The organism is Notoacmeibacter sp. MSK16QG-6 (genome assembly GCF_024158145.1).
Classification (GTDB): Bacteria; Pseudomonadota; Alphaproteobacteria; order Rhizobiales; family Rhizobiaceae; genus Notoacmeibacter.
The window spans coordinates 171,005-285,603 of the sequence record NZ_JAMYXM010000002.1 but is presented as its reverse complement, the minus strand read 5'-3'; the positions used below and the strand labels follow the sequence as shown (position 1 = coordinate 285,603).

The window sequence follows — 114,599 nt, the reverse complement described above, 5'->3', positions numbered from 1 at the left end:
TGCGCAATCTGCCGCGGCTGCCTCTAGGCCCGCTCGATGCTCCATTGGCATCCGGCCCGCTCGACGTGTTGGTGGTCGATGAGATCGGCAAGGAATATGCGGGTACCGGCATGGACCCCAACATTACAGGTCGCGCCTCATCCGACGCGCTTACAGGTGGTCCCGACATTACCCGTATCGCCGTACTCGACGTGTCGGAGCGCAGCGGCGGAAACGCCAATGGCGTCGCGCGCGCGGATGTCATAACGGACCGGCTGTTCGATGCATTCGATCGTGAGGCGGTTTACGCCAATTGTCTGACCTCAAACATGCTCAGTTCCGGCGCACTTCCCGTTTCCATGCCCGACGATCGGAGCGCCATAATGGCTGCAGTGAAGACCTGCGGCGCACGCGATCCCGACCGTATCACCATGCTGCGGATTCCCAACTCGCTACATTTGGAGTACATGCTCGCCTCCGAAACGCTGCTGGACGAGCTATCCTCCAGACATGGCGTCGACATTCTTGGAGAACCGCAGGAGATGGCCTTCGATGCGAATGGCAATCTCGATCATCGCATGTGGGAAACTCTTCATCGATGAGCATCCCCTCCCGCCATATCCATCTCGATCCGGTTGGCGGGATTGCTGGCGATATGTTCATCGCGGCGATGCTCGATGCTCTGCCCGAAATCGAGCCTTTTGTTCTGGCGGAGATTGAGGCGGTGTTGCCGCCAGACCGCGCAAGGGCGACGCTGATACGAGGCAAGAGTGGCGGCATGGCGGTGTCGCGTTTCGCTGTGGAGATATCGGAAAAGCAGCCGATTCATAGAGCCGCGACCCACCATCACCATACGCATTGCCCCGACGAATATTTCACCAGCTTGGTGAAAAGGATCGAGAAAGCGACGATCTCTTCGGAGACCCAGCGCCATGCCCTCGCGATCCTGACGCTGATCGCTCAAGCCGAATCCCGCATGCATGATTTGCCGCTGGACGAAGTCCATTTTCATGAACTCGCCGATTGGGACTCGCTGGCAGATGTCGTTGGCGCTGGCGCTATTATCGGCGCTTTAGGCGGCACAGGCTGGAGCATCGGCCCACTCCCACTCGGTAGCGGTCTGGTAAAGACTGCCCATGGATTTTTGCCGGTGCCAGCTCCCGCCACGGCGGTGCTATTGGAAGGACTTTCGGTAGTCGAGGACGGTATTGGCGGAGAGCGCGTCACGCCGACCGGCGCGGCTATCGCGGCGCATCTGCATGACGGCTTGACGCGTGCGCCTCCTGCGTCGGCCGTGATGGGCAGGCAAGGTATGGGAGGCGGCACGCGCGATCTGCCTGATCGTCCGAATGTCTTGCGCGCATTGGTCTTGGAGACAGCATCTGCCGAACCGGAAGCGCTGCCTATGGCTCACAATGAAGAGCCGCACTCGAACGTCGAAGAGAATATTCGGCTGGCAAGAGAAGCCTCGTGATAAGGCAAGCATGCGCTGCGGGTGACGTGTCCGCTGCCTTCCAAAAACTCAATGGCATATTTGCGAGCGCCGACGGCTGGGCCATTGCCGTCAGCGGTGGGGTGGATTCGGTGACACTGGCGGCTGTAGCGCAACGCGCTGGGCTGTCCGTTGCGCCGGTCATCGTACACGCCGTCTCGCCTGCGGTGCCCTCCGATGCGCTGCCGCGCCTGCAATCGCTTGCCAATGCGGAGCGCTGGGATTTGCGTATAGTCTATGCCGCTGAGCTCGAAGATGCATCATACCGGGCGAACCCCTACAATCGCTGCTATTTTTGTAAGTCTGCACTTTACACCACGATGTTGCGCCAGTTGTCGGATCGTATGGAGAACGGCATGGTGCTGGCTTCTGGCGCAAACATGGATGATCTGGGCGAGCACCGGCCGGGTCTCATCGCTGCTTCGGAACATGGCGTGCGCCATCCGTTGATCGAGGCCGGGATCGGCAAGCCAATGATCCGTTCGATCGCCAGCTACCTCGGCCTCTCCGGGTTTGAATCGCTGCCGGCGCAACCCTGCCTCGCGAGCCGCATCGAGACCGGCATTCCGATAGCGGAAGGTGATCTACGTTTCATAGACGAGCTGGAAGGCCGTTTGCGTGACATTACAGGCCATGAGGCTACGCTGCGCGCTCGTCTGCGGCGCGAAGGCGTCGTCGTGGAACTGGATCCATCGATATATGGAATATCATCCGTGGCGGAAAACATAGATTCTGTATGCGCGGAGGTTTGCGCAAATGGCGGCTATGTTTATGCCGGATTGCAGCCTTATCGACGCGGATCGGCCTTTGTGAAGGCTTTGGAGACCTGATGGAATTTAAAATGGACTGGGAGCGCGTCGAAAGGATCGGCCTGCCTGAGGCGGTGCATGCCCAGTCCAAGACGCCTGAACAGATATCTGCTGTCGTCGAGGAGGCTCGGCAAAAGGGCCTGGCTCTTCTTGTGACAAGGCTCGAAGAGCAGAAGTACCATTGTCTCGGGCAGGAACTGCAAACTCTGCTCGACTACGATCCCCTTTCGCGTACGGCGATCCTGCCCGGTGCTAAAATCGAGCAGTCGTTGGATATCCGGGTCGCCATCGTTACCGGAGGGCTCGCCGATATGCGAACCGCACGCGAAGCGACCCGTACGCTGGAATTCAGCGGGATTTTCTGCACGGAATTTCCGGACATCGGCGTTGCAGGCTTGTGGCGTTTGATGGAACGTCTCGATGAAATTCGAACATTTGACGTAGTGATCGCGGTCGCGGGTATGGAGGGCGCAATCTTTTCGGTGCTGGGAGGCCTCATTTCCGCTCCACTGATTGCGGTTCCTTCTCCTGTAGGAGATGGCGTGGCGGAGAAGGGGCAAGCGGCTCTCACATCGGCTCTGGCGAGTTGCGCTTCGGGCATTGTAACCGTCAATATCGGCAACGGGTTCGGTGCGGCGCACGCAGCCATGCGAATGGGCAAGCTTCGATCGCATGTCGTCAATCAGGATCGTTGACGATAAGAGCCATTAAAGCCGCTGGCGGTCTTACGGAGAATTTGGCGGAGCGGCGACGATACTTGGCAGCTCCGCCTTTGCATTCAGCTTAAAGAGCCGCACCTTCCGTCGACGTCGCAACGGTCCGTTCGCGTGCGGCATCGGACAGAGTGAGGCCGAAGCCAGGACGCTCCGGTAACCAGATCCGTCCCTCCTTTAGTTCGAAGCGCTCATCGAACAGGTCTTCCAGCCAGTCGAAATGTTCTACCCATCCATCGGTCGGATAGGCAGTTACCATCTGCAGGTGTTGCTCCATTACGAAGTGCGGTGCGAGCATCACTTCCTGACTACGCGCCAATTCCATCACCCGCAGGAATGGCGTGATCCCGCCAATTCGCGGGGCGTCGACCTGATTGACGCTAACGCCCGCCGCTATAAGCTGAGCGTGCTCGGCGTATGATGTCAGCATTTCGCCGGTGGCAATGGGTGTGTTCAGCGCCGCAGCAAGCTCACCATGCCCTTCATAATCACGAGCATTCAGCGGTTCTTCGATAAAGGTGAGTCCCATATCGTCGACCTTGGAGCAGAAGGCGCGGGCCTGAGAGCGGGTCCATTGCTGGTTTGCGTCAATCATCAACGCTACGTCGGGGCCAATGGCATCGCGGACCGCCTCGATCCGTCGGATGTCTTCGCGCCAGTCAGGCTGTCCGACCTTCATCTTGATCCCGCCGATACCTCGCGCGACCGATTCCTTTGCGGCGGCCTGCATCTCGTCGATCGAGGCCTGGAGGTATTGTCCACCGGAGTTGTAGACCTGCGCGCCGCGGCGATACGTACCGAGGAGGTCGGCAAGGGTTAGATTGGCCCGTCGAGCCTTCAGATCCCAGAGAGCCGAATCGAACGCCGCTATCGTCTGATAGGCGGCTCCGCCTGCACCAAGAGAATTTGTCCGCCAGGCCAACCTGTCCCACGCATCCTGAATCGCTGCGGTTGGAAGGCCGATTAATGTCGGCGCGATTTCCTTTGCAAGAGCATAGAGCGCCGATCCTCCGGCCCGAAGCGTGTAGCCGAATCCGATGCCGGTCTTCCCGTCACTATCTATAATTTCAACGGACAGCACATCGACTCGCGTAAGAGGGGTTTGTCGTCCGGTCGCGACCTTTGCATCGGAGAACGAGGTCTTCAGCGGTTGCTCGACCTGGGATATTTTCAGACCCTCAATGGTCGACATGGCAGTTGTTTCGGTCATATTCGCTTCACTCCCTGCGTGACGTGCAACTAGTATATTAGTCTGAAATATGTTGCAACTTGTCAAAGTTGCGGCAGTTGATAGAAACTGCGGCAGCAACGAGGTGTACGGATGAGAACAACGTAATGGCCAGCGAAACGCTACGATGGTTCGCGCGTGCCGAATCCTCCGCGCCCCAACCGGCAGCCGCGCGTACGCTGGAATCACTGCGCCACAGGATTATCTCCTTCGAGCTCCCGCCAGATACGGTTCTCAGTCGCAACGAGCTTGCCCGTCAATACGAGATAAGCCAGACCCCACTGCGAGACGCTCTCCAGATCCTTGAGGCTGAGGGACTGGTCAGTATCAAGCCGCAATCGAAAACAGTCGTTACACGCATCGATGCCAGCGTGATTGGCGAGGCGATGTTTCTTCGGCGCGCCGTCGAGGTCGAGGTCGTGCGAAAACTGGCCGCCGGAATTGCCGATGACGATGTGTCGCGCCTAAGAATGATTGTCAGCCTGCAGGAGACGATCTGTAATGGCGATGGAGAGGTCGGAGCCTTTCAGGATCTCGATGAGGCTTTCCACCAAGCCATGATGGCGGCGGTTGGCTATCCCGGTATCCATAAGATTATCCGCGCCAATTCGGGGCATCTTAACCGTCTGCGACGGCTCGATAGTTGGCAGAAGCCCAAGCTCCAGCGTATCGTACGCCAGCATAAGGCCATTCTGGATACGATCCTCGCTTCCGATCCGGTCGCGGCAGAACATGCAATGCGCGATCATTTGTCCAAGACAATTACTCAGATTGGACAATTGCGCAGCGAGCATCCCAATTATTTTCGCGACTGAACCAGCTCTGAGCACTTACCAAGCGAGCCAGAGATATCGGGTTTAGAGAACCTTGCCCGGGTTCATCAATCCCTTGGGATCGAGCGCGCTTTTGATTTGCCGCATCACTTCAATGGCGACCGGATCCTTGTAGCGGTGAAGGTCTTCGCGCTTCGTCCGACCAATCCCATGTTCGGCCGAAATGGAGCCGCTCATGCGGTTGACGATATCGTGCACGATACGGTTGACGCTGGCGTATTCAGCTAAAAAGTCTGCGTCCGACATATCTTTCGGACGCGTGAAGTTGAAATGCAGATTGCCGTCGCCGAAATGCCCGAAATAGCACGGTCGCACATTTGGAACATGATCGAGACAGGCAGCCACTGCCTCCTCGATAAACTCCGCCAGCTTCGACACGGGCAACGATACATCGTGCTTGATCGAAGCGCCCTCAAACTTCTGCGATTCGGCAATTCTTTCACGTAGTTGCCAAAGCGCTTCATTCTGTGTTTCGGATGCACCGATCACCGCGTCCAGAACTGCGCCCGTTTCGAAGGCTTCCGTCAGCGTTGCTTCCAGTCGACTGCGAAGTTCGTCATCCGGATTTATGCTACTCAGTTCTATCAGACAGTAACAGGGATGAATATCGCCGAACGGGTCGCTGCCGCCCCCATGGTCCAGCACAGTCTGGAGGGCGAACCGGTTGATGAATTCGAAAGCTGAGAGAATGTCGGCATTTTTGGTGCGCATCATGCCGTAAAAGTCGAGTGCCGCCTGCGAATCGGTGCAAGCTGCAAGAGCGGTCATACGCTGCACGGGTTTCGGAAAGAGTTTCAGCACCACTGCAGTTATGACGCCCAACGTTCCTTCCGAGCCGATCAGCAGATTTTTCAGATCATAGCCCATATTGTTTTTACGAAGGCCGTTCAGATCACTAAGGATACGGCCGTCCGGTAACACGGCTTCAATTCCCAGGACGAGATCGCGCGTGTTGCCGTAGCGAAGCACGGCTGTGCCGCCGGCATTGGTGGCCAAATTTCCTCCGATCTGACAGGAACCTTCCGAAGCAAGCGAGAGCGGGAAGAGGGCACCGGCGTCGTCCGCTGCCTGCTGGATTTCAGCCAGAATACAGCCTGAGCCAGCGGTTATCGTTGCATTGACACGGTCGATGTCGAAAATCTTGTTCAGTCGACCGGTACTCAGCACAATACCGCCATTCGGTACGCCACCACCGACAAGTCCAGTATTGCCTCCTTGAGGGACGATCGAAACGCCAGTCTCGTAGCAGAGGCGCACGACTTCCGAGACCTGCTCGACATTTGCCGGTCGAACAAGAGCCAACGCGTTGCCCTTATATAGGCCACGCTCCTCCGATAGTGCGCCCGCAAGCGCTGTTCCTTCAGTCAGAACATGTTTGGAGCCAACGGCCTTTCTCAGCCTATCGAGCAGCAACGTTTCGCCATCGGTGGGCTCATTGCATGCCGAGTGTGCACCTTTGATAGACATGGCAAATCCCCTCAGGAGCCCGGCTTCGCGGAAGATGCCGCTCTTAGCTTGCTGATCGTCGTACGTGTGGAAATCTGTTCGGGATCGGTCACAAGTTCTATGACTGCGGGACGGCCCGCGCCGCGGGCGCGCTCGAAGGCGGACGCGAAATCTTCCGTTCGGGTAATTCGCTCGCTATAGGCGCCTAAACCTTCGGCCATTTTGACGAAGTCCTGACTGACGAGCGTGGTGCCGGATATCCTTTCCGGATGCTCTCGTTCCTGATGCATCCGGATCGTGCCGTAAATGCCGTTGTTGAACAGAAGGATGATCGGGCAGGCGCCATGCTCGGCGGCGGTTGCGATTTCCGCGCTACTCATCATGAAGCCGCCATCTCCTACAAAACAGAGAACAAGACGTTCCGGTTCGGTCAAGGCGATGGACACTGCGGCTGGCACCGCATAGCCCATCGATCCGCAGGTTGAGCCTATGCCGCGTCCGGGCCGGCGATAACGCAGATAGCGCTGCGCCCAGCCCGTATGATTACCGGCGTCGAGCGTGACCGCAATGTCGTCCGGCAGGCTGTCCCTGATTGCGCACAGAGCCGTGCCCATATCCAGTGTCCACTCGCGGCTTTCAGGCGGTTCGGTATCGAGAAGGTAGTCGTCATGCAGCTTCCGACACCAGGACACCCAATCGTCTGAACGCTTGAGTTCCATTTGAGAAAGGGCCAAGGACGCCTCACGAGGAGACGCTGCCAGGCCCAATGTCGGTGAATAGACCCGGCCGATCTCATCTGCATCCGGGTGAATGTGGATCAGCCGCATCGCCGGATTGGGCGGATTGAGCGTCGTGTAGGTTCTGGTGGTCATCTCACCCAGTCGAGCCCCGACCACGATCAAAAGATCCGCCTCTTTCAGGCTGGCGATGAGCGTGGGCGCAGTCGAGGTGCCAAAATCTCCCGCCCAGACGAATGAGCGATTGTCCACTATGTCCTGCCGGCGAAAAGAGCTGCTGACCGGAATGTTGTTGGTTTCGGCAAATTGCGTGATCGCGCGAGCGGCTTCATCGTCCCAGCCGGAACCACCGACCAGTAGCAGCGGGCGCTCCGCAGCTTCCATCTCAATTCGTAGAGCATCCAGTTGTCTTGGCGAAATGCTCGCATGCGTCGCCGTATAGGGCGCTGCGTCGGCTACGCTGACGACATCGGTCAGCATATCTTCGGGCAGAGCAATGACAACGGGGCCGGGCCGCCCCGATGTCGCTACCCGAAAAGCACGCGCCATATATTCCGGGATGCGCCGCGCATCATCGATCTGTGTTGCCCATTTCGCGATGGGGCCGAACATGGCGCGATAATCGACTTCCTGAAAAGCTTCACGGTCGGTCGTATTGCGTGCGATCTGCCCGACGAGAAGAATCATCGGCGTGCTGTCCTGCTGCGCGATGTGGACACCGACGGCAGCGTGGCAAGCGCCGGGCCCACGCGTCACAAGACATATGCCGGGTCTGCCGGTCATCTTGCCCTGGGCTTCAGCCATGTTGGCCGCGCCGGCCTCGTGCCGGGCGTTGATGAGCGTGAACCGGTCCTGAACATCGTACAAGGCGTCGAGAACCTCGAGATAGCTCTCCCCAGGGACGCAGAATGCGGTGTGCGCACCGTGGATGAGCAGCTGATCGACGAGGATTTGTCCGCCCGATCGTGGTTTTAGCTTGCCTGCCATCTCGAATTTCTACTCCGTCTCAGCATCGGCGCCCGCCTAAACGGATCGCCCTACCGCCTCTTCTACATTTGTATTTCAAAATTACAAGTTCGAAAAGATTTTGCTGTTCTACGAATTTTTCTGTAATTTTTTATGACATTGTGCCGTTCAGTGGCCTATGACCTATTTGCGGTATGGCAAGACGAACTGGGAGCGAGCAGTTGGAAGAGATCGGGCTGAAAATCCGCAAACGGCAGACGCTGGCCGACCAGCTCTATGGCCAGATTCTTGAGCAGATTATCGCTAATGTTCTTCAGGAGGGAGAAAAGCTGCCGTCCGAAAACCAGATTGCCGCATCGTTTGGTGTGTCGCGTCCGGTCGTTCGTGAGGCGCTTCGAAAGTTGCGCGATGACGGTCTGGTGGAGGCGCGACGCGGCTCCGGCACGTTTGTCCGCCGCCGTCCGCCTTCGCGGCTGATCGATTTTTCCACCGGACAAAATCTTGGCTCAATCCTGCGGGCGATCGAGGCGCGCATTGCGGTGGAGAGCGAAACAGCCCGTCTGGCAGCCCAACGGGCGGAGCCAAAGGATCTCGCGCTGATCGAGGAGACCCTTGAGGATCTTGCTTCGTCTATGGAGGCGAGAACGCCCTCCGTCGAGGCCGACTATGCTTTCCATAGGGCAATCGCTCTGGCGAGCGGCAACAATGTATTGGTCGACATGCTCGAATGCGCACGTAATCTCATCGAGAACGGCATTGACGTGGCGCAAAAACTTACACGCGAAGGTGCTCAAATACGCGTCGAGCAAGTGGCCCGTGAACATCAGCACATTTTCGAAGCCATTCGTTCGCGAGACGCCGAGGCCGCATCAATGTACATGTCGTTTCACCTTTTTCAGGCCCGACATCGCATAACAGATCACGCTCGCATTCAGTGATGCGCATTATCTGTCGATAAGGATCGCTCGGAAATCGTTGACGTTGGTCAGGGTCGCACCCGTAATGACCTGATCATTCAACGCCTCGAAGAAGCCATGCCCGTCATTGTTCAGCAGGCTTTCGCCGGCTGAAAGACCGAGTGCCTGCGCGCGACTGAGCGTATCGGGGCGGATGACCGCTCCGGCCACTTCCTCCGCGCCATCGACGCCATCGGTATCGCCAGCAATCGCATGAACGCCATCAGCGCCTTTCAGGGCGACGGCGAGCGATAAAAGAAATTCCACATTACGGCCGCCACGGCCATCGCCGTTTATGGTGACGGTCGTTTCCCCGCCAGACAAAAGCACACATGGACGTTCGAACGGCTGATCACGCTTTGTGATCTGATGGGTCATGCCCGCCATCACGACTGCGACTTCTCGCGCTTCTCCTTCTATAGCATCGCCAAGAATATGGGGTGTTATCCCATGGTCCCTTGCGATGGAGGCAGCGGCTTCCAGAGATTGTTGAGGCGTTGCGACAAAACGGGTTTCCACATTGGCCACGCGCGGATCGCCTGGCTTTACGCTTTCCGAGACCTCTTTATCCAGAACTTCTCGAACGCTTTGCGGAAGGTCCAGGCGATAGCGACGAAGAATTTCCAACGCGTCTTTGCGGTTCGTAGGATCGCCTACAGTTGGACCCGATGCGATGTCGATAGGATCGTCGCCGGGCACATCGGAAATGAGCAGATTGATAAGCCGCGCCGGGTGGCATGCCGCCGCGAGACGTCCGCCCTTTATTGCCGAGAGGTGGCGGCGGACGCAGTTCATTTCCGAAATCGTCGCACCGCAACGGAGGAGCGCGCGGTTTACCGTCTGCTTGTCCTGAAGCGTTATTCCGTCCAGCGGCAGGGGGAGTAGCGACGATCCCCCACCAGAAATCAGGCAGAGTACTGTATCGTCTGCGCACAACCCACCCACGAGTTGCAACATGCGGCGTGCCGCGTCAGCACCCGCTTCATCCGGAACAGGATGGGCCGCCTCCACGATCTCGATGCGGTCGCACGCCACGGCGTGGCCGTAGCGTGTGACGATCAGACCTTCGAGCGGCCTGCCGTAATGTCGTTCTGCCGCCCGCGCCATAGCTGCCGAGGCTTTGCCCGCACCGATTATGAGAAGACGGCCCTTTTGCGGATAGGCCGGCAAAGCCGGGGGAACGCAAACATCCGGTTGGGCGGCGGCGACCGCCGCCTCGAACATGGCGCGAAGCAGAGCTTCCGGCCTGACCATGAAGTCAGGCCACTTCGTGGTTGGCCATGATTTCAAGCGCTTTTACCATGGCCGAATGGTCCCATTCGGCGCCGCCATTGGCAGAGCAGGCATTGAACAGTTCCTGCGCAGTGGCCGTATTTGGCAGGCTGATACCCATCTGCCGCGCATTGGACAGGGCCAGGTTCAGGTCCTTCTGGTGCAATTCAATCCGAAAACCCGGATCGAAGGTGCGCTTGACCATGCGCTCGCCGTGAACTTCCAAAATTTTGGAAGAGGCAAAGCCGCCCATCAACGCTTCTCGTACCTTGGCCGGGTCTGCCCCTGCCTTGGAGGCGAAGACGAGCGCTTCGCTGACAGCTTCGATATTCAACGCCACAATGATTTGGTTGGCGACCTTGCACGTTTGGCCGTCGCCATTTGCACCGACGAGATTGATGTTCTTGCCCATCAATTCAAACAGCGGCTTGACGCGGGCGAACGCCTCTTCGCTGCCGCCGCACATGATTGTCAGAGCTGCATTCTTGGCTCCGACTTCTCCACCGGAAACGGGTGCGTCGATATAATCGCAGCCCAGATCGTTGATCTTTCCGGCAAAATCCTTGGTGGCGATTGGTGAGATCGAACTCATATCGACCACCGTCTTGCCTTCCGCAAGTCCTTCGGCGACGCCGTTTTCACCGAAAAGGACATCCTCGACATGGGGCGTGTCTGGCACCATCAGAAATATGATGTCCGATGCTTCGGCAACTTCCCTGGCACTTTTACAAGCCTTGCCGCCCGCGTCGGTCAGTGCCGTCGGTATATCGCTGCGCGTTGCCAGCGAGACATCGTGGCCAGCCGCAATCAGGTGACCGGCCATCGGTGCGCCCATGATGCCTAAGCCGATAAAGCCGAGTTTGCTCATTGGATAGCTCCTGTTTTCAGTAAGTTTCATTGGCGCTGGCGGTGCTACCGCTGCGCATTTGCGACAGGATGTCCTGCGAGCCGGACGCCATCAGGCGGGCGTCGGACGATACGGTGACGAAGCGGTATCCGAGTTCGATGCGCTTCAATGCCTGGGCAGGCGCGCCGTTATGGCAGCCTGCAATTTTACCGGCCTCGGTCGCTTTGCGGACGATCATCTCTATAGCTTCCGCCGCCGGCGGATCGACATCGTCGAATGTCGGACGGCAGCCAAGCGCAAGCGAAAGATCTGAAGGGCCGACGTAGACGGCATCGAGTCCCGGCACTTTTAGGATCTCGTCGAGATTGTCGAGGCCTTGCAGAGTTTCGATCATGGCGAAGATCACGACGGTTTCGTCCGCTTTCTGCGGATAGTCCGCACCGCCGTAAAGAAGACCGCGAATAGGCCCAAAGCTGCGGGTTCCCCGGGGCGGATAGTGCGTCCACGCCACCAGATTTTCTGCGTCCTCGGCCGTATTGACCATCGGGCAGATGACCGCATACGCGCCAGCGTCGAGCACTTTCATCAGATGCGCCGGGTCCAGCCAGGGGACACGAGCCATGGGCACGGTATCCGTGCTGGAAACCGCCTGAAACATCGACAGAGCAGCTTGATAGTCCAGTGCGCCATGCTGGAGGTCGACTGTCAGGCTATCCCAGCCCTGATGCGCCATGGTCTCCGCCGAAAAACTGCTCGGCACAGCCAGCCAGCCGTTCACTGCAGCTTCCCCACGAGCCCAGATTTCTCTCAGTTTATTGGCACGCATCGTCTTTCCTCCTCTCAACCGGGCGAAGGAGTTCGATCCCGGATGCAATATCAAACCAGCTAAACAGTCTGCCCGGAGGCGACGTTCGTCTTCGGCAGATCGCCGATGCGTTCAGCGAAAACACCGGATCAAAAGCAGTTCTAGTCACCTAATATATCATTTGACAGAGGACAAGGCGCTTTGTCCGCCCCGGCGGAGATAACAAGCGCTGCACAAAGCCTTAAACGCTTTCATTGCCCGCCGGTCAAAAGAGCGAAAATAGGCAGCAGGGATAGAGCAGCGACGACCGTAAACAGCCACTGCCAGCGAAATGTGAGGGTGGTGGCGGGAATTCGTCCCATGCGCGAAATCTGTAGCACGACCGTTGCAAAGGGCGACATCGTCATGGATAGCGACCATCCGCACGATATGGACAGCGCCAGCAATGTCGGATCGGCAGGCAGGCTGGGCAGGCTGCCGAAGATCGTGCCGAAAAACACAGCCAGCATAATCGGGCTAAGAGCGAGCAGACTGATCACTGCGATGAGAATTGGCAGCAAAGTTAGCAAGACGAAGTCGGGCATTCCGTCGAGGCCGATCGCCGCGGCGATCTCCTGAGAGGGGAGAATGGCTGCTGCGAGCACACCGAGGAAACCCGATAGTCCGAGCGTAATCGCAACTGGCGCAGATTGCGGCAGATTGACGAACGCGATGTCCGCCAATCGCTTTTGAAAGCCGTTCAGTCGTGATCCGGCGTCGGCCGAGGTGGAAAATTGCTGTATGGCGATCCAGCCGATCGTCATAATGGGGCAGGCGGCCATGACGCCTACAATGAGACTGTCGCCGGTGAGCTCGGCGATGGCGAAAATCAACGCGACCAGAACAAGGCAAACCAAAAGAAAACTGGCTATTGCACGCATTGGAGCAGGGTTTGCCGGGCGCTCTGCCTTGGGTTGGTAATGCCGGAAGCGAACTCGGTCTTCGACGGCGCCGATCATCATGATGACGAGAAAAATGATGAAACCGGCCCAAAGCCAGTGAAGACGATCCACACCAGGAATGAGGTCGGCCACCGTGAGCGGTGCAATTGCGGTCGGAGACCAGATAACGCACCAGGCAAAACCGCGAAGCGTGGCACTGACCTGACGGCGCTCGCGCACGGGGTTGAGACCGTCGTCGGACTGGTTCAGCGCGATACCGCGCTGGATCAGCGGAACCAACAGACCAATCACACCGATATTGAAAAGCACGGCCATGAACCCCGTGCCAAGATAGAGCGCGTAGAAGCGCCGCCCTGCTGGTTGACGTGTCAGGTATTGTCCAAGCTTGCCAACCGACGGCGAAGTGGAGGCTGCCTCCTGAAGCAGCCCAAGCAGCAGAATGAAAGCTATGAGAAATGCGCCTTGCTCGGCAGCTCGTCCGATAACGGTTGCTGGATCGTCATCCGTTAAGGCAATTGCGCCAGACAACGCCACGCAAACGGCCAAAAGATAGGCTTCGCGCAGGCCGATCCTCGGCAGCGCCATCAGAATGAAGACCGCGCACAGGCCCCATAGGACAGGCAGTAAGCCGTCTGGCTCCAGAAAGCGGACGACCAGCACCAGCGCCATCATGGTCATCATGATAACGGACAGAATAATATTCGGCACGCGGTAAACGGTCATCTGGCTTTGGTTGGGTACTGATCTCTGCGGCTAACGACCAGCGCTTTTACAGGCTGCGCCGCCCTGCCGGAGGAGGCATGGGCGGCGCATTCTCCACGGGAGGAGACTGTCGTCCGATCCGCGACGATTGATCGTCAGGAGATTGGATTGGCGTAGGCAAACATGATCCAGATGAGGATACCTGCGAAGATCACACTTCCGATCCACGGCCAGACGCCGTAGCCGTCAATATCTTCTCTAGAGCCGCGTCCGATCATAACGTTCCTCCTGTCAGGAATTCAGGCAGCCACAGCGCAATCTGCGGGATCATCATCACCAAGGCGAGACCAATAATCTGCAGCACGATGAAGGGCAGCACGGATATAAAGATTTCCTGCAAGGTGACATCTTTCGGAGCGACCGATTTCAGCCAGAAACATGCCGGTCCGAAGGGCGGCGACAGGAAGTAGATCTGAATGTTCATCACAAATAGCACACCGAACCAGATCTTCGCCTGATCGGGCGTCAATCCAAGGTCTGGCGCCAGCTCCATGACGACCGGGGCGAAGACCGGAACGGTGATGAAGACGATGGCGATCCATTCCATAAATGTGCCGAGCACCATCAGGATCAGCATCATCACGAGCACCGTGCCGATAGCCGAAAGCCCAAGGTCGAGGAACATGGAGCGCATGAAATCGCCGCCGCCCACGAGGTTGAAAATACCCACGAAGGAGACGGCGCCGAGCACCAGCCAGATAATGGTCCCGACTGTCGACATTGTCCCCATCAGCGCTTCGGTCGTGACGTTCCAGTTGAAGCTGTTGCGGACTGCCGCAACGAGCATGGCGCCGACGCATCCGACCGCCGCCGCTTCGGTCACGCTGGCGATGCCGCCATAGATCGAACCCATCACGGAGCCAATCAGAAGAATGCAGAGGAATACAGCGATCAACCGCTCGCGCGACAGCTTCTGGTCATGGCCGGTGAGTTCTGCCACTTCGGATGCCGTGGGCGCCAGAGCCGGATTGATGTTGACGCGAAGCAGCACGTAACCGGCATAAAAAATCGCCAGCATGAGGCCCGGAACGGCGCCCGCCATGAAAAGATCGCCAATGCCGACCTCGGCTGAGAGGCCATACACGATCATGATAATCGATGGCGGAATTAGCGTGGCCAGCGCGCCCGCCGCGCAGATCAGGCCGATAGACAGTTTCCGGTCGTATCCGAGGCGAAACATTTGCGGCAGGGCCACAAGGCCGAGCATGACGATCTCGCCACCCATAACACCAGACATGGCGGCTAGGACCACCGCGACGACGGTCGTTTGCACGGCAACGCCGCCGCGCAAATTGCCTGCGAAGACCGACATGGCATCGAACAGGTCTTCAGCTATGCCAGCCCGCTCCAGGATAGAGGCCATCAGAACGAAAAACGGCACGGCGACGAGCGAGTAATGCTCCAGAAGGCCAGCGGCGTTGGAAGACACCAGGAACAGGCCGCGCGGTCCGAAAAATGCGATGGCCATGATGACGGAGACGATAAGAGTGACAATGCCCAACGGCATGCCGGTCATCATCAACGCAATGAGCAGCGCGACCATGATGATCGATACGGTGCCGAGATCCATGGCGCGCATGTTCAGCGCCTTTGACGGATCGAGCGCCGCTCCGATATCGGAGAAGAAGTCGGAAATTGCGCTGGCCCAAGAAATCTCGAGACCGTGGCCCATGAAGCCCGCCGCGAAATAGATCACCATAAAAAGCGCGACAAGCTGGACAGCGCTGCGAGCAGCGCGGTTTTCGAAGTGCCTGTAGAGGTTCATGAGAAGCTGAGCGAGATAAAGAAAGGCACCAGTCACCATCAACGATTTCAGGAGCATCGGTAGCGGGGCATTAAAGGCCGAGCCGGATTTCTCCAGTCTTGCGACGCTGTCATATGCGCGGATGGAGGCGTCGGACAGTAGCATGTAGAGGGCGACGACACCGACCACCATGGCGAAGAGATCCAACCACCATCTTTGCCTTGGCGAAGCCATCAAATGGAAAACAGTGATGGCAATATGCCTGCGTTTCAATGTGACGAAGCCCGATGATAGCATCCATGCGGCGGCACAAAGCATCATGACGGTCTCGAAGCCCCAATAGGTCGGAGCGTTCAGAAAATAGCGCGAAAATACTTCATAGAGCGTGGCAAGCGCAGCGACCATGTAGAAGGCTGACACGCCGATGCCGACAAGATGGCTTACGTGATCGACCGGCCCATATTCGCTGATTGTAATTTCGGGCGCTTCGTCCTCAACAGGATCGTCACCGCCGGCCTCAAGCGGCGCGGCCTGCAGCTTATCCTGATATTCCTGGCTCATTGGTTTCCCCCCAAACGCGGCACATGGCTAATTTACGGCATTTGCCCCTGCCGTATGCGACCTGCCGATGGCGGCGAGCGGTCGATTGCGCGCCCGCCGGATAGTGGAGCGGGCGCGCAGCTTTGCGATTAGAAGACGTCAGAGAAGTCCGGCTTCCTTCAGGAAGGCGACATGCGCGTCGTAAGCTTCCTTGGCCAAATCGGACTGCGACGCGAAGTCTTCCCAGGCCTGCTGAGCGGTTTCACGGAACTTGTCGCGTTCTTCCTGCGGCCAGTCGATAATCGTCAGGTCGCCGGCTGCGCGGTCGCGCGCGACGATTTGCTGGTCGAGACGATCAAATTTCTGGCGCAGCCCTGTGAACGCTGCCTGATACCAGACTTCCAGAGCGACCTGCTGCTGTTCGGTCAGGCTGTCCCAAACGTCCTGTGAAAGGGTGAACTGAATGAACGGCGTCGAATGGATGCCAGGATAGATCGGATATTTTGCGATCTTGTGCATGCCATTGGAATCGTTGTTGGCATAGGCCGAGTTATCGGCCGCATCGATCACGCCTTTCTCCAGCGCGCCATACGTCTCGGAACCGGACATGGAGACCGGAGCAGCACCCACGCGCTTGAAGACATCGGCAGCGAGACCTTCGGGCGAACGGACTTTCACACCCTTGAACTCTTCAACCGTTCGGATTGGCACCTTGGAGACGAATGCTTCACGCGAATATGCGCCGCAGCCGATAACGTGAACACCCGGATAGTGCTCGTCCATAAGCTTCTGAAGCACTTCCTTGCCGTTGCCCTGCGCACAGAAAGCCTGCGTCTGGTCAGCGGAGTCGTAGCCGGCAATTAGATCACCCATCAGGGCGAATGCCGGGTCCACACCGGCGAAGTAGCTGGTTGCCGTCATATCGCCGTCCAAAATTCCTGCGCCGATGGCTTCGGGCGTTTCGCGGCGCGGTACGACAGCGTCAACCGGCAGAAGTTCGATACCGAGAGCGCCGCCGGTCATCGCTTCCAGCTTCGGACCCCACTCCTCGGTTAAATACGACAGCGAGACGTGACTGGCAGACTGTGATGTCTGAACCTTCAGCACGCGATCAGCTGCGTAAGCAGTTCCACTTGCAGAACCCAGAATGGCTGCCGCAACAAGTGCCGTTCCCAAACTCTTCATATCCACTTTTCTCCTCCCAGAAATATGAAATTCAGTTGCGTCAACGCAGCAAGCGTCCACACATTTATAACTAATATATTAGGTGGGAAGAAGTGACAAGACCCTTGTGACGCCACCGCGATTTTTACGCATTTATGGGTATGACAGTTCGAAATTGCCTGTGGATTTGAGCATTTCTCGTGATGCTCGAAGGGGGTCTAGTCGGCGTTTGGGAGCCCTTTAGCCCTTTGATCCAATTCGCGCGCCAATCCGATCACAGCCTGTATTGGATGATATTGCGGAGTGTTTTTCGGGTAGAGAAAACCGATCTGACGAGAAAGCTCTCGATCTGGGAGCGAAATTTTTCGAACATTGAGCCCCTGTGGCCATGGTCCGCTCCAGTCCGGAATAATGGCCGCTCCTAATTTTCGGTCAACCATAATAGCGATCGCGTCCAAAGCATCGAGCTCGAAGCGATCCTGCGGCTGAATACCGGCATCGTCCAGAAACTGCGTGGCAAGGTTTCCGCCCCACTGCATCCGGTCGTACCGGATCAACGGTAGCCGCCCCAATATTTCCCGGAAATCGTCAGAGGTTTCGGCAGCCGGTACAAGAAGAATCAGCGGCTCGGTTCGCCATGCGTCGAAGACCAATGATTTCGGCAAGTCGAAACCCGGTCTGACAATCACCGCCAAATCGAGCTGGCCTGATAGAATTTGGGCGTAAAGCTCGCCGGACGTCCCCGGCTCCAGAGAGATCGCCAGATTTGGATGACGTGTCGCGAGAACCTGCAGAACATCGGGCAAGAGGCCTGTCTGAGCAGTAGATATTGCGCCAGCCCGTAACTCTCCGCGGATCGCATCGCCCCGCGAAGCGGCTTTCAGTGAACGCAGACTGCGAAGGAAAGCCTCGCTCTTGTCCAATATGGCAAAGCCGGCTTCCGTCGGGCGGACCGTTCGGCCGGAGCGGCTTACAAGCGCAGTTCCGAATTCCGCTTCGAGCGCGGCCAGCCTCTGCGCTACGGCAGTCGCAGTGAGATTGAGCTCCTGCGCAGCCGCAGCAAGTGAGCCCCGCTTAGCCACAACAAGAAACGTCTTCAGAAAACGCGTATCCATAACCAACTTTTCTTTCGGAAAAATCGAACATCAACAATGTTTGTCTGCGTTCATGGGTGGATTATCAAGCAGGAAAGAATGGAGATTTGCGGATGGATCTTGGTCTGAATGGAAAGGTTGCGTTGGTGCTTGGCGCTGGGGGAGGGCTCGGCGGCGCAATTGCTAAGACGCTGGCGGCCGAAGGTGCGAAGGTGGCAATCGCCGATATCGATGCCGAGGCAGCCGAAGCGACACGCGCGAAGGTCAGTGATGAGGGCGGCGTCGCCATGGCGCTTGCCTGGGATCTCGGTGATCTGTCGATTATCGATGCCAATGTCAGCCGGATCGAGGAGGAACTTGGCGGTATCGACATTCTGGTTTCGATCACGGGAGGACCGCCGCCAAGTGGGGTTGTCGGCCAGTCTGTGGATCTCTGGCGCAAACATTTCGAAAGCATGGTCCTTTCGGTCTTCGCGATCACTGATCGAGTGCTTCCGCATATGCGTGAGAAAGGGTGGGGGCGCATCGTCACCTCTACGTCGTCAGGGATCGTTGCGCCCATTCCGAATCTCGGACTGTCAAACTCGCTCCGCTCGACGCTGGTCGGCTGGTCGAAGACGCTCGCCGGGGAAGTCGGGCAGGACGGGATTACCGCGAACATTGTATTGCCGGGGCGCGTGGCGACGCAGCGCATCACCTTTCTGGACGAAAAGCGCGCCGAGCGGGAAAACCGCAGTGTCGAAGATGTCCGGAACGAAAGCACGGGCTCTATCCCGCTCGGCCGCTATGGCGACCCGTCAGAATACTCCGATGTCGTAGCGTTCCTGGTTTCGGAGCGGGCATCATACCTTACCGGAAGTATTATCCGCGTCGATGGCGGTTATATTCCCAGCATCTGAAGCGGAGAACGTAGAATGGCCCTGACATCCAACGAGAAGGGCGTGTTTGCCATCGCGCCGACGCCGTTTCTGCCCGATGGGGCGGTCGACTGGAAATCCATCGATCGAATGACGGATTTTTATACTGCCTGCGGTGTGGACGGCCTGACGATCCTTGGGATCATGGGCGAGGCACACAAGCTTGAGGCCGCTGAAGCTCTTCGCATTGTAGAAACGATAACCGGTCGTTTCGATGGAAAGATCGTCGTCGGTGTCTCGGCCCCCGGTTTTGCCGCTATGACGTCTCTGACTAAAGCGGCAATGGACATGGGCGCCGATGGTGTGATGATCGCGCCGCCGCCGGCGCTACGGACCGATGAACAGATTGTCGGTTACTACGCCCAGGCTATCGAACAGATCGGCGACGATGTGCCGTTCGTGCTGCAGGATCATCCGCAGGCGACGACAGTGAAGATGTCGAACGGCGTTATTCGCCGGATCGTCGAAAACCACTCTTCCTGCGTGATGCTGAAACATGAGGACTGGCCAGGGCTGGAAAAAATCTCTGCGCTGCGCAACTGGCAAGCCAACGGCGTTATGCGCGAAATCTCGATCCTGGTCGGTAATGGCGGTCTGTTTCTTGACTTCGAGATGGAACGTGGCGCCGATGGCGCGATGACAGGCTATGCCTTCCCGGAAATGTTGATTGACGTTGTCAGCGGGTTTCAGAATGGTGAGCCGGAATCGGCAAGGGCGCTATTCGACGCCCATTTACCGCTGCTGCGCTATGAACATCAGCCGGTTATCGGTCTGTCCGTCCGAAAGCATGTTTTGATGCGCCGCGGCGTTATCGCCCACGATGTGCTGCGCGCGCCGGCACCTTCCTTATCGGATAGCGCAATTCGCGAGATCGAGGGCCTGCTGGGCCGCCTCGGACGCACTGATCAACGCGCAAATCTCTAATCGTCAATTTTGAAAAAAACGGGGGCGCCACTGCTTGGCGCCCCCATCGTTTCCCCTCAAGCATTCAGAGGGGTTTTGCGGGTGTAAGGCCGGATCATGAAATCGAAGTCCACACCCTGATCTGCCTGCGTGGCATGCTCCATATAGAGTTTCCGATAACCAAATTCGGCCTTGACCGTATCAGGCGGTGACCAATTGGCGCGGCGGCGTTCGAGTTCCTCTTCACTCACATCCATCGTGAGACTTCGGTTCGGAACGTCCAGGTGAATGGTGTCGCCTGTTTCGACGAAAGCGAGCGGACCGCCAACGGCCGCTTCCGGTGTGGAATGCAGAATGATGGTGCCAAAAGCGGTTCCGCTCATCCGGCAATCCGACATGCGCACCATATCCTTGATGCCTTGCGCAGCAATCTTCTTCGGGATTGGCAGATAACCCGCTTCCGGCATCCCTGGCGCGCCTTTCGGACCGGCATTGCGTAAGATCAAGACGTCATCCTTGGTGACATCGAGATCGGGATCGTCAATCCTTTCCGACATGTCAGCCAGGGAGTCGAACACCACGGCGCGGCCGGTATGGACCAGAAGGTCGGTGCTGCAGGCCGATTGCTTTATGATCGCACCATCGCCAGCAAGATTGCCTTTAAGGAAAGCGATGCCGCCGCCCGAATGAATGGGGTTATTTAACGGACGGATGACGTCCTGCTCGAACGTTTCGGTATAGCCATCGATCTGTTCCCCAAGGGTTTGTCCGCCGACCGTCAGGCAATCGAGATTGAGAAGAGGTTTCAATTCGCGGAGGATCGCACGAATGCCGCCAGCCTTATGGAGATCGTCCATGTAGAACCGACCTGTCGGCTTGATATCGACGAGCACGGGCGTGTCGACGCCCATACGGTCAAAAGCTTCCATGTCGATTTCGATGCCGAGCCGACCTGCCACTGCGGCGAGATGAACAATGCCGTTGGTCGATCCGCCAATAGCAAGAAGAACTCTCAAGGCATTCTCGAATGCGGCAGGAGTCATGATCGTCGAAGGCAAAAGGCCGTTCTCAGCCAGTTTAAGCGACTGCGCGCCGGCAGCTTCGGCATGTCGCAGACGGTCGGCATTGACGGTCGGGATCGTCGCGCCGCCCGGCAGCATCATACCTAGAGATTCGGTGATGCAGGCCATAGTCGACGCTGTACCCATCACGCCGCATGTGCCAGCGGTCGGCGCCAAGCGATTGGTGATTTCGGAAATTTCATCGCGGTCGATCCTGCCGCCCCGAAATTCTCCCCAAAGGCGGCGGCAATCGGTGCACGCTCCGACCCGTTCGCCGATATGCGTGCCTGACAACATCGGCCCGGTAACAACGCTGATCGCGGGCACATCGGCGGCAGCCGCGGCCATGAGCTGAGCCGGGACGGTCTTGTCGCATCCGCCGATCAAAACACAGGCATCCATGGGCAGTGCGCGCAGCATTTCTTCCGTGTCCATCGACATAAGGTTGCGCAAATACATGCTGGTCGGATTGGAAAAGGCCTCATGCAGCGAGATGGTCGGAAACTCCATCGGCAGACCGCCGGCCAGCATGATGCCGCGTTTAACTGCCTTGACGATCTGCGGCACATTGGCATGGCAGGAGTTGAAGTCCGAAAAGGTGTTGGCAATGCCGATCACCGGCCGCTCCAACGCGTCGTCGGAGTAGCCCATCGCCTTGATGAACACTTTCCGAAGGTAAAGCGAAAACTCCGCGTCTCCGTATTGGGTGAGCCCTTTGCGCATGCCCTTCTTATCGTTCACTTTTTCACCTCCAATCCGATCAATCTCGATACTAAATATTCTAATATTTAAGCCTTGAAGTGTCAAAGGCTCACGGGACTTTTCTCCATGTTTTCGGGGGTTTGGTGAGCGCGTTCCGGCTCGATGCCGCGATTTGGAGCGGCGATGATCGGAGGTAGCGCCAGAACTGTGAATCACGCGCGCAGAGTGGGAGCCAAATATGGATGAGATATCGGGCGAACCCCCGATTTTCGGCGGGTTTAACCGCGGGCCTCACTGGCAAATCGAAATCGGACGTTGCTCCGGCCAGTCAACCAATATATTAGTGCCTCAGTTGTTGAGGAGCGACATTTGCTGAACCGTGTCGTGCAAAACACCATCCAGGGATTGAGGGTGTCCAAAATCATCCAGCCGCTAAGGTCTCAATGGCCTGACAGCGAGGACGCTCTGTGCTCGTATCCATGGGGGAATATCGAAGTCGTTGCCGTTGAAATCGTCGATTGTCATGGGCAGATCGGCACCGGGTTTAGCTACGCGCCGAAACCATCTTGCTCGGCGCTTTATGCACTGGTGCGGGCTATGGCTTCGGATTTGCATGGTTTCTCGACAGAGAACGTTGAGGATGTGTGGACTTTTCTGTCGAACCATCCTCTGTCACTCAACTCGAATAGCATGACCAATCAGGCACTTGCGTGTTTCGACACCGCGCTCTGGGATCTGAAAGCCCGGCAGGCCGGGCTGCCCCTTGCAGAGTTGATTGGCGCTTACCGGCGCGGCGTGCGCGTCTATAGTTCACGCGGTCAATCTCTCAAGGCGAATATCGATCAGATGCAGGCTGCGGCCAAGGCTTCCGTGGCAAAGGGAATTGACGGGATCAAGATTGAGGTTGGACAGCCCGACTGGCGCGCGGATGTTAGGAGGATCGAATCCGTACGGGATGCGGTCGGTCCCAATATTGCACTCATGATCGATGCGCGCAGGCAATGGTGCCGTGAGAGAGCCTATGCGTTCTGTACCCAGGTCGACGATTTGGGACTGGCTTTCATCGAAGAGCCGCTCAACGCGACGGATAAGGAGTGTTACGGTGCGCTCGCCGATGCCCTGGACACACCCATCGCAACAGGCGCCATGGCGACATCCATTGCAGAGCATGAGAGGCTGATGCATACCGGTGTGGGCACGACCCAGGCAGTCGTGGCGCGGGTTGGCGGGGTCACGCCCTATCTGCAGATCATGGAACTCGCCAAACGACGACGCACGGCGTTGGCCCCTGGCTGCCTGATGGAACAACATATTCAGATGCTGGCAATCTACCCGATCGGCGGTTGGATCCAGCATTTCGATTGCCTTGACGACCTCTTCAATGAGGGGCTGGATCTTCGTGACGGTCGTATCTGGGTTCCGGATCGGCCCGGATTCGGGCTGACCTTTTCAGATAAGGCGCGCGAGCGCACCCACACCACGACAACCATCGGTGCCATTCCTCAAGTTCATTGAGGATTTGTCTCGTCGTTTTCAGGAGGACGTTCTTATGATTTACGCCATACCACTGGCCGGAGAGATGGGAGCCGGTATCGGTGCGGCTCTGGTCCGGAGCGGCAATACGGTTCTTACCTGCGTCGAAGGGCGTTCGCAGGCAACGCGGCTCCGGGCGGTCGATGCGGGTATGCAAGATGCCAGCTTCACCGACCTTGCCAGGGCCGACATAATCCTCTCTATCGTGCCGCCGTCACTCGCACTTGATATGGCGAAGAACATAGCGCAAGCGATGCCGGATGGTGCCGCACCGCTCTATGTCGATCTGAATGCCGTCAATCCGCAAACCGTGCGGCAGATTGAGGCCGCGCTGCCGGATAGCGTACGCTTCGCGGATGGTTCCATTATCGGCGCCGCGCCGAAAACGAGCGATGCGAAAATTCCTCGTTTTTATGTCTCCGGACCCGCAGCCGGTGAAGCATTAGCCTTGCGAGACCATGGACTGGATATCGAGCCTCTTGACGGAGGCACGGGGGCGGCGTCGGCTCTCAAAATGTGCTACGGTGCGCTGACAAAGGGAAATGCAGCTCTGACAGCCGCAATCCTCATGGCTGCCGAGCGGGAAGGGGTTGGCGCGGCGCTTCACGCTGAAATGGAAGACAGCCAGAGAGCTCGGCTGACGGCTGCGGAAAACTTCATTCCATCTGTTTATGCCAAGGCCTATCGCTGGGTGGCGGAGATGGAGCATATCGCCGCCTTCCTCGGTGAAAACCGAGCAGAAGCCGGAATATGGGCAAGCGCGGCGACTTTTTATCAGCATATGGCCGACGATTACGAAGGCGACCGCGCCGAAATCGACGCCATCGATCGCTTTCTTGCCCGCGACGATAAATTACGACGATAGCGTGATCGGTTCCTGTCCTTCGATACGGTTCAGAAGATATTGGATCTCTTCGATGTCCGTATCCGACAGCCTAGGTGATGGGCCACGCATAGCGGGCGATGCAATGGCGCCGCGCTTATGCATGATGAGCTTGCGCACCGCGATGCCCCATTCTCCAAGCGCTTCGTAGCGCATCAGCGGCAGATATCGGTCAAAGAGATCATGGGCTTCGTCCCGCTTGCCGTTCGCCATCAGTTTATAAGTGCCAGATAGCACTTCGGGGAAAGAGAAGCCTGCCATTGGACCATCTGCTCCGCGCTCCAGTTCATGCGGCAGATAAAGCGCGTTATTGCCGACCAGGATGCGGAATGGCCGGTCCATTTCGGCCTTAAGCCGAGTGATCTTCTGGCAACTCGGCAAGTCCTCTTCTTTCAGCACTTGGATCTGTGGAAACGTAGCGACCAGCTTCAGAATGGCTGGCACTGACATTTTGACACCGGAAGCAAACGGAAAATCCTGCAAGACCGTCGGAACGTCGCCGATACGCTGAAAGATCGCATCGAAATAACGCAGCAGGTCCTCATCGGTGCGCACCGATGATGCCGGGGCGATCATCACACCGCTGCACCCCGCATCCATGACTGCGCCTGTCACTTCTGCCAGTTGTGCAAGGCTCGGATTTGAAACGCCGGCAATAATCGGCCGCCCGCCGGAGGCCGAGACAAATCGTGTGGCTGTCTCTATCGCTTCGCGCGGCGTCAGTTTTGCTGCTTCACCACTGACGCCAAGGACCGTCAGGCCGTTAGCGCCATGCCGATAGTAAAAGTCGGACAGGCTATCGATACTATCGAAATCCACCGCACCGTCTTCGCGGAACGGGGTTTGGGCGACGACGTAAAGTCCCTTGGTCTCTCGAAGCATGGGCAGAGCCTTATTGGTGTTGATAGGTCGGGATGGCGGCATTGGCGACAAAAGCCGACAGGCGGTTATGCTGTGCCTCGCTTAGAGGCCAGGCGGCCGGCGGCCGGGCAGGGCCGCAATCATGACCGAGCAATGCGAGCGCCGCTTTCACACCGCTCACATTGGCCCCATTGCCCTCTTCGGCTCGCACCTCCTCGAACGGACGCATGAGCGCGATCATTTTCGCGGCTGCGTTGTAGTCGCCTTGTTCAAGTGCGTTGTGGATGGCGACAGAATGTTCTGGCCAGACATTGATCAGACCGGACGTGAACCCTCGCGCGCCGACTGCACAGAGTGGCGGCGCCCAGACCTCTGCCAGCCCACCGATCCATGCAACGCGGTCGCCGACCTGCTCAATGCAGGCGGCGAGTTTGAGTACGTTCGGTGTCGCCCATTTTACGCCGATTACGCCTTCGACCCCGCATAGCGCAGCGATTGTTTCGACGTCCAGCGCATCGTTGCGGTTATAAAGAAGAAGGGGCAAACCGTCCGCCGCCTCGGCGACCTCCGTGACATAGGCCAAAACACCGCGCGGTGAAACGAACGGGTCTGGCGGCGACTGGATCATGATGGCATCGGCTCCGGCTATCTTGCTGGCGCGCGCCAAGGCGGCAGCCTCTTTGCCGGAGCGACCGACGCCGGCAATCAGCGGCATGCGCCCGTCGATGATTTCGGCGCTGCCACGGATCATCCGTTCCGCCTCATCGTAGGTCAGGCAGTAAAATTCGCCGGTATTGCCGTTGGTCACCAGCGCGTGCACACCTGCCTCGACGCAGCGATCAACGATAGGCCGGAGGCGCGTTGGCGCGACCGTACCATCGCTGTCATAGGGCGTAACCAGAATGCCCGAAATACCGGTGAGAGCCGCACGCAGATCATTGTTACCTGCCATTGAATTTCTTCCCTTCCTTGCATCTTCCAGATGCGCCTGCCGCTTGGACAACAGTGCGGCCCAAATCGACCGTTACCGCCCATCCGCGCCCGTCAGCTGTTCGGTTTGACCTGGTCCCAGTACTGTGCGCTTACGATGACGCCGTTTGAGAGCTGTTCGGCCTTTCGTTTGAGCGCCGCTTCGCCCGGCAGGCGAACGGGCGCATCGGGGGATATCGGTTCGGCCGCGTGGCAAAGATCGCTCATATGTCCCATGACCCCGGCCATGCCATCGAGGCCGCCAAAAGCCTCGGGATCGATCACCTGCACAAAGACGGACGCGCCGAGATTTGGTGACGGCTCATTGCGTCCGGTGGCGGCCAGTCCAGCCGTCAACGCTTCGACCATCAGCGCCATGCCGAAGCCCTTGTGACCGGCCTCCAACCCGCCGAGCGGCAGGATTGTTTCGCTTTCGCCTGGATCGTCGGTTACCTGCCCGTCGGGGCGGATGACCCAAGGATGTGGAAGGCGTTTGTTTTCTCGCTTCGTGCGACGCACGAGGCTGTTGGATGTCACCGATGTCGAGATGTCGATCAGAACAGTCGTGTCGCCCGACGGATAGCCTATGGCCAGCGGGCTCGGAGAGATGACAGGCGCGCAACCGCCAAAAGGTGCGACCGTTGCTGCATGCGGCGCGGACGTTTGCAACAACAGTACCAGACCACGCTTGGCAACCGCTTCGAGATAAGCGGCAAGCGCCCCGATATGGAAACTGCGGCGCATTACAATTGTGCCCGTACCATAGTCCCGCGCCATCTCTTCTGCTCGGTCGATGGCTTTGAGCGTCAACCAGGCGCCGGCGATCCGATTGCCTTGCCAGAACTCGCTTGCACCTCGCTTTGAGAGCACCTCCGGCTCGCCCGATCTGGCCATTGAGCCATCTTCGATTGCATCGCAATAGGTCTGGACCATGGCCACGCCGTGCGTTCGATGCCCCAGCAGGTCAGCTTCCAGAAGGATTTGCGCGGTTGCCTCTGCCATTGAGTCTGCTAACCCGGCGGCCTCAAAACGCCGGACCATTGCCGCGCGCAACTCCTCAGGTGCGATGCGGAGCGTTGTTGCTGTCATGGGTACCTCTTTTTTGGCGAGTTAGGCGCGATCGGCTCAGTCGCGACCTTTCAATAGTTCGGCCATCATCTGGCGTTCTTCGGCGGTCAAATCGGTCAGTGGCGGACGCACGGGACCCGTATCGAAGCCACGTAAAGCCACGCCAGCTTTTATCGCCGAAACCGCATAGCCTTTCTTGCGGTCCCGGATCCTGGCAAAGGGGTAGTAGAAATCGCGCAGCAGCTGATCGCATGTTGCATCGTCCCCCGCCTGAAAGGCAGCGTGAAATTTTAGTGCGGTTTCCGGCACGAAGTTGAAGACGGCGGAGGAGTAGGTATCTACGCCGGCACCCCGGAAAGCTTGGGCGAACAATTCGTGCGTCGGCATCCCGCCGATATAGGCCAGGCGGTCGCCCATATTTACGGTGATGCGTTTGACGGTGTCGATGTCGCCGGTTCCGTCCTTGAAGCCGATCAGGTTCGGGCAATCGTCGGCGAGCCTTTTAAGCGTATCAGCCGAGACGACCGACTGACCCCGGTTGTAGACGATCACGCCCATCTTTGTGGACTTGCAGACCGTACGAATATGCGCCTCGATTCCGTCCTGCGGCGCGCCGATCAGATAGTGCGGTAGGAGCAGAATGCCGTCACCACCGGCGGCTTCGATTGCCTGCGCCATATCGCAGGCCAAACGACTGCCATAGCCACAGCCCGCAATCACGGGTTGATCTGTCTGAGCTTCACGCGCGATTTTGACGACTTCGACAACCTCTGCCGGCGTAAGCGAAAACAGTTCGCCCGTTCCGCCAGCTACAATGAGCCCAGCAACCTGGTGCGGCCGGAGCCATTCGAGATGTTCGGCAAAAGCTTTGGCATTGAACCGGTCTTCGGCATCGAACGGCGTGATCGGAAACGAGAGCAACCCTGATCGAATGATGCCTTTGAGATCGGTAGGCGCAATCATATTTCTTCCTTTTATTTCATCGGGTTAAAAATTGTTTGAGGTGAAAAGCGTGAACCGCCCAAGTGCGGTACGGCCTGTATCAGCCACCGCGCATACGTTTGTTGTAAATAATGGACGACCATAGGGAGAGGCCGATCAGACAGGCGCCGATCAGCCCCGTAAACATTTCGGGGAAGTGGACCATCGACTGCAGGTACATGATGACCGACAGAACGAGGATCGAATAAAAGGCGCCGTGTTCGAGATACCGGAATTCGGCCAACGTGCCTTCCATGACCAGCATGACCGTCATCGCCCGCACGTAGAATGCGCCGATGCCAAGACCGATAGCGATCAGGAAGAGGTTCTGCGTCAGGGCGAATGCACCGATCACACCGTCGAAACTGAACGAGGCATCCAGCACTTCAAGATAAAGAAAAGCGCCGAGCCCGCCGGTAGCCGCGACATTTCGGGCTTCCTCGGCCTGATCCAGTACGTGGCCCAACAGATCGACCGCTAGATAGGTGACCATGCCGCAAACTGCTGCAAACAGGAACTCCGCACCGGATGGTGCGGACAGGTTCGCGCTGAACAGTAGCGCAAGCAGCAGGACCGCCGCTATTTCGAGGCCGCGAATGGCCGCGAATGCGCTCAGGCGCTTCTCGACCGGTGCGATCCAGTGGATCTCCTTGTCATGGTCGATGAAGTAGCTAAGCGCCACCATCATCAGGAATGTCCCGCCGAAGGCTGAAATCGACAGATGCGCCTCGTCCATCACGCGCGCATACTCTTCCGGCTGAACTGCCGCGAGAACCATGGCCGCCCACGGGCCGATATTGCCGGCGATAGACACCACGGCGAGCGGAAAAACGATCCGCATACCGAACACCGCGATGATAATGCCCCATGTCAGGAAGCGGCGCTGCCAAACCGGGCTCATGGTTTTGAGCTTATTGGCATTGACGATGGCGTTGTCGAAGCTGAGCGAGATTTCCAGAACGGCGAGTACGGCGCCGATCGTCAGAAAGGTCAGAGCTCCGCCGAGATCGCCTGTGTAGTTCCAGCCTAACACGAATGCCATTACCAGTCCGATGGCCGTGAAGATGAGCGGCCAGAGAAGGTATTTCAGGGAGTTCTTCAGTCCGCCAGCCATCAGGCCCGCTCCGCGAAGACCGGGTTCAAAAGAGGCTGTCCGGCAAAATGGGCCGCAAGATTGTCGACTACTGTCTGCGCCATGGCATCGCGCGTTTCGACTGTCCCACTGGCGTGATGCGGATAGAGTGTGACATTGGGCAATGATGTAAGAGCGGGGTTCGGATCGGGTTCGTCGACGTAGACATCGAGACCGGCGCTTCCCAGCTTTCCGGTGCTGAGTGTCTCGATCAGCGCCTCTTCGTCAACCACGGAGCCTCGCGCGACATTGATAAGGGTGCCAGTCGGTCCAAGAGCTTCAAGGACGGTGCGGTCAATCATGTTGCGCGTTTCGTCGCCGCCCGGCACGATCGCCACCAGAATATCGGCCCAGCCAGCCAGCGACCGGACATCTTCAAAAAACCGGTACGGCACGTGTTTCGAGCTGCGCGCGATATAACCGATTTCAACGCCAAGCACCTCGAGCCGACGCGCGATCGCCTTGCCGATATTGCCAAGACCCACAATGCCGGCACGCTTGCCCGTCATTGAGGAAAGAAGCGGATACATTCCCTTTTTCGCCCAGTCGCCGGACCGTACATAGTCATGCGCTTGGACAAGCTCGCGCCGCGTCGCCAGCGTCAGCATCAGCGCTACATCCGCAACCTCATTCAAAAGCGCGTCGGAACTGTTCGTCAGCGCAATGCCACGTTCCTGAAGCGCGTCGATATCGATCTTTTCGAAACCGGCCGAAGAGCAGGCGACGATCCCGACATTGGGGAGATGCTCAAGCTGTTCTCTTGTCAGCTCAGCATGGCCGTTCGTCACGATAGCCTGACAGTGCGGTCCGTTTTGAGCCAAGAACGACGCTTTGTCCGTCGCCATATCGTAGCGGTGCAGCGTGTACTCCGATTCCAATTGCGCCATGGCCTTGGGCCGCGGCGGAACCATCACCAGCACGTCCCGTCTGCTCATATTGTCGTCTCCAGAAGTTCAGCGCGTGCACGGCGACGATCGGCCTGTATTTCCGGGTCCGGACTAAGGCCTGCGGCCATCAGGCCCTTCGTGTAATCTTCCTGCGGATCATCGAAAATCTGAGCCACTGGTCCCTGTTCAACAATTTTGCCGCCCTGCATCACGACGACGCGATGGGCGAAATCACGAACCAGCGGCAGATCGTGCGCAATGAAGAGATAGCTCACGTCAAGTTCCTCCTGCAGTTTGACCAGAAGATCGATCACCTGCGCCTGAATAGAGACGTCTAGCGCTGACACGGCTTCGTCGCAGATGATCAGCTTCGGTTCCATCGCGAGGGCGCGGGCAATCGCAATTCGCTGGCGCTGACCGCCGGAGAACTGATGCGGATGGCGATGCATATGCGACGCTTCCAGCCCAACAAGCTCCAGTAATTCGCGTACGCGATTTTTCCACTGCGGTTTCGGCAGGATGTCCGGGTGGATTTCGAAGGCTTCCGAAATAATCTGGAAGACCGACATGCGCGGGTTGAGCGACTGCGTTGGATCCTGAAATACCATCTGGATATCACGGCGCAGCGCGAACAACTCATCGGATGGCATCGTTACCAGATCACGGCCGAGATAGAGAGCGGAGCCTGAGCTTGCATCTTCCAGCCTAAGAAGGGTCTTGGCCAACGTCGATTTCCCCGAGCCGCTTTCACCGACGATCGCGACCGTTTCGCCCGGCAGGACCGTAAGGCTCGCATCGTCGACCGCGACGAAACCCCCGAAATGCTTGGTCAAGCCGTTGATTTGGAGGATGGGTTCGATGCCGGTAGCAAGCGGGTCGGTCATCTTGCCGGTGCCCGGAACGGCCGAAATCAGCTTTTTTGTGTAGGGGTGCTTCGGAGTGTGGTAGACCTCATTGGCGGTGCCGGTTTCGACAATTTCGCCGGAATTCATAACCACTACACGGTCTGCTGCTTCGGCGACCACGCCGAGATCATGCGTGATCAGCAGCATGCCCATTCCGGTCTCTTCCTGTAGCTCTTCGAGCAACGACAGAACCTGCGCCTGGACCGTCACATCGAGCGCGGTCGTTGGTTCGTCGGCGATAAGAATGTCTGGCTTGAGCGCCAGCGCCATTGCAATCATCAGGCGCTGACGCTGGCCGCCCGAAAACTGGTGCGGATAGGAATCGATCTTGTTTTCGGCGTCGGGAATTTTGACGCGCTTCATCAATTCGAGCGTGCGTGTGCGCGCCTTCTCCGCAGGCATGCCATGGGCAGTCATGATCTCTGCGATCTGCCAGCCAACCGTATAGACCGGATTCAGATGGCTGAGGGGGTCCTGAAAGATCATAGCGATCCTGGAGCCATTGATCTTGCGGCGCTCCGAAGAGCTCATCTCAAGCAGGTCGCGGCCGTCGAATAGCACCTTGCCGCTGGTGATTTCCCCAGGCGGCATGTCGATCAGATTCATAATCGCCGAGGCGGATACCGATTTGCCAGATCCGCTTTCGCCGAGAATGGCCAGCGTCTCGCCCTTATCGAGATGCCATGAGACATTGCGCACGGCATGGACCGTACCCTGCGCGGTGTGGAAATCCACCGACAGATTGCGCACCTCGATCAGATGGTCAGCCATTTTTCTTCACCGCGATTTCGAGGCGCCAACGCTGGACTGGATCGAGCGCCGTGCGCAGCCAGTTGGCAAGAAGGTTGAGCGAAAGGGTCGTCAGGATGATCGCGAGGCCCGGCCAGAATGACAGCCACCAGGCGGTCGTCAGATAGGCACGCCCCTGACTGACCATCAGTCCCCAAGTAATCTCAGGCGGCTGAATGCCGATACCCAGAAACGAGAGCGCGCTCTCCACCAGCACGACTAGCGCGAAATCAAGTGTCGCGATCGTGACGAGGGTCGGCAAGATCACCGGCAGAAGATGTCGGAAGATAATCCGACCGGAGCTTGCGCCCATTACCTTCGCTGCCTGCACGAACATCCGTTCACGGACTTCCAGCACTTCGGCGCGGCTGGTTCGCAGATAGACCGGTATACGGGTGATCGCCAGTACGATGATGAGATTGAACACCGAAGGCGGCAGCATGTAGAGGACGATCACTGCGAGCAGAAGCGAGGGGAACGACATGATAACGTCCGCCAGTCGCATTATGACCTGACTTGCCATCCGGGACGTGTATCCCGCGATCATTCCCAGTGTCGTACCGATAGCGAGCGAGCACAGGACCGCGCCCACCGCCACCGCCATTGTGTTCTGGGCGGCGACTATGATCCTCGCCAGAAGCGGCCGGCCCAGCGCGTCGCCGCCAAGCCAGAGATACCAAGGCTGCGAAAAGTCGAAGGGCGGTGCGTTGCGGCCGCGCAAATTCGTTTTGGTCGCTACACCCTCAAGTAAGGCCGGGCCAAACAGGGCCGAGAGCAGCACAATCAGAAGAAAGACCGCTGCAGCCAGGGCAAACTTGTCGCGCCAGAGCATCCGCAGGGTCTGTGCGACCGGATGTGGGGCATCGGCTACGATTGCCGTCTTTTGTTCTGCCATTTCCATGAGATCAGTACCGGATGCGTGGATCGAGCACTGCGTAGAGAAGGTCGATCATGATGTTCAGGATGAAGATTGCGAATGCCGTGACCATGATCGCCGCGAGGATGACATTGAAATCGCGTTGCAGGATCGAGTCGATCATCAGTTTGCCGACACCGGGGAAGCCGAAAATCGTCTCCACAATCACTGCCCCGTTCAAAATCGCGGCCGTCTGATCACCGATGACCGTGATGACCGGCAGCAACGCATTGCGCAACGCGTGCACAAAGATGATCGGTCGATTTTCGACGCCCTTGGCACGGGCCGTTTTGACATAGGCTGAATTCAGCGCCGTGATCATGGAGCCGCGGACGACCTGCAGGATCAGACCAAATGGGCGGATGAAGAGAACGGCGACAGGCATGATCCAGTGCCAAACCGAGCCGGTCCCTGACGTCGGCAGCCAGCCCAGCCCCACGGAAAAAACCACAATAGCGATGATCGCTATCCAGAAGTCCGGCGCGCTGGCGCCCATGAGCGAGAAGAATGTCGCCACCCTGTCGAAAAATCCGCCGACGTGAAACGCCGCGAGCGAACCGAGTGTGATAGCCGCCAATGTCACGAGCGCCATGGTGACGGTTGCCAACTGAAGCGTCCATGCAAAGCCACGTAGAACCGGATCGATGGCTGGCTCCGCACGGCGGACGCTTTCGCCGAAATTCAGCTGCACGAGATCGGTCACATAGCGGAAGAACTGCGAGACAAGCGGCTGGTCCAAACCGTGTACACGGCGATAATTGTCGCGGGCTTCCTGAGTGGCCGTCTCTGGCAGGAACAGATCTGTCGGATCGCCCGTCAGACGGCTGAGGAAAAACACCAGGATGATGAGGCAGATCAGCGAGATGGCGCTGGCGACCGCACGTTTCCAGAGAAATTTTTTCATGTTGTTCTGCCTTGGCGAAAGCCAAAGGGCGACGCACGGTCGCGCCGCCCCTCTGGGAGTTCGATCAGTTAAACTTGATCTGGCCGAGCTGAAGCTCCGAATTGGTCTTGATCGTTGGTTCGAAATCAAGACGCGGGTTCACCCGGCTGAACCCGACCATGTGCCAAAGCATCACATCGGCAGCGATTTCGTGAGTATAGGCAAATGTTTCACTCCATTTTGCCGCGCGCTCATCGCCGCTTAACGCTGTCGCTTCCTCGATCATCGTGTCCAACTTCTCATCGCAGGTCGCTGACTGGGCGCCTTCGCAATCATATTTGAAGAACATGGAAAAGACCGGGTCGCCATTGGCGTTGTCGTGCATTGCCTGCACGATCTCCGGCCCGCGATCTTCAGCGAAGGGCCGTACGAGATGTTCGACCCAGTCGCCGACTTCCTGCATCTGCAACTCGATATTGAAGCCGGCGTCCTGCCACATCGACAGAAGCGCTTCCATCGTTTCCTGAACGGCGGAGAAGTTGCCGATACGGCCGACTACGGTGATCTTGGTGTCGACCGGAACGCCGTCCGCCTTCGCTTCGGCCAGAAGGGCCTTGGCTTTTTCCAGATCGAAGGGGTAGGGCTCGACCTCGTCATTGTAGCCGATCGTCGATGGCGGGGTGATACCCTTTGCGATGATCGTGCCATCGGCGAGGATGGTGCCCAGAAAAGCCTCTTTGTCGACCGCATAATTCAAGGCCTGGCGAACGCGGACATCGTCAAGCGGCGGGATCGAATGATCGAGCCGCATATAGACCGTCTCAGAGTTAGGATAGGAGAAATCCATATCCGTTGTCGCGTCCTGCAGGGCGATGTTCGGCGCAATATCGGCTTCGCCGGTCTTGACCATTGCAGCACGCACGGAGGCATCGCTGCGGAACAGATAGGTCGCGCCCGTCACGCTCGGAGCTTCGCCCCAGTAATCGGGGTTGGCGCTCAGTTTTATCCTCTGGCCGCGTACATATTCGTCCCAGACATAAGGGCCGGTCCCGATCGGAACGTCAACATAGGCATCCATAGGCGCCTCGGACGGCGCGATGGTAATGGTCGAGGCCAAAAGCGGCATAATTGGTTGGACCGGGTCCGGGGTGATGTCGATGGTGTTCTCATCGACAACGTTCGTTTTCAGCTCGATACCACCGAAATACTTGTTGCCAATTTCGCAGATCAGGTCCGGATTCGTCATGCGGGCAATCGAATGTGCGACATCCTCAGCATCGAACGCAGTGCCGTCCGAGAATTTGACTCCTTCGCGGAGATGAAAGCGCCAGGTGCCCTTTTCGGTCTCTTCCCAACTCGTCGCCAGACGGGGCTCGACGCCGGTGCCCGGCACCAGTTCGGTCAGCGTTTCCGAAACATTCTGCAATATTACCCGCCCAATGTTGGAGCGTGAAGCTTCACATGGGTCGACATTGTCGAGCTCCTCCGCCAATACGACTGTTACCTCTTGCGCCATCGCATGACCGGCCACTGCCGATACCATGAAAGCCGCTGCTATTCGGCCCAATTTGTAAGCCATGTTTCTCCTCCCATAGCATCCTGGCCGACCTTGGCGATCCGATCCTCCATGATCGTCACGTCGCTGCGTCGGCAGGTGTCGTTCAGACTACGAAAGGGAATGCGGGCATGTAAATTTCATAATTAGATTGTTTCGATACATATTTTAAATCAAAGAAGGCCTGATGGGCTGGATTAATAGCCATTTGGGAAAACCGTTTGATTTTGGTGAAAGCAAGCGAATATGAGCTTGGGCCAGCGACCTTGATCTGGCCGCTGCACAAAGTTGGATCGTCGAAAATCAGTTGAGCCGGGAACGGTGTGGACAGGCCAGTTGGCTGGTCGTCTCCGCGCCTGACAGGGTCCAGGAGACCGCAATGCCATCCGAACGCGATCAGACGGGAAGTTTCGACCGGTCCGCTCTTATAGGCGCAATTCTGATGATGCTGGTCTCGGCGCTGATGGCGGTGGATTCGGTTCTGGTCCGTCTCGTTTCGGATACCGTGCACCCCTTCATGATCGGGTTTACTCGCGCACTGTTCGGGCTGATCGCCGTCGCTCCCTGGCTGCTTGGCCGACCGGGTATCCTGCGCAGTCATTACCGGTTTCGTCATTTCTTCCGCGCAGCGTTAAAGCTCGCTTCGCTCGTCGCATTCTTCTACGGTTTTGCGCTTGCAACGCTTGCCGATGTCACTGCCATTGCGTTTACCTCGCCATTCTTCGTAACGCTTGGCGCATGGATGTTTCTCGGTGAAACGCTTAGGCCAGCGAGGCTTCTCGCCATTTTCTTCGGCTTTGCCGGCGTCCTGGTCATCCTGATGCCGGGCCATGAGCAGGAGTTATCGGAAGGGCTGCTCTTTGCCCTGCTCGGCGCGGTGCTGACAGCCGCAATTCAACTGATCCTCAAACCGATGACAGCGCGCGACTCCAGCGAGACGCTGGTCGCCTGGAACCTTATTCTGATGGTTCCTATTGCTGCGGTTCCGGCTCTTTTCGTCTGGACCACCCCGAGTCCGACCGAGTGGATAATTCTGGCAATCCAGGGCGTCATCGGCGCTGCGTCCATGACACTCGCGACAAAGGCGTTTTCCCTTGCCGAGGCGTCGCTGATCACGCCTTTCGACTTTTTGCGACTGCCCTTTGTCGCCGTACTTGGATACTTACTCTTGGCTGAGACGGTGCCGCAAACCACGTGGATCGGCGGTATCGTCATCTTCGTCTCTACATTTCTGATGGCTCGCACAACGCGGCGCAGGGAACATAACCTGACCTAGCAAAGCAACCGGTATAGAAGGACTTTGCAAGCGTTCAGGCCGGCTCAGGCCGGAACGTGAGACAGCGCCATTAAAATCGTCTCGCGCACCTTGCGGTTCAGTGGCGTAGTGCGGTTGCGGGCGACATTGAGATAGATCGTTGAGTGAAATTGGTCCGGAAGATCGATAGTTCGATAGCTCAACCGGTTCATCTGCATTGCCATCGCCGATTTCGGCACAAGTGCGACGCCAAGCCCGATATTAACAAGGGATAGCACCGTATGAGTGTGGCTTACTTCCTGAACGATATTGGGCTGAACGCCGATAGCGGCAAAAAGAGCGGTATGGATCTCCCGCAGAAAGCCGCCGCGACCGGATGAATAGCCGATAAAGTTTTCGTCATCGAGGGAGATCGCCGATGCCGGACCCGGCCGATCCAGCCGATGGCCAAGCGGCAGTGCCAACACGAAAGGCTCACGAATGACCCGTGTGCTGTTGATCTCTCGTGCCGGACCGGAAGAGCGCGTTAGTCCCAGGTCCAGACCGCCGACCTTAAGCGCTTCGGTAATCTCATAGCTCATCATCTCGATCGGCGTGAAGCGCACGGCCGGTAATTCGCGTTTCAGCGCCGAGACAATCCGGGGCACGAAGTCTAAGGCGGCCGATGGCACGAACCCCATCGTTATCGCTCCGGCTTCGCCGCGTTCGGCCTGCCGAGCGCTTAATATGGCGACCTCGGCGCGCTCCAGCAGATCGATTGCTGACAGGCGAAACATGACACCGGCGGAGGTTAGCCTCACTGTCCGATTGTCCCGGTCGAGCAATGCCAGCCCGATACCTTCCTCAAGCAGCTTGATCTGACGCGACAAGGGAGGTTGCGTCATGTTTAGCCGCTCGGCAGCGCGCCGGAAATTGAGTTCCTCCGCAACCGTGACGAAGCAGCGAAGTTGAAAAAGTTCAAACGGCGTCTTTGCCACGACAGCTCACAATCCAGATCGAGTATGTCAGAAATTATATCACGGCAATGCAAAAGTGAAATGGACAATCAGCCTGTCATCAATATCCTTCCGCGTAGTGGTTCTACGTCGGCCAAGCTGTATCCGAGCAGCTTGAGAGACGTTGGTAACAGAGGGGAGGCAAAGCGAACATGGATTTACACACAGAGCAGTCACATGTCTGAGCGGACAATCATTGTTACTGGAGCATCGTCCGGAATTGGCCGGGCGACAGCTCGGCGCTTTCTTCAGGCGGGTTGGCAAGTCGGGCTTATAGGGCGCCGCCCGGATGCATTGGCTGAGACAGCGGGCGATGCCAAACACGCACTTCTGTTGCCTTGTGACGTGACCGATCCAGACGCCGTTCAGTCTGCCTTCACGAGCGCACGCGAAAAATGGCGTCATATCGATATTCTATTCAACAATGCGGGCCAAGGGCTCAAATCCGTACTCATCGATGAGATGAGCGTCGACGACTGGCATCGCGTTACGGATGTCAATATCACGGGCGCGTTTCTGTGCGCCCGGGCCGCTTTTGCGGCGATGAGGGGGCAAACCCCCCAAGGCGGGCGTATCATCAATAACGGATCGGTTTCGGCCCATGTCCCGCGACCCGGTTCTATCGCCTACACCGCTTCCAAACACGCGATTACAGGCATGACACGCTCGATCTCACTCGATGGTCGTCCGTTCAACATCGCCTGCGGTCAAATAGATATCGGTAACGCTTTGACCGAAATGTCAGCGAGTCAGACAAATGGCGTGCCACAGGCTGATGGATCGACAAGGGTCGAGCCAACGATCGATGTGTCTCACATTGCGGATGCGGTACTGAACATGGCAACGCTGCCGCTATCGGCCAATATTCAGTTCATGACGATCATGGCGACGAACATGCCCTTTATCGGTCGGGGATGATTGCCAACGGCTAAGGACGCGGCCCGATCGGGTAGGGGTAGCCGCAACCCGTTTCCGGTTGTCTGATTAGTGAGCGGTGCCGGCTGCGAAACCGGCACCGTTCTCATTTTCACTTCAGATCGTCTGGCAACAGGTCATCTGGCATGTTCTGGTAACAGACGGGACGTAGGAAGCGCCTTATCGCGAGCGTACCGACGGAAGTCGCACCGAAATTGGTCGACGCCGGGTAGGGGCCTCCATGAACCATGGAATCGCAAACCTCGACGCCGGTTGGAAAGCCGTTCGCTAATACTCTGCCCGCTTTGCGCTCGAGTATCGGCATCAGGCGCTGCGCCAGTTCGGTGTCGCCGTCATCCATCTGCAACGTGGCCGTCAGTTGGCCCTCGAAACCGCGCGCCAACGTTTCCATCTCATCGGCGCCGGAGACCCGCACAACGAGCCCCAGCGGACCGAACACCTCTTCTCCCAAAGCATGGTCCTGAAGATAAGCCGCGGCATCTGTCTGGTAGAGGTTTGGGGCAGCGCTGCGCCCCTCGCTATCGGTAACCAGAACCGCCTCCACCGCGTTGCGATTGTCGAATCGCGTTTTGCCATCACGGTAGGCGCTGGCGATGCCGTCGGTCAGCATGCACTGCGTCTGCACGTCTTTTAGCGCTTCTGCAGCCGCCGTCACGAAAGCATCGCCATCCGGGCCCGTGTTCACCACTGCTATGCCTGGATTGGTACAGAACTGACCAGCGCCCATCGTCAGAGAGGCTGCCCAGCCTTCACCGACCTTCGCGCCACGATTTTTGGCCGCCTCGGGCAGGACAAACATCGGATTGACCGAACCCAGTTCGCCGAAAAACGGAATCGGCTCGGGCCGTGCCGCACACAAATCGTAGAGCGCTCGCCCGCCACCGAGCGAGCCGGTAAATCCTACTGCCTTGATTAGCGGATGCTGTACCAGCGCCGTGCCGACATGGCGGTCGCCGCCCTGGATAAGAGAAAACACACCAGGATGCAGGCCGCATTTATCGATCGCGGCGTGAATGGCTTCGGCAACGATTTCGCCGGTGCCGGGATGGGCTGAATGGCCTTTCACCACGACGGTACAACCCGCCGCTAGAGCTGAGGCCGTGTCACCTCCAGCAGTCGAAAAGGCAAGAGGGAAATTCGAGGCGCCGAAAACGGCAACGGGACCGATAGGACGCTGCACCATCTTAAGGTCTGGACGCGGCATCGGCTGACGATCCGGCATTGCCTCATCATGCCGGCGGTCGAGGTAATCACCCTTTATGATATGTTCGGCAAAGAGACGGAGCTGGCCTGTTGTGCGACCTCTTTCTCCCTGCAGGCGCGCTTCAGGCAGACCGGTCTCCTGCGTACCAATTTCCGTAATGGCGTCCGCGCGCGTATCGATCTCGTCAGCGATGGCGTTGAGGAACGCAGCCCGGTCCGCCCGCGACGAATAGCCGTAGGACAGAAACGCGTCCTCTGCAGCCTGGCACGCCCGATCAACCAGATCCGGTGTGCCAGTGCTGAACGCATGGGCCGGGCCGTGAGCCGGTTCGGAAGTGAAAGTCGTTTGCCCGGCAACCCAGTCGCCGGCAATCAGATGTTTGCCGTGAGGGGTGAAGCCCATAGGTCTCTCCTTACTTGGTTTTCTTCGCCATCCATGCGTCGAAATTTCTCTGGTTTTCTTCTTTCGTGCACGGATAAAGGCCAATGATGGATGTGCCGCTCAGCACTTCCTCAAGCACGAAAGCCTCGAAGTCCTCCATACCGGAACAGACCTCAGCGATTTCCTCGGCGAGGTGGGCAGGAATGACCATGACACCGTCGCCATCGCCCACCAGAACGTCTCCGGGAAAAACCGCGACCTCGCCGCAGGCAATGGGCACATTGATGTCGAGCGCTTCGTGCTTTGTCAGGTTCGTCGGCGCGGATGGGCCGGCGCAATAAGCCGGCATGGGCAGTTCCCCGATGCCTTCATAGTCGCGAAAGCCGCCATCGGATACCACGCCCGCGCAGCCGCGGACGCTCATACGGGTCACAAGGATCGACCCGGCAGTCGCCGCGCTGGCGTCGCCCCTTCCGTCCATCACGAGAATTTGGCCTGGCGGGCAGGTTTCGACCGCGACACGCTGGGGGTGCTCCGCATCGCGAAAGACGTCAAGCTGGTTTCGATCTTCGCGCGCGGGAATGTAGCGCAGCGTAAAAGCCTGGCCGACCATGTTTTCCGGCTTTCTGGAAACCGGTCTGACACCTTGGATAAACTGGTTGCGCAGTCCACGCTTGTAGAGCTGCGTCGCAATCGAGGCGGTTGAGATACGCTTGTATTTGGCGCGCGTCTCGTCAGGAAGCACATAGTCGGTCATGATTACCTCAGAAGATATCGGGCTCGCCGGCGGTCTTGCCGAAGTCCGATTGCAGGAAGTCGAAGTCGCAGCCCTGGTCGGCTTGCGCGACGTGTTTAGAGAACATCCAGCCCCAGCCGCGCTCATAGCGTGGCTCTGGCGGAGTCCATGCTTGACGCCGCTCCCTCAGTTCCTCATCGGAAACCAGCATGTCGAGCGTGCGATTGGGTAGATTCAGCCTCACGGTATCCCCGGTTTTCAGGAGAGCCAGCGGGCCGCCGACATAGCTCTCAGGGGAAACGTGCAGAACGCAGGCGCCATATGAGGTGCCGGACATCCGCGCGTCGGAAATCCGCAGCATGTCGCGATGGCCCTGCTTGATCAGGGCTTTGGGGATCGGCAGCATTCCCCATTCGGGAAATCCGGGACCGCCGATCGGCCCCGCATTGCGCAACACCATGACATGATCGGGCGTCACTTCAGCGTCTTTGTCGTCTACGAAGGCTTTCATTTCGGGGTAACTGTCGAAGACGACTGCCGGACCTTCATGCACATGATATTTCGGGTCACACGCGGCCGGCTTGATAACAGCTCCGGTGGGGCAAAGATTGCCTTTCAGCACCGCAAGCGAGCCTTCTTGATAGACGGGATTTGAAAGCGGGCGGATGACATCGTCATTATAAACCTCCGCTCCCTGGAGATTTTCGCCGATCGTTTGGCCATTGACCGTCAGGCAGGAGGTGTCCAGCCGATCTTCGATCTGCTTCATTAAGGCGCGAAGTCCGCCGGCATAATAAAAATCCTCCATCAGATAGTCTTTGCCCGATGGTCGCACATTGGCGATGAGCGGCGTCGTTCGACCCAATTCGTCCAACTCCTCCAATTGCATCGGGACGCCAGCGCGGCGCGCCATGGCGATCAAATGCACAACGGCATTGGTCGAACAGCCGGTCGCCATGGCCACAATTGCAGCGTTGCGGCAAGCGCCGGCTGTTACGATTTTATCGGGCGTCAAGTCTTCCCAGACCATTGCCACAATACGCCGTCCGCATTCGGCGGCCATTCGCTGGTGATTGGCATCGACGGCGGGGATTGAGGACGCACCCGTCATGGTCAGGCCCATCGCGTCGGCGATGGCTGTCATCGTGGACGCCGTGCCCATCGTCATGCATGTGCCGGCCGATCGTGCAATACCGCCTTGCACGCCGATCCATTCTTCGTCGCTGATATTGCCTGCGCGTCGTTCATCCCAGTATTTCCAGGCGTCGGAACCCGAGCCGAGAATTTTTCCGGCGTAATTGCCGCGCAGCATGGGGCCTGCCGGCAGATATATCATTGGAACACCGGCGCTGATGGCGCCCATCACAAGGCCCGGCGTTGTTTTGTCGCACCCACCCATAAGGACAACACCGTCCAGCGGATGGCACCGGATCATCTCTTCCGTCTCCATGGCAAGCATGTTGCGATAGAGCATGGAAGTCGGCTTGATGTAGCTCTCATCGACCGAAAGCGCGGGCATTTCTACAGCAAAGCCGCCGGCCTGCAGTACCCCCCGTTTCACATCCTGGACGCGGTCCTTGAAATGAGCGTGGCAGGTGTTGAGTTCAGACCAGGTGTTAAGAACCCCAATAACGGGCTTGTCGCGGAAATCCTCCTCGGCATAGCCGAGTTGCATCATGCGTGATCGATGGCCGAATGATCGAAGGTCGTCAGGCGCGTACCAGCGTGCGGATCGGAGATCCTTGGGGGTCTTGCGAGTCATGTCATCTTTCCGGCCAGTGCGAATATGACCAGCGCACATTTTGTTTGTCGGAGAGTTGGATCACCGGTGTCAGTCGACGAACCGGCGATTGTAAATGCCCAGTTGAAAGCGATGGACCGGATTACGGGCGCGTCCCATTCATTTCCTCCCCCACAAACGCGTTAAAACACTTTCTTGGCTAGGTGAAATATTGATATATCAGTATGGCCAGTTCAAGGTTGCCTGGAAAATTTTTTGGTGACGACCACTCGCCCTGGTCTCTGCCCGATGTCCTGAGTAGGAGAGCCATGCCTGACAACACGGTTTTCGATCCGTCTTCTCGGCCAACTGCCCTAGCCGATCCCCCGCGCAAAATGCGTCGTTATCTCGCGCTGAAGGATTTCGAACGGGCGGCCCACCGCAAATTGCCGAAGCCGATATTCGGCTATATTTCGGGAGCCGCTGAAACGAAGGCATCTCTCTCCGGCAATCGCGACGCTCTTGCGGAAATCGACTTCGTGCCGAGGGTGCTGCGTGATGTTTCGCAGCGACGTCTCGATGTCGAACTGCTCGGAGAGACTTATGCTGCTCCGTTCGGCATTGCGCCGATGGGCGTTTCTGCCCTGACAGGATATCGTGGTGACTTGGCGCTGGCCGAAGCGGCCCACGCCGCGCATATCCCGATGGCGATAAGCGCAGCTTCGCTTATTCGGCTGGAGGAGATTGCAGAGGCAGCGCCAAGCGTCTGGTATCAGGCCTATCTACCGCCCGAAACGGATGCGATCGCAGCGCTGGTCGAGCGCGTCAAAGCAACGGCGATAGAAACATTTATCATCACGGTGGATACCGCAGTCGTTCCCAGTCGCGAAAACAATGTTCGCGACGGTTTCAAAACACCGTTGCGGCCCAATCTGAAGCTCGCATGGGACGGGATCACGCACCCCCGCTGGGCGATCGGAACGTTTCTGCGAACGTTTGTCCGGCATGGTATGCCTTATTTCGAGAATGCCGAGGCGCAACGCGGTGCGCCGCTTCTCTCCAGCCGCGCGGTGCGCGATTTTTCAGGCCGAGAAAAGCTGAGCTGGACGCAGATCGAACAGGTGCGGCGGCAGTGGCCGGGCAAGCTGATCCTTAAGGGGATACTTCATCCCGAGGATGCGCGGCGCGCGAAAAAATCGGGCATTGACGGCATCATCGTTTCCAATCACGGCGGCCGTCAGCTCGATCACGCCATCGCGCCCATACGCGTCCTGCCTGCCATCGTTGCGGAAACGCCTGACCTTCCGGTGATGATCGATGGCGGGTTCTGGCGCGGCACCGATATTCTGAAGGCGATGGGTCTCGGCGCGTCGTTGGTTTTTGTCGGACGACCTTTCAATTACGCCTCTGCGGTGGCGGGCCGGATAGGTGTGGAGCACGCCATAGGATTGCTCAAGGGCGAACTCAGGGCAGATCTCGGTATGCTGGGCCTCAATGCCGTGTCCGAAATGGATGGCGCGGTTCTCTCGCGGTTGCGCTTCCGCGCCCTAGGCAAAGATGACAGTCAAATCGTCTAACCGGTGGAAACCTCGCAGAAGCCGAACCCCTGATAGTCAGGTTAGCACACGGTCTTGAGGGCAGGGTTCTCAAGTCGTCAGCCGGTTGTCAGACCATGGTCTTGAGCGTTTGTCTTCGTCTCTTGTCATAGCCTGATCGACATTTCGGACTCCGCGGAACTGACGTGCACTGACTGCACCGAATTTCCCTTAGAGGTCGGACGGCTTGTCAGTTGTATGTGATGTTGGGCCACCAATTTGCCAGAATATGCCGCTTTGCACTGTATGACCTAACACGTTCAGCGGGTCTTCTGCAGGCCAGAGCAAGTGTCGCAAACGTGCCTTCGATGCTCTTGCCGCTGCGGCGTTGCAATAAGGCGGTTGTGTTCAGCGCGTTTCTTCGCGAACTGTCAGCCAGCGCATCTCGGTAAATTCGTCGATCGCCGAGCTGCCGCCAAACCGACCGTAGCCGCTTTCCTTGACACCGCCGAACGGCATGTGCGGCTCGTCGTGCACTGTCGGACCATTAATATGACAGATGCCGCTCTCGACACGACGTGCAACGCGCATGGCGCGCGAGGTATCGCGCCCGAATACAGCTGCCGCCAAGCCATATTCGGTATCGTTGGCGATGCGGATGGCTTCGTTGATCGTCTCGAAGCGGATGACGGACAGAAGCGGCCCAAAGCTCTCCTCGGCATAGAGGCGCATGGGAACCATCACGCCGTCGATCAGAGTCGGCGGGAAATACATGCCCTGCGAAGCACCGCCTGCCAGTACGCGGGCGCCGAGACTCCGGGCATCGTCGACAAGCTCCGACATCCTTCGCGCTGCGGCCCGATCGATCAACGGGCCAGGTCTCAGAATGCCGGGACAGTCAGCACCATCCGCCAGCGCCTTGACCTTGGGTGTCAGTCGCTCCAGCAACTCGTCGGCAATCCTTGCATCGACCAGAAGCCGCTCCGTTCCCATGCAGATCTGGCCGCGATTGGTGAAGGCGCCGAAAAGGGCTCCTTCAATCACTGCGTCCAGATCGGCATCGTCAAGAACGATAAGCGGCGCTTTGCCGCCGAGTTCTAGAAGTGGCCGCTTCAAATATTTGGCGGCGATCTCAGCGACGATCCTTCCCACTCTTGTCGATCCCGTGAAATTCACCCGTCGCACGGCCTGCTGAGAAACAATCGTTTCGAGAATGGTCTCCGCATCTTCCGGCGCGTGCGAGATCACGTTCAGCGCGCCCGTTGGCAAGCCAGCCTCGCAAATAACGGATGCAGCCAAGCGATGGGTCGCGGGACAGATTTCCGAACTCTTCAGCACGAGCGTGTTGCCGCAGGCCAGCGGTGTCGCGATCGACCGAACGCTCAAGATGATCGGCGCATTCCAGGGCGCAATGGAAAGGACCACCCCCGCCGGTTGCCGCACCGCCATGGCTGTCGTTGCCGGGCGGTCGGATGCGAGCATTTCGCCAGCTACTTGTGTGGTGATGGCCGCCGCTTCCATCAGCATGTCGGCTGCCAGCTCGACATTGTGGGCCGCCCATTCGGGCGCCGCTCCCGTTTCATCGCACATGATCGCTATGAATTCCTCGCGCCGTGCGCGAATGGCTTCGGCCGCCCTCAGAAGAATTCGACGGCGTGCACGGGGACCGCTCTGCGACCATTCGGGAAAGGCTGCGGCCGCTGCATCGACCGCGGCAATGGCGTCGTCCGGCGTTGCCGCCGCAGCCTCCGTGACGACTCGGTCATCGAGAGGGCCGACCCGGCAGAAGGTTTCGCCATCAGAGGCCCAGCGATCTTCGCCCGCGATCAGCAATGATACGGATCGTGCACCCTCATTTTGCCTAGCGGCGGCGGTCAATGAACAGCATCCTCCAGTCCGCCGAGGAACGCCCGACTGACATCGGGGTCGCCCTGAAGATCGGCGGCGGCAGCTTCGCGGACAATGCGTCCGGCCGTCAACAAATATCCACGATCGGCGAGCTTCAGGCCGGCGCGGACATTCTGCTCGACGACCAGCATGGACGTGCCGGCCTGCCGGACCCGTTCCAGATCCCCAAAGAGCTGCTGGGTGACGATCGGCGCGAGCCCAAGGCTCGGTTCGTCAAGCATCAAAAGCTTCGGAGCGCTCATCACAGCCCGGCCGATTGCGACCATCTGCTGTTCACCGCCGCTCATCGTTCCCGCAAGCTGATCGAGCCGCTCCGCCAGCCGCGGAAAAAGCGTCAGAACGCGCTCCATCGTCGAACCGGCATTTTCCCTTGCCCGCTTCGGGTAGCCACCAAGCTTGAGATTGTCCCGAACGCTCAGGCCGGGGAAGATGCCTCTTCCTTCCGGTACCAGCGCAATGCCGGCTTCGACACGATCATGCGATGGTTGGTCGTCGATCTCTTCGCCCAGAAACCGGATACTGCCGGAAAAAGGCGAGACGCGGCCCGCAATGGCGTTCATCAGCGATGTCTTGCCAGCGCCATTGGCGCCGAGGATGACGACGGTCTCACCCTCGGCAACATTGATCGAGACCTCGTGCAGCGCTTCGTGCCGACCATAGCGCACTGCGAGACCCTTCACCTCAAGCATGGACATCACCCAAATAGGCTTCGATCACTGCCGCGTCGGCCAGAACGTCCGCTGTCGGTCCTTCTGCTAGAAGGGTACCGGCCTTCATCACAACCGAACGCGAACAGAGCGCCCTTACAGCGTCCATAATGTGCTCGACCAGCAAGACGGTCGTTCCGCCGTCGACGATCCGGCGAACCAGTGCGATGCCTTCGCGCATCTCCGTCGGGTTCAGTCCTGACAGCCATTCGTCCAGGAGAAGAAGTCGGGGCCGGCCCGCCAAAGCACGCGCCATTTCGAGACGCTTCTGGTCCAGATAGGTCAAATCGGCGGCCCGGACGCCGCTTCGAAGACCGACCAGACCAAGCAGGCGGTCAGCCTCCCGCTCCGCTTCTCCGCCCCAAAGATCGGCACGGCCAAATGCCAAAGCCGCCACGACGTTTTCGCGAAGCGAAAGCGACGGCAGGATTCGTACAAGCTGGAATGTCCGGGAAATACCGATATTGGCGATGTCATGCGGCCGGTCACCATCAATCCGTTCCCCATCGAAAAAGATGGACCCGGCGCTCGGATCAAGCGCCCCGGATATCATGTTGAGCACGGTTGTCTTGCCTGAGCCGTTGGGACCGAGCAAAGCAACTGTCTCGCCCTCGCTCACCTCAAAGCTCATTCCATCGACTGCCGTCAGGCCGCCAAATCGTTTTGTCAGACCATCGACGGTCAAAAGCGCGCTCATGCCGCTTCCTCCGGCTGCACAACGGACGCGCTACGTTCGCGCCAGCGGCGGATCAGACCGGTTACGCCCTGCGGCAAAGCATAGACGATCACGATAAAGACGGCGCCGAGAAGAATGGAGTAGGCATTTGGGTAACTGGCCGATAGCCATTCGAAGAGAAGGAACAGCGGAATGGCGCCGAGCGTCGGTCCGATAAGGCTTCGCGCCCCGCCCAGAAGCGCCATGATGACCGGCAGGAACGACAGGGTCGGATTGAAGACGATCGCCGGCTCCACATAGACGTAGCGCGGCGCCTGGATCGCACCTGCCAGCGTCAGCAGCGTCGCGCTGACGCCAAAGAGAAGAACCTTCACCCGTGCGATGTTGATGCCACAATGGGCAGCGACGACTTCATCATCGCCGATGACACGAAGCGCCAGCCCCGTTTTGCTGCGACGGATCAGCCAGCCGACAACGAGCGTCAGCGCAGCCAGACCCAGAAGCTGCCAGGCGATGTGACGAGGCTCGATTGGCAGAAAGATATAGCGGCCAAGTGTGCCGGTAATGTTCACCTCGAACCAGGTGATCATCTGACGGACCATCTCCGATAGGCCGAAGGTGAAGATGACGAAATAAATCCCGGCGAGGCGGAGTGTCGCAAGGCCGATGGAAAGCGAGACAAGCGCGCCGATGATCGCGGCGGCTATCAGGATCAGCGGATAGGGGACGCTTTCGTTCAGGACGGCGACAGTGTAGGCGCCCACCCCGAAGAAAGCGGCCGTCGCGAGCGAGATATAGCCTGTCGGACCGGAAAAAAGCGCCCATGCGGTGGCAAGGATAACCGCATTGAGCAACCCAATCATGATGCCGATTCCGTAGTCGTCGAGGTAGGATGGCAAAAACGCCAGGCACCCTGCCACTGCAATCACGGCAATGGGAAAAAGGAAAGCCCTGCTCATCATCCGGCCGCCTTTCCGAAAAGGCCGTTGGGCCGGATCAGCAGGACCAGCAGGAAAATGCCATAGGTCGCGGCGAGCGTCAGGCCGGGATCGATGAAGGCCGCGACGAAGGTCTCGGTGATTCCGAGCGCAAACCCTGCCATCAGCGCCCCGGGGAGATTGCCGACGCCGCCCATGATGACGATGACGAGTGCTTTCAGCGTCAATGCCGTGCCGCTGGTCGCCGTGAAGGTCTGGATCATCGAAAAGGCGACGCCGCCAGCGGCTGCCATTGCTCCGCCGAGAGCAAAGGCGTACGCGGCGACCTGTTCGACATTGATGCCGACAAGCGGCGCGGACTCGGGCCGGTTTGCGACGGCCTGAAGCGCCAGGCCAAGCCTTGTCCGGGTCACGACCAGATAGAGACCAAGGGCAAGCAGGATGGCCAGCGCCAAGGCAAGAAGCCTGTTGGTCGCGATCCGTACGCCGAACAGATCCACCGCGTTGTCGAGCCATGAATAGCCGAAAATATTGCCGCCGAAGATCAGCAGCATGACGCCCTGCATTACAAAGAGCAGGCCAAAGGTCGCGAGGATCGAATCTATCTCGAGCGCCGCGCGGTTTTCCGCCCTGCGGACAAGTGGCCGAAGTACAAAGAGGTACAATAGGTAGGAGAAGACGAAGCCAAGCGGGACGATGAGCAGCATGGCGATCGGGGGCAGCACCGAATAGCTGGTGAAACCGAGCATCGTCAGGAAAGCCGCGGCGATCAGCAGATCGCCGTAGGCCAGGTTCATGATCCGGCTGATGCCGTATTGCAGCGTCAGACCGAGCGCGACGAGCGCGTAAGTTCCGCCGAGCACCAGGCCGAAGAGTAAGGTGGAAAAAAACATGGTCTTCAGCAGATACCCGCCGGAACTCTTGTACTACTGCTTCCAGTCGGGCTTCGGAATAATCGGTTCCGACGCACCCTCATTTTCAGCGGGCGCGATGGCTGCGAACTTGCCATCCTGCCATTGCCCGACCCACCAAAGCTGACGCAACTGATTATCCTCCAGCTTGGTCTCACCAAGGATCGTCTCGAACGTACCTGTCGAGAGTTCTTCGGCGACCGCCTCACGATCGACGCCGACGCGCTCGATCGCCTGCTGGAGCATCTGCAGCGAGGCATAGGTGATGGCGCTGGCCCAGCTGTCTGGCGGCTGACCTGCCGAGTCGGTGTGGCGCTGGAAGTAGTCGGCGATTTTTGGATCGGACGCATTCACACCGCCGATACCCATCACCCCGGTGATATCGGTTCCCGCCACTTTCTCATAGATCGGAAAGGCCGTGCCGACACCGACGTAGAAGATGGCGGGATTGAAGGCGGCGACCTGAGCCGCCTTGGTCATGCCGAACGTATCCGGCGGGTAGGAGAAGGCGACGAAACCATCCGCTTCCGAGCCCTTTGCATCGTTGATCAGCGTCGCGAAATCGCTCGTCCCGAGCGGATAGGTCTTGTCGAGAACCACTTCCAGACCTGCCTCTTCAAAAGCCGGACGCGCGGCGTTGATGAGGTCGATACCAAAACCGTCGGCAACGGAAACGACTGCGATTTTTCCTTCGACCTTGCCTGCAGCCTTCGCATCGCCGATCACTTTGGCCAAAGCCTCGGCATAGTCCTTTCCGCCACCCAGAAACCAGAAGCTCTTTTTCCAGCGCTTGGCGAATTCGGGAGCCTTGTCGGTCACCGACGTCACCGCAAGCTGCGGATATCCAAGCCGGTCCATGAGAGGGGCGATCGCCAGATTGAAGCCGGTGCCCCACGGCGGCAAGATGAAATCGACATTGTCCTGCGTGGCAAGGCGCTCGACCGCGCGTACCACCTCGTCGGAAGCGGAACGGTCGTCATATTCGATGACCTCGATCTTGCGCTGGCTGCCGTCCGGCATCTTCAGGCCGCCAGCCTCGTTCACGTCCTTTACCCACAGTTCGTAATTGGGAATGGTAGTGACACCCGCGCCTGCGGCACTGGGTCCGGTTTTGGAGACGGCGTAGCCAATCTTTACCGGCTGTGAATCCTGGGCTGTTGCGTGTCCGCCAAGACTTGCGGTCACGCTTGCGGCAAGCGCCCACTGCAAGACGTGCCTTCGCATGAATTTCCTCATTGCAATCCTCCCTGTGATGGCGCGGGGTCTGCCATCCTCTGCAAAGACCCGCTACAGGCTCATTCGAGCTGTTGCCGAAACAGTAGGCTATTGAAAACCCGTTTGAAGTGGTTTTTGTAGGGTAGAATTGTAAATTTGACGGATGAGGGTCGCATCGACGCCATGGTTATCTCCACCATTCAAAGCGAGCGTCTCGAAGTATGGCCTATACGGTCAAGTCTGTCAGAAGAAGACATGACACTGCCAAGCGGCCGCGCTTACGTGATTATCCTGAAGTCCGGCCGGATGGAGTTGCGTTCGGTCGATCACTCAGGTGACGCTCCTCCACCTGCCGAGAGTCTGGCATCGCCGTCCGCAGTCCTTCTTCCCCGTCACGGTCGGCACTGCCTCAGCCTTAGCGCCGGCGCTCGAGGAACCATCGTCGCCATTCCGATGACGGTTCTTCTGGACGCACTGACGGCATGTCGCCATCTCGACCTGACCGAATTCGTGCGCCTCTCAATCTCGGAAATGAGAGCGGAGACGGCGCATTTTCTCGCCTCGCTCGTTTCGCAGCTGGACGAGATGATCAGTGCAAACGAAGCCCGAAAATCCGATAGTATACGCCTCGCCATCGCTCTAGTTCTGGTTGAAGTTCACCGCCATGCCATGCCGCCCGACCAGCTTCTTCGCCAGTCGGCCCCGCGAACGATCGTCAACCGGTTTCATGCTTTGGTCCAGCGCCATTTTCGCGAACACTGGTCTGTGCAGGACTACGCGAAAGACATTGGTGTTTCGCGTGATCGCCTGAATACAGCGGTTCGCCGGGCGAGCGGTCAGTCACCGCTGCAAATCATCCACGCGGCTACTCTTGAGGAGGCGAAACGGCTGCTCGCCGGATCAGGCATGCAGACCACGGAAATCGCTTTCGCCCTGGGCTTTTCGGACGCCAGTTATTTCAGCCGCTTTTTTCGGCGTATGACTGGTCACACGCCGGCTAAATTCCGTCAGGACGTCAATAGGCCGCCCCCGGAACGGCAAACCAGTTTCGCTGCCTGGCCATAACCTCGTTAAAAGTACTTCTTTCTATCTGAAAAGTGCCTATCGGCGGCGGCTAGGGCCTCTAGATTGAGAGAGGTCGCCGGTCGCAGGACGCAACTATGGTTCGTGAGGATTGCCGTAGTTTCAGCCGATCGACCCGACGAAACGGAGGTTATGCCGTCGATTCGAAATCCGGCAGCGCCTTTCCAAGGGAGGAGAACGACGATGCAGAGACGTCAATTTCTAGCGGGCGCGGCAGCAGGTGCGCTCGCCATGCCGGGTCTGATGCGCACCGCATGGGCGCAGGAACCGGAGATCACACTCAAGCTTCACCATTTTCTTGGGCCGAAAGCACCGGCACATACGAAGATGTTCACGCCCTGGGCGGAAACGATTGCCGAGAAATCGGGCGGTCGGGTGAAGATCGAGATCTATCCATCGATGACACTCGGTGGCGCACCGCCCCAGCTTTTCCGGCAGGTGGCTGACGGCGTCGTGGACATCGTCTGGACCGTCAATGGCTACACGCCCGGTCTCTTCCCGCGCTCGGAAGCGTTCGAACTGCCCGGCGTGTACGTCAACGACATCACGGCCACAAATTTGGCGATGCGGCAGCTCTTCGACGAGTGGCTCGCACCGGAATACGAGCCGGTTCACGTGCTATTCAATCACGTTCATGCAGGCCAGGCGTTCCATATGGCCGAGGAGCCGGTTCGCACGGTAGCCGACACACAGGGCAAGAAGCTGCGTGTGCCCGGCCCGACGGGAAATGCCGTCGTCGAAGCGATGGGTGCGACGCCGGTTACGATGCCGGTGCCTGATCTGCCTCAGGCTCTTTCGACCAGTGGTGTCGACGGCGCTCTAATCCCGTGGGAGATCATCCCGCCACTGCAGCTTCAGGAAGTGACGAAGTATCAGATCGAGGGACCGGACAATAAGCGCTTCGGCACCACGACCTTCCAGGTTTCGATGAATAAGAACCGTTGGGAAAGCCTGCCGGAAGATCTCCAGCAGGTCTTCAACGAGGCTTCCAACGAAGACTGGCTCCGGGAGATCGGCGAAGTCTGGCGCGCGGCGGATGACCATGGGATCGAAGTCGCGACCAAGGCCGGTAACGAACACATCGTTCTCACCGAAGAGGAGATGAAGACGTTCGACGATGCCTTGGCGCCCGTCGTTGACAAGTGGATCGAAGAGCATAGCGGCGATTTCGACGCAGCCGGCCTCGTCGAAGCAGCTCGCAAGGCGATTGCCGACAACAGCTGATGGAAAAGGCTTCCCTGAAAAGCCGAAGCTTCGCCGAGCCGGAGGAGGATGAAACGCCTCCCCCGGCCATTCAGCCGAATCGTCTTGTCCGTCTGCTGGCGACCATCATCCGGTTCTGGGCACTGCTCGGTGGGATCATTCTTGTCGCGATCGCCGTGATGAGCACCATCAGCGCGCTTTCCAACCTTTTCTTTGGCAAGCCGTTCTCCGCGGATCACGAACTCGTCAAGCACTTCGTGGCGATCGCGATCTTCATGTTCTTGCCTTACACGCAGCTGGTCGGCGGCAATGTCACCGTCGACATCTTCACCGAACGGGCCAGCGAACGGGCCAAGGCGGCGATGGCTCTGTTCGCAGCAATCTTCGCCGTCGGCTTCTCGATTCTGCTCCTACGGCAAATGTCGCTTGGCATGGAAAGTTACATCACTTATCGCGAGATCACCCCGGTGCTGCGCCTGCCGCTGTGGACCGCTTTTCCGCCGATCCTGATTTCGCTCGCTTTGCTGCTCGTCGCCGCCGTGCTGACCATGCTCGACGGCTGGCGCGCCATCCGCAACAGGCCTGTGTTCCTCGCGTCGCACGACGCCATGCCGATCGAATGAGAATGATGAAGGCGATTACCATTCCGCTCAACGAAGAGCGAGTCCGGGTCAGCCCATGCTGAGCGATCTACTGCTCGGTCTCGGCGGCCTTGTCGTCCTGCTCGGACTGATCGCGATCCGCGTTCCGATCGCCTATACGATGATCCTCGTCGGCATTGGCGGCACCATCATCATGTCGGGCCCGCTGATCCTTCTCAACCAGTTGAAGGATCTGGCCTACGCGCAGTTCTCCAACTACGATCTGACCGTCCTGCCGATGTTCATTCTGATGGGTGGTCTGGCGGCGCGTTGCGGCCTGTCGCGCGACCTTTTCCGGGCCGCCAACGCCTGGCTGGGGCAGTTTCGCGGCGGTGTTGCCATGGCGGCCATCGCCGCCTGCGCGGGTTTCGGCGCGCTCTGCGGGTCATCGACTGCGACCGCATCGACCATGGGCCAGGTCGCCCTACCCGAACTGCGGCGCTACAATTATGCGCCAAGTCTTGCGACCGGCACCATCGCCGCAGGCGGCACGCTCGGCATCCTCATTCCACCATCGGTCGTGCTGATTGTCTATGCGATCATCGTCGAGACCAATATCGTCAAGATGTTCGCGGCAGCGCTTATTCCCGGTATCCTCGCCATGCTGCTCTTCATGGCGACGGTCGCACTCTATGTTCGCCTCGTTCCCAGCAGCGGGCCGGAAGGCGAACGGGTTTCGCGGTCGGAACTGGCGTCAGCAACGCTCGGCGTGGTGCCGGTTGCGATAATCTTCGGAATCGTCATCGGCGGCATCTATGCCGGCATTTACAGCCCGACGCCGGCAGCGGCGATCGGTGTCGCGCTCGTCGGTCTCTACGGCTTCGCCACACGCAAACTGACCTTCGGTTTGTGCCGCGACTCGCTATTGGAAACGGCCCGGACGACCGGCATGATCTATCTGATCCTGTTCGGCGCCGAGCTACTCAAAATCTTCATGTCGCGCGCTGGTGTGCCCCAGGCCGCCGCCGACTTCCTGCAATCGACGGGCTGGCCGCCCATGGCGATCATGCTGCTGATCATCGTGGTCTTCCTGATCTTCGGCTGTCTGATGGACAGCCTTTCCATGGTGATCCTGGCGATCCCGTTTTTCTGGCCGGTCGTGGCGGGCCTCGATTTCGGTCTTGGCCCGGACGAACTGAAAATCTGGTTCGGCATTGTGATCCTCGTGGTGGTCGAGCTTGGATTGATTACGCCGCCAGTCGGTCTGAACGTCTTCATCATCAATGCGATGGCGCGGGACGTACCGATGAGGGAGACCTTCAAAGGCACCATGCCGTTCTTCGCTTCGGAGATCGTCCGCGTGGCGCTTCTTCTGGCTTTCCCGGCCATCACGCTGCTGCTGCCACGACTTCTCCAATAGCCATTCGGAAAGACGAGTAGGAATTATGGATATCGGATTTCTCATCGACAACGAAGAACGGGCAGCCAGCAGCGGCGACACCTTCGAGCGGCGCAACCCGATTTCGGAAGAGGTCGTGACACGAGCGCCACGCGCTTCTGCCGACGATGTGAAAGCCGCGGTCGGGTCCGCCGCGAAGGCTTTTACCGAGTGGTCGACGACGGGGCCGGGCGAAAAGCGCGCTCTTTTGATGAAAGCGGCCGACATCATGGATTCCAAAAGCGGGGAATTCACCGAAGCGATGATGTCCGAAACCGGTGCGACCGGGCCTTGGGCCGGCTTTAATGTCATGCTCGCAGCGGGCATGATCCGGGAAGCGGCAGCCATGACGACACAGGTCGGCGGCGAGATCATCCCATCGAATAAGCCCGGCACGCTGGCAATGGGAGTCGCAAAGCCAAAGGGCGTGTGCCTCGGCATCGCGCCCTGGAACGCGCCGGTCATTCTTGGCACACGCGCTGTCGCCATGCCGATTGCATGCGGCAACACCGTCGTGCTCAAAGCGTCCGAAATGTGCCCCGCAACGCACCGGCTGATCGGCCAGTGTTTTGCGGAAGCGGGCTTTCCGGAAGGCGTGCTCAACATCATCACCAATGCGCCGGAAGACGCTCCGGAAATCGTCGAGGCACTGATCTCCGATCCTGATGTGAAGCACGTCAATTTCACCGGTTCCACCAAGGTCGGCCGGATCATCGGCCGTCTTGCGGGCGAGAACCTCAAGCCCGTGCTGCTTGAACTTGGCGGCAAGGCCCCGCTCGTGGTGCTGGATGACGCCGATATCGACGGCGCGGTCAACGCCGCCATCTTCGGCGCTTTTATGAATCAGGGGCAGATCTGCATGTCGACCGAGCGGATCATTGTCGATGACGCGATTGCCGACGAATTCGTGAGAAAGCTCGCCGATCGCGCCAGTGCGCTGCCGGCCGGCGATCCGAAGGATCACGTCGTGCTCGGCGCGCTCGTCACTCGTGAGGCGGCGGAAAAGATGGACGATATCATCGCCGACGCCACGGATAAGGGCGCTTCGGTGATCGCCGGTGGCGGCCGCGACGGTGCGGTGGTCGAAGCGACGCTGCTCGATCATGTCAATCCGCAGATGCGCGTCTACGCCGAAGAGAGCTTCGGGCCGGTCAAGCCGATTATCCGCGTGCGCGGGGTGGACGAGGCAGTGCAGGTGGCCAACGACACCGAATATGGTCTGTCGGCTGCCGTTTTCGGTAAGGATCTGACGCGGGCCATGGCCGTCGCAGACCGTATCCAGAGCGGTATCTGCCACATCAATGGACCGACCGTTTCAGACGAGCCCCAAATGCCGTTCGGTGGGGTGAAAGCGTCCGGTCACGGGCGCTTCGGCGGCAAGGCGTCAATCGCAGAATTCACCGATCTTCGGTGGATAACGATTGAGGATCCGAACCAACATTACCCGTTCTGAGCAGCGATCGCCGGGAGTATGACGATGAGCGGCAAGACAAAGACGACTGCCGGGGCCGCGATCTTTCAGCGCCTGAAAGCGCTGGGGGTGGAGTACGTCTTCGCCAATTCCGGTACCGACTTTCCACCGATCATCGAGGGGCTCGTGCGGGCGCAGCGCGACGGCATCGCCCTGCCAGAGGCGGTCACCATTCCGCATGAACATGTCGCGATGGGAATGGCGCATGGCCACTGGCTGATCAGCGGCAAACCACAGGCGGTTATGCTGCACACCAATGTCGGTCTCGCCAACGGTGCCATCGGCGCGATCAATGCCGCCTGCGAACATGTACCGATGCTGCTGATGAGCGGGCGGACGCCCGTCACCGAGCACACGCGTTTTGGCGCGCGCACCGTGCCGATTGGCTGGGGACAGGAGATGCGCGATCAGACAGCGCTGGTCCGCGAAGCCAGCAAATGGGACTATGAACTGCGCTTTCCCGAACAGATCGGCGAAGTGCTGGATCGCGGCTGGGCGATTGCTGAATCCACTCCGAAAGGACCGATCTATCTATCGCTGCCACGCGAGGTGCTGTGCGAGACCATCAAAGCGGACCTCGATCAGCCGCCGGCCATGACACCGGTCAACGGTTCGCCGACCGACGATGCCATCGCCACCGCTGCAAAATGGCTGGCGGAGGCCAGGCACCCACTGGTGATCGCCCAACGCGGCGCGGGCGATGAAGAGATATTCGCTCAGTTTGCCGACTGGGCCGACAAATGGGCTATCCCCGTCTGCTCCTGGTGGGCGACCCGGCTTGCCATCTCTACCGAACATCCGATGCATGTCGGGCCTGATCCGAAAAGCTGGCTCGCGGAAGCGGACTGCGTTCTCGTTCTCGACTGCCTGGCGCCGTGGTGGCCGGACAAGCACCCGGTCAATCCGGATGCGAAAATCATCCATGCCGGGCCGGACCCGCTCTTTTCCCGCTTTCCCATTCGCAATTTCCGCTCTGACCTATCTCTTGCTGGCGAGAGCAACTTGCTTCTGCCGCGCCTCTTTTCAGCGATGGAGGCGCTGCCTCACGATGCCGAAGCGTTGTCGGACCGTCGACAAAATATCATCGCGAAGTCGCAAGAGAACCGCAGCAAGGCCCGCCAATCGGCGCAGGACAGCGCCGTTGGCGGCATCACGAAAGCTTATCTTTCGCTGAAACTGGGTGAGATGCTTCAGGGCCTTCGTTCAAGCGTTTTCTCCGAACTCGGTGCACAGCTCGGCGTTCTGAAATGCACCGACTATCAGAGCTGGTTTCAGGAACCGCATTCCGGCGGCCTCGGTTGGAGCGTGCCGGCGGCGATGGGCGCCCGGCTCGCCGATCCGGAACGGCTCTGCGTCGCTGTCTGCGGCGACGGCTCCTACATGTTCGCCAACCCGACGGCCTGTCACCTGGTCGCCGAAGCGATAGGCATTCCGTTCCTTACGGTCATCGCCAACAATGCCGAGTGGGGCGCTGTGCGCGCCTCGGTCGAGGGTCTCTATCCAGAGGGCAGCGCGGCCAAGGCCAACCGGATGCCACTGACGGCCCTGTCTCCATCTCCCGACTTCACGCTAACGGCCCAGGCCTCTCGCGCTTACGCCAAACAGGTCACCGATCCGGCGACACTGGAGGCCGAACTGGCCGAGGCGATCCGCGTGGTGACCGAGGAAAGGCGTCAGGCGCTTCTTGACGTGCGGGTCCTGCCGGACTGAAGAAAATTCGAATGCGCTTGCGGTCCGATTTCAATGAATGCCGGCCCGTGATGACCTGGTCTTCACCCGCATCATCCACGTTAAGGCGGGGCGTCATCGCCTCGTTGAGCCATCCAAAAATCGGCACATCGTCGACGATATCAGGCGTTCCCGGCGCGACAGGCGCCTCCATAGCGATCTTCGCCTTACCATCACCCTTGCGGGCGGATACAGAGATCGTCTCCAGATTAAATTACGTTGACGATCAGGCGGCCGGCGGACGTTCCCACCAGCCGCAAAACTCTGGATTTTTTGTGCGTTTGCCGTGCCAGAGTGCTACTCGGCAGCGACAGCGACAGCGACTTGCGGGTTTGCGCTGGCGCGTTGCAGAAAGCGCTTGTTGACCGGGCTATGGGGTTTCAAGGCCAAGCGTTCATTGGCGAGGGCCTCCGCGGCGTGCTTGTTGCCGGATCGCACAGCGGCTTCGGTCAATGTCCAGTCGATGATGTCACGTTGAGCATGGCTACCACCGAAGGAATTGGCCACAAACCTCGCGCCATGAAGAACCTCGACGGCTTCGTCGTACTTGCCTTCCCAAAACGCCCGAAAGCCCTTGATAAGTGGCAAACCAGTGACTTTGGCCCATCGCGCCGTCTCGTCCCGATCCTCATCGGTCGCAGCATATTGTTTAACAATCCGATCGATGCTCGCTGAAAAACTTCTGACTGGCACTTTTGCTGTACTCGGCTACGAGCATGACGCTGCTCGTGGCGTGATGGCGTTAGTGAGAATGTCAGGCAGGCAGGGTCTTAAGTTGTCTGGCGGTTGGTCAGGCTATCGTTTCAGATGCTTATTCAAATCTCCTAGCATAGCGAAACTGACAGTCTGGACTTCAGGATCTGGCGTGAAATGACTGCAATTCTCCTTCCCGTATAAGAAAGTCTTCCAACGGATAAACCACGCACGCTTTACCGAATTTTTCCTTAGAACTAGTCGAGCGCGCTGTCTGCCGATGACCGAAAGGGGCCGGATGAGACATTCGGTTTTCGGTGTCATTCGGAGGAGGAAAGCGGACGCAGTTCCGCTACGGCGAGAATGCTGTCGACAGTCTGCTGGCGGATGCGCTCCTGCGCGTCTTCCTCGAACAGTTCAGCCCCGAAGATCGCCGAGAACGTCGGCCGGTTCGACACATTGAAGAAGCTGGCGGCGCTGATCTGCCAGTGCAGCGCGACCGGATCGAGGCCGTCTCTGAAAACGCCTATCTCCTGCCCGCGACGGCAGATCGCGGCCAGCTTGTCGATGGCGGCGATGTTCATGTCGCGGATGACCTGCGAGGAGGCGAGGTGTTCGGCGTTGTGGATATTTTCGATCATCACCATACGAATGAAGTCCGGGTTCTGCCGGTGGTGCTCGAAGGTGAATGCGACAAGTCGCGTCAGGGCTTCTCTGGGCGGCAGGTGATCGAGGTTCAGGGCTGCCTCGCCTTCGCGGACCTTGAGATAGGCTGCTTCGAGCGCCCGCGTGTAAAGCCCGAGCTTGTCCCCGAAATAGTAGTAGATCATGCGCTTGGATGTCCGGGTCCGGGACGCAATAGTATCGACCCTGGCGCCTGACAGTCCGGCGGCAGCGAATTCCGAAATAGCCACCGACAGTATGTCCTGCTTCACCGCTTCGGGATTCTGGGTCCAACTGCGCCGCTCGATGTCCGTCTTCATTCCGCCTCCCTACATCACCTCCATTATAAATAAAATGATCGAAACGGTACATTTCTCCTTGACCAAATGTACCGAATAGAACATTTTTGAAGAATAAGGTGGACGGGAGGCAGAGGATCCATGGGGCTGGGTCAAGTCGAGGGGAGATCGAGTGTCGGCGCGTGCGAGTTGCGTCTGGGGCTGATCGGCCGGGGTATAGGCCCCTCGCGAACGCCAGCGATGCACGAAACCGAAGCCGCCGCCCAAGGGCTCTCCTGCTGCTACGATCTGCTCGACATGGATGTTCGCCCCAGCGACGTTCCGTTGGTGGATATTCTGGACCGCGCGGAGGCCGACGGCTTTGCCGGGCTAAACGTGACCTTCCCGTACAAGCGGGAAGTCATGAACCATCTTCATCAGCTTTCGGAGGCCGCTCAGCGCGTTGGAGCCGTCAACACTGTCGTCTTCCGGGACGGCGAACGGTTTGGCCATAATACGGATTTCTGGGGTTTCTCCGAGAGCCTCCGGCGCGGGATGTCCGACGTTTCGCCGGATATCGTGTTCCTTATCGGCGCGGGGGGCGCAGGTTGCGCGATTGCTCACGCCCTGATCGACCTCGGAGTGGAGCGGCTGCTCATTTTCGATACGCGATCCGGCGCGGCAGACGATCTCGCAAAAGCGGTGGGGCCCCGCGCCGAAGCGGTCGGCGACGTAGCGGCAGCGGTGGCGATGGCAGACGGTCTGGTCAACGCCACGCCTGTCGGCATGGCCAAGCTGCCGCATTCGCCTATCGACCCCGCTCTAATCGAGGCGCGCCACTGGGTGGCTGATATCGTCTACTTCCCGCTGGAAACCATTCTTCTCAAGGAGGCGCGCGCGCGTGGCTGCCGTACGCTGAGCGGCGAGGGCATGGCCGTGTTCCAGGCCGTGCGTGCATTCGAGCTCTTCACCGGGCGGGCTGCAGACGCGGACCGGATGCGCGATACGTTCCGGCGTCTGGGGCCAAGGTGAGGGCCGGATGAAGACAGGCATCGCAACAGTCTCTATCTCCGGCAACCTTGATGAGAAAATCGAGGCCATCGCTGCCGCCGGCTATACCGGCATCGAGATTTTCGAGCAGGACTTCATCGCAGATTCCCGCAGCCCGCGGACTGTCGGCCAGCGAATTCGCGACGCCGGCCTTGAGGTGATGCTCTTTCAGCCCTTCCGCGATTTTGAAGGGTTGCCGGGCGCGTTGCGCGCCAAGGCGTTCGACCGCGCCGAGCGCAAATTCGACGTCATGCAGGATCTTGGCTGCAACATGATGCTCGTCTGCTCCTCGGTTCACCCGGAGGCACTCGGCGGCATCAATCGGGCGGCCGATGATTTCTTCGATCTCGGCGAGCGCGCGGGCAGACGCGGGTTACGCGTCGGCTATGAAGCGCTGGCCTGGGGACGGCACATCAACGATCACCGCGATGCATGGGAAATCGTTCGCCGGGCGGACCACGAAGCTGTCGGCCTGATCCTCGACAGTTTCCATACGCTCGGACGCGGCATCGACCCGGAATCGATCCGTAGCATCCCCGGCGACCGCATCTTCTTCGTTCAGCTTGCCGACGCGCCGGCAATCGAGATGGACCTGCTCTATTGGTCACGCCATTTCCGCAATATGCCAGGCGAGGGTGACCTTGCCGTCACGGATTTTATGCGGGCGGTCATGGCTACCGGTTACGCCGGTCCGATAAGTTTAGAAATCTTCAACGACCAGTTCCGTGGGGGGCGCCCTCATACAATCGCGCTTGACGGCTACCGTTCGCTGATCGCGCTGATGGACGACGTTCGCCGCCTGGAGCCTGAGGCGGTATCCGATATTCAGCCGCTACCGAAGCCCGTCGCAGTGCATGATACGGCCTTCGTCGAGTTCGCAGCGCAAGGCGCAGAACTCGCCGCACTCGAAGGCCTTGTGGAGACGCTCGGGTTCCGTCGCGCGGGACAGCACGTTTCCAAGCGGGTGACGCTTTGGCAGCAGGGTGCAATCCGCATCGTGTTGAACGCGGAGACGACCGGCCATGCCGGGACGGCTTGGAACGCGCGCGGTACGACGGTCTGCGACATCGGGCTGGTCGTCGGGTCCGCGGAGGATGCGGTAACACGTGCGACGGCGCTGGGCGCAACGACCTTTTCGCAGCCGCTCGGCCCTGGAGAGTTGCCCATACCCGCTATTCACGGGCTTGGCGGCAGCGTCATGCACTTCATTGACGAAGGTGCGCTGGCGCAGGTCTGGGATGTAGAATTCATGGCTGAAGAGCGCGCCCCCGAAGATGCTGGACTCACACGTGTCGATCATATTGCGCAGACCATGACCTATGACGAGATGCTCTCATGGTCGTTGTTCTACACGACGCTTTTCGACATGCAGAAAGCTCCGATGGTGGACGTCGTGGACCCGGACGGGCTGGTGCGAAGTCGTGCGATCGCCACGCCTAATGGCGATTTCCGTATCACGCTGAACGGCGCGGAAACCAACCGCACCCTGGCAGGCTCCTTTCTCGCGGAAGGCTTCGGTGGGACGGTTCAGCATGTGGCGCTTGCGACCGATGATATCTTCGCGACGGCGCGCGCCCTCATGAAAAAGGGCTTTCCGGGCCTCCAGCTCTCTCCGAACTATTTCGACGACCTAGCAGCCCGGTTTGACATCTCGCCGGACCTGCTGGCGAGCCTGCGCCAAGCCAACATTCTCTACGATGCCGACAATGACGGTGAGTACTTCCAGCTCTACTCCCAGCCCTTCGCGGGGCAGATGTTTATCGAAATCGTCGAACGCCGGGGTGAGTACGCTGGCTACGGCGCCCCGAATGCGCCCTTCCGTATTGCGGCGCAGAAGCGGCATCAAAAAGAGAAGGGAATGGTGGCTGCATAAAAATTTATGACGTGATCGAGCACGTCATATGAAAACCGAATGACCGGCGTTCCGGTCACAACGTCATAGGGAGGATACCAATGACATACCTAAATCGACGAACGGCGCTCACTGCCGCAATCGCGACATTTACCGCACTGACGGTGCCAGCCGCGGCCTTCGCGCAGGACAAACCGACCCTGCGGCTCAGCTCTGTCGTTTCCGAGAACGACATACGCGCTGAAGCCTTCGCGGAGATCGCCGACGCGGTATCGGAAACCTTCGAAATGCAGGTATTCAACGGTGGCACGCTCGTCGCTCAGGGATCCGAAATGACCTCGATCCAGCGCGGCAACCTCGAGATGGGCTTGATCGCGCCACAGACAATCGCCGAGCAAATTCCGGAATGGTCGATCGTGACCTCGGCCTATCTGTTCAGCGACGCAGCGCACCTCGACGCCACTTTCGACAGCGAAGTTGGCGAAGAACTGATCTCGATGGCCGAGAAAGCGGGCATCCATGTGCTTGCGCCGGTCTATTTCGGTACCCGTCAGGTGAACCTGGCGACGGATGGCGAAGTGATGAAGCCTGAGGATTTGAACGGCATTACGCTCCGGATGCCTGGCGGCGACGCGTGGCAGTTCCTCGGCGAGGCGATCGGCGCGAATCCGACACCGCTGGCTTATGCCGAGGTCTACACCGCGCTCCAGACCGGAGCGATCGACGGTCAGGACAATCCGCTGCCAAACGATTATAACATGAAGTTCTATGAGGTGACGAGCCAGATCGTTCTGACAGGCCACCTCGTTGGATTCGATGTGCTGGCGATCAGTTCCGAACTTTGGCAGGGCTTCACCCCCGAGCAACAGGAAACACTCCAAGCGGCAGTCGATGAGGCCATCGAGAAATCGACGAAGCGCCACCTTGATCGTGAAGAGGAGCTCGTGCAGTTTTTCAAGGACGAGGGATTGAAGGTTTACGAGCCGGACCGGATCGCGTTCCGCGATTATGCTCAGCAGAAATATCTGGAATCTGAGTTCGCAAAAAGCTGGCCGGAAGGCATGATCGACAAGATCAACGCTCTGGCCGAATAAGCCCTGCGGCAACACGCTGCCGGGCTCGCGCTGTGCGCGGGCCCGCTTCCGACGGAGCCGCTCATGAACTCGGCGAGCCGATACATCAAGCTACTGCGAGGCTTTGCCGAGGCGGTTCCCGCTGTGCTGCTGGCAGCGATGTTCATCAGTTTCATCATCCAGGTCTTCATGCGCTACGTGATGGACAGCCCGGTCGGTTGGACAGTGGAAGTCTGTGTCATCTCATGGCTCTGGATCCTGCTTTGGGGCCAGTCGGTTTCCGCCAGCGAGACCGACGAGATCCGTTTCGACATCTTTTATAGCAGTGTTCCGGATTCGGTCCGACGCTGGTTCCGCGTGGTATTCTCGCTTTTGCTCGTGGGGATTTATGCGTGGTCGCTGCCGGCGCTCTGGGACTTCGTGACCTTCATGAAGATCCAAGAGACCTCGTATCTCGATATCGGGTTCAACTGGGTCTATTCGATTGCGCTGATCTTCTCCGCCGTCACCATTCTGCGTTACCTCTGGATATTCTGGACCGCGGCGCGCTATGGCGAATCCGGGGTCAGCACCGCCGATGACATCGGTCGCAAGGATTTCTCCGAATGAGCTGGGAGTTCGGCGTCACCGTCGCCGCGATCGTCGCAACGGCTATCATTGGACTGCCGATCGGGCACGCCATGCTGGCCTCTTCGGTCTTCTACCTGCTGCTGCAGGGCCGGGACATGTCAATCGCCTTTGAGCAGATGCTGACAGGACTTTACGGGTCCTATGTGCTGCTGGCTATCCCGCTCTTCATCTTCGCCGCCGACCTCATGAACGTCGGATCTCTCTCCGACCGGTTGCTGCATTTCTGCCGTGCACTCGTTGGCCGTTTCCGTGGCGGCCTCGGCCATGTCAACGTCGTATCGTCGCTGATCTTTTCGGGCATGTCCGGTTCGGCAATCGCCGACGCAGTCGGCATGGGTCGCATCATCATCAATCTGATGACGAAGGACGGAAAGTATCCTGGCGCCTATGCGGGGGCCATCACAGCGGCCTCCGCCATCATCGGTCCAATCATCCCTCCCTCGATCCCGATGGTGCTTTATGCGCTCGTGTCGGACGCGTCGATCGGTTACCTTTTTCTCGGCGGCGTCGCGCCCGGGCTCATACTCGGCGTCCTTCTCATGGCGATGAATGCCTGGCAGGCGCGAATCCACGATTACCCAGTCGATGATCCAGTGCCTTTGAGCGAGTTGCCGAGGATCACCTTGCGCGCGGTTCCGGCCCTGCTAATGCCTGTCATTCTGCTCGTCGGCATCTATGGCGGCGTCACCACACCGACCGAGGCGGCAGCGCTTGCGGCCCTTTACGCGTTCCTGGTCTCGACGGCTCTCTACCGCTCGGTTTCAATAAAGCTGGCCTACAACACGGTTCGCCAAAGCGCGAAGTCCACCGCAGCTGTGGGATTTCTTATCGCCGGCGCTCTCGCTTTCAACTATGTCGTCACCATTGAGCAGATTCCCAACGTCATCAGCAACGCGATTGGTGACACAGAGTTGAATAGCGTGACCTTTCTTCTCATGGTCAATGCGATACTGCTTGTGCTCGGCTGCTTGCTGGAGGCCAACGCAATCCTCCTCGTGATCGTGCCGATCTTCCTGCCCACGGCAGTAGCGCTCGGTGTCGACCCTGTCCATTTCGGCGTTATCGTCGTGGTCAATACGATGATCGGCCTTGCCACGCCGCCCTACGGGCTGCTTCTTTTCGTCGTCAGTTCGATCACCCGTTCGCCGGTGCGCGACACCATCTATTTCCTGCTGCCGTTCCTCGGAATCATGATCGCCGGATTGGCCATGATCACCTTCCTGCCGGACATCGTACTGTGGCTGCCACGCCTCTACGGCTACAACGGCTGATGTTCCGGCGAGGCCCGCTAAACCCTGAACGGAGAAACCGATGACCGATACGCTGCTCGTCATCAATGGGCCGAACCTCGACATGCTCGGCACGCGCCAGCCCGAGGTCTACGGTCATGATACCCTGGATGATGTCGAGGCTCTATGCCGCCGCGTTGGGAAGGAGGAGAGAGTAGCCATCGATTTTCGTCAGAGCGACAGCGAGGCCGAGATCATGAAGTGGATCAAGCAGGGCCGCGGCACGACCGGCGGCCTGCTGATCAATCCGGCCGGGTTCACCTCTACCTCCATCGCTATTCTCGACAGCCTGCTGATATATGACAAGCCAATCATCGAGGTTCACATCTCGCCCTTGTTCAAGCGCGACGAATTCCGACACCTCTCCTATGTGTCGAAAGCGGCCTCGGCCAAGATCGAGGGCTTCGGGATCCGTGGGTACGAATTTGCCCTGCGCAAGCTCGCGGAGTGGGCGAGGGATGAGCAGGCCGCTTAACCGAAGCCGCCGGACGCCATGATGTGCTGGACCGCGCTGCGACTTTGGCGCTTCCGGAGATCGACGGCGGCGTCAGACCGCGAAGTTCGGCGTGCTCCTCGGTGACGGCTCTGCCGCGGAGAGACACTGTCCGGTTATAACCAGAATGCCTTCTTCGCCGCGCTTTACGATGAACGCCTTCTGCGCGTCCGAAAATTTCGATGCCTCATATCTTCTGCTCCTTCCCAGCCGGGGAATCCTCGCAGAAAACTCTAGCCGAACCCCAGGGCATTTTCGGGGATCACATCAACGATCCAAAATCACGAGAATGAAATTTATGGAGCCTTAGCCCGCAGCCGTTTTCATCTTCGCGCAATCATTCGACCTGACCGTGAAAAGATCGGATACCGCCGATTCTCTAAGGGCCCGCAAGGCCTCGGGTCCGAACTCCAACGAGACCTCATTGCAATAGCCGATATATTGACGCGCTTCGTCCGAACCGAGAGCCAGAGCGACAAAGAGCCGGCGCAAAGCGAGACGTTTGTGTCCACAGCGAACGCTATGTTCGAGCAGGCGTAGCGCCGCATTGGAATCACCGCGCCTGACAAGACGCTTCAGAGCCCGGATTTCCTTGCGCTTGAGGAATTGATACTGTTGTTTCATGCCTCATCCCATCAAAACTCGTCGAAATCGATCCGGATGCGCCGGGTCGTCGGTCGCGCGAGACAGGCAAGGACGAGCCCTTCTTCCAGATCGTCGTCACGCAGGGTCTGCCGGACCGCAGGGCGAACCTCAGCGGCACCGCTGGTCAGCTTCGAGATACAGGAGGAACAGGTCCCTTCCTGACAGGAATAGGGCACATCGGCTTCAACCCGGATCAGCGCGGAGAGGATCGATTCGCCGGGTTCCGGCACCACCGTAACCTCCTCGCCACCGACCACAGCCACGATGGCCTCGCACTCTCCCTCATCGCCGGGGTCCGTTTCGGCGACGATGCGGATATCGTCCTCGGCGCCGTCATCGTTCAGGACGAGATCGAAGCTCTCCCGACGGATGTCCGCGCTGGACAGACCGCAGGCCATCAGTGCGGATTCCGCAGCGTCCATGAAGCCCTCGGGTCCACAGAGATAAGCCGAGACCGGCTTGTCCGTGCTCGCGGTCCAGCGTGCGAAGTTCTGCTGGATGAAGGCTCTGTCGATCCGGCCACAGCCGCCGTTCCACCCATCATGCGGCCGTGTCAGCACATGCTCGACGGTAACGTTGTCAAGAGCGGCGAGTTCGTCGACCTCGTCGTGCAGAATGATCCCGTCCAACTGGCGGTTTCCGTATACGAAATTGATATCGTGCCCGAGTGGGCTCGCTGCCAGAATTTGCGCGATGGGCAGGAGCGGCGCCACGCCGCTGCCGGCGGCGAGCAACAGGACATGGTGTGCGACGTCGGGTTCCTTGAAGAACACGCCACGTGGCGACGCGACCTCGAGAACCTCGCCCTCAGCCACCCGATCGACCAGCCAGGACGAGACGTGGCCGTCCGGCACCTTCTTGACGGTGATCCGAAGATCCGCCTCGGCGCCGGGGGTCGAGCTAAGCGAATATTGCCGCACGAGCGTCTCGCCGCCGATCTCGGCCTGCACGGCGATGAACTGGCCGGCGCGATAGCGGAACGCGCCCACCAGATCGCTTGGAACCTGAAGCCACAGGCTCGTCGTGTCGGAGGCCTCCGCCCTGCGGCGTACGACCGGAAGTGGATAGGTCGACATTCCCGCTTTCCTTTTCTAGCTGTCTTCGATGACCCCGTTAGCGAGGTCGATTTCCTTGCGGAACGGATTCGGCCGGTTCAGCTTGATGCTGCCGCACCGGCAGTTGTGGTCGTGGCCGCAGGGTTTCCTGCGGAGCACGGAGGCGTCTTCCGGCGGCTCGGCACCGGAGAGGACGCGGACCGCGAGGACCGGGGCGACGCACATGTCGCCGCCACAGCCCTCGCAGATGAGGATAAGATCCCGGGTCTCGGCGTATCCGCCGGATACGCCGCGCCGGTTGCCGCAATCGGCACAGTGGAATTCGTAGCTCGGCATGATCCGGCGCGACGCTCCCTCAGGCCGCCTGACGGGCGGCGAGTCGGTCCTTCACGAGCTGCACTGCCGCATTGGCATCCAGGCCGTAGGCGACACCCATCTCGCCCGCGATCCCCTTGTTGGCGGCTGCGCCACCGCACATCAGGAGGAAATTGTCCGCCTTGCCCTGCTCATCGAGCATATCCTTGACCTTCTTGACGTAGACGGTCGAAGAATTGGTCATGACCGACATGCCGATCGCCACGGCATCCTCGCGCTCGGCCGCGTCAATGAACTGTTCGGGCTTCACGTTCTTACCGAGGTCGATGACATTGAAGCCATTGGCCTTCAGCATCAGACAGACGAGGTTCTTGCCGATATCCTGGGTATTGCCGCGCACGAGGCCGACGATAACCGTGCCGGTCGGCCCGTCCCCGCCACCCGAGGATTCCAGGAGCGGCGTCAGGATCGGCATCGCCTTGTCCATGGTCTTGGCGGCCTTGAGCATGTCGGTGACAAAACGCTCATTGCGCTCATACATGTCGCCTACGATCTTCATGCCGAGCGAGAGGCCGTCGAAGACGATGTCCTGGGCGCTCATGCCGCGTTCGAGACCGATCTTCGTCCATTCGATCGCCTTGTCGCCATCATATTCCATGATCGCCTCTACGAGCTTTTGATTGACCTCGTCGGCAGGAGTCGTTTCGCCCTCGGCCTTGTCCCAGAGCTTGGCGATGGCGTCATCGCCCTCGGCGGAGGAACTGCGTTTGCCGGCGTGCTTCGGATGGCCGGCGAGATAGACCTGCGTCAGATCGCCAAGTGCCTTCACGTCCATCGGATACTTGATCTCGGCGCATTGCTGGATCATGGCGTGCATGTTCTCGTCGGGCACGTTCCAGTCGATGTCACAGCCGGGCATGCAGATGAAGCCGCCATTGTATCCGACCTCGGCCGCAAGCTTCTTGACCTCGTTGCGGACGTCATCGGTCGAGCCGTGGACCAGCGTCGAATAGGGCGAGAGCGTGCCCATCAGCGAAATCTCACCGCCGATGGTCTGCTTCGCCTTGTCCATGCCGGGATACATGTCGCCGTTGAAGTTCATCGTCCCGCTGGTGGCGATGTCTCGCCAGATCGGCTGGGTGTATGTGCAGGTGTGGGTGAAACCAATTCCGCCCAGATCCTCGTGGATGTATTTGAACAGGCGCTGCTGGAATGGCAGCCCGTGCTTGCGGTAGACCTCAGGCGGCAGGATGTCCGTGGAGTTGAACGGATCGAGAATGTTGCAGACATCGACGCCGGATTCGAACATCATCCGGCAGACATTCTTGACGATGTCGAGTGCCAGTTCCGTCACCTCCAGCGCATAGTCCGGATCCTCAGAAAGATAAGTCAGAAACTCCGATGAACCGGTCATCAGCTGCGCCGTGGTGATCGGACCGCCGACCGGCGTCGGGATGGCATGAGTGTCCCTCAGCCCCATCTTGACGTAGGTGCGCGCTTCTTCCTGGATGGCGAGTACGCGCTTCGATGGCTGGAAGCCTTCGCGCTCGTATTTTTCCTTGTAGCGGTAGAATGCATCCTTCGTAGGCGTCGGGTGCTTGACCAGCGAGGGCTGGGCATAGGGCAGGTAGTCGAGCTCGCAGCCCTCGACTGTCTCCACCGGCGTGAAGAGGTCGGTGCCGCAGATGATGACGTCGCCGCCGAACTTGTCGAGCGACTTCTTCTTGGCATGCGCTTGCGCTTCGCCGTCAAGCAGCACCTCGTCAACACGCACACCGCCCTCGCGAATTCCGCGAGTCATGAGGAGCGGCACAACCGGGACCTGATCGGGCAACTCCTTCATCGTGACTGCTGCGAACATGCGCTCGCGTGATGTCATCTTTGAAACCTGGGTCATTTCATTCCTCCTAGTCAGCGCATCGCCCGTGCGATGCGGCGCCGCTTGTTGCGGCAGTGTACCGGGGCTGAGACGCACCGCCCTCAATGCCTTGCGGCGAATGGGTGCGGGTCACGGAGGCAACCCTCGGCGTTTCGCCGGATATCTCCGGCATTTCGAAAGCTTCGGCAGTAGCGATCATCTTCTCGATGATCGATTTGACCGGGCCAGTTCGTCGGAGCGCGCGCAGATCATCGGTATCGAGCGCACGCACCGCAGCGGCGCCCGCAACGCATTCGTCTAGAAACCCGCGCTCCGAGATGTTGTCGGGGGCCGATGCGATGTGGCGGCCGGCAGCCGCGATCTGCATGGCATGGCTCGCGACCGCCGCACGGTCCCTGCGCCGCGCGGCCCGGCCAAGCACACCGAGATCGACCGGGCCGTGAAGAATCATGTCCTTCGGGATCGCTTTGCGAATCGCGGCGATCTCCATGCCCTTGGCATAGAAGTCGAGGTTGAGTCCCTCGATGCCGAGAGCCACCAGATCACCCAGAATCGAGCGCACACCACCACACGAATGCAGCACGATAACCGCATCTGTTTTTGCCCGGATGCGCGAGATCAGGGTCTTGAGGCGTGGAAGGACGAAATGGCGGAAATCGGTGTCGGACAGATACATTCCGCCCTGGAAGCCGAGGTCATCACCATAGATGACGATGTCGGGCTGGACCGGGGCGGCGCTCAGCATGTGTTCATAAGCAGCGGCACAGGTCTCCAACGCCCAGTCAAGCAAGGCCGAGGCGACCTGCCAATCACCAGTGATGTCGTCGAGAAAGCGCCAGCCGTTGCGCAGCGCGAAGCAGGTATCCAGGAGACCGGGACAAGGTGCGTCCGCGACGATGTGAGCGCCTGCGGACACATCGGCGATCTGCATCTCCTCAGGCAGGCACGGCCGGGGATGGCAGGCAATGGCCGGCCAAGCGGCTTTTTCCAGCGGGTGCCCGAGTTGGGCGGGAAAGCCGTCCGACCAGAGCCAATCGACCCCCGAATTGTCCCGCGCGATGTCCTCCTCGTCTCTTTTTAGGCGGGAAAAGAGTGGGCCAATACGCTGGAAGTTCGAGCCAAGCGCCCGGCACTCCCATGCGTTGAGCGCGAGCGTTTCATAGATGGGGTGGGCCACAAGCGCCGGATTGGCATCCGGTCCGACGGCCTGGACCCTTGGCGCATTGAGCGAACTCGTGCCAAGGTCCACGAGGATGCGCTCCCGTATATCGACTTCCATGGCCGGCATCGCGCGTTCCATGGGGACCATCTTCATGGCATTGCCGCTTCGGCGAGCTTGAACATCTTCAACAGCGCGTGGTCCGGCGGGAGCTTGTGCTCGTCAAGCTCCTGCGCCGCAAAGCCTAGGAAAACCTCGGCCGATCCGAGCGCATGGGCTGCAAGGCGAGCCTTCTCGATGATGCCATAGTGCAGGAAGTCGCCGCCGGCGGAGCGGCAGGAGACCATGGCGGTAGCAAGCGAGAGATTGATCCATTCACGGCCGATTTCCCGCAGGCCGGTCCATTGAGGAAAGCAGTTGGAGAACGCGCAGCCCGCCGGATAGCCGAAATTGGAGCGCACCGCGGAGATGGCACGAATCGCCAGCCCGACGGACGGCGCGTCCATCACGCCCACATCGACGATCGGTGTGTCGACGCCGATTTCCTTCAGCATAGGATGGAAATGCGACTCGATCATCGCGCAGGTTCCCTCGGGGGTCTGGTCGCCGATGTCGTTGGCCAGGATCATCACGCCGGCTGGGCGGAACTCTCCCAACGCCTCGATCTCCTCATCCTCGGTGTCCTCGTTGAGCGAGGCGTATATACAGCGGTCGAGAAGGCCGAGTTCCGAGGCGAGCCGGAGACCGGCGATTCGAACCTCCGCTTCCGTGCCGTTGATCATCATCGGCAGGTCAGACCGCTCGGCGACAAAAGGCAGCGCGGTCGCCATCGCCTCCTCGGTGGCTCCGATGACGTCAAATCCCATCTGGACGCCGTGGATGCGCGAAAGCTCCACCACCTTGCGCACGAGGCGATCAGCGCGCTCGACATCGAACGTACCCTCGAACGCGTCAACGACCACCGAATGGTTGTCATAAAAGATACTTCCGAACGCGACTCCGGTGTGGCTGCCCAGCGGGCCGCCTAGAACAGCGTTGCCCACCGGCAACGGCTTTGGTTGAGCCATCGTTATTCCTCCCTACACACGCCCCCGCACCGTGTTTGCTACGGTCTCTCCAGCGGGGTCTGCGTTTTGTCCTAGACAGACCTGTCTTTCTACTATAGCTTCATTGGTAGCCGTTCGGTCAACAAAAAAGTTTCAAATCATTGAACCTTGAGGATCGGCGGGTTGAAATGCATGGCATTGTCCGTGCCAGTAGGAACCACGACGGGAGGAAGTGGATTGTCTGCAGCAGACACCAAGAGCGGTCGCGAATCGGTCACCGGGTCGAGATCTGGCTCTCGTGGCCGCAATCCGGTGCGCGAACGTATTATCGACGCGGCCTATGACCTGTTTTCCATGCAGGGCATCTCGCAGGTCGGCGTCGACAAGGTCATCGCCAAGTCGGGCTGCGCCAAGGCGACACTCTACAACCAGTTCGGATCGAAGGATGGGCTTATCGAAGCCTATCTCGACAGGCGCGAGGCGGTTTGGACCCGCGGCTGGCTGGAGACCGAAATTCACGCGCGTTCCACCGACCCAGAGGGCCGGCTGATGGCCATCTTCGACCTCTTCGACGAATGGTTTCGCCGCACGGATTTTGAGGGATGCGCCTTTATCAATGCGTTGAACGAAACGGAGCACAATAGTCGGCTGAATCGGCTCGCCGCCGAACATTTGGCCAAGATTCGCCGGATTTTGGAAGGATGTGCCGAGGCTGCAGGGCTTGCCGATACAGGCGATTTTGCCGCGATCTGGCACATGATGATGAAGGGCTCGATCACCGCTGCGCAGGAGGGTAATCGGTCCGCAGCGCGCCTCGCCAAGCGCGGGGCCGCTCAATTGCTCGCCTCCTGGCCGCGCGTCGCGACGCAATAAGGCTCCTGCGATGCTCTATCTCCGAAACCTCGCCAACCGGCGGGCACGGCAGTTCGAGTGGCTCTACCAGTGCCTTGAATCGGTGCTCGCGGCGATGGACCCGCTATTCGCGCGCGTCGGCTATTCCCGCATCGAACGGCCCGTAGCCTTCGTCGAGCGGAACGTTAAGGGGCTGTTGTTCGACTGCAAGATGTGCGGACAGTGTGTCCTGTCCTCGACGGGTATGTCCTGCCCAATGAACTGTCCCAAGCAGCTGCGCAACGGCCCGTGCGGCGGCGTGCGTCCGGGCGGCTATTGCGAGGTCAAGCCCGAAATGCGCTGCGTCTGGGCGCTTGCCTGGGAAGGCGCGGCCCGGATGACAAGCGGTCGGCGGATCGATGTGGTGCTTCCGCCCGTCGATCGCCGCCTCGAGGGCTCGTCCTCCTGGCTGCGCGCCAGCCGTGAACGGGCCGAACAGAACCGTGCCCGGAAAGCATCGGGCGAGCGTGGCCGGCTGACGCTGGCGCGTACCTTCTGGGAGGCGCGGCGGATCGAGCCGAGTTCCGCGCCTGAGGCGCCGGAGTCCGATCTCGACCGGAGGTCGGCGCGATGAGGGCCGGGATGCAGACGGCAGTTGTCGAACCCGCCCCCGCCGCAATCGCTTCATCGCCGGCGCTGGTTTCCGACAGCCCGCTGGAGGCGCTGCTGCGGGCGGGCACCTTTGCCATCACCGCCGAGCTCAATCCGCCGGACAGTGCCGACCCAAAAGATGTCTACGCGGCCGCGCGCCCGCTTCTTCCGGTAGCCGACAGCCTTAACGCGACGGATGCGTCGGGCGCCAACTGTCACATGTCCTCGATCGGAATCTGCGCGCTGCTGACGCGGGCCGGCCATAGCACGATCTACCAGATTTCCTGCCGCGACCGGAACCGGATCGCCATTCAGGGTGACGTGCTCGGCGCCGCGGCCATGGGGGTGAAAAACATGCTCTGCCTCACCGGCGATGGCGTCGGTGTTGGCGATCAGCCGGGTGCAAAGCCGGTGTTCGACTTCGATTCGCTGTCGCTTCTGCGTACGATCCGCCAGATGCGCGACGAGGGGACCTTTCTGTCGGGGCGGAAGCTTACAACCCCGCCACGCCTCTTCCTCGGTGCAGCCGAGAATCCCTGTGTGCCGCCTCATGACTGGCGCCCGCACCGGCTGGCGAAGAAGATTGCCGCTGGCGCCGACTTTATCCAGACAAACTACATCTTCGACATTCCGCTGTTCGAGAAATTCATGTCGCGGGTCCGCGATGAGGGGCTGGATAAAAAGGTCTACATTCTCGCCGGAGTTGGTCCGCTCGCCTCGGGCCGCGCCGCGCGCTGGATGCGCAAGAATGTGCCCGGAATTCACATTCCCGATGATGTGATTGCACGCGTCGAGGGCGCGGCGGATCAGGCTGCCGAAGGGAAGCGGCTTTGTGTCGAACTGATCCAGGAAATCCGTGCGATTGCCGGCGTCTCCGGAGTTCACGTCATGGCTTACAGGCGCGAACACGAGGTGGCCGATATCGTGGAGCGGTCGGGGATACTGAAGGAGCGCAAGATCTTGGCCTGATGTGGGTCCGAGAAGCGGCGGCGTGACCCGAAGCGCCACCGCGAAGTCACCGGCACTCGGTGCGAAAGGGAGGAAAACGCAGAATGAAGATTGTGACGTGGGAGATGGATTCCCGCGACCGGGAGAGTCGTGGCCATGGATGACATCGCAAAGAAGGCGACCCTGATCGATGGCAAACGGTTTTCGGAGCAGTTGCGCGAGCGGGTTGCCGATGAAGTCGGCCGTCTCGCAACCAGAGGCGATGTCGTCCCCGGCCTCGCTGTCGTGCTTGTCGGAGACGACCCTGCAAGTCGCGTCTATGTACAGTCAAAGCAGCGGGCGGTGACCGCTGCCGGCATGCGGAGCTTTGAGCACAGTCTCGCCGCTGAGACGACGCAGCAACGTCTCCTCGACCTGATCCACCAGCTGAATGCCGACGCCGACGTGCACGGCATCCTTGTTCAGCTCCCGCTTCCGGACCATATCGATCCGGGCGTCATCATTGAGGCGATCGACCCACGCAAGGACGTCGACGGCTTTCACCCGACCAATGTCGGGCGCCTCGGTACCGGACAGGGCGCGTTGGTGCCCTGCACTCCACTTGGCTGTCTGATGCTGCTGCAGGCGCATCTGGGATCGCTCGCAGGCCGCGAGGCGGTCGTGGTCGGGCGTTCGAACATCGTCGGCAAGCCTATGGCGGCCCTCCTGCTGGGTCATGACTGCACCGTGACCATGGCTCATTCCCGAACCCGAAATTTGCCCGATGTGGTTGGGAGGGCCGACATCGTTGTCGCAGCTGCCGGGCGGGCGCATCTGATCCAGGGCGATTGGCTCAAGCCGGGGGCCGTGGTGATCGATGTCGGCATCAACCGCATTGCCGCGCCGGAACGAGGCGAGGGCAAGATGCGTCTGGTAGGCGATGTCGATTTCGACGGCGCTTTTGCGACCGCCGGGGCCATCACGCCGGTGCCGGGCGGGGTGGGGCCGATGACCATCGCCTGCCTGCTGGTCAATACACTGACAGCCGCCTGCCGCATCCACCAGCTGGACGAGCCCGAGGGGCTCGCGCCAAGCCTCTGACCTGAATTTCGAGACGAGACAACAATCCGATGAGCAACTATTCCCTGACTGTTCAAGCCACTTCGACCCGCGGCATCGTCGCGACGATCACCACCTTCCTTGCCGATAACGGCTGCAACATCACCGACAGCGCCCAGTTCGACGATATGGAGACCGGTCGGTTCTTCATGCGCGTCAGCTTCGATAGCGAAACAGGGGCGGAGCTCGACGCACTGAGCGACGCCTTTGGCGAAGTGGCCGAAGGGCTTGGCATGACCTTCGCCTTCCACGACAATTCCCGGAAGATGAAGGTGATAATCATGGTCTCGCGCTTCGGGCATTGCCTGAACGATCTTCTCTACCGCTGGCGGATCGGTGCACTGCCCATCGACATCGTCGCGGTCATCTCCAATCACATGGACTACCAGAAGGTGGTGGTGAACCACGACATTCCCTTCCACTTCATCAAGGTCACCAAGGCCAACAAGCCGCAGGCCGAGGCGCAGATCATGAACGTGGTCGAGGACACCGGCGCCGAACTCATCGTGCTCGCCCGCTACATGCAGGTGCTCTCCGATGACATGTGCCAGAAGATGTCGGGCCGGATCATCAATATCCACCATTCCTTCCTGCCGAGCTTCAAGGGGGCGAACCCCTACAAGCAAGCACACGAGCGCGGCGTGAAGCTCATCGGCGCGACTTCGCATTATGTCACCGCCGATCTCGACGAAGGCCCGATCATCGAGCAGGAGACCGTCCGCGTGACCCATGCGCAGAGCGCACTGGACTATGTGAGCCTTGGGCGGGATGTGGAGAGCCAGGTGTTGGCCCGCGCCGTTCACGCCCACATCCACAACCGGGCCTTCGTGAACGGAAACAAGACCGTCGTCTTTCCGACAAGCCCAGGAGGCTACGCCTCCGAGAAGATGGGATGACGTGTGGGAATAGAGACGAAGGAACTGGCCATGACGGCAACTCGCATCGATGGCAAAGGGATTGCTGCGCGCATGGGCGCCGCGACCGCAGCCGAAGCGGAGGAACTCGCCTCCGCGGGCTGGCCGCCGAAGCTCGTTTCGATTTCCGTCGGCGATGTCGCCGCGGCCGAGCTTTATGTGCGCAACCAGAGCCGGCGGGCAGAGGCCACCGGCATCGCCTTCGAGGCTCGAAACTATCCCGAAACGATCAGCCTTGAACAACTGACCGGAGTCCTAGCCGGCCTCAACGCAGACCCCAGTGTCAATGGCGTTATCATCCAGCGCCCATTGCCGACGCATCTGCCGGTCCGCACGCTTCAGCGTACGGTGCATCCTCTCAAGGATGTCGAGGGCATGCACCCCGCCTCGATCGGCAATATCGTCTACAACGATCTGGCGCTCGGGCCCTGTACCGCCGTTGCAGCCGTCGAGATGCTGAAAACGCTGCCACTGACTATCGAAGGTCTGGACGTGACGGTGATCGGGCATTCCGAAATCGTCGGAAAACCTATTGCGTTTCTGATGATGGGCCTTGGCGCGACAGTCACTGTCTGCCACCACATGACCCGTCAGGTCGCGGTGAATTCCCGCCGCGCCGACGCAGTTTTCGTCGCGGTCGGCAAACCCGGCCTTGTAACCGGGGACATGCTGAAACCAGGGGCGGCTCTCATCGACATCGGTATCAACAGGATTGAGACGCCCGAGGGAGCGCGGACCGTTGGCGATGCGGATTTCGAAAGCTGTGCCGAGGTGGCAGGCTGGATTACCCCCGTGCCTGGCGGCGTCGGCCCGGTCACCGTCGCCACTCTCATGCAAAACGCGGTCCTTGCGACACGAATGCAAATGGAACGATATAGCGGGGAATATGCAACCAACGGTGCAAGACCCGGTTGATACCCCGAGGGTTCGCCTCGCCACACAGCATGACGAAGAGTTACCGAAAGCCGTAACGCTGGCATTCACTGACGATACTCCGGCGTGCCCGCCGTTTGGAGAGTCTCAACAGGATATTCAAATGCGCGGCTGTCTCGTGCCCCCCGACGGAAGGGAACTCCTTGAACAGAAACTCGCCATAGTCCCGAGAGCCGTCGAGATCCATGCCAAGGGTGCGACACTCGAAATTCGGCTATGCCTCGTGTAAATTGAAGCCATGTCTGACGCGATTAGAATACAGACTGGACGTTTTGGACGGGTAGCGCTGTTGGACATGGACTTCACTTGGCACTGTCAAAGTCACGTCAACTGAAAATACGAGAAACAACGTTCTTATTGAACCCGAACGTAGGCTCCTATCTTTTTCGCTTTCAATATGCCAAGAAAGCCAAATGGTTGTAGGTTAAAACGAAACTCATACAGACCCGCTTCCACCCAGGTTCTGGCCGGCAAATGCACATCAATGTCAATTATGATATGGCCTAGGGCAACATCATCCAATTTGCCCGAAAACCAGCACTTGCACCCTCTATCTGTCTCTGAATAATGACCCTATCTGACGCCAGAAAATTTGCCATCGCGCCCATGATCGATTGGACGGATCGGCATTGCCGGTACTTTCACCGCCAACTGACGTGCAGGGCGCTGCTTTATACCGAGATGGTGGTTGCCGATGCCATCATTCATGGCGATCGCGAACGGTTGCTCGGGCACGACGAGACCGAGCACACGCTCGCCCTGCAGATCGGCGGCTCCGATCCTGTCAAACTGGCCGAGGCGACGCGCATCGGCGTCGATTTTGGCTATGACGAGATCAATCTAAACGTAGGGTGTCCATCCGACCGCGTGCAGTCCGGCGCTTTCGGCGCGTGCCTGATGCGCGATCCTGCGCTGGTGCAGCTTTGTGTGCAGGCGATGAAAGAGGCGGCAGCGGGTGTGCCCGTCACGGTGAAATGCCGCATCGGCGTCGACGATCAGACGCCGGAGGAGGTTCTGCCGGATTTCGCCCGCCGCATGCGGCAGGCAGGCGCGGACGCGCTCTGGGTTCATGCGAGGAAGGCATGGTTGCAGGGTCTGTCGCCGAAAGAGAACCGCACTGTTCCGCCACTCGATTACCCGCTCGTTCACGGGCTGAAGAAAGAGCATCCTGACTGGTTCATCGGCATTAATGGCGGCATAACCGAAATGAACGCCGTGCGGGATCATCTGACGATCATGGATGGTGTGATGGTTGGGCGAAAGGCTTACAGCGAACCGGGCTTTTTGACCGGCGTCGACACGCTTTTCGGCGAAGCGCCATTCGACCCCGACTGGCCCGCGATCATCGAAGCGATGATGGACTATTCCACGCGACACATTGCGCGGGGTGGACGTTTGTCTGCCGTCACGCGTCATATGGTTGGCCTGTTCGCTGGCTTGCCCGGCGCACGTCGCTGGCGCCAAATACTCTCAACTGAGGCGACGCAAACGGATGCAGCCTCAACGGTCATTGCCAAGGCATTCGCGGCCGTCTCGCCTCATCTGGAGGGGAGCGCTCCCGCCTCGGCGGTCGCATGATCAGCCTTCCGAAGGAATGCCGCGATTGAATATCACCGATTATATGACGCCCGAACTGATCGGTTTCGGTGTCCTCGCGATCGTTTCCGGCGCCTTGGCGGGCTTTCTGGCCGGGCTTTTCGGGATAGGCGGGGGCGCGGTCCTGGTGCCCGTTCTCGATCAGATGCTGACATTTGCCGATGTTGGTCAGTCAATTCGCATGCATCTTGCCGTCGGGACTTCGCTGGCGGTGATAGTGGCGACGTCCTTGCGCTCTTACCTGTCGCACCGCGCCTATGGCCAGATGAACGATGGGCTACTCGGGATCTTTCTCTTCGCCGTGCCGGCAGGCGCGATCTTCGCGAGCGCCATCACCGCTTCGATATCCGGCGATACGCTGCGAGCGATCTTTGCCACAATATCGGTTTTCATTGCGATCCGCCTTCTGTTCGACCGCGTGACATTTTCGCTCGGTCAGGATCTTCCCGGCAAAGCCGGACGGAGCGTTGTCGGTTTCTTTATCGGGCTTTTGTCCGCATTGATGGGTATCGGCGGGGGCGTGCTCACCAATACGTTCATGACCCTCTACAACCGCCCGATGAAGGAGGCGGTTTCGACATCCGCGGCGGTCGGCGTTCTCATCGCGGTGCCTGGCCTGTTCGGCTACATCTGGGCAGGCTGGGATGCAGAGGGTCTGCCGCCGTTCTCGCTCGGCTTCGTCAATGGCATGGCCGTCGCGATTTTCGTGCCGGTGACGTTGCTCATGGCGCCGGTCGGTGTCGCCATGGCGCATCGACTGCCCGAGCGGTCCATGCGCATTGGTTTCGGCCTGTTTCTGCTCGTAGTCGCCGCACGCTTTTTCTATTCGCTCGTCTGAGGCTCAGGCGCTTTTCTCAGCCTTTTAGAACAAGGCGATCGCGGCGAAATTCGAAAGCTTCGAGCGAGCCGAGAAAGTTCATGCCAAGCAGGGACTGTCCCAGCTGCGCATCCTTTGCGACCATGATCGTCACGTCGCGGCGCTCGATGCCGCCGACGGAAAAGCGCGACACGTTCGCGCGCGCGGCAAGGGTCGGGCCGTTTGCCGTCATAACCGGAAGAATGAAACGTAGGTCTCGCGGGTCGATGCCAATCCGTTCGGCATCGCTCTGACGCAAAGTCGTGGTGGTCGCGCCGGTATCGACGAGCATCCGAATTTCGGCTTTGTCCAGCTTTGCCTGAGCATAGAAATGGCCGCCCAAACCCTTCTTCAGCGTAACGGTCGGGCGGCCATCGTCCGATACCGATGTGACGGGCGTTCCGGGCGAAAGGCCAGCCGAAATATCAAGCGCGAAGCTCTCCAGTTCGTCACGCCGCTCATAGCCGACGACCAGTACGAGGCCGATTACGACCCAGGTCGCAAGGCTGCGGAAGAGCCGCCCGAATGGCATACCGGAGAACAGAATTACTGGCGCCAGCATCGCGGCCCACAATGAAAGGTAGATGACGTCGGCACCGTCTTCGGCGGGCAAACCGAGCGACTCCACAAGCCCGCTTTCGAGCATATAGATGATCAGCAGCACTCCAATGCCGCCTATGGCGATCCATTTCAGCATTCGCCGTTCAATTCCTCATCACTGCCATTCTTCCGGCCTGATTCCCGCTCTCGCCATTCTCGCCGGTAATTGGGACATTATAACCCGCCGTGTCCGATCATCCATGGCTGACCAGTTGGCGATCTCGCTGCGCGTTCGGCCACAGCCGATACACATGTGCGCCTTGTCGTCCAAAGTGCAAATTCGATTGCAGGGTGAAAGAGGCGATGGTTTCAAGAATTTGTCTCCGCCCCATCAAATGGTGATCGGACAGTCGGACCGCAAGTTTAGAGGCAGGCGCCGACTTGTTCACGATAGCCAGAGACAGTAAGGCGAGGCAGCAATCCTCTATTCAACTAGGGCCGATCGGCCATTCCAACCGGGAGACATTATGGCGTCCGGCCTTCCCTTCGACGATTTTCGTAATCTGCTGACCATGTTGCCGCCGCCGGATCACGCCGCTGGTGAGACGGTCACTAATGCGCTGAAAGCGAAATACGCCGACGCAGGGCTAGGCCGGCTCGGCGAGATCGCCAGTTGGTACGCCAAATGGTCCGGCAGGGCACTTCAACCTGTTGTACGGCCGCTTTGCGCGGTCTTTGCGGGAAACCATGGCCATGCCTCAGCTCATGATACGCCATGGGATATGTCACGCACGCAGGCCGCAGTGGATCTTGCCGCTGCGGGCGGCAGCCCGGTCAATGGCGTCTGCGTCGCGCAGGATGTGGGCCTGCGCATTCTCGACCTGGCGCTGGATCATCCAACCGCTGATATGCGCGCCGAAGCGTCTTTGGACGAACGCGGCTGTGCGGCCACCATGGCTTTCGGTATGGAGGCGATGGCGGGTGGCGTTGATCTGGTCGCGGTCGGAGCAATGGGGGAGGGAAGTGAAGCATCTTCCGTGGCCCTATTGACCGCGATGCTTGGCGAGCCGGCGGATGTCTTCTTGGGCGAGGCGACTGATGAGCTTTCAGAAGTGCGTGCCGAGACCGTAAAAACTGCTCTGCGTTGCCATAAGGGCCACCTGTCCGACCCGTTCGAAGCGCTTCGTCGCTTGGGCGGGCGGGAGCATGCGGCCATGGCAGGCCTTCTTCTGGCAGCCAGGATGGAGAACGTGCCGGTGGTCATATCCGGCCGCGCTGCGCTGGCAGTTGTAGCGGTTTTGCACAAGGCGAACGCCATGACAGTGGGCCATTGCATTCTCGCCGATCCGGGCCATCGGCCCGGCGTTTCTCTCGCGACTCGCCGGTTTGGTATGACGACTCTGCCCGATTACGGTCTAGACACCGATGACGGTGCATCCGCTGCTCTTGGCGCCGGCATCGTTAAAACGGCTGTGAATACGTGCTCGGTCGTGACACAGCCCGACCGCGCCGAATAAGGCCGGATATCGCATTCGCAATCGCTAGGGTGGACTACTGAGCTGCCGGTTCGACCTGTTCCGTCGACGATGACGCAGGTTGTGATGCCAAAGGCGGTGGGTCGACCATGACCCTCTTCTTCGGGAAGCTCGCGATAGCCGTGGTGCCCTGGCGCAACTCCGAGCGCAGGGTGAACTGTCCATCGTGCATATGCATAATGGCCTGAACGATCGGCAGGCCGAGCCCGGCTCCCTGTTCAGCGCTTTTTATAGCGATCGAGCCTTGGCCGAAGGCCGAAAGCACGACGGGTATTTCTTCTTCTGCGATGCCCGGTCCGTCATCAGCGACGGAGATGTATTGCCCGCCCTTGGTAGTCCACCCGGCTTTGACCGTGATCGAACCGCCCGCCGGGGTGAACTTGATGGCGTTAGACAGAAGATTTAGCAGGACCTGTCGCACCGAGCGCTCGTCGGCGGTCAGAAGAGGAAGGCCCGGTTCGATCCTCATATCGAGCTGCACGTCCTTATTGCGCATTCGAAGTTCGACCATGTGGCAGCACTCTTCGATCAGAAAGGCGAGGGAGAGGGCTGTTTCATTGATCTGATAACGGCCCGCTTCGATACGGGAGAGGTCGAGAATCTCGTTGATCAGATCGAGCAAGTGTTTTCCGGAAGCGTGAATGTCGCTGGCATATTCTCGGTAGGTATCGTTTTTCATTGGGCCGAGAACTTCCTCGGCCATCACCTCGGAAAAGCCGAGGATGGCGTTTAGCGGCGTCCGCAATTCATGGCTCATGGAGGCGAGGAACCGGCTTTTGGCAAGGTTCGCTTCTTCCGCGCGACGGCGCGCTTCGTCCGAAATCCCCTTGGCGGTTTCGAGCTCGGCGATCAGCGAATCCTTCTCCGCCCTGTAGGAAATTTCCAACAGTTGGCTGGCATGCAGTTGTCGCGCCATGAAAATGAAGAAAACGAGACCGACCATCATCATCAAGGCCAGCATCGCGCTGGTCGGATCGCCGTTGCGCACCGCTTCGAAACAGAAAGCGCCGACGGCCGGAGCGAAGGATAGAAGCAGCACGCCGCGGATCGAACTCATGATAAAGGCGCTTGCCGCCATGACGAGGAGCATCGAGCCAGCGCGAAACACCATGTCGCCCGCAACGCCGGTGATGTGCCAGGGCACGAAGATGAAAGCGACCCACGGCAGGCTGGCGATAATATGAGTGATGCGGAACCAGGTCCGATAGGCGTTCAGATCGACCTTGCTTTCCGGCAATCGCAATACCTGCCATGCGACAATCTGACGCGGGATAAAGCAGATCAACGAGCCGAGCGCCCATGCGAGAGCAATCGATGGCGTACCTCGATAGAGGCCAAGCGCTGCGATAGCCAGTGCTATTGCGGGGAACAGAAGCGCAGTCGAGCGGATTGTCCGCGCGTTGATGAGCACCAAGGTACGGGCGAAATGCACGTCGCCGGACCGCTCGCGCATCTTGTCACGCTGTTCGCGCAAGGTGCGCGCCAACGTCGCATTGCGCGAGCGCTTCCGTCTATCGACAATGATCTTGTCGGCGGTGCCGACTTCGGTGAAGGACATATTGATCAACGTGACAGATTTCAGCCATGGCCGCACCCGCCCGACCCAGAGCGGATGTTGCAACTCCACAAGTGTGGAGAGGCACGGTTAAGATGGTGTTTCCGAGCCATGTCCTGCCATACGCCATGCATGGGGATGGAGCGTCCTCGCCTGTCGCGAAATGCGCTAAACTGCTACATCTTCGGTCTCGTGATGTCAGGAGACCGAAACGATGAAGCTGTTCGATGGCGGTATGGCGCCCAATCCCAGGCGGGTACGGATTTATCTTGCCGAAAAGGGTATCGATGTTCCGCTAGAGCCGGTCGATATGGGCGCTCTTGAGCATACGAGCGAGAGAGTTTCAAAACGCAATGCCCTCAAACGCCTTCCTGTTCTTGAACTGGACGACGGCACGATCCTCACCGAAAGCATCGCAATCTGCCGCTATTTTGAGGAGTTGAATCCGGAACCGCCGCTTTTCGGCACGACAGCGCTTGAGCGAGCGCAGGTCGAGATGTGGCAGAGGCAGATAGAACTTCACTTTCTCTATCCGACTGCGCAGGCGTTCCGGCATACTCATCCCGCCATGAAAGACTGGGAGGTGCCTCAGGTCGAGGAGTGGGGCATCGCCAATCGCGGACGGGTCGCAGACTATCTTCGTTTGATGGATCAGCATTTGGCCGACCGCGAATTTTTGATAACGGATCGGTTCACGGTCGCTGACATCACCGCCATGGTGGCGGCCGGTTTCATGAAACCGGCCAGGATCGCCATGCCAGACGATGTGCCAAACGTCACAAGCTATGTGGAACGAATGCAAGCGCGTCCCAGCTACAAGGCGTGACTTGGTTTCTCGACGAGCGGACGCGCCAACGACCGAGAACGACCTCTCGCTAGACGATTATCTGAAGACGATCCGTCAGTGCACGATCTGCCGAGACGATCCGATCGGTCGGCCGCTTCCGCACCAGCCTCGCCCGACTCTCAGCGTCACGCGGTCCGCAACTATCCTAGTTGCTGGTCAGGCTCCGGGTTTGCGGGTTCATGAAACTGGACAGTCCTTCAACGACCGATCCGGCGACAGGTTGCGCGAATGGATGGGCGTTGATCGAGAAACGTTTTACGATGCGTCCCGCATCGCGATCGCGGCGATGGGATTCTGTTTTCCCGGTTACGACAAAAACGGCGGCGATCTTCCACCGCGCCGCGAATGCGCTCCGATATGGCGCGATGGGCTGATGGCGCAGATGGTAAGCGTAAGGCTGGTTTTGTGTATCGGTCTCTACAGCCAGCGTTATCATCTCGGAGTACTTCGGCAGCCCAGCATGACAGAGACCGTAAGGAATTGGCGGTTCATTTTAGACAGAACCGAAGCGAAGCAGGGCAGGGCGGTCATTCCGCTGCCACACCCTTCATGGCGCAATACGGGCTGGCTGAAACGCAATCCTTGGTTTGAAGAGGAAGTGCTGCCTGTTCTGCGGGCACGAGTAGCGGATGAACTTTATAACAACGAGTGATGCAGGACAGCCTTGTTATCGCGTCCTTGCTCAGTCGGCGGCTTTGCTGCAAAAGGCGCTCAATGCCTCCCCGCACGACCAGAGGACATGATGGACAGACTGGATCGGAAGATCCTGCGTATTCTGCAGGAAGATACCACTTACGCCGTTGCCGACATTGCCAAAAAGGTGGGCCTTTCCACCACCCCTTGCTGGCGGCGCATCCAGAAACTGGAAGAAGAAGGCGTCATCAAGCGTCGGGTCGCCATCCTCGATCCGGCCAAGGTCAATGCCGCGGTTACGGTCTTCGTCTCCATACGCACCAATTCGCACTCGGTCGAATGGCTCAAGCGGTTTGCCGAGGTGATCTCTTCATTCCCGGAAGTACAGGAATTTTACCGCATGAGCGGCGATGTCGACTATCTGCTTCGGGTGGTGGTGCCCGACATCGCTGCCTATGATGCCTTCTATCGCAGGCTCATCGAGAAAATCGAAATCAGCGATGTTTCGTCGGCATTCGCAATGGAGCGGATCAAATACACGACCGAGTTGCCGCTCGATTACATGGTGGTGGAAAAGGGCGAGTAGCCGCCCATCCCAATCACTCCTGGTCGAAAGACTCCAGCCTTGCGATCAGCGATGATGTATCCCACCGCTTGCCGCCCATGCGTTGCACATCCTTGTAGAACTGGTCGACCAGCGCCGTTACCGGGAGGCTTGCGCCGATCTCGTCTGCCTGTTGCAATACGATAGCCAAATCCTTACGCATCCAGTCCACCGCGAAACCGTGATCGAATTCGCCGCGATTCATGGTGGCGTACCGATTTTCCATCTGCCATGAGCCGGCAGCGCCCTGCGAAATGACCTCAATCAGCTTCTCGACGTCCAGGCCGGATTTTTTTGCAAGGTGAATGGCCTCCGACAACCCCTGAACCAGCCCCGCAATCGCCGTTTGGTTGCACATTTTTGCGAGCTGGCCCGATCCGGTCGGACCAAGCAGCCCGACCATCTTGGCATAGCTCTCGATGACGGGTTTCGCCGTGGCGAAAGTAGCCTCGTCGCCACCGCACATAACCGTCAGAACGCCATTCTCCGCGCCTGCCTGACCGCCGGAGACGGGTGCGTCGATGAAACCTACGCCCTTTTCTTCAGCGGCCTTACCGATCTCTTTGGCCAGCATTGCGCTGGCGGTTGTGTTGTCGATCAGGATCGCGCCGTCCGACATGGCGGATAGAACGCCGTCATCACCGAAAACAACAGACCGCACATCGTCATCATTGCCGACGCAGGTGAAAACGAAGTCGGCGTCACGTGCGGCTTCGGCAGGCGTGTCGGCGCGGGAGCCGCCATAGGTCTCAACCCACTCGTCGGCTTTATTGGCAGTCCGGTTGTAGACGGTGACATCGTGCCCGCCCTTCTGTTTCAGATGCCCGGCCATCGGAAATCCCATAACGCCCAAGCCGATGAATGCCGTTCTGGCCATGAAAACTCTCCTCATAAACGGAATCAGGATGTTCGAATTTCGATTCCGAATCTCTGTCCAGCTATTTGATTTTATATTATCTTTTCAAGTGGCGTGTCAGGCGGCCTTCCAGCACGTCCCATAGCCGACGCAACACCTCGACAATCGCCAGATAAAGCAGTGCTGCCCAGAGATAGGCCTGAAAATCGAACGATCGTGAGAAAACAAATCGCGTTTGACCCATCAAATCATAGACAGTGATGACTGCGACAATGGCCGAGGCCTTGATCAGCAAGACGATCTCATTGCCATAGGGACGGAGCGCGACGATCAGCGCCTGTGGCAGGATGATCTTACGAAAGGTCGTCCAGCGCGAAAGGCCCATCGCCTTGGAAGCTTCCCGCTGTCCGTTCGGAACCGTGCGAATCGCACCGCGCAGGATTTCTGCCTGATAGGCGGCAGTGTGCAGCGAGAAGGTGAAAATTGCGCAGTACCAGGCTTCGCGAAAGAACCACCACAACCCAATGCTTTTCAGTTCCGCATTGAGCGCGCCGAGCCCGTAATAAACGAGAAATGTCTGCGCGATGAGCGGGGTGCCGCGAAAGAATGTCGTATAGGCCAGCGCGGGGCCGTTTAAGAACGGAATAGCGGACAGACGCGCCAGCGCGAGAGGTAACGACAGGAGGCCGCCTATCCCCACGGAGATCCCGACCAGAAGCAATGTCGTCCACAGGCCGTTCAGGTAACGAGGCCCATACCGCTTCATGAATTCCGGAGAAAAAACGCTGACGAGATAAAACAGAAGAAGCGCCAGGACTCCAAGCCAGATCGCGGCAATTGCATATCCGCCGATCCGGGCAGCGGACCAACCACGCGGTGTCGGATCGGGCGCAGGCCGCGCTTCGATCCCGAAAGCCGGAGGCATTCCGGCAGTGGCTTCGCTGCTACCGATGGACGTCGCGCTCATGATCGAACCAGCCCGCGGTCGAACCGCCGTTCAAGCTGTCCGATCAGGAGGGTGAAGATAAGTGAAAGCACCAGGTAGATCAGACAGGCGATCGAATAAAAGAGAAGCGCTTCCTGTGTAACACGTGCGGCAATCGAACTTTGACGGAGAATGTCGGACAAGCCAATGACGGATACGAGCGCTGTGTCCTTCAACAGGATGAGCCATAGATTGCCAAGTCCGGGGAGGGCCAGCCGGAAAAGCTGTGGCATGATGACGCGCCGCATCGTCGTGAGCCGGCCGATGCCGAGCGCTCGTGAGGCTTCGGACTGGCCGTCCGCAATGCCGGCGAACGCGGATATAAAGACTTCGCTCGCGTATGCCGCAAAGACCAGACCGAGCGCAATCATACCAGCAGCGAAAGCGTTTATCTCGACGACCGTTTCAATGCCGATCGCCCTGAGTGCTGCAGAAAGACCGATCTGCACGCCGTAGTAGATCAGAAAGAGCGTTAGAAGTTCAGGTAAGCCGCGAAAGATGGTGGTGAAAAGCGTTGCGCTGAAACGCAGGGAACGTTCTTCGCTGCGGCGGCCAAGAGCAACGAGAAAACCGAGAGTCAGGCCGAGCGGCAGCGTCGACAGCGCCAGAGAAACCGTAAGAATTGCGCCCCAGAGGAGTTGGTCACCCCATCCATCAGCGCCGAATCCCAGCAAAGGCAGGATATCATTCTCCATCCGCTAAGTCCCGCTGACTGAAACGAAGCGCCCGGCCGGAAAGGTCGTTATCCGACCGGGCAGAACTTACTGGGCCGGAGCCCTGCTCTCAGCCTCAGTAGATGTCGAAGCCGAAATATTTCTCGTTGATCTTCTGATAGGTACCATCGTCGCGGATCGCCTTGATGGCCGCCGAGAACTTGTCGGCCAGCTCCTGCTCGTCCTTACGCACGGCGATTGCGATCTCGTCATCTTCCAGAAGCGGATCGCCGACGACCTCGAAGCCTTCGTTCTGTTTGACGAACTCGTCCTGTACGCCAAAATCGGCCACGACACCGTCGAGGCGGCCATTCTTCATGTCGAGATAAGCCTCCTCCTGTGTCGGGTAAGGCTTCATCGAAACATCGCCCATATTCTCGGTCATATAGGTTTCGGCGACAGTGCCTTGCTGAACGCCGATGGTCTTACCGGACAGGGTCTCAGCCGTGGCGTCCTTGATGTCGCCATCGCTTGCGGTGACCAGGCGGAGCGAGTTGGTGTAGTACGGCTCGGAAAACGTCACCTGCTCCTGGCGTTCCGGCGTAATGCTCATGGATGCGATGATTGCATCGAACTTACCGGCCTGCAGCGCCGGAATGATGCCATCCCAATCCTGCGTGACAAATTCGCATTCAGCATTCATCTCCTCGCAGAGGGCGCGAGCGATGTCGATGTCGAAGCCTTCCAACTCATTGTTGGAATTGAGCTGGTTGAACGGGGGATATGCGCCTTCGCTGCCAATCTTCAGGGTCATTTTGTCCTGGGCGAGGGCGGCTGGGACGGTAAGCGCCATGACGGAAAGAGCGAGAAATGTGCGGCGTATCATCATAAGCGTTTGATCCTTCTCATTTTAGCGCCAGCCGATTGCCGGCGCTTACTATGCATGTGGAATTAGTCGCAGACTGCGAAGGGAAAAGGCAATCCCCTTCAATGCCTTTCTGAGAGGCTCTGCTGCTTAAGTTGCATCTGCTTCTCTCTATCACGAGCGCGTTCCAGATCTTCAGGCGTATTGATATTGAAGAACGGATCGTCACCATCGGAGCCGTGAAAGTCAGCCAGGGCAAAATCATGCCGATGAATGAAGCCGAGAACCTGATAGGTCTCCGATGTCGTCAGCCATTCCTTGAGCGCTAGCCGCATGGAAACGGGCCAGCGGCACACCGTGGGATGTCTACGCCCGCCGGATGTCGCCAGAACTATACGGTCGTTCTCGCCTTCGGACGCAAGCTCCAACCTCAGAACAAGGTCCAACGGCAAAAAGGGAGTGTCGCCCGAAACGGTAATGAGGTGGGACGCCGGGTTCTCCTGCTGAATCGCCCATTCCATCCCTGCCAGTACGCCAGCAAGCGGGCCGAGTTGCTCATCGTCCTCGATTACCGGCAGGCCATAATGCGCATAGCGGGAAGGATCGCCGTTGGCACTGATGGCAAGCCGGCTGACCTGAGGTTGAAGCCGCTCTATAACGTTGTCGATTATCGGTCGGTCGCCCAGTCGAAGAAGCGGTTTATCGCCGCCTCCCATCCGGCGCGCTTGACCGCCTGCAAGGATAATACCTGCCGGTTGCAACTCCTGGATACTCCTCTGGGCAGCCCCGTGTGTTCACATCCAGACGGGTAACGTTAGACGTTAGCTTTTGTTCGATGCAACTTTGACAAGTGTCAGAATGATAGAATGGCTGAGAAGCGGTCAGATGCCGCGTGGCGCGCCGCGCGCCATATTTTCGGCGGCGATTGGCTTGGCGTCTGTCCGTACATTCTCTCTGTAGAGGGTGAAAAGGCCGGAACTGACAATGACCGCCGCGCCGATCAGGGTGACGAAGTCAGGCAGTTCGGAGAAAAATATCCACCCGATGAGAATTGCGACGAGGAGGTTGCCGTAGCGAAAAGGTGCAGAGAACGAGACATCGCCGCTACGCACAGCGGCAGTCGTCGCAAGCAATCCGAGAACGACGAATACCCCAGCAAAGAAAAGCGCAGCGAGATCGGGGGTAGATACGACCTGCCAGGACCGGGACTCGAACGGCAGGATCAGAAGGCCGAACAGTCCTACGGCGATAGAGGTAACAAAGGCCACCACTGTCGAGGGCAATTCCGGGCGGATTGTGCGCGTCACGATCTCTCGTAGGGCCGAGCAGATAACGCTGACCAACAGGCATATTGCATAGACACTGAAGCCGTCTGCGCCTGGGCGCAGGCATATCAGTACGCCAATGAAGCCTATGCCGATGGCCGACCACCGCCGCCAGCCCACGGGCTCGCGCAACAAAAGCGCCGCTCCAGCCGTGACTGCAAGAGGAATTCCCTGAAGAATTGCAAACACATTGGCCAAAGGCATTTGAGCGAGAGCGATAAGAAAAAGTATGGTTGCCGACCCGTCCAAAACGTTTCGCGCCAGAAGGCGTCGATCCAGCATATCCCGAAGCGGGGGTAACGGCCCGTGCCAGCGCAGCCATATGTAGAGGGTCAGGGCTGCAAACACGCCGCGGATCAGCATCACCTGGCTGACGGGCAAATGCGTACCCGCTACACGCGAAAGCGAGTCGTTCACGACGAAAGCGCTGACACCGAGAAGCGTCAGCAACGCGGCTTTCATATTTTTAGGCAGGCGAGACGGCCGAACGGTCTGAAATGGCAAGGCAAACACTCATCAAGAAAGGCCGTCCACGGCGCGCTTTCAGAGCCTTATCCTATGGGTCGACGACGAGATAGATGGCGAGCTGTGCGAAAAGTGATGAGTAGCTATTCGGAGCAGTCATTCAGGGACCGGCGAGTGTCCGCATGATTCGACCGACCTGCGGATCGATAGAGGGCTTTTGCGATGGCGGGTAGCGCAGGATGGCCGTGTGGAGAACCCCGCCGGCACCTCGCTCGGTTCGTTGGTAAAAGACATTGCCATTGGCATCGAAACCGGAAATCGCGAACCAGTCTCGCGTGACGCGATCGAGTGTGATGTCGCCAAGTTGCTGACGAGCCTGATCTGCCATCTGGCGAAAGTCTTCGCCTCGACTACCATAAACGATCAACTCCGCTTCGTCCGGACCCAGAAACGTCTGTCCATCAGCGTTTGCGGGCGGCAATAGCGTATCGAAAAGGTCTGTCGGGAAGCGGATCGTCGTTCCAAACCGGTCGTTACGGTAGGTCAACGAGTCTGCAGTCGTTGGCAGAGTGAATGCCACAAGGATGCAGGCCGCAAGTAGGCCGCGGCCTTGGCTCGAGATTCTGCCGAATACGATTGGTTTCATGTCATCCTCCGGTCGTTCATTAAAGCCAATGCATGGCGAGCCGAATGGATGCGTTGCGCTGCGATGGAAGTTTTTGGCGCCCTGCTAACCGCCGGTGACACTCATATGACGCCCGACGGAGGGGCGAGCGGTCCGATCGATGACGAAATCGTGGCCTTTTGGTTTGCGGCCAATCGCTTCGTCAATCGCCGACGATAGCGCTTCATCGCTTTCCGAGGCGCGGAGCGTTGCGCGCAGATCGGCAGCATCGTCCTGGCCAAGGCACATATAGAGCGTGCCCGTGCATGTCAGCCTGACCCGGTTGCAGCCTTCGCAGAAATTATGCGTCAGTGGCGTGATAAAGCCGAGCCGTCCGCCTGTTTCCGCGATCTCGACATAGCGGGCCGGGCCGCCGGTCTTGAGCGGAATGTCGCGAAGCGTCCAGCGCTCTTCGAGTTGTTCTCGAAAGACTGACAGAGGCAGGTATTGATGGGTCCGGTCGACATCGATTTCGCCCATCGGCATTGTTTCGATGACCGTGAAATCCATGCCCTGACCGTGCGCCCATTCGATCATTGCGGGCAGTTCGCGATCATTGAAATCTTTTAGCGCAACGGCATTGATCTTTATGTCGATCCCGGCTTTCTGCGCCGCCGCGATCCCTTCCATCACCTGGCCGAGATTGCCCCATCGGGTGATCTTGCGAAACTTGTCGTGATCGAGCGTATCGACGGAGACATTAATCCGCTTAACACCGCAGTCGGCCAGCTCATCGGCATATTTCGCCAATTGGCTACCATTGGTGGTTAGGGTCAGTTCGCTGAGAGCGCCCGTCTGCAGATGACGGGAAAGATTGCGGATAAGGCCCATGATGTTTTTGCGCACGAGCGGTTCACCGCCCGTCAAGCGCAATTTGCGGACGCCCTTGGCGACAAAGGTCGAGCACAAACGGTCGAGCTCCTCCAGCGTCAGGAGGTCCCTTTTCGGCAGAAACGTCATATTCTCCGCCATGCAATAGGTGCAGCGGAAATCGCAGCGATCCGTCACAGATACGCGCAGATAAGTTACATGCCGACCGAACGGGTCGATCATGGCGGGCTGGGTCTCACCAGACATTAAAGTCGCCTTTGTCGTTTCCCCGCAGCCAATGCGCATCTTGCGCTGACCACAGGCTACAAATATGCCTAACTTCTACGAGCCGCAACCAGACCGAAGGAACAGGTGGTGGTCAAGGCGCCGAAAGCCTTACGTGTCGCATCCGATCGCCGTTCGCTCAGTCTCGACTGGCCGGACGGCACGGCCACAAAGTTTCCAGCAGAGATGCTGCGCGTCTTCAGCCCGTCCGCGGAAGTGCAGGGCCATTCGCCCGATCAGCGAAAATTGCAGTCGGGTAAAAAAGACGTCCTCATTCTGTCGGTCAGTCCGGTGGGCAATTATGCAGTTCGTATCGGGTTCGACGATATGCACGATACCGGCCTCTACACCTGGCTCTTCTTTTCCGACCTGGCGAACACTATGGATGAGCGCTGGTCCGGCTATCTAAAAGAACTGGAAGAGAAGGGGCTGAGCCGTTGACCTGGGAGCCGGTCGATCTAGACATTCTGGAAGAAATCTACGGTGAGCCGGCGCCCGCCTCCATCGTCAAGGAGAAGGATCGGCTGATACCGTCCTACCGTAAGCTGGTGGAGGCGTCGCCTTTTTTCGCGCTGGCCAGCGCCGGACCGGATGGGTTGGACTGTTCGCCGCGGGGCGAGCGCGGCGGGGCCGTGGTCATCGCCGACGACCGCACGCTGATCATTCCCGACTGGCGCGGCAACAATCGCATCGACACCTTGCGCAATATCGTTGGCGATCCGCGGGTGGCGCTTCTCTTCCTGCTTCCGGGATCGGGAACAACTCTTCGTGTCAATGGCGAGGCAATCGTCACATGCGCTGCCGATCTGTTGGCGACGTTGCAACGAGACGGAAAAGAGCCGCGCAGCGCTATCGTCGTGAAGATCAAAAGCGTTTACTTCCAATGTGCGCGGGCCGTAATGCGCGCCGAACTCTGGAATACCGACTATTTTGCAGCTGCTGGCGAATTGCCGACCGCCGGTGAGATGCTCGCCGAGGCGAGCGATAATCGCGAAGGCGGCGATACCTATGATCGGGCCTGGCAGGAGCGAGCATCCAAAACGCTGTTCTAGGCGTCGACCGCGACTTATAGCGTAACATCTGCCTTCCGACGAACGTTGTTGTCACCGTGACGGCGAGGGAGGATGATCGATGACGAAAGTGGCTTTGGCGCTGTTCGTCGGCGCTTTGTGCACAGCCAGCCTCGACCTCTCCGAGGTCTCGGCACAGGAGGCGGCGGGCCGGCCAACGATCGCCGGCCTTTCGGAGTGGACGACCGACTTCGGCAAAGCCATTGTACCGCTTTCTGAAATTCAGTCTGGCGGACCGCCGAAAGACGGTATCCCTTCCATTGATGAGCCACAGTTCGAACCGGCCGTGCAGATCGACGATGTCGGCGAAAGCGAGCCGGTCATGGTGCTGCGCCATGGGGGTGAGGTTCGCGCCTACCCAATGCAGATCATGATGTATCACGAGATCGTCAATGACGTCGTCGCCGGCACACCGGTGGCGGTGACCTACTGCCCTCTCTGCAATGCCGCAATCGTTTTCGACCGACGCATCGATGGCGAGGCAACGACGTTCGGCACCACGGGCCGTCTGCGCAATTCCGATCTGGTGATGTATGACCGCGCGACCGAAAGCTGGTGGCAGCAATTTACCGGTCAGGCCATTGTCGGTCGTCACGCGGGAAAAGCGCTCAAGACGCTTCCTTCCTCGACCGAGGCCTTTGGCTCGTTCCGCAAGAGCAATCCTTCTGCGCAGGTATTGGTGCCGAACGATCCAAGCCTGCGTCCTTACGGGCGCAATCCCTACGTCGCTTACGATACGACCTCACGGCCCTTTCTCTATCGCGGCAATTTGCCCGACGATTTGCCTGCCATGGCGCGCGTCGTCGTCGTGCCGAACGCCAATGATGAAGAGCCGTTGATCGTGGCGCTCGACGCTTTGAAGGACGGGCGTTTCCAAAAGAATGGCGTCACGATCCGCCAATCGGGAACGGTGGCGTCGGCACTAGACGATGCGGCCATATCGAATGGACGCAAGCTTATGCAGATAGCGGTTGAACGCGATGGAAAGCCTGTTGTGGCGCATGAGACCTTCGCTTTCGTCGCCCACGCCTTTCATCCTGATATTCCCATTATGGGCCGCAACCGTATGGAAGCGCCGACCTCATCGGTCGAGCATCCGTCACTCCGACCATAGTAAACAAAAAAGGGCCGCCCTTCGGACGGCCCTGCGCAATAGGGAGATTGCGGCTATCGTCCGTCTTACTGGCGCACCACGACCCGCGTTCCGACGCCAACGCGCTGGTAGAGGTCCATAACATCGTCATTCGCCATTCGGATGCAGCCTGAGCTCATCGCTTTGCCAATCGTCCAAGGCTGATTGGTGCCGTGGATACGGTAGATGGTCGAGCCGATGTAAAGAGCGCGCGCACCGAGCGGATTGTCTTCGCCGCCGGGAACGTAAGCAGGGAGCGTGCGCCCTGTCTGTCGCTTGACCCTGGCGCGCATTACCGCTGGCGGCGTCCATCCCGGCCATTCTGCCTTACGGGTGATCTTATGAGAACCGGACCAGCGGAAGCCGTCGCGACCGACACCGACGCCGTACCGGATGGCCTTGCCATTGCCCAGCGAATAATAGAGCCGGCGTTCTGCGGTATCGATAAAAATCGTATTCGCCGGATATTTGTCGAACCGCACCGTTTTGCGTGGGACAGGGCTCTTGTTGGAGCGGAATTTGCCGTGGCGGATCGGTTCGCGGCCGCCTCGCAGAAAGTTCACAAACCCATTTTCAGCAGAGGCCGGGGTCGTGGTTATGGCGACGCCCGGTAGCGCTATGCCAATCGACAAGAGCATGGCGGCGGCTTTACGAATCATTCTCATGCGAGCGGTCCCCTTTATCCAAAGTCGTGGGGGAGATTCCGCAAGGACCGGTTAAGGGTCAAATAACGCGGCGATCACATTTGCGTGAGGCGATCGGACCGTTCTCGCACTGTTGTAAATCCGCCATAGCGTCGCAGCCGTCAGCTCAGGTTCAACTCCTTGAAAAAGTCGTTGCCCTTATCGTCGATGACGATGAAAGCCGGGAAATCCTCGACCTCGATCTTCCAGATCGCCTCCATCCCGAGTTCCGGATATTCCACGACCTCGACGCTTTTGATGCAATCCTGGGCCAGCCGCGCCGCAGGTCCGCCGATGGAGCCGAGATAGAAGCCGCCATGGCGTCCACAGGCCTGACGCACCTGTGCAGACCGGTTGCCCTTGGCGAGCATCACCATCGAGCCGCCGAAGCTCTGGAACTGATCGACGTAGGAATCCATCCGTCCGGCCGTCGTCGGTCCGAACGAGCCCGACGCGTAGCCTTCCGGTGTCTTGGCCGGACCGGCGTAATAAATCGGGTGGTTCTTGAAATAGTCCGGCATTTCCTCGCCCGCTTCCAGTCGGGCGCGGATTTTCGCGTGGGCCAGATCTCTGGCCACAATGATCGGTCCTGTCAGTGAAAGGCGAGTCTTTACCGGCTGTTCCGAGAGCGTCTTCAGGATTTGAGTCATCGGCTGGTTGAGGTCGATCTTCACAACTTCGCCGCCCAGATGAGCGTCCTCGATCTCCGGAAGATATTTGCCCGGATCGCGCTCTAAGGCCTCGATGAAGATGCCATCCTTCGTGATCTTGCCCTTCGCCTGGCGGTCGGCCGAGCAGGAAACCCCGATGCCGATTGGAAGCGATGCGCCATGGCGGGGAAGGCGGATAACGCGAACGTCGTGACAGAAGTATTTACCGCCAAATTGAGCGCCAACGCCCATCTGCTGGGTCAATTTGTGGACTTCGGCTTCCATTTCCAGATCACGAAAAGCGTGGCCGCTTTCCGATCCTTCGGTGGGCAGGCCATCCAGATAGCGGGTGGACGCCAGTTTGACCGTCTTTAGGTTCATCTCCGCGCTCGTCCCGCCGATCACAATGGCAAGATGGTATGGAGGGCAGGCCGCCGTACCGAGCGTCAGGATTTTCTCCTTCAAAAATTCGATCATCCGGTCATGTGTCAGAAGGGAAGGGGTGCCTTGGTAAAGAAAAGTCTTGTTGGCCGAGCCGCCACCCTTGGCGACGAAGAGGAACTTGTAGGCGTCTTCGCCTTCCTCGTAGATGTCGATCTGCGCTGGCAGATTGTTGCGGGTGTTTTTCTCCTCGAACATTTTCATTGGCGCCAGCTGGCTGTAGCGGAGGTTCTTTTTCTCATAGGCGTCAAGAACGCCCTGACCTAGGGCATCGGCGTCGCCGCCTTCGGTCCACACCCGACGCCCCTTTTTTCCCATAACGATGGCCGTGCCGGTGTCCTGACACATCGGAAGGATGCCGCCTGCAGCGATATTTGCGTTTTTTAACAGGTCGAAGGCGACGAAACGGTCGTTTTCCGTGGCTTCGGGATCATCGAGAATCTTGCGAAGTTGCTCGAGATGGCCAGGACGAAGCAGGTGGTTGATGTCGGCGAAGGCCGTTTCGGATAATAGCCGTAGAGCTTCCGGCTCAACCGTCAGCATTTCCTCGCCGCGAAACGAATCGACCGACACATACTCACTGGAAATTTTGCGCCAGGGCGTCTCATCCTCGGCAAGCGGAAAGATTTCTGTGATCGCGGCCTGAGCCATGGCCAGTTCTCCCATTTACGCAAAAAGCTTGATGTTCCGGGTCTTAGCGATCCGCGCACCAATTGCAAATCGACCATAAGGGTTGCCGGAATGTCACGTCTTGGAAACCATTTATGGAGGAATGGGACATAGCTTTAAACAGCCGATCCGTTTCCGATAGGATGGCCTGACTGAATCGATGGAACTGTTGTCGTTTCTACGACGTATCCAAGTAGCGACCAGATTGCCAATCGCGCTTTGAGCAAGGAAGATTTGATGTTGTTGCGCCGACCTTCACTGAAGACGCTCGTCTTTTTCGCGATCGGTTTTGGGATCGCCATACCCGTCGATACGGTCATGGCGCAGGATATCGACGTTCGCCTTGTGTCCGATCGCGGCAGCCTTCCAGGTGTTTTCCAGAGAATCCTTCGTGGAGGAGGCGGAAATGAGCGCCGCGTTATCCGCCGCGCGCCACAGCGCCGCGTCATTCGCCGTGCTCCTGTACAAAAGCGCCGGGTGATCCGTCGCTCGACGCAGCAGTCGCAGCAGCGCGCCGTCGCGCCGATAAAGAAGGTCGCGCCGCCAACGTTCAAGGCGTTTACCGCGCCTTCGATGACGTCTGTCGATTTCGCTTCACTTCGGGCCCTTCGGCCGGAGCGCTCAAATCTCGTCGGTAGCGGTCTGTTTCTTTCTCTGCTTCCGCGGCTCGACAGCTACGATCTGAAGGCCGAACCGGAGATCGCTAAAGCGTTGACGCAGTTTTACGCCCGCCACGCAGAACCGCTTTGGCTGGATGGGCTGAAACCCAACCAGAACGCCCGCGCTGCGCTGGCATTACTCTCTGCCGCCGAAGATGATGGATTGCGTGTCGCCGACTATGCGCTTGGAACGCCGGTCCCGCAGGAAGAGCCGGTTGTCGCACGTTCACTGGCAATTCCTGTTACAGCCTCCTCAGAGCGGAAAACGCAGTCGCCAAACCTTGCGCCAAGCGCAGAGACGACAGGCGCTATCGATCCAAAGCAGAGTATGGAAAGCGTCCGCGATCTTGCTATCCGTTTCGAGATGGCTCTCTCCGCGCGCCTGATGCGTTACGGACGTGATCTGGCGATTGGCCGGCTCGACGCCAATGCCTTATCAGGTTTTCACGATCTGCCGCGCCAGTCCTTCGACGGCGTCGCGCTTCTGAACGCTATCGCCGGGGGAAAAACCCCCGCAGCCGCGACGCGAGATCTGGCGCCGAAAGATCCATCCTATGCGCGCCTTCTGTCGGAACTGGCCGACCTTCGTGGCAAATCATCGAAGTTGCCGCAGATCAAGGGGCGCGTACTGTGGAAAGCGGGTGCAAACGATCCCCGCTTTGCTGATTTCCTGACGATTGTCGAAGCGACCGCGCCATCGTCGGTTCTTGCCGAACATCGTAGTGCGCTTGTCGCTCATCGCGGCGAAACCTACGCGGCTGAACTCGTGCCGCTGGTCAAGGCGCTGCAGGAGAATGCTGGCCTTAAAGCAGACGGCGTTATCGGCCCGCGCACCATTTCCGGCCTCGTGCCGGTCAGCCCGGCCGAAAAGATCGAAAAGGTCGAACTGGCGCTGGAGCGTCTTCGGTGGCTTCCGCGCGAGCTCGGGCCGCGGCGCGTGTTTATCAACCAGCCGGAATATGTCGCTCGCTATTACGAAAACGGCATCGAAGACACGCAGATGGCTGTCGTTGTCGGCACAAAGACCAATCAGACGAGCTTCTTCTATGATGAAATCGAGACCGTCGTGTTTCGGCCCTATTGGGGATTGCCCCGCTCGATCATCGTCAACGAATATCTCGGCAAACTCCGGTCCGATCCGAGCTATTTTGACCGGAATGGATATGAGGTGGTCAAAGGCGGACGGCAGGTTTCATCGTCGGCCGTCAACTGGTGGACGTCGCCTTCAAGCCTGAACGTCGGTGTGCGCCAAAAGCCGGGGCCGAGAAATGCGCTAGGCGAACTGAAGATCCTTTTCCCCAACAGGCACAATATCTACATGCACGATACGCCGACCAAACATCTGTTTTCGCGTAGCAAACGGGCATATTCGCATGGCTGTGTGCGCCTATCCGACCCCCGCCTGATGGCGGCGAAGGTTCTCGGTACCGACACCTCCACCATCGCGTCTCGGTTGGGTTCGGCAACGAATGGCGAGCGACAGCCGGTCGACGTGAAATTGCCGGTCTATCTTGGCTATTTCACCGCATGGCCGGACAAAGATGGACGGGTCAACGTCTTCGAGGACGTCTACGGTCGGGACGCGCATTTGCTGGAGTCGCTCGACAAGGTCAGTGGATCACGCGCGATCTGATCGAACGTAGCCCCACGCAATCCTTTATGTTCCGATTCGTTCGGGCGGATGCTTGACGGAGTAAAGCTGCCGCCCGTATAGGACGCGCGGTTCAGGGCCGCAGATCGTTTCGGTGGCCTGTAGAAGGGCGGTTAGCTCAGCGGGAGAGCACTCGCTTCACACGCGAGGGGTCACTGGTTCAATCCCAGTACCGCCCACCATTCTTACTTTCACTTGGGCTTGGCCATGCAGGCAATCAGTTCGCTCGCCAAGGCAGTCGTCAGTTCGTCGAAGTGATCGATGACGTGGTCAGGAGCCAGATCGGCGACCGGAGTATCGCTATAGCCGAATGTCACTGCGACCACTGCCACGCCAGCAGCCTTGGCAGTAGTGACGTCGGTTCGCGAATCGCCGATGAGAATACTGTTGCGCCAATCGCCGCCCGCCGCCGTGATCGTATCGGTCAAGTGACGTGGATCGGGTTTGCGATAGGCAAATGTGTCGGACCCGGCAATCGCGGCAAAGCGATGTTTCACGCCAAGACCCTCGAGCAGGGGGATTGCAAGACCTTCGAACTTGTTGGTGCAGACGGCGAGCGCCCATCCGGCGGCGGCGAAACGGTCCATTGCTGCGACGGCCCCTGGAAATGGCTGGCTGCGGCCGGGAATATTCTTTCTATAATGGTCAATGAAGACATCGAGCAGCGTGCCGAGCATCTCCTCCGACAGTTCCGCCAGGCGATCCTGCGCCTCAAAAGCCCTCTGCAGCATAACCCTTGCGCCATGACCGGCATAGTGGCGGATATCCTCTTCTCGCGCCGGAGTCAGACCTTGGGTGATCAGGCAGTGATTGAGCGAATCGACCAGATCGGGTGCGGTATCGACGAGAGTGCCATCGAGGTCGAAGACGATTGTGGGACGCAAAACGGTTTCCTGCCTGACTATCGCGTGTGCGGGATGTCTTCTTTGCCAGTCACTTGCCCGGCGTCAAGCCGGGCTTTGACGGTCCGGCCAAAGCTGCTAAGCGGAATTCACGCAATGGATCTGGTTGGTGAGAATGGATGCAGTAGCGCTTAAAACGGAAGCGGCGCGCGAGGCGCTATCCGAAGTTAGTGAAGGGATGAAGCTCGGTATTGGCACGGGGTCGACCGCCGAGGCGTTCGTTCATTTGCTCGCCGAGCGAGTGGCTGAGGGACTTTCGATTATCGGCGTGCCCACCTCGGAGCGGACGGCGGCTCTCTGCCTTGATCTGGGAGTGCCTCTCTCGACGTTGGAAGAGCAGCCTTCGCTTCATCTGACGATCGACGGAGCTGACGAGATCGACCCATCGCTTGGCTTGATCAAGGGCGGTGGCGGCGCGCTGTTGCGTGAAAAGATCGTCGCCGCGGCAAGTGAGCGGATGATTGTCATCGCCGATGAAAGCAAGATGGTCGACACGCTCGGGCGTTTTCCTCTTCCGATCGAGGTCAACCGCTTCGGACTTGCGGCCACGCGGGTCGCTATCGATGCGGTGGCCAAAAAGCTGGGGCTTTCAGGTCCGGTGGAGCTACGCGGCGGAACGGACGATCCATTCGTGACCGATGGCGGACATTTGATCCTGGATGCATCATTTGGCCGCATTCCGGATTCAAGAGCCCTAGCGAGATCGCTCCATGACATCCCCGGTGTCGTTGAGCACGGTCTTTTCCTCGATATGGCGGATCTGGCTGTTATCGCCAGTTCGGAAGGCGTAAGACGCTTCACGCCGCTCGCAGTATAATGATGGAGTCTTTCGATGCCGACATTTCGTAGCGCAATGTTCCTGCTGGGCGCGCTGGCCGTATTGCTGACCGGTCCTGCAAGCGCCCAGGCTGTAACCGATGGGCAAAAAGAACAGGCAATGCGGCTGATCGATGCGATCCACGTCACCGATTCTTTCGCCGATGCGCCGATCAAGGATGCGCTTATCATCGAATCGCAGATCGTGGTCGCCTATCCTAATCTGGCGGACCGCATTAACGAGATCGTGCAGGAAGAGGCGCTGAGCCTGGCTGACCGTTTCCAGGCATTCAAGGGCGAGGCCGCTCTGATCTACGCCAAGGCATTTACCGAGGAGGAGCTGAAGAAACTTGCCGATTTCTTCGCCACTGACGTCGGCCAAAAAATGCTGAACGAACAGGAGATCATGTATCGCGAAGTGGGCCGTGCGGCTGAAATCTGGCGGGAAGGTTTCCGGAAAGATCTCGCAGCGGCCGTGCAGAGCCGCGTGGAAGAGATTGTCGGCTCTCAGAAGAGCGAGGCTCCGGCAGAAGCCTCTGAAGCCCCGGCCGAAGGAGCCGCTGAACAGCCTGCGAACTGACGCGCCGACCTTCATTCGATTTGACTTTCACCGGCGCGGAACCAGTTTTCGCGCCGGTTCGTATTTTAATTTCCCTATATTATCGGAGATGGTGCCATGCCACGTTACGATTATGATTTGTTCGTTATCGGTGGCGGTTCCGGCGGTGTGCGCGCCGCGCGCCTTGCTGCGAAGCTGGGCAAAAAGGTCGCCATCGCGGAAGAGTATCGACTTGGCGGGACCTGTGTGATCCGGGGCTGCGTGCCCAAGAAACTGTTCGTTTATGCCAGCCAATTCCATGAACATTTCGAAGATGCGGTTGGTTATGGATGGACGGTCGGTGAAACCAGCTTTGACTGGCCGACTCTCATTAAAAACAAGGATGCCGAGATCGACCGGCTGGAGAGCCTGTATTCAAAAGGGCTGGAAAACGCCGGCGCCGATATTTTTTGTGGTCGCGCCGTTCTGGAAGACGCCCACACATTGCGTCTGTCCTGCCAGGATATGGTCGTTACCGCCGATCAAATCGTCATTGCGACAGGTAGCAAGCCAAGCGAACATATCGCATTGCCAGGTTTCGACCTGGCAATCGACAGCAATGACGCTTTCCACCTGGAAGAACTTCCAAAATCCATTCTTATCTATGGTGGCGGCTATATCGCCGTCGAGTTCGCCAACATTTTTCACGGCCTCGGGGTGGAGACGACGCTTCTCTACCGGGGCGTCGAAATTCTCGGCCGCTTCGACAAGGATGTTCGACGCGGTCTTCACGACGCCATGTCCCGCAAGGGAATCCGCATCATCACGCGTGACAATCTGCGAAAGCTGGAAAAGCGCGACGATGGCCGGATCGATGCATGCCTCCACAATGCCGATGAGGCCTTGCCATTCGATAAGGTCATGATGGCCATCGGTCGTTCGCCCAACACAGACGGGCTTGGGCTGGAGGCTGCCGGGGTCGAGAGCGATCAGAAGGGCGCGGTGTGTGTCGACAAGCTGTCGCGGACCAATGTGAAGAATATCTGGGCGCTAGGCGACGTCACCGACAGGGTGCAGTTGACGCCTGTCGCCATCCATGAAGCGATGTGCCTGATTCAAACCCTCTATCACGACAATCCGACCGAGCCGGATTACGGCTGCATTCCGACGGCCGTCTTTTCCCAACCGGAAATTGGCACAGTCGGTCTTTCCGAAGACGATGCATGCGAGCAGTACGAGAACATCGAAATCTACAAAGCCACGTTTCGACCGATGCGCAATACGTTGGCAAAGCGTGATGAGCGGATGCTTATCAAGCTGGTTGTCGATGGCGATAGTCGCCGGGTCGTCGGATGCCATATTCTCGGGCCGGACGCCGGAGAAATGGCGCAGATCCTTGGCATTGCGGTAAAAGCCCAGCTTACGAAAGATGCTTTCGACTCCACCATGGCTCTCCACCCATCCGCTGCCGAAGAGTTGGTGACGATGTATGAGCCATCATATCGCGTGAAAAACGGAGAGCGCGTCACAGAATGAATATTTTATTCATTCTGTTTTTCGGGTTGAATAAATAAGCGGATTGCATTAGGTGCTCGCCTCATCAGACAGGGAGCCCCTACCAAATGGTCGATATTCCGAGCCTGACGGGTCGGCAGATCCGATACATTCGAGCCATGCTCGATATCAGCCAGAGCGAGATGGCCCGCCGGACTGGTGTGTCACAGCCGACGATAAATCGCATGGAAGCCGATGCCGACCGCCCATTCGAGACGATCGCCGCGATGAAAATTCGATCGCTGGCCGATGAAGCGACACTCGCCGTTCCGCCGCATAGTGCGTTCGCCGATCCGAGTCAGGCGCCTGCCCGTCCTCGTATCGCTGTCGATAACAGTGACAAAAACAATCCAGGAAAGGAGGGCGGAGCCGTGAGCATTGAAGCATGGTCGCCGTCATCATGGCGCGAGAAGCCGATCAAGCAGGTTCCGGTCTATCCTGATCCGACGGCTTTGGGTGAGGTGGAGGAACGCTTGCGCTCCTATCCGCCTCTTGTTTTCGCTGGCGAGGTGCGTTCGCTTCGCGAGAAGCTGGCGGAAGTCGCTGCCGGGCGTGCGTTTTTGCTACAGGGTGGCGATTGCGCCGAGAGTTTCGCCGAGCATGGCGCTGACAATATTCGTGATTTCTTCCGCGCTTTCCTGCAAATGTCGGTTGTGTTGACCTTTGCCGGTGGAAAGCCTGTCGTAAAGATCGGACGTATCGCAGGGCAATTCGCTAAGCCGCGCTCGTCCGATACCGAGACGAAAGACGGAAAATCGCTGCCGTCCTATCGTGGCGATATCGTCAACGGCATCGATTTCGACGATGCTTCGCGCATACCGGATCCGCTTCGCCAGGAAATGGCCTATCGGCAGTCGGCGGCCACGTTGAATCTGCTGCGCGCCTTTGCGCAGGGCGGTTATGCGAGCCTTGAAAATGTCCATAAATGGATGCTGGACTTCGTAACCGATAGCCCCCAGCGAAACCGCTACGAGGCCCTGGCCGCGCGTATTTCCGAGACGATGGATTTCATGAACGCCATCGGCATCAATTCGGACAATTACCGCCGCTTGCGCGAGACGGATATGTACACCAGCCACGAGGCTCTGCTTCTCGGATATGAGGAGGCTCTGACACGCGTCGATTCGACGTCGAACGATCACTATGCCACCTCCGGCCACATGATCTGGATCGGCGACCGAACCCGCCAGTACGATCACGCTCATATCGAGTTCTGCCGCGGTGTGAAAAATCCGATCGGACTGAAGTGCGGACCGTCTACCGAAGAGGACGATCTGATCCGGCTTATCGACCGTCTAAACCCGAATGACGAAGCTGGCCGCATCACGCTGATCGGTCGCTTCGGCAGCGATAAGGTCGGCGATCATCTGCCGCGCCTGATACGCAGGGTCGAGAAGGAAGGACGGACCGTTGTATGGTCGTGCGATCCGATGCACGGCAATACGATCTCGGCAGGCAGTTACAAAACGCGCCCCTTTGAGCGGATCACGCGCGAGGTGCAGGCCTTTTTCGATATTCACCGCGCCGAGGGCACTTATCCCGGTGGCGTTCATGTCGAGATGACGGGCAAGGATGTGACCGAGTGCATGGGTGGTGCGCGTGCCATCGGTGAAGCCGATCTTGCTAGCCGCTACCATACCCATTGCGATCCACGTCTGAATGCGGAGCAGGCGCTCGAACTTGCATTTATGATCGCTGAGCTGTTGCGCAAAAATCAGGATGAACGGCAGAAACTGGCTGCGACTGGCTGATTTCACAAACCCGGCGCTTTCATGACACCCGCCTCGTTTATTGAACGAGTCGGGTGTTTTCGTTCACAAAATGACGATGATCTGTCGTCGAGAGGCGGCCTTTCGGATCGAGGCTCCGTGCGCATCTTTGTGTCAAAGGAGAAAATGAATGTCTCAGCCCGAATTCGACGCCTCTCAACTGCCGACGCTGTTTCTCTCTCATGGCGGGCCAAATGTGGTCACAGATGAAAGTCCGGCCCGGCGCTTTTACGAAACGCTTGCGGCCGATCTGCCGACACCGAAGGCAGTGGTCATCATGAGCGCGCATTTCGAGACAGACGGGGTCGCGGTTGTCACGGACCCGACCCCGGAAATGATCTATGATTTCGGCGGTGGCTTTGCATCCGAACTGTTCGAGATGGTTTATCCCGCGCCGGGCGAACCGGATCTGGCGGAGCGCATTTTTTCCATGCTGTCGGATAAAGCTCTCTCGCCATCGCGGATGCCGCATCGCGGTTACGATCATGGCGCCTGGACGATGATGCGGCTGCTTTATCCGGATGCCGACATTCCCATCGTTCAGGTTTCCATCGATCCGTCACGTGACGCCGCATGGCATCACCGGATCGGTGAAGCTCTGGCGCCACTGCGGGATGAGGGCGTTCTTCTTATCGGCTCCGGTCACATCACGCACAATCTCCGCGCGGTCTTTACCGAGATGAGTAGCGGGAAGCCGGTGCCTCAATCGTTCACCGCGCGTGTGGATGCTTTTACCGACTGGTTCGAAGAGGCGATCGAGAAGGGCGGTACAAGGCTTCTCGCATGGAAGCAGGAAGCGCCGTTTGTTGCTGATAATCATCCGACCGACGAACACCTCATGCCGATCTTCTTCGCGCACGGTGCGGCAGGGCCGCAAGCAACTGGGCGGCGCATCCACCACTCGCGTGTTGGCGGCGCGCTGACCTTCGACGTCTATCGCTTCGACTAGCCAAGCCGATACCCATCTTGTATCTGCCCCGCGAACAACGCGCTTGGGGCTTGATATGAAGCGACTGATCGATGCCTTCTGGAATTCCGTCGACGGGTTCCGGTTTCTGGCAAGGCACGAGAAGGCTTTCCGGCAGGAGTGTATGCTCCTCATGATCGCGCTGATAGTCGCGGTGCCGATTGCGGAAGACTGGCGCGGCTACGCCCTTTTAATCTCGGTCATTTTGATCTTGATGCTGGTGGAAGCGCTGAATACCGGCATCGAGAAAGCCTGCGACGCGCTTTCGACGACATTCGACGAGCGAATAAAAGTCGCCAAGGATTGCGGTTCGCTGGCCGTCTTGATCGCCTCGATTATCGCGGCGTGGACATGGGGACTTGCCGTTATCGACTGGTGGCTCGGCTATTAGCGAAAAAAGCGCGGCCCTTTTGGAGCCGCGCTTTGAAGGTTGACTGAAATAAGACGGGCTTACTTGTTCATCGCCTTCTGGAGGTTTTCGTCGATCTTGTCGAGGAAACCCGTCGTTGAAAGCCAAGGCTGGTCGGGGCCGATAAGGAGGGCGAGGTCCTTCGTCATGAAGCCGCTTTCCACTGTGGAAACGCAGACTTTTTCCAGCGTTTCAGCGAATTTGTTCAACTCGTCATTGCCGTCAAGCTTGGCGCGGTGCTTCAGGCCCCGGGTCCATGCGAAGATCGAGGCGATGGAATTGGTCGAGGTTTCCTTGCCTTCCTGGTGCTGACGGTAGTGCCGGGTGACGGTGCCGTGTGCGGCTTCCGCTTCGACCGTTTTGCCGTCGGGCGTCATCAGGACCGAGGTCATCAGACCGAGCGAGCCAAAGCCTTGCGCAACTGTATCCGACTGCACATCGCCATCGTAGTTCTTACAGGCCCAGATGTAGCCGCCCGACCATTTCAGGTTGGCCGCGACCATATCGTCAATCAGTCGATGTTCGTAGGTGATGCCGGCTTCCTTGAACTGATCCTCGAATTCGGCTTCGTAAATCTCCTGGAAGATATCTTTGAAGCGCCCGTCATAGGCTTTCAGGATCGTGTTCTTGGTCGAGAGATAGACCGGATAACCGCGCTGCAGACCGTAATTGAGCGAAGCGCGGGCAAAATCGCGAATGGAATCGTCCAAATTGTACATCGCCATCGCGATACCGGAGGACGGCGCGTCGAAGACTTCGTGTTCGATCTCGGTGCCGTCTTCGCCGATGAATTTGATGGTCAGCTTACCGGCGCCGGGAAACTTGAAGTCGGTGGCGCGGTACTGATCGCCAAAGGCATGACGGCCTACGATGACCGGCTCGGTCCAGCCCGGGACCAGACGCGGCACGTTTTTGCAGATGATCGGCTCGCGGAAGATAACGCCGCCCAGAATGTTGCGGATCGTGCCGTTCGGCGACCGCCACATTTTTTTCAGCCCGAATTCCTCGACACGGGCCTCGTCCGGGGTGATCGTCGCGCATTTAACACCGACGCCATGCTCTTTGATGGCGTTTGCTGCATCGATGGTAATCTGATCGTCCGTCTCGTCGCGCTTTTCGACACCCAGATCGAAATAGAGCAGATCGATGTCGAGATAGGGGTGGATCAGCTTGTCCTTGATGAACTGCCAGATAATCCGAGTCATCTCGTCGCCGTCGAGTTCGACGACCGGATTGTCCACCTTGATCTTCGCCATCAGTATCGATCCCTCTATTTATCGTTATCATCGGCCAGCGGGCCGTTCGTGGTGGCCCCATAGCAGCCACGCGCGCAGGTGCAAAGAGTTTGAACGCAGCTATCAGCTTGCTTATCGGAACGCCATTCAGGGACAGAGATATGACAGAGGTGCAAAGCGTCGAGGTGAATGGGCTTTCTATCGCCTATGAAATCGATGGATCTGAGAATGCACCACTGCTTTTGTGTCTGCATGGTTTTCCGGAATATCGTGCCGGATGGTCTGATGTCTCCGCACTTCTGAAAGCCAGGTTCCGTATCGTTCGACCCGATCAACGTGGTTATGGCGAGAGTGACAAGCCCAAGGATGTCGAAGCTTACCGCGTTCATCATCTGGCTCGTGATATGTTCGGGTTGATGGATGCCATTGCACCCGAACAATCCTTTTTCTTGGCCGGACATGACTGGGGTGCTTCGGTTGCCTATGCCATGGCCTTTTCAGAACCCGAAAAAATCGATCGCCTGGTGATCGTCAACGGGGCGCATCCGGCAACTTTTCAAAAGGCGCTCATCGACGATCCGCAACAGCGCGAAGCCAGTTTCTATATCCCCAGGTTGAAGGCAGAAAATGCCGAAAGCCGCTTGGCCGAAGACAATTACCGTCGCCTTCTGGATATGATGGAGAGATTTTCCGACTGTCCGTTTCTGGACAAGGAAAAACGGCAGGCTTACCGGGACGCCTGGAGCAGACCTGGCGCGCTATCGGCGATGTTGAACTGGTATCGCGCATCGCCGATTGTCGTGCCTGTGGAGAACGAAGCGGTCGAGGACGTTCCTGTTCTCGCTATCGATCAGGAGCGCTTGCGTGTGCGGATGCCGCACCTCTTGATCTGGGGCGAAGACGACGCCGCGCTACGCCCTTCGGTCATTGAGGGGCTGGATTCGTATGCCGACGATCTGCGGCGCGTCTTCATTCCGGGCGCGGGTCATTGGGTGCTTCATGAAAAGGCGCAAAAGGTCGCGGAGTTAATCGCTGCCTTTCTCGGAGAGGCGGAGTAGACCAAATTTGCGGCCAAGCAGGGGTACGAGGGATATTGGCGTCCCCGCGCTTTGCCTTCGCGCCAGCTTGATGTATCGGCTCCGCTGACCGATGGGAGAATAGTGCATGACCGAGAATGCGGCGGTTGGAGCCGCGCCGTCGAAACCTGTGATCATTCTCGTCGAGCCGCAGCTTGGCGACAATATCGGTATGGTTGCGCGTGCGATGGCGAATTTCGGTCTGTCCGACCTGCGACTCGTCACGCCACGCGATGGCTGGCCCAACGAGCGGGCGCGGGCCACCGCGTCCAAAGCCGATCATGTGATCGATGCCGTGACTGTTTTCGACAGCCTTCCCGCCGCCATCGCCGATCTCAATTTTGTTCTGGCGACCACAGCGCGTCAACGAGACGGTCACAAGGAGGTTCTGGGTCCGGTGGAGGCCTGTCAGCGTATCGGCGCGATGGGCGAGGGCGGTTCCCAGAGCGGTATATTGTTCGGTCGGGAACGCTGGGGTCTCAACAATGAGGAAATCGGTCAGGCTGACGCTATCGTCACCTTTCCGGTCGATCCCGCCTTTGCATCTCTCAATATCGCGCAGGCGGTTCTGCTCATGGCATATGAACTATCGCGGGGTCGTAGCGCGGATACGAATTTCTCCGCCCCTGACAGAGCGCCTGCACAGAAACAGGTGCTCAACGCCATGTTCGATTGGCTGGAGCCGGCACTGGATCAGCGTGGCTATTTCAGGACCGAGCAGAAAAAGCCAAAGATGATGGAGAATTTGCGAGCCGTTCTGACGCGCCCCGGATTTTCGGCCGATGAGATCGCCGTACTTCGCGGCGTTTTCACAGCGCTCGACAGATTTCGGCCGCGCGGCGCAAAGACCGAAAGCGAGAGCCAGTGAACTCGCGGGGCACCATCCTCTATTTCGACAGCGGAATCGGCGGCCTTTCGGTGGTGAAAGAGGCGCGCATTCTGCTACCGGAATACCGATCGGTTTACGTCGCCGATGATGCCGCATTCCCTTACGGCGCGTGGGAAGAGCAGGCTCTTCTGGATCGAATGATCGCTCTGTTCGGCCAACTGATCGCGGAGCACCGGCCCGACCTGATCGTCATCGCGTGCAACACCGCTTCGACGCTTGCGATCGAGGCATTGCGCAATGCCTTTCCCGATCAGGCATTTGTCGGCACCGTTCCTGCGATCAAACCTGCCGCGGAGCGAACGGTTTCCGGACTTGTGTCAGTTCTGGCGACGCCAGGTACGGTCAGACGGCAGTATACGCGCGATCTGATCGATCGATACGCCGCGCGCGTTCACGTGCGGTTGGTCGGCAGCGAGAGGCTGGCCGCTCTTGCCGAAGATTACATGCGCCGTGGTTTTGTCGACGAGAAAGCCGTCAGTGACGAGATCGCCAAATGTTTCGTCGAACAGGACGGCAAACGGACCGATATTGTGGTGCTGGCCTGCACGCACTATCCGTTTCTCATCAACCGCATGCGCAAGGTCGCGCCTTGGCCTGTGGACTGGATCGATACATCAGAGGCCATCGCGCGTAGAGCTCTAAGTCTCATTGGCGAAATGAAACCCTCCAATTTGTTGGACGCTGCGGATCTGGCGGTCTTCACTTCCGGCATGACGCCGCCTGAACTGTGCCGACTGGCAAAGGGTTTTGGCTTTGAGGTTCGTCAGCGCCCGCAGTAGCTAGCGGTTAAACAGCAGTGCCGTTCCGACGACAACGAGCGCTGCGCCGGCGAACGCGCCGGCGGCAGGTCGTTCGCGCGTGGTGATCCACAAAAGAGGAAGGATCAGAACAGGCGTCGTCGCCGTCAGCGTCGAGACGATGCCGACTTCGCCTCCAATCAGCGCGAAGAGGACGAGGGTCATGCCGAGCGCCATTGCAAGAATGGCCGAGACGACGACTATCACAAAGGTTCTCGGATCGAGTGGCGCCTGCTGGCGCGTCGAGCGGACGAACAGCATTAGCAGGCTAAGCGCAACGGCGCCCGTCGCAAGGCGTACGAGTGAGGCCGCTATGGGATCGACCCCGGTTTCCATGACCGGTCGGGCGATGAGAGAGGCCACTGCCTGGCAGAAAGCGGCTATCAATCCGAGCGCGACGCCGGCGCGCAAACTTCCATGAGTGGTTTCGAAAATATGGCGCTGGCTGGCGCGGCGTCCGAAAGCGATGGCAAGAATAACGCCGATCAATGTCAGGCCGATTCCGAAAATAGTCGTGCTTTTCAGTCGCTCATCCAACACGACCCAGCCAAGTATGACTGCCATGGGCGCATTCAACGAAAACAAAATGCTAGTGAGCCGTGGGCCGAGACGGTTCATCGTGACGAAGAGCGCCCAGTCGCCCAGGAAGATGCCTATCATGCCGGAAAGGATGAGCGCGGCTGTCGCGCTGGCCGTCAATGTCGACCATGTTCCGACATAGAAGACCCAAATGCCGAACAGTACAGAAACGATGACGAGCCTCAGGCGCACGAACGCGACCGCGCCGAGTTTTGTCGAGGGACCGTGCGAGATGATCCCGGCAAAGGCCCAGCAGAGGGCCGCACTGAGAGCAGCCAATTCATAGATCATCGAAGGGTGCCTTCATTTCCTGCTGTCCGTCGGACAGACCGGCTGTTTTCGATGAGGTTTGCGAGGAAGTCCAGTGTGACCTAGCAGTGACATCGCGCTGTATAGCTTGCTCCAGCAGATGTTACAGACGTGTCACGTCGCTGCTGTAGTCGAACGGCCGAAAGCAACAACCTTCTTGCAAAAACGGGTAGCGACTATGGCAAAATTCATTCAGACACCGACCGACAAACGCGAAGCCACCGAAGATGTCGGCCGGAATGTCGCTGACAATCCGACGATGGGTGACATCATCAATCGTCGCTATTCTCGCCGGGGGTTTTTGCAAGGTACGCTCGCGACAAGCGCGATAGCGGTCACGGTCAGCCCGCTGGCGCTTATCGCGGCGGAGAAGGCCAATGCCGAAGAGATGGGCAAGGGCTCTTTTTCTTTCGAGGAGATTGCCGCGGGTGTCGATGAGAACCACCACGTCGCGTCGGGCTACAACGCCAAGATATTGTTGCGGTGGGGCGATCCCGTTCTGGCCGATGCGCCAGAGTTCGATCCCCAGAACCATTCTGCCGCCGCTCAGGAAAAGCAGTTCGGCTACAATAACGACTATGTCGGTTTCATACCGCTCGAAGGCAGTGATGATCGCGGCCTGCTTGTCGTCAATCACGAATATACAAATCCGGAATTGATGTTTCCGGGCGCAGCAGTCGAGCGCGACGATGAGATCGTCATCGATGAGTGGACGAAGGAGATGGTCGATATCGAAATGGCGGCCCATGGCGGCACCGTTATCGAGATCGAAAAGGGTGAAGACGGCGCCTGGTCTCCGGTCGGCGACGGCGCGAAGAATCGCCGCATCAGCGTCAATACGCCGATTGAGATTTCCGGCCCCGCTGCCGGCCACGCCCGGTTGCAAACCAATGCCGATGCCACCGGCCGCAAGGTGTTCGGTACACTGAACAATTGCGCTGGGGGCGTAACGCCCTGGGGCACCTATCTGATGGCCGAGGAAAACACCCACGGTTACTTCCAGGGCGAATTGCCAGCCGATCACAAGGAAATCGCCAATTACGAGCGCATGGGCGTCCCGGGCGGCTGGTACAATTGGGCCAAGTTCCACGACCGTTTCGACCTTTCGAAGGAGCCGAACGAACCGAACCGTTTCGGTTGGATCGTCGAAGTCGATCCGATGAACCCGGATTCGACGCCGAAAAAGCGCACCGCGCTTGGGCGTTTCAAGCATGAGGGCTGTGAGACGATCCGCAACAAAGACGGCCGTGCCGTCTCTTATTCGGGCGACGACGAACGCTTCGACTACGTTTATAAATTCGTCAGCAGCGGCATGATCGATGACGAGAATCGTGAAGCCAATATGGACCTTCTCGATGAGGGCACCCTCCATGTGGCTCGCTTCGACGAAGACGGGACAGTGGAGTGGATGCCTATCGTCCATGGCGAAGGGCCGCTGACTGCAGAAAATGGTTTCGAGAGCCAGGCCGATGTTCTGATCGAGACGCGCCGTGCGGCCGATCTTCTGGGTGCAACGAAAATGGACCGGCCGGAAGACGTGCAGCCAAACACCGAGACCGGCAAGGTCTATGTGATGCTGACGAACAATACAAAGCGTGGGGAAGGTGACACGAACGCGGCCAATCCACGCGCGGAAAACGCCTTCGGTCATATTATCGAGATCAGCGAGACAGATGGCGATTTCGCATCGACGAAGTCGACGTGGGAAATCCTGCTTAAGTGCGGAGATCCTTCGATTGCCGAGGTCGGCGCGACCTTTTCACCAGCGACAAGCGAAAACGGCTGGTTCGGCATGCCGGACAATTGCGCAATCGACGCCGATGGCCGTCTCTGGGTTTCGACCGATGGCAATAGCGGCGACAAGACCGGTCGAACCGACGGTCTTTGGGCGGTCGGCACCGAAGGCGAGGATCGGGGTACATCGCGCCTCTTCTTCCGCTGCCCTGTGGGCGCTGAGATGTGCGGACCGGTCTTCACGCCGAACGGCGAGACGCTGTTCCTCGCCGTCCAACATCCGGGCGACGAAGGACTGGCGACCTTTGAAAAGCCAGCCACACGCTGGCCTGACTTCAAAGACGCCATGCCAGTCCGCCCGTCCGTCGTCGTGGTGACGAAAGAGGACGGCGGCAAGATCGGCGTCTGACGGCAGCAGCCATCGAATGGAAAGCGCGCATGGCTGATTGCCTTGCGCGTTTTTCTTTCGCCATTTGAATCCGATTCACATGACTTTGACCGGTAGTGCGCCAACTATCAGGCATTCCGACCGACGGAGATTGTCATGGAAATCAAGCGCAGTGGTTCGCAACCGTCACGAACAGGCCCGAGTGAATGGTTCACCGGGAAAGTTCGGCTCGATCCGCTTCACGAGGCAAACGATCCGGCACGCGTTGCGATGGCGTTAGTAACGTTCGAGCCTGGCGCACGAACGAACTGGCACACTCACCCGCTTGGCCAGACCCTCATCGTCACTTCGGGGTGTGGCTGGGTGCAACGCGAAGGCGGGTCGGTTGAGACAATCTCTCCAGGCGACGTCATATGGTTCGCCCCTGGCGAGAAGCACTGGCACGGCGCAACCGCGACGGCGGCGATGAGCCATATTGCAGTTCAGGAAAAGCAGGATGGCTCGGCTGTCGATTGGCTCGAACCGGTTGCCGATGCCGATTACAACGCCTAATCGTTGACATCGGAACCATTTCTTCTTAATGGCACACGCATCACCGGCTCCGTTCAAGGGCCGGTGTTTCATTTGACGTGTCCCGTGGCCTTCTGACCGCAAAGCGTGCGTGGGTTGGCCTGTCAGTCCGAGGGATCGGGCAGAGGAGGGCGCGTTTCCTTCGACCATCGCTTCAAGCAATGGTTGTAACGTATTGATGAGGAAATGCGATGAGCAAGCGCGAATCTGCAAAGTATAAACTCGACCGCCGCATGGGCGAGAACATTTGGGGCCGCCCGAAGTCGCCGGTGAACCGCCGTGAATACGGCCCCGGCCAGCACGGCCAGCGCCGCAAAGGCAAGCTCTCCGATTTCGGTGTGCAGCTGCGGGCCAAGCAGAAGCTCAAGGGCTTCTACGGCGATATTTCTGAAAAGCAGTTCCGCCACATCTATGAAGAAGCGACCCGCCGCAAAGGCGACACGCCGGATAATCTGATTGGTCTTCTCGAAAGCCGTCTGGACGCCGTGGTGTATCGTGCAAAGTTCGTTCCGACGGTCTTCGCTGCGCGCCAGTTCGTCAATCACGGCCATGTGCTCGTCAACGGCAAGCGGGTGAACATTCCGTCCTATCGCTGCCGCGCTGGCGACGTGATCGAGGTTCGCGAGAAGTCCAAACAGAACGTTTCGGT

Annotated in this window: 109 protein-coding genes and 1 tRNA gene (2 of these 110 running past the window's edge); 54 read left to right on the top strand and 56 right to left on the bottom strand. The window is 58.8% G+C overall.

Going from position 1 to position 114,599, the window contains the following annotated elements; genetic code table 11:
• The 4 genes in view from NIM86_RS09100 to larB are tightly spaced (each overlapping or abutting the next) and all read left to right on the top strand, a layout consistent with a single transcriptional unit that may run on beyond the window.
• Positions 1-581, top strand: partial view of a lactate racemase domain-containing protein gene (locus NIM86_RS09100; RefSeq protein ID WP_253381284.1) — the 3' portion only. The gene continues 748 nt to the left of window position 1, outside the view; the window shows 581 of its 1,329 coding nt (coding positions 749-1,329); the start codon falls outside the window, past its left edge; its stop codon occupies positions 579-581.
• The gene (larC, locus tag NIM86_RS09095; protein WP_253381282.1) at positions 578-1,453 is read left to right on the top strand and encodes a nickel insertion protein; all 876 of its coding nucleotides are present in this window, start codon (positions 578-580) and stop codon (positions 1,451-1,453) included. Before NIM86_RS09100 ends, larC begins: the two co-directional genes overlap by 4 nt.
• A complete protein-coding gene (locus tag NIM86_RS09090) occupies positions 1,450-2,301 on the top strand; it encodes an adenine nucleotide alpha hydrolase (RefSeq protein WP_253381280.1) in 852 nt (283 codons plus the stop codon). Before larC ends, NIM86_RS09090 begins: the two co-directional genes overlap by 4 nt.
• Entirely contained in the window at positions 2,301-2,975 is a 675-nt protein-coding gene (larB, locus tag NIM86_RS09085) for a nickel pincer cofactor biosynthesis protein LarB (RefSeq protein ID WP_253381277.1), read from the top strand. The genes NIM86_RS09090 and larB overlap by 1 nt, the downstream gene beginning before the upstream one ends.
• Before the next feature lie 88 nt (positions 2,976-3,063).
• Here larB and NIM86_RS09080 read toward each other — a convergent pair whose 3' ends face one another.
• Positions 3,064-4,203, bottom strand: coding sequence for a mandelate racemase/muconate lactonizing enzyme family protein (locus NIM86_RS09080; protein WP_253381275.1), 1,140 nt, complete (start codon positions 4,201-4,203; stop codon positions 3,064-3,066).
• 125 nt (positions 4,204-4,328) lie between these two features.
• On the opposite strand from NIM86_RS09080, the gene NIM86_RS09075 reads away from it, so the two are divergent.
• Positions 4,329-5,036, top strand: coding sequence for a GntR family transcriptional regulator (locus NIM86_RS09075; RefSeq protein ID WP_253381274.1), 708 nt, complete (start codon positions 4,329-4,331; stop codon positions 5,034-5,036).
• Between the two features lie 42 nt (positions 5,037-5,078).
• Here NIM86_RS09075 and NIM86_RS09070 read toward each other — a convergent pair whose 3' ends face one another.
• Both NIM86_RS09070 and NIM86_RS09065 read right to left on the bottom strand, forming a co-directional pair.
• Complete coding sequence (locus NIM86_RS09070; protein ID WP_253381272.1) at positions 5,079-6,521, bottom strand: FAD-binding oxidoreductase; 1,443 nt, start codon at positions 6,519-6,521, stop codon at positions 5,079-5,081.
• An 11-nt stretch (positions 6,522-6,532) separates the two neighbouring features.
• Positions 6,533-8,224, bottom strand: coding sequence for a thiamine pyrophosphate-binding protein (locus NIM86_RS09065; protein ID WP_253381270.1), 1,692 nt, complete (start codon positions 8,222-8,224; stop codon positions 6,533-6,535).
• A gap of 173 nt (positions 8,225-8,397) precedes the next feature.
• Between NIM86_RS09065 and NIM86_RS09060 the strand changes: the two genes are divergently transcribed.
• Positions 8,398-9,141, top strand: coding sequence for a FadR/GntR family transcriptional regulator (locus tag NIM86_RS09060; protein ID WP_253381268.1), 744 nt, complete (start codon positions 8,398-8,400; stop codon positions 9,139-9,141).
• A 6-nt stretch (positions 9,142-9,147) separates the two neighbouring features.
• Here the strand turns inward: NIM86_RS09060 and NIM86_RS09055 are convergent, their stop codons facing one another.
• The 8 genes from NIM86_RS09055 to NIM86_RS09025 all read right to left on the bottom strand — a co-directional run bounded on the left by NIM86_RS09055 (position 9,148) and on the right by NIM86_RS09025 (position 18,349).
• Positions 9,148-10,413, bottom strand: coding sequence for a glycerate kinase (locus NIM86_RS09055; RefSeq protein WP_253381266.1), 1,266 nt, complete (start codon positions 10,411-10,413; stop codon positions 9,148-9,150).
• Between the two features lie 4 nt (positions 10,414-10,417).
• Positions 10,418-11,299 (bottom strand): 2-hydroxy-3-oxopropionate reductase, encoded by an 882-nt coding sequence (gene glxR, locus NIM86_RS09050; RefSeq protein WP_253381265.1) that lies wholly within the window; start codon positions 11,297-11,299, stop codon positions 10,418-10,420.
• A 16-nt stretch (positions 11,300-11,315) separates the two neighbouring features.
• Positions 11,316-12,104 (bottom strand): HpcH/HpaI aldolase/citrate lyase family protein, encoded by a 789-nt coding sequence (locus NIM86_RS09045; RefSeq protein WP_253381263.1) that lies wholly within the window; start codon positions 12,102-12,104, stop codon positions 11,316-11,318.
• Positions 12,105-12,334: 230 nt separating this feature from the next.
• A complete protein-coding gene (locus NIM86_RS09040; protein ID WP_253381261.1) occupies positions 12,335-13,747 on the bottom strand; it encodes a hypothetical protein in 1,413 nt (470 codons plus the stop codon).
• 134 nt (positions 13,748-13,881) lie between these two features.
• A complete protein-coding gene (locus NIM86_RS17185; RefSeq protein WP_256478419.1) occupies positions 13,882-14,004 on the bottom strand; it encodes a hypothetical protein in 123 nt (40 codons plus the stop codon).
• A complete protein-coding gene (locus NIM86_RS09035; RefSeq protein ID WP_253381259.1) occupies positions 14,001-16,091 on the bottom strand; it encodes a TRAP transporter large permease subunit in 2,091 nt (696 codons plus the stop codon). Before NIM86_RS09035 ends, NIM86_RS17185 begins: the two co-directional genes overlap by 4 nt.
• Positions 16,092-16,229: 138 nt before the next feature.
• Positions 16,230-17,255: a TRAP transporter substrate-binding protein gene (locus NIM86_RS09030; RefSeq protein ID WP_253381257.1), complete on the bottom strand. Its 1,026-nt coding sequence runs from the start codon at positions 17,253-17,255 to the stop codon at positions 16,230-16,232.
• Positions 17,256-17,452: 197 nt separating this feature from the next.
• Positions 17,453-18,349, bottom strand: coding sequence for a LysR family transcriptional regulator (locus tag NIM86_RS09025; RefSeq protein ID WP_253381255.1), 897 nt, complete (start codon positions 18,347-18,349; stop codon positions 17,453-17,455).
• A 92-nt stretch (positions 18,350-18,441) separates the two neighbouring features.
• Between NIM86_RS09025 and NIM86_RS09020 the strand changes: the two genes are divergently transcribed.
• Together NIM86_RS09020 and NIM86_RS09015 are read left to right on the top strand one after the other, a co-directional pair.
• Positions 18,442-19,227 carry an SDR family oxidoreductase gene (locus NIM86_RS09020; RefSeq protein ID WP_253381253.1) on the top strand — a complete coding sequence of 262 codons (786 nt, stop codon included), beginning with the start codon at positions 18,442-18,444 and terminating at the stop codon, positions 19,225-19,227.
• A 15-nt stretch (positions 19,228-19,242) separates the two neighbouring features.
• Positions 19,243-20,169 (top strand): dihydrodipicolinate synthase family protein, encoded by a 927-nt coding sequence (locus tag NIM86_RS09015; protein WP_253381251.1) that lies wholly within the window; start codon positions 19,243-19,245, stop codon positions 20,167-20,169.
• A gap of 56 nt (positions 20,170-20,225) precedes the next feature.
• On the opposite strand, the gene NIM86_RS09010 is transcribed toward NIM86_RS09015, so the two are convergent.
• Complete coding sequence (locus tag NIM86_RS09010; protein WP_371872868.1) at positions 20,226-21,950, bottom strand: IlvD/Edd family dehydratase; 1,725 nt, start codon at positions 21,948-21,950, stop codon at positions 20,226-20,228.
• A 345-nt stretch (positions 21,951-22,295) separates the two neighbouring features.
• Between NIM86_RS09010 and NIM86_RS09005 the strand changes: the two genes are divergently transcribed.
• Together NIM86_RS09005 and NIM86_RS09000 are read left to right on the top strand one after the other, a co-directional pair.
• The gene (locus NIM86_RS09005) at positions 22,296-23,426 is read left to right on the top strand and encodes a mandelate racemase/muconate lactonizing enzyme family protein (protein WP_371872880.1); all 1,131 of its coding nucleotides are present in this window, start codon (positions 22,296-22,298) and stop codon (positions 23,424-23,426) included.
• Between the two features lie 34 nt (positions 23,427-23,460).
• A complete protein-coding gene (locus tag NIM86_RS09000; protein WP_253381247.1) occupies positions 23,461-24,309 on the top strand; it encodes an NAD(P)-dependent oxidoreductase in 849 nt (282 codons plus the stop codon).
• Here the strand turns inward: NIM86_RS09000 and NIM86_RS08995 are convergent.
• From NIM86_RS08995 to NIM86_RS08950, 10 genes are all read right to left on the bottom strand, one after another.
• Positions 24,298-25,209, bottom strand: a complete 912-nt coding sequence (locus NIM86_RS08995; protein ID WP_253381244.1) for a dihydrodipicolinate synthase family protein — start codon at positions 25,207-25,209, stop codon at positions 24,298-24,300. The genes NIM86_RS09000 and NIM86_RS08995 overlap by 12 nt on opposite strands.
• Before the next feature lie 10 nt (positions 25,210-25,219).
• On the bottom strand, positions 25,220-26,140 hold the full coding sequence (locus NIM86_RS08990; RefSeq protein ID WP_253381242.1) for a dihydrodipicolinate synthase family protein: 921 nt from the start codon (positions 26,138-26,140) through the stop codon (positions 25,220-25,222).
• A 92-nt stretch (positions 26,141-26,232) separates the two neighbouring features.
• Entirely contained in the window at positions 26,233-27,246 is a 1,014-nt protein-coding gene (locus NIM86_RS08985; protein WP_253381240.1) for an Ldh family oxidoreductase, read from the bottom strand.
• 36 nt (positions 27,247-27,282) lie between these two features.
• Positions 27,283-28,188 carry a 5-dehydro-4-deoxyglucarate dehydratase gene (gene kdgD / locus NIM86_RS08980; protein ID WP_253381238.1) on the bottom strand — a complete coding sequence of 302 codons (906 nt, stop codon included), beginning with the start codon at positions 28,186-28,188 and terminating at the stop codon, positions 27,283-27,285.
• Between the two features lie 79 nt (positions 28,189-28,267).
• The gene (locus NIM86_RS08975) at positions 28,268-29,320 is read right to left on the bottom strand and encodes a DUF475 domain-containing protein (RefSeq protein WP_253381237.1); all 1,053 of its coding nucleotides are present in this window, start codon (positions 29,318-29,320) and stop codon (positions 28,268-28,270) included.
• The gene (locus NIM86_RS08970) at positions 29,320-30,273 is read right to left on the bottom strand and encodes a 2-hydroxyacid dehydrogenase (RefSeq protein WP_253381235.1); all 954 of its coding nucleotides are present in this window, start codon (positions 30,271-30,273) and stop codon (positions 29,320-29,322) included. The genes NIM86_RS08975 and NIM86_RS08970 overlap by 1 nt, the downstream gene beginning before the upstream one ends.
• Complete coding sequence (locus NIM86_RS08965) at positions 30,270-31,901, bottom strand: ABC transporter ATP-binding protein (RefSeq protein ID WP_253381233.1); 1,632 nt, start codon at positions 31,899-31,901, stop codon at positions 30,270-30,272. The genes NIM86_RS08970 and NIM86_RS08965 overlap by 4 nt, the downstream gene beginning before the upstream one ends.
• A complete protein-coding gene (locus NIM86_RS08960; protein ID WP_371872867.1) occupies positions 31,894-32,814 on the bottom strand; it encodes an ABC transporter permease in 921 nt (306 codons plus the stop codon). The genes NIM86_RS08965 and NIM86_RS08960 overlap by 8 nt, the downstream gene beginning before the upstream one ends.
• A 10-nt stretch (positions 32,815-32,824) precedes the next feature.
• Entirely contained in the window at positions 32,825-33,739 is a 915-nt protein-coding gene (locus tag NIM86_RS08955; protein WP_253381230.1) for an ABC transporter permease, read from the bottom strand.
• A 64-nt stretch (positions 33,740-33,803) separates the two neighbouring features.
• Complete coding sequence (locus tag NIM86_RS08950; protein WP_253381227.1) at positions 33,804-35,297, bottom strand: ABC transporter substrate-binding protein; 1,494 nt, start codon at positions 35,295-35,297, stop codon at positions 33,804-33,806.
• Between the two features lie 355 nt (positions 35,298-35,652).
• On the opposite strand from NIM86_RS08950, the gene NIM86_RS08945 reads away from it, so the two are divergent.
• Positions 35,653-36,549 (top strand): DMT family transporter, encoded by an 897-nt coding sequence (locus NIM86_RS08945; RefSeq protein ID WP_253381225.1) that lies wholly within the window; start codon positions 35,653-35,655, stop codon positions 36,547-36,549.
• A gap of 44 nt (positions 36,550-36,593) precedes the next feature.
• Here NIM86_RS08945 and NIM86_RS08940 read toward each other — a convergent pair whose 3' ends face one another.
• A complete protein-coding gene (locus tag NIM86_RS08940; protein WP_253381223.1) occupies positions 36,594-37,505 on the bottom strand; it encodes a LysR substrate-binding domain-containing protein in 912 nt (303 codons plus the stop codon).
• Between the two features lie 195 nt (positions 37,506-37,700).
• Between NIM86_RS08940 and NIM86_RS08935 the strand changes: the two genes are divergently transcribed.
• Entirely contained in the window at positions 37,701-38,441 is a 741-nt protein-coding gene (locus NIM86_RS08935; RefSeq protein ID WP_253381221.1) for an SDR family oxidoreductase, read from the top strand.
• Positions 38,442-38,550: 109 nt separating this feature from the next.
• On the opposite strand, the gene NIM86_RS08930 is transcribed toward NIM86_RS08935, so the two are convergent.
• The 3 genes from NIM86_RS08930 to araD are packed head-to-tail and all read right to left on the bottom strand — an operon-like array spanning position 38,551 to position 42,542.
• The gene (locus tag NIM86_RS08930; protein WP_253381219.1) at positions 38,551-40,065 is read right to left on the bottom strand and encodes an aldehyde dehydrogenase (NADP(+)); all 1,515 of its coding nucleotides are present in this window, start codon (positions 40,063-40,065) and stop codon (positions 38,551-38,553) included.
• Positions 40,066-40,075: 10 nt separating this feature from the next.
• Entirely contained in the window at positions 40,076-40,801 is a 726-nt protein-coding gene (locus NIM86_RS08925; RefSeq protein WP_253381217.1) for a ribonuclease activity regulator RraA, read from the bottom strand.
• 7 nt (positions 40,802-40,808) lie between these two features.
• Positions 40,809-42,542, bottom strand: a complete 1,734-nt coding sequence (araD, locus tag NIM86_RS08920) for an L-arabinonate dehydratase (protein WP_253381215.1) — start codon at positions 42,540-42,542, stop codon at positions 40,809-40,811.
• A gap of 287 nt (positions 42,543-42,829) precedes the next feature.
• On the opposite strand from araD, the gene NIM86_RS08915 reads away from it, so the two are divergent.
• Positions 42,830-44,077: an alpha-hydroxy-acid oxidizing protein gene (locus NIM86_RS08915; protein WP_371872866.1), complete on the top strand. Its 1,248-nt coding sequence runs from the start codon at positions 42,830-42,832 to the stop codon at positions 44,075-44,077.
• A gap of 366 nt (positions 44,078-44,443) precedes the next feature.
• Here NIM86_RS08915 and NIM86_RS08910 read toward each other — a convergent pair whose 3' ends face one another.
• Genes NIM86_RS08910 through NIM86_RS08885 form a run of 6 tightly spaced genes read right to left on the bottom strand, consistent with a single transcriptional unit; the run spans position 44,444 to position 50,411 of the window.
• Positions 44,444-45,913: an aldehyde dehydrogenase gene (locus NIM86_RS08910; RefSeq protein WP_253381213.1), complete on the bottom strand. Its 1,470-nt coding sequence runs from the start codon at positions 45,911-45,913 to the stop codon at positions 44,444-44,446.
• Positions 45,910-46,632: an ABC transporter ATP-binding protein gene (locus NIM86_RS08905; protein ID WP_253381211.1), complete on the bottom strand. Its 723-nt coding sequence runs from the start codon at positions 46,630-46,632 to the stop codon at positions 45,910-45,912. Before NIM86_RS08905 ends, NIM86_RS08910 begins: the two co-directional genes overlap by 4 nt.
• A complete protein-coding gene (locus NIM86_RS08900; RefSeq protein WP_253381210.1) occupies positions 46,625-47,347 on the bottom strand; it encodes an ABC transporter ATP-binding protein in 723 nt (240 codons plus the stop codon). The genes NIM86_RS08905 and NIM86_RS08900 overlap by 8 nt, the downstream gene beginning before the upstream one ends.
• Complete coding sequence (locus NIM86_RS08895; RefSeq protein ID WP_253381989.1) at positions 47,344-48,285, bottom strand: branched-chain amino acid ABC transporter permease; 942 nt, start codon at positions 48,283-48,285, stop codon at positions 47,344-47,346. Before NIM86_RS08895 ends, NIM86_RS08900 begins: the two co-directional genes overlap by 4 nt.
• The gene (locus tag NIM86_RS08890) at positions 48,285-49,157 is read right to left on the bottom strand and encodes a branched-chain amino acid ABC transporter permease (protein ID WP_253381208.1); all 873 of its coding nucleotides are present in this window, start codon (positions 49,155-49,157) and stop codon (positions 48,285-48,287) included. The genes NIM86_RS08895 and NIM86_RS08890 overlap by 1 nt, the downstream gene beginning before the upstream one ends.
• 33 nt (positions 49,158-49,190) lie before the next feature.
• Positions 49,191-50,411 (bottom strand): amino acid ABC transporter substrate-binding protein, encoded by a 1,221-nt coding sequence (locus NIM86_RS08885; RefSeq protein WP_371872865.1) that lies wholly within the window; start codon positions 50,409-50,411, stop codon positions 49,191-49,193.
• Between the two features lie 234 nt (positions 50,412-50,645).
• Between NIM86_RS08885 and NIM86_RS08880 the strand changes: the two genes are divergently transcribed.
• The 6 genes from NIM86_RS08880 (at position 50,646) to NIM86_RS08855 (ending at position 57,876) form a co-directional block, all read left to right on the top strand.
• Positions 50,646-51,455, top strand: coding sequence for a helix-turn-helix domain-containing protein (locus NIM86_RS08880; protein ID WP_253381204.1), 810 nt, complete (start codon positions 50,646-50,648; stop codon positions 51,453-51,455).
• A gap of 201 nt (positions 51,456-51,656) precedes the next feature.
• Positions 51,657-52,697 carry a TRAP transporter substrate-binding protein gene (locus NIM86_RS08875; protein WP_253381202.1) on the top strand — a complete coding sequence of 347 codons (1,041 nt, stop codon included), beginning with the start codon at positions 51,657-51,659 and terminating at the stop codon, positions 52,695-52,697.
• A 158-nt stretch (positions 52,698-52,855) separates the two neighbouring features.
• Entirely contained in the window at positions 52,856-53,299 is a 444-nt protein-coding gene (locus NIM86_RS08870; RefSeq protein WP_253381201.1) for a TRAP transporter small permease, read from the top strand.
• Between the two features lie 55 nt (positions 53,300-53,354).
• Complete coding sequence (locus NIM86_RS08865; RefSeq protein ID WP_253381199.1) at positions 53,355-54,677, top strand: TRAP transporter large permease; 1,323 nt, start codon at positions 53,355-53,357, stop codon at positions 54,675-54,677.
• A gap of 25 nt (positions 54,678-54,702) precedes the next feature.
• On the top strand, positions 54,703-56,148 hold the full coding sequence (locus NIM86_RS08860) for an aldehyde dehydrogenase (RefSeq protein ID WP_253381197.1): 1,446 nt from the start codon (positions 54,703-54,705) through the stop codon (positions 56,146-56,148).
• A 24-nt stretch (positions 56,149-56,172) separates the two neighbouring features.
• Positions 56,173-57,876 (top strand): thiamine pyrophosphate-requiring protein, encoded by a 1,704-nt coding sequence (locus tag NIM86_RS08855; RefSeq protein WP_253381195.1) that lies wholly within the window; start codon positions 56,173-56,175, stop codon positions 57,874-57,876.
• A 315-nt stretch (positions 57,877-58,191) separates the two neighbouring features.
• Here NIM86_RS08855 and NIM86_RS08850 read toward each other — a convergent pair whose 3' ends face one another.
• Together NIM86_RS08850 and NIM86_RS08845 are read right to left on the bottom strand one after the other, a co-directional pair.
• Positions 58,192-58,587 (bottom strand): hypothetical protein, encoded by a 396-nt coding sequence (locus NIM86_RS08850; protein WP_253381193.1) that lies wholly within the window; start codon positions 58,585-58,587, stop codon positions 58,192-58,194.
• Between the two features lie 320 nt (positions 58,588-58,907).
• Positions 58,908-59,570: a TetR/AcrR family transcriptional regulator gene (locus NIM86_RS08845; RefSeq protein WP_253381191.1), complete on the bottom strand. Its 663-nt coding sequence runs from the start codon at positions 59,568-59,570 to the stop codon at positions 58,908-58,910.
• 120 nt (positions 59,571-59,690) lie between these two features.
• Between NIM86_RS08845 and NIM86_RS08840 the strand changes: the two genes are divergently transcribed.
• From NIM86_RS08840 to NIM86_RS08815, 6 genes are all read left to right on the top strand, one after another.
• The gene (locus tag NIM86_RS08840) at positions 59,691-60,560 is read left to right on the top strand and encodes a shikimate dehydrogenase (protein ID WP_253381189.1); all 870 of its coding nucleotides are present in this window, start codon (positions 59,691-59,693) and stop codon (positions 60,558-60,560) included.
• Between the two features lie 7 nt (positions 60,561-60,567).
• Positions 60,568-62,451, top strand: coding sequence for a bifunctional sugar phosphate isomerase/epimerase/4-hydroxyphenylpyruvate dioxygenase family protein (locus NIM86_RS08835; protein WP_253381187.1), 1,884 nt, complete (start codon positions 60,568-60,570; stop codon positions 62,449-62,451).
• Positions 62,452-62,531: 80 nt separating this feature from the next.
• Positions 62,532-63,524: a TRAP transporter substrate-binding protein DctP gene (gene dctP / locus NIM86_RS08830; protein ID WP_253381185.1), complete on the top strand. Its 993-nt coding sequence runs from the start codon at positions 62,532-62,534 to the stop codon at positions 63,522-63,524.
• 63 nt (positions 63,525-63,587) lie between these two features.
• Positions 63,588-64,112, top strand: coding sequence for a TRAP transporter small permease (locus tag NIM86_RS08825; RefSeq protein WP_253381183.1), 525 nt, complete (start codon positions 63,588-63,590; stop codon positions 64,110-64,112).
• Positions 64,109-65,404, top strand: coding sequence for a TRAP transporter large permease (locus NIM86_RS08820; protein ID WP_253381181.1), 1,296 nt, complete (start codon positions 64,109-64,111; stop codon positions 65,402-65,404). The genes NIM86_RS08825 and NIM86_RS08820 overlap by 4 nt, the downstream gene beginning before the upstream one ends.
• A gap of 40 nt (positions 65,405-65,444) precedes the next feature.
• The gene (locus tag NIM86_RS08815) at positions 65,445-65,897 is read left to right on the top strand and encodes a type II 3-dehydroquinate dehydratase (protein ID WP_253381179.1); all 453 of its coding nucleotides are present in this window, start codon (positions 65,445-65,447) and stop codon (positions 65,895-65,897) included.
• 324 nt (positions 65,898-66,221) lie between these two features.
• Here the strand turns inward: NIM86_RS08815 and NIM86_RS08810 are convergent, their stop codons facing one another.
• The 6 genes from NIM86_RS08810 to NIM86_RS08785 are packed head-to-tail and all read right to left on the bottom strand — an operon-like array spanning position 66,222 to position 72,035.
• The gene (locus tag NIM86_RS08810; protein WP_253381177.1) at positions 66,222-66,539 is read right to left on the bottom strand and encodes a hypothetical protein; all 318 of its coding nucleotides are present in this window, start codon (positions 66,537-66,539) and stop codon (positions 66,222-66,224) included.
• 11 nt (positions 66,540-66,550) lie between these two features.
• Positions 66,551-67,636: a ferredoxin--NADP reductase gene (locus tag NIM86_RS08805; protein ID WP_253381174.1), complete on the bottom strand. Its 1,086-nt coding sequence runs from the start codon at positions 67,634-67,636 to the stop codon at positions 66,551-66,553.
• 15 nt (positions 67,637-67,651) lie between these two features.
• Positions 67,652-67,951 carry a zinc ribbon domain-containing protein gene (locus tag NIM86_RS08800; RefSeq protein ID WP_253381172.1) on the bottom strand — a complete coding sequence of 100 codons (300 nt, stop codon included), beginning with the start codon at positions 67,949-67,951 and terminating at the stop codon, positions 67,652-67,654.
• A 19-nt stretch (positions 67,952-67,970) separates the two neighbouring features.
• A complete protein-coding gene (locus NIM86_RS08795; protein ID WP_253381170.1) occupies positions 67,971-69,827 on the bottom strand; it encodes an MtaA/CmuA family methyltransferase in 1,857 nt (618 codons plus the stop codon).
• 10 nt (positions 69,828-69,837) lie between these two features.
• Positions 69,838-71,124 (bottom strand): uroporphyrinogen decarboxylase family protein, encoded by a 1,287-nt coding sequence (locus tag NIM86_RS08790; RefSeq protein ID WP_253381168.1) that lies wholly within the window; start codon positions 71,122-71,124, stop codon positions 69,838-69,840.
• Complete coding sequence (locus tag NIM86_RS08785; RefSeq protein ID WP_253381166.1) at positions 71,121-72,035, bottom strand: tetrahydromethanopterin S-methyltransferase subunit H; 915 nt, start codon at positions 72,033-72,035, stop codon at positions 71,121-71,123. Before NIM86_RS08785 ends, NIM86_RS08790 begins: the two co-directional genes overlap by 4 nt.
• A gap of 216 nt (positions 72,036-72,251) precedes the next feature.
• On the opposite strand from NIM86_RS08785, the gene NIM86_RS08780 reads away from it, so the two are divergent.
• The 8 genes from NIM86_RS08780 to NIM86_RS08745 all read left to right on the top strand — a co-directional run bounded on the left by NIM86_RS08780 (position 72,252) and on the right by NIM86_RS08745 (position 79,823).
• Positions 72,252-72,887 (top strand): TetR/AcrR family transcriptional regulator, encoded by a 636-nt coding sequence (locus NIM86_RS08780; protein ID WP_253381164.1) that lies wholly within the window; start codon positions 72,252-72,254, stop codon positions 72,885-72,887.
• A gap of 10 nt (positions 72,888-72,897) precedes the next feature.
• Positions 72,898-73,479 carry a methylenetetrahydrofolate reductase C-terminal domain-containing protein gene (locus NIM86_RS08775; RefSeq protein ID WP_253381162.1) on the top strand — a complete coding sequence of 194 codons (582 nt, stop codon included), beginning with the start codon at positions 72,898-72,900 and terminating at the stop codon, positions 73,477-73,479.
• A gap of 8 nt (positions 73,480-73,487) precedes the next feature.
• Entirely contained in the window at positions 73,488-74,465 is a 978-nt protein-coding gene (locus NIM86_RS08770) for a methylenetetrahydrofolate reductase (protein ID WP_253381160.1), read from the top strand.
• 135 nt (positions 74,466-74,600) lie between these two features.
• The gene (gene folD, locus NIM86_RS08765; RefSeq protein ID WP_253381158.1) at positions 74,601-75,524 is read left to right on the top strand and encodes a bifunctional methylenetetrahydrofolate dehydrogenase/methenyltetrahydrofolate cyclohydrolase FolD; all 924 of its coding nucleotides are present in this window, start codon (positions 74,601-74,603) and stop codon (positions 75,522-75,524) included.
• 29 nt (positions 75,525-75,553) lie between these two features.
• Complete coding sequence (gene purU, locus NIM86_RS08760) at positions 75,554-76,438, top strand: formyltetrahydrofolate deformylase (protein WP_253381156.1); 885 nt, start codon at positions 75,554-75,556, stop codon at positions 76,436-76,438.
• 30 nt (positions 76,439-76,468) lie between these two features.
• Entirely contained in the window at positions 76,469-77,371 is a 903-nt protein-coding gene (locus tag NIM86_RS08755; RefSeq protein WP_256478417.1) for a bifunctional 5,10-methylenetetrahydrofolate dehydrogenase/5,10-methenyltetrahydrofolate cyclohydrolase, read from the top strand.
• Between the two features lie 585 nt (positions 77,372-77,956).
• Positions 77,957-78,967: a tRNA dihydrouridine(20/20a) synthase DusA gene (gene dusA, locus NIM86_RS08750; protein WP_253381154.1), complete on the top strand. Its 1,011-nt coding sequence runs from the start codon at positions 77,957-77,959 to the stop codon at positions 78,965-78,967.
• Between the two features lie 43 nt (positions 78,968-79,010).
• Positions 79,011-79,823 carry a sulfite exporter TauE/SafE family protein gene (locus NIM86_RS08745; protein ID WP_253381985.1) on the top strand — a complete coding sequence of 271 codons (813 nt, stop codon included), beginning with the start codon at positions 79,011-79,013 and terminating at the stop codon, positions 79,821-79,823.
• 16 nt (positions 79,824-79,839) lie between these two features.
• Here NIM86_RS08745 and NIM86_RS08740 read toward each other — a convergent pair whose 3' ends face one another.
• Entirely contained in the window at positions 79,840-80,538 is a 699-nt protein-coding gene (locus tag NIM86_RS08740) for a TIGR02281 family clan AA aspartic protease (protein WP_253381152.1), read from the bottom strand.
• An 18-nt stretch (positions 80,539-80,556) separates the two neighbouring features.
• Positions 80,557-80,754 carry a DUF1289 domain-containing protein gene (locus NIM86_RS08735; RefSeq protein WP_256478416.1) on the bottom strand — a complete coding sequence of 66 codons (198 nt, stop codon included), beginning with the start codon at positions 80,752-80,754 and terminating at the stop codon, positions 80,557-80,559.
• A gap of 154 nt (positions 80,755-80,908) precedes the next feature.
• Here NIM86_RS08735 and NIM86_RS08730 point away from each other — a divergent pair, with 154 nt between their 5' ends.
• A complete protein-coding gene (locus NIM86_RS08730) occupies positions 80,909-81,898 on the top strand; it encodes a nicotinate-nucleotide--dimethylbenzimidazole phosphoribosyltransferase (protein ID WP_253381148.1) in 990 nt (329 codons plus the stop codon).
• 34 nt (positions 81,899-81,932) lie between these two features.
• Here NIM86_RS08730 and NIM86_RS08725 read toward each other — a convergent pair whose 3' ends face one another.
• On the bottom strand, positions 81,933-83,474 hold the full coding sequence (locus NIM86_RS08725; RefSeq protein WP_253381146.1) for a sensor histidine kinase KdpD: 1,542 nt from the start codon (positions 83,472-83,474) through the stop codon (positions 81,933-81,935).
• A gap of 211 nt (positions 83,475-83,685) precedes the next feature.
• Here NIM86_RS08725 and NIM86_RS08720 point away from each other — a divergent pair, with 211 nt between their 5' ends.
• The 3 genes from NIM86_RS08720 (at position 83,686) to NIM86_RS08710 (ending at position 85,537) form a co-directional block, all read left to right on the top strand.
• Entirely contained in the window at positions 83,686-84,297 is a 612-nt protein-coding gene (locus tag NIM86_RS08720) for a glutathione S-transferase family protein (RefSeq protein WP_253381144.1), read from the top strand.
• 1 nt (position 84,298) lies between these two features.
• A complete protein-coding gene (locus NIM86_RS08715; RefSeq protein WP_371872864.1) occupies positions 84,299-84,970 on the top strand; it encodes a uracil-DNA glycosylase family protein in 672 nt (223 codons plus the stop codon).
• A gap of 90 nt (positions 84,971-85,060) precedes the next feature.
• Positions 85,061-85,537, top strand: coding sequence for an Lrp/AsnC family transcriptional regulator (locus NIM86_RS08710; protein ID WP_253381981.1), 477 nt, complete (start codon positions 85,061-85,063; stop codon positions 85,535-85,537).
• A gap of 13 nt (positions 85,538-85,550) precedes the next feature.
• On the opposite strand, the gene NIM86_RS08705 is transcribed toward NIM86_RS08710, so the two are convergent.
• From NIM86_RS08705 to moaA, 8 genes are all read right to left on the bottom strand, one after another.
• On the bottom strand, positions 85,551-86,432 hold the full coding sequence (locus NIM86_RS08705; RefSeq protein ID WP_253381142.1) for an NAD(P)-dependent oxidoreductase: 882 nt from the start codon (positions 86,430-86,432) through the stop codon (positions 85,551-85,553).
• Positions 86,433-86,508: 76 nt separating this feature from the next.
• The gene (locus tag NIM86_RS08700) at positions 86,509-87,378 is read right to left on the bottom strand and encodes an ABC transporter permease (protein WP_371872863.1); all 870 of its coding nucleotides are present in this window, start codon (positions 87,376-87,378) and stop codon (positions 86,509-86,511) included.
• Positions 87,375-88,091, bottom strand: a complete 717-nt coding sequence (locus NIM86_RS08695) for an ABC transporter permease (protein WP_253381140.1) — start codon at positions 88,089-88,091, stop codon at positions 87,375-87,377. Before NIM86_RS08695 ends, NIM86_RS08700 begins: the two co-directional genes overlap by 4 nt.
• 94 nt (positions 88,092-88,185) lie before the next feature.
• The gene (locus tag NIM86_RS08690) at positions 88,186-88,938 is read right to left on the bottom strand and encodes a transporter substrate-binding domain-containing protein (protein ID WP_253381138.1); all 753 of its coding nucleotides are present in this window, start codon (positions 88,936-88,938) and stop codon (positions 88,186-88,188) included.
• Positions 88,939-89,036: 98 nt separating this feature from the next.
• Complete coding sequence (gene mobA / locus NIM86_RS08685) at positions 89,037-89,675, bottom strand: molybdenum cofactor guanylyltransferase MobA (protein WP_256478414.1); 639 nt, start codon at positions 89,673-89,675, stop codon at positions 89,037-89,039.
• 120 nt (positions 89,676-89,795) lie between these two features.
• Entirely contained in the window at positions 89,796-90,701 is a 906-nt protein-coding gene (locus tag NIM86_RS08680; protein ID WP_253381136.1) for a DMT family transporter, read from the bottom strand.
• 163 nt (positions 90,702-90,864) lie between these two features.
• The gene (locus NIM86_RS08675; protein ID WP_253381133.1) at positions 90,865-91,251 is read right to left on the bottom strand and encodes a hypothetical protein; all 387 of its coding nucleotides are present in this window, start codon (positions 91,249-91,251) and stop codon (positions 90,865-90,867) included.
• Between the two features lie 183 nt (positions 91,252-91,434).
• Positions 91,435-92,445: a GTP 3',8-cyclase MoaA gene (gene moaA, locus NIM86_RS08670; protein ID WP_253381131.1), complete on the bottom strand. Its 1,011-nt coding sequence runs from the start codon at positions 92,443-92,445 to the stop codon at positions 91,435-91,437.
• Between the two features lie 108 nt (positions 92,446-92,553).
• On the opposite strand from moaA, the gene NIM86_RS08665 reads away from it, so the two are divergent.
• The 3 genes from NIM86_RS08665 (at position 92,554) to NIM86_RS08655 (ending at position 94,647) form a co-directional block, all read left to right on the top strand.
• Positions 92,554-92,904 (top strand): gamma-butyrobetaine hydroxylase-like domain-containing protein, encoded by a 351-nt coding sequence (locus NIM86_RS08665; RefSeq protein ID WP_253381129.1) that lies wholly within the window; start codon positions 92,554-92,556, stop codon positions 92,902-92,904.
• Positions 92,901-93,515 (top strand): pyridoxamine 5'-phosphate oxidase family protein, encoded by a 615-nt coding sequence (locus NIM86_RS08660; protein ID WP_253381127.1) that lies wholly within the window; start codon positions 92,901-92,903, stop codon positions 93,513-93,515. The genes NIM86_RS08665 and NIM86_RS08660 overlap by 4 nt, the downstream gene beginning before the upstream one ends.
• A gap of 79 nt (positions 93,516-93,594) precedes the next feature.
• On the top strand, positions 93,595-94,647 hold the full coding sequence (locus NIM86_RS08655) for a DUF3179 domain-containing protein (protein WP_253381125.1): 1,053 nt from the start codon (positions 93,595-93,597) through the stop codon (positions 94,645-94,647).
• A gap of 65 nt (positions 94,648-94,712) precedes the next feature.
• Here the strand turns inward: NIM86_RS08655 and NIM86_RS08650 are convergent, their stop codons facing one another.
• Together NIM86_RS08650 and NIM86_RS08645 are read right to left on the bottom strand one after the other, a co-directional pair.
• Positions 94,713-95,324: a L,D-transpeptidase gene (locus NIM86_RS08650; protein WP_253381975.1), complete on the bottom strand. Its 612-nt coding sequence runs from the start codon at positions 95,322-95,324 to the stop codon at positions 94,713-94,715.
• A gap of 146 nt (positions 95,325-95,470) precedes the next feature.
• A complete protein-coding gene (locus tag NIM86_RS08645) occupies positions 95,471-97,090 on the bottom strand; it encodes a fumarate hydratase (protein ID WP_253381123.1) in 1,620 nt (539 codons plus the stop codon).
• A gap of 255 nt (positions 97,091-97,345) precedes the next feature.
• On the opposite strand from NIM86_RS08645, the gene NIM86_RS08640 reads away from it, so the two are divergent.
• Both NIM86_RS08640 and NIM86_RS08635 read left to right on the top strand, forming a co-directional pair.
• Positions 97,346-99,400 (top strand): murein L,D-transpeptidase, encoded by a 2,055-nt coding sequence (locus tag NIM86_RS08640; protein ID WP_253381121.1) that lies wholly within the window; start codon positions 97,346-97,348, stop codon positions 99,398-99,400.
• Positions 99,401-99,525: 125 nt separating this feature from the next.
• Positions 99,526-99,600: transfer RNA gene (locus NIM86_RS08635), tRNA-Val, on the top strand.
• A gap of 9 nt (positions 99,601-99,609) precedes the next feature.
• Here NIM86_RS08635 and NIM86_RS08630 read toward each other — a convergent pair.
• Positions 99,610-100,302 carry an HAD hydrolase-like protein gene (locus NIM86_RS08630; RefSeq protein ID WP_253381119.1) on the bottom strand — a complete coding sequence of 231 codons (693 nt, stop codon included), beginning with the start codon at positions 100,300-100,302 and terminating at the stop codon, positions 99,610-99,612.
• Between the two features lie 133 nt (positions 100,303-100,435).
• On the opposite strand from NIM86_RS08630, the gene rpiA reads away from it, so the two are divergent.
• From rpiA to NIM86_RS08600, 6 genes are all read left to right on the top strand, one after another.
• Positions 100,436-101,137: a ribose-5-phosphate isomerase RpiA gene (gene rpiA, locus NIM86_RS08625; protein WP_253381973.1), complete on the top strand. Its 702-nt coding sequence runs from the start codon at positions 100,436-100,438 to the stop codon at positions 101,135-101,137.
• 15 nt (positions 101,138-101,152) lie between these two features.
• Positions 101,153-101,716 carry a DUF2059 domain-containing protein gene (locus NIM86_RS08620; protein ID WP_253381117.1) on the top strand — a complete coding sequence of 188 codons (564 nt, stop codon included), beginning with the start codon at positions 101,153-101,155 and terminating at the stop codon, positions 101,714-101,716.
• 96 nt (positions 101,717-101,812) lie between these two features.
• A complete protein-coding gene (gene gor / locus NIM86_RS08615; protein ID WP_253381115.1) occupies positions 101,813-103,210 on the top strand; it encodes a glutathione-disulfide reductase in 1,398 nt (465 codons plus the stop codon).
• Between the two features lie 86 nt (positions 103,211-103,296).
• Complete coding sequence (locus NIM86_RS08610; RefSeq protein WP_256478413.1) at positions 103,297-104,979, top strand: class II 3-deoxy-7-phosphoheptulonate synthase; 1,683 nt, start codon at positions 103,297-103,299, stop codon at positions 104,977-104,979.
• 148 nt (positions 104,980-105,127) lie between these two features.
• Positions 105,128-105,946: a class III extradiol ring-cleavage dioxygenase gene (locus NIM86_RS08605; protein ID WP_253381113.1), complete on the top strand. Its 819-nt coding sequence runs from the start codon at positions 105,128-105,130 to the stop codon at positions 105,944-105,946.
• A gap of 55 nt (positions 105,947-106,001) precedes the next feature.
• Positions 106,002-106,355, top strand: a complete 354-nt coding sequence (locus NIM86_RS08600) for a diacylglycerol kinase (protein ID WP_253381111.1) — start codon at positions 106,002-106,004, stop codon at positions 106,353-106,355.
• Between the two features lie 59 nt (positions 106,356-106,414).
• Here the strand turns inward: NIM86_RS08600 and NIM86_RS08595 are convergent, their stop codons facing one another.
• On the bottom strand, positions 106,415-107,629 hold the full coding sequence (locus NIM86_RS08595) for an NADP-dependent isocitrate dehydrogenase (protein ID WP_253381109.1): 1,215 nt from the start codon (positions 107,627-107,629) through the stop codon (positions 106,415-106,417).
• Positions 107,630-107,769: 140 nt separating this feature from the next.
• Here NIM86_RS08595 and NIM86_RS08590 point away from each other — a divergent pair, with 140 nt between their 5' ends.
• The 3 genes from NIM86_RS08590 (at position 107,770) to murI (ending at position 110,352) form a co-directional block, all read left to right on the top strand.
• Positions 107,770-108,666 (top strand): alpha/beta fold hydrolase, encoded by an 897-nt coding sequence (locus NIM86_RS08590; protein ID WP_253381107.1) that lies wholly within the window; start codon positions 107,770-107,772, stop codon positions 108,664-108,666.
• Positions 108,667-108,772: 106 nt separating this feature from the next.
• Complete coding sequence (locus NIM86_RS08585) at positions 108,773-109,552, top strand: RNA methyltransferase (RefSeq protein WP_253381105.1); 780 nt, start codon at positions 108,773-108,775, stop codon at positions 109,550-109,552.
• A complete protein-coding gene (gene murI, locus NIM86_RS08580) occupies positions 109,549-110,352 on the top strand; it encodes a glutamate racemase (protein ID WP_253381103.1) in 804 nt (267 codons plus the stop codon). The genes NIM86_RS08585 and murI overlap by 4 nt, the downstream gene beginning before the upstream one ends.
• On the opposite strand, the gene NIM86_RS08575 is transcribed toward murI, so the two are convergent.
• Positions 110,353-111,240, bottom strand: a complete 888-nt coding sequence (locus tag NIM86_RS08575; protein WP_253381101.1) for a DMT family transporter — start codon at positions 111,238-111,240, stop codon at positions 110,353-110,355. It lies immediately after the preceding gene.
• Positions 111,241-111,436: 196 nt separating this feature from the next.
• Between NIM86_RS08575 and NIM86_RS08570 the strand changes: the two genes are divergently transcribed.
• The 3 genes from NIM86_RS08570 to rpsD form a co-directional block, all read left to right on the top strand.
• Positions 111,437-113,401: a PhoX family phosphatase gene (locus NIM86_RS08570; protein ID WP_253381099.1), complete on the top strand. Its 1,965-nt coding sequence runs from the start codon at positions 111,437-111,439 to the stop codon at positions 113,399-113,401.
• A gap of 135 nt (positions 113,402-113,536) precedes the next feature.
• On the top strand, positions 113,537-113,932 hold the full coding sequence (locus NIM86_RS08565; RefSeq protein WP_253381097.1) for a cupin domain-containing protein: 396 nt from the start codon (positions 113,537-113,539) through the stop codon (positions 113,930-113,932).
• A gap of 209 nt (positions 113,933-114,141) precedes the next feature.
• Positions 114,142-114,599, top strand: partial view of a 30S ribosomal protein S4 gene (rpsD, locus tag NIM86_RS08560; RefSeq protein ID WP_253381095.1) — the 5' portion only. The gene runs 160 nt beyond the window's last position; 458 of the gene's 618 nt are visible here — the first part of the coding sequence; the start codon lies at positions 114,142-114,144; its stop codon lies beyond the right edge, outside the window.

Coding starts and splice junctions, on each gene's coding strand:
- NIM86_RS08825 (WP_253381183.1), top strand. CDS start 63,588: ATGAACTCGGCGAGCCGATACATCAAGCTACTGCGAGGCTTTGCCGAG.
- NIM86_RS08640 (WP_253381121.1), top strand. CDS start 97,346: ATGTTGTTGCGCCGACCTTCACTGAAGACGCTCGTCTTTTTCGCGATC.
- NIM86_RS08915 (WP_371872866.1), top strand. CDS start 42,830: ATGCCTGACAACACGGTTTTCGATCCGTCTTCTCGGCCAACTGCCCTA.
- NIM86_RS08895 (WP_253381989.1), bottom strand. CDS start 48,285: ATGAGCAGGGCTTTCCTTTTTCCCATTGCCGTGATTGCAGTGGCAGGG.
- NIM86_RS08800 (WP_253381172.1), bottom strand. CDS start 67,951: ATGCCGAGCTACGAATTCCACTGTGCCGATTGCGGCAACCGGCGCGGC.
- NIM86_RS08975 (WP_253381237.1), bottom strand. CDS start 29,320: ATGGCTGGCGGACTGAAGAACTCCCTGAAATACCTTCTCTGGCCGCTC.
- NIM86_RS08655 (WP_253381125.1), top strand. CDS start 93,595: ATGACGAAAGTGGCTTTGGCGCTGTTCGTCGGCGCTTTGTGCACAGCC.
- NIM86_RS08810 (WP_253381177.1), bottom strand. CDS start 66,539: ATGAAACAACAGTATCAATTCCTCAAGCGCAAGGAAATCCGGGCTCTG.
- NIM86_RS08605 (WP_253381113.1), top strand. CDS start 105,128: ATGTCTCAGCCCGAATTCGACGCCTCTCAACTGCCGACGCTGTTTCTC.
- NIM86_RS09025 (WP_253381255.1), bottom strand. CDS start 18,349: ATGGATACGCGTTTTCTGAAGACGTTTCTTGTTGTGGCTAAGCGGGGC.
- NIM86_RS08865 (WP_253381199.1), top strand. CDS start 53,355: ATGCTGAGCGATCTACTGCTCGGTCTCGGCGGCCTTGTCGTCCTGCTC.
- NIM86_RS08905 (WP_253381211.1), bottom strand. CDS start 46,632: ATGCTTGAGGTGAAGGGTCTCGCAGTGCGCTATGGTCGGCACGAAGCG.
- NIM86_RS08645 (WP_253381123.1), bottom strand. CDS start 97,090: ATGGCTCAGGCCGCGATCACAGAAATCTTTCCGCTTGCCGAGGATGAG.
- NIM86_RS08700 (WP_371872863.1), bottom strand. CDS start 87,378: ATGAGCGCGACGTCCATCGGTAGCAGCGAAGCCACTGCCGGAATGCCT.
- NIM86_RS08880 (WP_253381204.1), top strand. CDS start 50,646: ATGACACTGCCAAGCGGCCGCGCTTACGTGATTATCCTGAAGTCCGGC.
- purU (WP_253381156.1), top strand. CDS start 75,554: ATGAGCAACTATTCCCTGACTGTTCAAGCCACTTCGACCCGCGGCATC.
- NIM86_RS08570 (WP_253381099.1), top strand. CDS start 111,437: ATGGCAAAATTCATTCAGACACCGACCGACAAACGCGAAGCCACCGAA.
- NIM86_RS08925 (WP_253381217.1), bottom strand. CDS start 40,801: ATGACCGACTATGTGCTTCCTGACGAGACGCGCGCCAAATACAAGCGT.
- NIM86_RS08595 (WP_253381109.1), bottom strand. CDS start 107,629: ATGGCGAAGATCAAGGTGGACAATCCGGTCGTCGAACTCGACGGCGAC.
- NIM86_RS09075 (WP_253381274.1), top strand. CDS start 4,329: ATGGCCAGCGAAACGCTACGATGGTTCGCGCGTGCCGAATCCTCCGCG.
- NIM86_RS09015 (WP_253381251.1), top strand. CDS start 19,243: ATGGCCCTGACATCCAACGAGAAGGGCGTGTTTGCCATCGCGCCGACG.
- NIM86_RS08725 (WP_253381146.1), bottom strand. CDS start 83,474: ATGTCCTTCACCGAAGTCGGCACCGCCGACAAGATCATTGTCGATAGA.
- NIM86_RS08575 (WP_253381101.1), bottom strand. CDS start 111,240: ATGATCTATGAATTGGCTGCTCTCAGTGCGGCCCTCTGCTGGGCCTTT.
- NIM86_RS08935 (WP_253381221.1), top strand. CDS start 37,701: ATGTCTGAGCGGACAATCATTGTTACTGGAGCATCGTCCGGAATTGGC.
- NIM86_RS08790 (WP_253381168.1), bottom strand. CDS start 71,124: ATGAAGATGGTCCCCATGGAACGCGCGATGCCGGCCATGGAAGTCGAT.
- gor (WP_253381115.1), top strand. CDS start 101,813: ATGCCACGTTACGATTATGATTTGTTCGTTATCGGTGGCGGTTCCGGC.
- NIM86_RS08585 (WP_253381105.1), top strand. CDS start 108,773: ATGACCGAGAATGCGGCGGTTGGAGCCGCGCCGTCGAAACCTGTGATC.
- NIM86_RS08695 (WP_253381140.1), bottom strand. CDS start 88,091: ATGGAGAATGATATCCTGCCTTTGCTGGGATTCGGCGCTGATGGATGG.
- larB (WP_253381277.1), top strand. CDS start 2,301: ATGGAATTTAAAATGGACTGGGAGCGCGTCGAAAGGATCGGCCTGCCT.
- NIM86_RS08710 (WP_253381981.1), top strand. CDS start 85,061: ATGGACAGACTGGATCGGAAGATCCTGCGTATTCTGCAGGAAGATACC.
- dctP (WP_253381185.1), top strand. CDS start 62,532: ATGACATACCTAAATCGACGAACGGCGCTCACTGCCGCAATCGCGACA.
- NIM86_RS08970 (WP_253381235.1), bottom strand. CDS start 30,273: ATGAGCAGACGGGACGTGCTGGTGATGGTTCCGCCGCGGCCCAAGGCC.
- NIM86_RS08860 (WP_253381197.1), top strand. CDS start 54,703: ATGGATATCGGATTTCTCATCGACAACGAAGAACGGGCAGCCAGCAGC.
- NIM86_RS08820 (WP_253381181.1), top strand. CDS start 64,109: ATGAGCTGGGAGTTCGGCGTCACCGTCGCCGCGATCGTCGCAACGGCT.
- NIM86_RS08705 (WP_253381142.1), bottom strand. CDS start 86,432: ATGGCCAGAACGGCATTCATCGGCTTGGGCGTTATGGGATTTCCGATG.
- NIM86_RS09080 (WP_253381275.1), bottom strand. CDS start 4,203: ATGACCGAAACAACTGCCATGTCGACCATTGAGGGTCTGAAAATATCC.
- NIM86_RS08960 (WP_371872867.1), bottom strand. CDS start 32,814: ATGGCAGAACAAAAGACGGCAATCGTAGCCGATGCCCCACATCCGGTC.
- NIM86_RS08995 (WP_253381244.1), bottom strand. CDS start 25,209: ATGCTTCGAGAGACCAAGGGACTTTACGTCGTCGCCCAAACCCCGTTC.
- NIM86_RS09020 (WP_253381253.1), top strand. CDS start 18,442: ATGGATCTTGGTCTGAATGGAAAGGTTGCGTTGGTGCTTGGCGCTGGG.
- NIM86_RS09040 (WP_253381261.1), bottom strand. CDS start 13,747: ATGACCGTTTACCGCGTGCCGAATATTATTCTGTCCGTTATCATGATG.
- NIM86_RS09065 (WP_253381270.1), bottom strand. CDS start 8,224: ATGGCAGGCAAGCTAAAACCACGATCGGGCGGACAAATCCTCGTCGAT.
- NIM86_RS08565 (WP_253381097.1), top strand. CDS start 113,537: ATGGAAATCAAGCGCAGTGGTTCGCAACCGTCACGAACAGGCCCGAGT.
- NIM86_RS08840 (WP_253381189.1), top strand. CDS start 59,691: ATGGGGCTGGGTCAAGTCGAGGGGAGATCGAGTGTCGGCGCGTGCGAG.
- moaA (WP_253381131.1), bottom strand. CDS start 92,445: ATGTCTGGTGAGACCCAGCCCGCCATGATCGACCCGTTCGGTCGGCAT.
- NIM86_RS08690 (WP_253381138.1), bottom strand. CDS start 88,938: ATGATGATACGCCGCACATTTCTCGCTCTTTCCGTCATGGCGCTTACC.
- NIM86_RS08785 (WP_253381166.1), bottom strand. CDS start 72,035: ATGGCTCAACCAAAGCCGTTGCCGGTGGGCAACGCTGTTCTAGGCGGC.
- folD (WP_253381158.1), top strand. CDS start 74,601: ATGGATGACATCGCAAAGAAGGCGACCCTGATCGATGGCAAACGGTTT.
- NIM86_RS09060 (WP_253381268.1), top strand. CDS start 8,398: ATGGCAAGACGAACTGGGAGCGAGCAGTTGGAAGAGATCGGGCTGAAA.
- NIM86_RS08855 (WP_253381195.1), top strand. CDS start 56,173: ATGAGCGGCAAGACAAAGACGACTGCCGGGGCCGCGATCTTTCAGCGC.
- NIM86_RS17185 (WP_256478419.1), bottom strand. CDS start 14,004: ATGATCGGACGCGGCTCTAGAGAAGATATTGACGGCTACGGCGTCTGG.
- NIM86_RS08950 (WP_253381227.1), bottom strand. CDS start 35,297: ATGGCTTACAAATTGGGCCGAATAGCAGCGGCTTTCATGGTATCGGCA.
- NIM86_RS08900 (WP_253381210.1), bottom strand. CDS start 47,347: ATGAGCGCGCTTTTGACCGTCGATGGTCTGACAAAACGATTTGGCGGC.
- NIM86_RS08890 (WP_253381208.1), bottom strand. CDS start 49,157: ATGTTTTTTTCCACCTTACTCTTCGGCCTGGTGCTCGGCGGAACTTAC.
- NIM86_RS09045 (WP_253381263.1), bottom strand. CDS start 12,104: ATGCGTGCCAATAAACTGAGAGAAATCTGGGCTCGTGGGGAAGCTGCA.
- NIM86_RS08930 (WP_253381219.1), bottom strand. CDS start 40,065: ATGGGCTTCACCCCTCACGGCAAACATCTGATTGCCGGCGACTGGGTT.
- NIM86_RS08775 (WP_253381162.1), top strand. CDS start 72,898: ATGCTCTATCTCCGAAACCTCGCCAACCGGCGGGCACGGCAGTTCGAG.
- NIM86_RS09070 (WP_253381272.1), bottom strand. CDS start 6,521: ATGTCTATCAAAGGTGCACACTCGGCATGCAATGAGCCCACCGATGGC.
- glxR (WP_253381265.1), bottom strand. CDS start 11,299: ATGAGCAAACTCGGCTTTATCGGCTTAGGCATCATGGGCGCACCGATG.
- kdgD (WP_253381238.1), bottom strand. CDS start 28,188: ATGATTGCGCCTACCGATCTCAAAGGCATCATTCGATCAGGGTTGCTC.
- NIM86_RS08845 (WP_253381191.1), bottom strand. CDS start 59,570: ATGAAGACGGACATCGAGCGGCGCAGTTGGACCCAGAATCCCGAAGCG.
- NIM86_RS08740 (WP_253381152.1), bottom strand. CDS start 80,538: ATGCTGAAATGGATCGCCATAGGCGGCATTGGAGTGCTGCTGATCATC.
- NIM86_RS08965 (WP_253381233.1), bottom strand. CDS start 31,901: ATGGCTGACCATCTGATCGAGGTGCGCAATCTGTCGGTGGATTTCCAC.
- araD (WP_253381215.1), bottom strand. CDS start 42,542: ATGACTCGCAAGACCCCCAAGGATCTCCGATCCGCACGCTGGTACGCG.
- NIM86_RS08770 (WP_253381160.1), top strand. CDS start 73,488: ATGCAGACGGCAGTTGTCGAACCCGCCCCCGCCGCAATCGCTTCATCG.
- NIM86_RS08745 (WP_253381985.1), top strand. CDS start 79,011: ATGACGCCCGAACTGATCGGTTTCGGTGTCCTCGCGATCGTTTCCGGC.
- NIM86_RS09035 (WP_253381259.1), bottom strand. CDS start 16,091: ATGAGCCAGGAATATCAGGATAAGCTGCAGGCCGCGCCGCTTGAGGCC.
- NIM86_RS08590 (WP_253381107.1), top strand. CDS start 107,770: ATGACAGAGGTGCAAAGCGTCGAGGTGAATGGGCTTTCTATCGCCTAT.
- NIM86_RS08620 (WP_253381117.1), top strand. CDS start 101,153: ATGCCGACATTTCGTAGCGCAATGTTCCTGCTGGGCGCGCTGGCCGTA.
- NIM86_RS08945 (WP_253381225.1), top strand. CDS start 35,653: ATGCCATCCGAACGCGATCAGACGGGAAGTTTCGACCGGTCCGCTCTT.
- NIM86_RS08610 (WP_256478413.1), top strand. CDS start 103,297: ATGGTCGATATTCCGAGCCTGACGGGTCGGCAGATCCGATACATTCGA.
- NIM86_RS08985 (WP_253381240.1), bottom strand. CDS start 27,246: ATGACAGCAACAACGCTCCGCATCGCACCTGAGGAGTTGCGCGCGGCA.
- NIM86_RS09055 (WP_253381266.1), bottom strand. CDS start 10,413: ATGGTCAGGCCGGAAGCTCTGCTTCGCGCCATGTTCGAGGCGGCGGTC.
- NIM86_RS08755 (WP_256478417.1), top strand. CDS start 76,469: ATGACGGCAACTCGCATCGATGGCAAAGGGATTGCTGCGCGCATGGGC.
- NIM86_RS08955 (WP_253381230.1), bottom strand. CDS start 33,739: ATGAAAAAATTTCTCTGGAAACGTGCGGTCGCCAGCGCCATCTCGCTG.
- NIM86_RS08680 (WP_253381136.1), bottom strand. CDS start 90,701: ATGAAAGCCGCGTTGCTGACGCTTCTCGGTGTCAGCGCTTTCGTCGTG.
- larC (WP_253381282.1), top strand. CDS start 578: ATGAGCATCCCCTCCCGCCATATCCATCTCGATCCGGTTGGCGGGATT.
- NIM86_RS08870 (WP_253381201.1), top strand. CDS start 52,856: ATGAGCACCATCAGCGCGCTTTCCAACCTTTTCTTTGGCAAGCCGTTC.
- NIM86_RS08650 (WP_253381975.1), bottom strand. CDS start 95,324: ATGATTCGTAAAGCCGCCGCCATGCTCTTGTCGATTGGCATAGCGCTA.
- NIM86_RS08805 (WP_253381174.1), bottom strand. CDS start 67,636: ATGTCGACCTATCCACTTCCGGTCGTACGCCGCAGGGCGGAGGCCTCC.
- NIM86_RS09030 (WP_253381257.1), bottom strand. CDS start 17,255: ATGAAGAGTTTGGGAACGGCACTTGTTGCGGCAGCCATTCTGGGTTCT.
- dusA (WP_253381154.1), top strand. CDS start 77,957: ATGACCCTATCTGACGCCAGAAAATTTGCCATCGCGCCCATGATCGAT.
- NIM86_RS08730 (WP_253381148.1), top strand. CDS start 80,909: ATGGCGTCCGGCCTTCCCTTCGACGATTTTCGTAATCTGCTGACCATG.
- NIM86_RS09000 (WP_253381247.1), top strand. CDS start 23,461: ATGATTTACGCCATACCACTGGCCGGAGAGATGGGAGCCGGTATCGGT.
- rpiA (WP_253381973.1), top strand. CDS start 100,436: ATGGATGCAGTAGCGCTTAAAACGGAAGCGGCGCGCGAGGCGCTATCC.
- NIM86_RS08990 (WP_253381242.1), bottom strand. CDS start 26,140: ATGGCAGGTAACAATGATCTGCGTGCGGCTCTCACCGGTATTTCGGGC.
- NIM86_RS08815 (WP_253381179.1), top strand. CDS start 65,445: ATGACCGATACGCTGCTCGTCATCAATGGGCCGAACCTCGACATGCTC.
- NIM86_RS08600 (WP_253381111.1), top strand. CDS start 106,002: ATGAAGCGACTGATCGATGCCTTCTGGAATTCCGTCGACGGGTTCCGG.
- NIM86_RS08795 (WP_253381170.1), bottom strand. CDS start 69,827: ATGACCCAGGTTTCAAAGATGACATCACGCGAGCGCATGTTCGCAGCA.
- NIM86_RS08875 (WP_253381202.1), top strand. CDS start 51,657: ATGCAGAGACGTCAATTTCTAGCGGGCGCGGCAGCAGGTGCGCTCGCC.
- NIM86_RS08835 (WP_253381187.1), top strand. CDS start 60,568: ATGAAGACAGGCATCGCAACAGTCTCTATCTCCGGCAACCTTGATGAG.
- NIM86_RS08720 (WP_253381144.1), top strand. CDS start 83,686: ATGAAGCTGTTCGATGGCGGTATGGCGCCCAATCCCAGGCGGGTACGG.
- NIM86_RS08885 (WP_371872865.1), bottom strand. CDS start 50,411: ATGAGGAAATTCATGCGAAGGCACGTCTTGCAGTGGGCGCTTGCCGCA.